98 protein-coding genes and 1 riboswitch are annotated in these 115,343 nt (G+C 58.7%); of the genes, 44 read left to right on the top strand and 54 right to left on the bottom strand.

The features are described 5' to 3' along the window. The first annotated feature begins 24 nt into the window (after positions 1 to 24). Complete coding sequence (locus ACESMK_RS02710) at positions 25 to 756, top strand: sulfite exporter TauE/SafE family protein (protein WP_372995013.1); 732 nt, start codon at positions 25 to 27, stop codon at positions 754 to 756. On the opposite strand, the gene ACESMK_RS02705 is transcribed toward ACESMK_RS02710, so the two are convergent. Beyond that, a complete protein-coding gene (locus ACESMK_RS02705) occupies positions 753 to 1,433 on the bottom strand; it encodes a hypothetical protein (protein ID WP_372995011.1) in 681 nt (226 codons plus the stop codon). The two genes, ACESMK_RS02710 and ACESMK_RS02705, sit on opposite strands and share 4 nt — an antisense overlap. 160 nt (positions 1,434 to 1,593) lie before the next feature. Here ACESMK_RS02705 and ACESMK_RS02700 point away from each other — a divergent pair, with 160 nt between their 5' ends. Continuing rightward, positions 1,594 to 2,931: an HD-GYP domain-containing protein gene (locus tag ACESMK_RS02700; RefSeq protein ID WP_372995009.1), complete on the top strand. Its 1,338-nt coding sequence runs from the start codon at positions 1,594 to 1,596 to the stop codon at positions 2,929 to 2,931. A gap of 76 nt (positions 2,932 to 3,007) precedes the next feature. Further along, a complete protein-coding gene (locus tag ACESMK_RS02695; RefSeq protein ID WP_372995007.1) occupies positions 3,008 to 3,961 on the top strand; it encodes a diguanylate cyclase in 954 nt (317 codons plus the stop codon). Between the two features lie 17 nt (positions 3,962 to 3,978). Here ACESMK_RS02695 and ACESMK_RS02690 read toward each other — a convergent pair whose 3' ends face one another. Beyond that, positions 3,979 to 4,407 carry a hotdog fold thioesterase gene (locus tag ACESMK_RS02690; protein WP_372995005.1) on the bottom strand — a complete coding sequence of 143 codons (429 nt, stop codon included), beginning with the start codon at positions 4,405 to 4,407 and terminating at the stop codon, positions 3,979 to 3,981. 73 nt (positions 4,408 to 4,480) lie between these two features. Beyond that, complete coding sequence (locus tag ACESMK_RS02685) at positions 4,481 to 6,748, bottom strand: EAL domain-containing protein (RefSeq protein ID WP_372995003.1); 2,268 nt, start codon at positions 6,746 to 6,748, stop codon at positions 4,481 to 4,483. Positions 6,749 to 6,972: 224 nt separating this feature from the next. Here ACESMK_RS02685 and ACESMK_RS02680 point away from each other — a divergent pair, with 224 nt between their 5' ends. Beyond that, on the top strand, positions 6,973 to 8,325 hold the full coding sequence (locus ACESMK_RS02680; protein ID WP_372995001.1) for an HD-GYP domain-containing protein: 1,353 nt from the start codon (positions 6,973 to 6,975) through the stop codon (positions 8,323 to 8,325). Between the two features lie 19 nt (positions 8,326 to 8,344). Here the strand turns inward: ACESMK_RS02680 and ACESMK_RS02675 are convergent, their stop codons facing one another. From ACESMK_RS02675 to ACESMK_RS02665, 3 genes are read right to left on the bottom strand one after another with little or no spacing between them, the layout of a single operon-like run. Continuing rightward, the gene (locus ACESMK_RS02675; RefSeq protein ID WP_372994999.1) at positions 8,345 to 9,169 is read right to left on the bottom strand and encodes a substrate-binding periplasmic protein; all 825 of its coding nucleotides are present in this window, start codon (positions 9,167 to 9,169) and stop codon (positions 8,345 to 8,347) included. After that, the gene (locus ACESMK_RS02670) at positions 9,153 to 10,535 is read right to left on the bottom strand and encodes a ribonuclease J (protein WP_372994997.1); all 1,383 of its coding nucleotides are present in this window, start codon (positions 10,533 to 10,535) and stop codon (positions 9,153 to 9,155) included. Before ACESMK_RS02670 ends, ACESMK_RS02675 begins: the two co-directional genes overlap by 17 nt. After that, entirely contained in the window at positions 10,532 to 11,335 is an 804-nt protein-coding gene (locus tag ACESMK_RS02665; RefSeq protein ID WP_372994995.1) for a substrate-binding periplasmic protein, read from the bottom strand. Before ACESMK_RS02665 ends, ACESMK_RS02670 begins: the two co-directional genes overlap by 4 nt. Positions 11,336 to 11,509: 174 nt before the next feature. Here ACESMK_RS02665 and ACESMK_RS02660 point away from each other — a divergent pair, with 174 nt between their 5' ends. Then, a complete protein-coding gene (locus ACESMK_RS02660) occupies positions 11,510 to 12,193 on the top strand; it encodes a type 1 glutamine amidotransferase domain-containing protein (RefSeq protein WP_372994993.1) in 684 nt (227 codons plus the stop codon). 59 nt (positions 12,194 to 12,252) lie between these two features. On the opposite strand, the gene ACESMK_RS02655 is transcribed toward ACESMK_RS02660, so the two are convergent. After that, on the bottom strand, positions 12,253 to 12,705 hold the full coding sequence (locus ACESMK_RS02655) for an acyl-CoA thioesterase (protein WP_372994991.1): 453 nt from the start codon (positions 12,703 to 12,705) through the stop codon (positions 12,253 to 12,255). Between the two features lie 95 nt (positions 12,706 to 12,800). Between ACESMK_RS02655 and ACESMK_RS02650 the strand changes: the two genes are divergently transcribed. After that, the gene (locus tag ACESMK_RS02650) at positions 12,801 to 13,529 is read left to right on the top strand and encodes a MotA/TolQ/ExbB proton channel family protein (RefSeq protein WP_372994989.1); all 729 of its coding nucleotides are present in this window, start codon (positions 12,801 to 12,803) and stop codon (positions 13,527 to 13,529) included. After that, positions 13,526 to 14,551 carry a peptidoglycan -binding protein gene (locus ACESMK_RS02645; RefSeq protein WP_372994987.1) on the top strand — a complete coding sequence of 342 codons (1,026 nt, stop codon included), beginning with the start codon at positions 13,526 to 13,528 and terminating at the stop codon, positions 14,549 to 14,551. Before ACESMK_RS02650 ends, ACESMK_RS02645 begins: the two co-directional genes overlap by 4 nt. Positions 14,552 to 14,596: 45 nt before the next feature. Here the strand turns inward: ACESMK_RS02645 and ACESMK_RS02640 are convergent, their stop codons facing one another. Further along, positions 14,597 to 15,709, bottom strand: coding sequence for an S-(hydroxymethyl)glutathione dehydrogenase/class III alcohol dehydrogenase (locus ACESMK_RS02640; RefSeq protein ID WP_372994985.1), 1,113 nt, complete (start codon positions 15,707 to 15,709; stop codon positions 14,597 to 14,599). A gap of 165 nt (positions 15,710 to 15,874) precedes the next feature. On the opposite strand from ACESMK_RS02640, the gene ACESMK_RS02635 reads away from it, so the two are divergent. The 8 genes from ACESMK_RS02635 (at position 15,875) to ACESMK_RS02600 (ending at position 23,329) form a co-directional block, all read left to right on the top strand. Continuing rightward, entirely contained in the window at positions 15,875 to 17,197 is a 1,323-nt protein-coding gene (locus ACESMK_RS02635) for a DASH family cryptochrome (protein ID WP_372994983.1), read from the top strand. 16 nt (positions 17,198 to 17,213) lie between these two features. Continuing rightward, a complete protein-coding gene (locus ACESMK_RS02630; protein WP_372994981.1) occupies positions 17,214 to 17,714 on the top strand; it encodes a DUF6231 family protein in 501 nt (166 codons plus the stop codon). Then, a complete protein-coding gene (locus ACESMK_RS02625) occupies positions 17,705 to 19,366 on the top strand; it encodes a phytoene desaturase family protein (protein ID WP_372994979.1) in 1,662 nt (553 codons plus the stop codon). The genes ACESMK_RS02630 and ACESMK_RS02625 overlap by 10 nt, the downstream gene beginning before the upstream one ends. An 18-nt stretch (positions 19,367 to 19,384) precedes the next feature. Further along, positions 19,385 to 19,642: a TIGR03643 family protein gene (locus ACESMK_RS02620; protein WP_372994977.1), complete on the top strand. Its 258-nt coding sequence runs from the start codon at positions 19,385 to 19,387 to the stop codon at positions 19,640 to 19,642. Positions 19,643 to 19,716: 74 nt separating this feature from the next. Further along, positions 19,717 to 20,136, top strand: coding sequence for a YkvA family protein (locus ACESMK_RS02615; RefSeq protein WP_372994975.1), 420 nt, complete (start codon positions 19,717 to 19,719; stop codon positions 20,134 to 20,136). Positions 20,137 to 20,206: 70 nt separating this feature from the next. Further along, on the top strand, positions 20,207 to 20,977 hold the full coding sequence (gene pomA, locus ACESMK_RS02610) for a flagellar motor protein PomA (RefSeq protein ID WP_372994973.1): 771 nt from the start codon (positions 20,207 to 20,209) through the stop codon (positions 20,975 to 20,977). Positions 20,978 to 20,979: 2 nt separating this feature from the next. Then, entirely contained in the window at positions 20,980 to 21,897 is a 918-nt protein-coding gene (locus ACESMK_RS02605) for a flagellar motor protein MotB (protein WP_372994971.1), read from the top strand. A gap of 223 nt (positions 21,898 to 22,120) precedes the next feature. After that, on the top strand, positions 22,121 to 23,329 hold the full coding sequence (locus tag ACESMK_RS02600) for an ammonium transporter (RefSeq protein WP_372994969.1): 1,209 nt from the start codon (positions 22,121 to 22,123) through the stop codon (positions 23,327 to 23,329). 18 nt (positions 23,330 to 23,347) lie between these two features. Here the strand turns inward: ACESMK_RS02600 and ACESMK_RS02595 are convergent, their stop codons facing one another. Genes ACESMK_RS02595 through ACESMK_RS02575 form a run of 5 tightly spaced genes read right to left on the bottom strand, consistent with a single transcriptional unit; the run spans position 23,348 to position 31,831 of the window. Beyond that, the gene (locus ACESMK_RS02595) at positions 23,348 to 24,424 is read right to left on the bottom strand and encodes a lipocalin-like domain-containing protein (RefSeq protein ID WP_372994967.1); all 1,077 of its coding nucleotides are present in this window, start codon (positions 24,422 to 24,424) and stop codon (positions 23,348 to 23,350) included. Then, positions 24,421 to 26,691, bottom strand: coding sequence for an FtsX-like permease family protein (locus ACESMK_RS02590; protein WP_372994965.1), 2,271 nt, complete (start codon positions 26,689 to 26,691; stop codon positions 24,421 to 24,423). The genes ACESMK_RS02595 and ACESMK_RS02590 overlap by 4 nt, the downstream gene beginning before the upstream one ends. Before the next feature lie 7 nt (positions 26,692 to 26,698). After that, positions 26,699 to 27,382, bottom strand: coding sequence for an ABC transporter ATP-binding protein (locus ACESMK_RS02585; RefSeq protein WP_372994963.1), 684 nt, complete (start codon positions 27,380 to 27,382; stop codon positions 26,699 to 26,701). Positions 27,383 to 27,434: 52 nt separating this feature from the next. After that, a complete protein-coding gene (locus tag ACESMK_RS02580; RefSeq protein WP_372994961.1) occupies positions 27,435 to 30,596 on the bottom strand; it encodes an efflux RND transporter permease subunit in 3,162 nt (1,053 codons plus the stop codon). Beyond that, positions 30,593 to 31,831, bottom strand: coding sequence for an efflux RND transporter periplasmic adaptor subunit (locus ACESMK_RS02575; protein ID WP_372994959.1), 1,239 nt, complete (start codon positions 31,829 to 31,831; stop codon positions 30,593 to 30,595). The genes ACESMK_RS02580 and ACESMK_RS02575 overlap by 4 nt, the downstream gene beginning before the upstream one ends. Positions 31,832 to 31,984: 153 nt before the next feature. On the opposite strand from ACESMK_RS02575, the gene ACESMK_RS02570 reads away from it, so the two are divergent. Together ACESMK_RS02570 and ACESMK_RS02565 are read left to right on the top strand one after the other, a co-directional pair. Further along, a complete protein-coding gene (locus ACESMK_RS02570) occupies positions 31,985 to 32,434 on the top strand; it encodes a potassium channel family protein (RefSeq protein WP_372994957.1) in 450 nt (149 codons plus the stop codon). A 124-nt stretch (positions 32,435 to 32,558) separates the two neighbouring features. Beyond that, positions 32,559 to 33,614, top strand: coding sequence for a GGDEF domain-containing protein (locus tag ACESMK_RS02565; RefSeq protein ID WP_372994955.1), 1,056 nt, complete (start codon positions 32,559 to 32,561; stop codon positions 33,612 to 33,614). Positions 33,615 to 33,624: 10 nt separating this feature from the next. Here ACESMK_RS02565 and ACESMK_RS02560 read toward each other — a convergent pair whose 3' ends face one another. From ACESMK_RS02560 to ACESMK_RS02530, 7 genes are all read right to left on the bottom strand, one after another. After that, a complete protein-coding gene (locus ACESMK_RS02560) occupies positions 33,625 to 36,855 on the bottom strand; it encodes an efflux RND transporter permease subunit (RefSeq protein ID WP_372994953.1) in 3,231 nt (1,076 codons plus the stop codon). Next, on the bottom strand, positions 36,852 to 37,925 hold the full coding sequence (locus ACESMK_RS02555) for an efflux RND transporter periplasmic adaptor subunit (protein WP_372994951.1): 1,074 nt from the start codon (positions 37,923 to 37,925) through the stop codon (positions 36,852 to 36,854). Before ACESMK_RS02555 ends, ACESMK_RS02560 begins: the two co-directional genes overlap by 4 nt. Positions 37,926 to 38,010: 85 nt before the next feature. Next, the gene (gene arcC / locus ACESMK_RS02550) at positions 38,011 to 38,919 is read right to left on the bottom strand and encodes a carbamate kinase (protein ID WP_372994949.1); all 909 of its coding nucleotides are present in this window, start codon (positions 38,917 to 38,919) and stop codon (positions 38,011 to 38,013) included. 1 nt (position 38,920) lies between these two features. Then, positions 38,921 to 39,922, bottom strand: coding sequence for an ornithine carbamoyltransferase (locus ACESMK_RS02545; protein ID WP_372994947.1), 1,002 nt, complete (start codon positions 39,920 to 39,922; stop codon positions 38,921 to 38,923). A gap of 18 nt (positions 39,923 to 39,940) precedes the next feature. Further along, positions 39,941 to 41,170 carry an arginine deiminase gene (locus ACESMK_RS02540; RefSeq protein ID WP_372994945.1) on the bottom strand — a complete coding sequence of 410 codons (1,230 nt, stop codon included), beginning with the start codon at positions 41,168 to 41,170 and terminating at the stop codon, positions 39,941 to 39,943. 23 nt (positions 41,171 to 41,193) lie between these two features. After that, positions 41,194 to 42,642 (bottom strand): YfcC family protein, encoded by a 1,449-nt coding sequence (locus ACESMK_RS02535; protein ID WP_372994943.1) that lies wholly within the window; start codon positions 42,640 to 42,642, stop codon positions 41,194 to 41,196. 258 nt (positions 42,643 to 42,900) lie between these two features. After that, positions 42,901 to 44,928, bottom strand: coding sequence for a TonB-dependent receptor domain-containing protein (locus ACESMK_RS02530; protein WP_372994941.1), 2,028 nt, complete (start codon positions 44,926 to 44,928; stop codon positions 42,901 to 42,903). Positions 44,929 to 45,173: 245 nt separating this feature from the next. Here ACESMK_RS02530 and gdhA point away from each other — a divergent pair, with 245 nt between their 5' ends. From gdhA to ACESMK_RS02505, 5 genes are all read left to right on the top strand, one after another. Next, positions 45,174 to 46,523 carry an NADP-specific glutamate dehydrogenase gene (gene gdhA / locus ACESMK_RS02525; protein ID WP_372994939.1) on the top strand — a complete coding sequence of 450 codons (1,350 nt, stop codon included), beginning with the start codon at positions 45,174 to 45,176 and terminating at the stop codon, positions 46,521 to 46,523. A 7-nt stretch (positions 46,524 to 46,530) separates the two neighbouring features. Then, positions 46,531 to 49,107 carry a PEP/pyruvate-binding domain-containing protein gene (locus tag ACESMK_RS02520; protein ID WP_372994937.1) on the top strand — a complete coding sequence of 859 codons (2,577 nt, stop codon included), beginning with the start codon at positions 46,531 to 46,533 and terminating at the stop codon, positions 49,105 to 49,107. Between the two features lie 63 nt (positions 49,108 to 49,170). Further along, the gene (locus ACESMK_RS02515) at positions 49,171 to 50,442 is read left to right on the top strand and encodes an ATP-binding protein (RefSeq protein WP_372994935.1); all 1,272 of its coding nucleotides are present in this window, start codon (positions 49,171 to 49,173) and stop codon (positions 50,440 to 50,442) included. Continuing rightward, complete coding sequence (locus ACESMK_RS02510; RefSeq protein ID WP_372994933.1) at positions 50,439 to 50,969, top strand: response regulator transcription factor; 531 nt, start codon at positions 50,439 to 50,441, stop codon at positions 50,967 to 50,969. Before ACESMK_RS02515 ends, ACESMK_RS02510 begins: the two co-directional genes overlap by 4 nt. Before the next feature lie 258 nt (positions 50,970 to 51,227). Next, positions 51,228 to 53,360, top strand: a complete 2,133-nt coding sequence (locus ACESMK_RS02505; protein ID WP_372994931.1) for an EAL domain-containing protein — start codon at positions 51,228 to 51,230, stop codon at positions 53,358 to 53,360. 12 nt (positions 53,361 to 53,372) lie between these two features. On the opposite strand, the gene ACESMK_RS02500 is transcribed toward ACESMK_RS02505, so the two are convergent. From ACESMK_RS02500 to ACESMK_RS02470, 7 genes are all read right to left on the bottom strand, one after another. After that, the gene (locus ACESMK_RS02500) at positions 53,373 to 54,032 is read right to left on the bottom strand and encodes an energy-coupling factor ABC transporter permease (RefSeq protein ID WP_372994929.1); all 660 of its coding nucleotides are present in this window, start codon (positions 54,030 to 54,032) and stop codon (positions 53,373 to 53,375) included. An 81-nt stretch (positions 54,033 to 54,113) separates the two neighbouring features. Next, positions 54,114 to 55,847, bottom strand: coding sequence for a SulP family inorganic anion transporter (locus tag ACESMK_RS02495; protein ID WP_372994927.1), 1,734 nt, complete (start codon positions 55,845 to 55,847; stop codon positions 54,114 to 54,116). Between the two features lie 8 nt (positions 55,848 to 55,855). Next, entirely contained in the window at positions 55,856 to 56,722 is an 867-nt protein-coding gene (locus tag ACESMK_RS02490) for an MBL fold metallo-hydrolase (protein ID WP_372994925.1), read from the bottom strand. An 82-nt stretch (positions 56,723 to 56,804) separates the two neighbouring features. After that, a complete protein-coding gene (locus ACESMK_RS02485; RefSeq protein WP_372994923.1) occupies positions 56,805 to 58,319 on the bottom strand; it encodes a diguanylate cyclase in 1,515 nt (504 codons plus the stop codon). Positions 58,320 to 58,433: 114 nt separating this feature from the next. Further along, complete coding sequence (locus tag ACESMK_RS02480) at positions 58,434 to 59,216, bottom strand: SDR family oxidoreductase (protein WP_372994921.1); 783 nt, start codon at positions 59,214 to 59,216, stop codon at positions 58,434 to 58,436. After that, the gene (locus tag ACESMK_RS02475; protein WP_372994919.1) at positions 59,203 to 61,398 is read right to left on the bottom strand and encodes an AMP-binding protein; all 2,196 of its coding nucleotides are present in this window, start codon (positions 61,396 to 61,398) and stop codon (positions 59,203 to 59,205) included. Before ACESMK_RS02475 ends, ACESMK_RS02480 begins: the two co-directional genes overlap by 14 nt. After that, positions 61,382 to 62,092: a thermostable hemolysin gene (locus ACESMK_RS02470; protein ID WP_372994917.1), complete on the bottom strand. Its 711-nt coding sequence runs from the start codon at positions 62,090 to 62,092 to the stop codon at positions 61,382 to 61,384. Before ACESMK_RS02470 ends, ACESMK_RS02475 begins: the two co-directional genes overlap by 17 nt. Before the next feature lie 138 nt (positions 62,093 to 62,230). On the opposite strand from ACESMK_RS02470, the gene ACESMK_RS02465 reads away from it, so the two are divergent. The 6 genes from ACESMK_RS02465 (at position 62,231) to ACESMK_RS02440 (ending at position 67,897) form a co-directional block, all read left to right on the top strand. Beyond that, positions 62,231 to 62,917 (top strand): response regulator, encoded by a 687-nt coding sequence (locus ACESMK_RS02465; RefSeq protein WP_372994915.1) that lies wholly within the window; start codon positions 62,231 to 62,233, stop codon positions 62,915 to 62,917. Next, entirely contained in the window at positions 62,908 to 64,329 is a 1,422-nt protein-coding gene (locus ACESMK_RS02460; protein ID WP_372994913.1) for an ATP-binding protein, read from the top strand. The genes ACESMK_RS02465 and ACESMK_RS02460 overlap by 10 nt, the downstream gene beginning before the upstream one ends. A gap of 92 nt (positions 64,330 to 64,421) precedes the next feature. Beyond that, a complete protein-coding gene (locus tag ACESMK_RS02455; protein ID WP_372994911.1) occupies positions 64,422 to 65,189 on the top strand; it encodes a glycosyltransferase family 2 protein in 768 nt (255 codons plus the stop codon). A 1-nt stretch (position 65,190) separates the two neighbouring features. Further along, entirely contained in the window at positions 65,191 to 65,859 is a 669-nt protein-coding gene (locus tag ACESMK_RS02450) for a TVP38/TMEM64 family protein (protein WP_372994909.1), read from the top strand. A gap of 9 nt (positions 65,860 to 65,868) precedes the next feature. Then, a complete protein-coding gene (locus tag ACESMK_RS02445) occupies positions 65,869 to 67,617 on the top strand; it encodes an ArnT family glycosyltransferase (protein ID WP_372994907.1) in 1,749 nt (582 codons plus the stop codon). 49 nt (positions 67,618 to 67,666) lie between these two features. Beyond that, entirely contained in the window at positions 67,667 to 67,897 is a 231-nt protein-coding gene (locus ACESMK_RS02440) for a hypothetical protein (protein WP_075195170.1), read from the top strand. A 6-nt stretch (positions 67,898 to 67,903) separates the two neighbouring features. Here the strand turns inward: ACESMK_RS02440 and ACESMK_RS02435 are convergent, their stop codons facing one another. Together ACESMK_RS02435 and ACESMK_RS02430 are read right to left on the bottom strand one after the other, a co-directional pair. Beyond that, positions 67,904 to 69,322, bottom strand: coding sequence for an ATP-binding protein (locus ACESMK_RS02435; RefSeq protein WP_372994905.1), 1,419 nt, complete (start codon positions 69,320 to 69,322; stop codon positions 67,904 to 67,906). Beyond that, positions 69,319 to 70,044: a response regulator gene (locus ACESMK_RS02430; RefSeq protein WP_372994903.1), complete on the bottom strand. Its 726-nt coding sequence runs from the start codon at positions 70,042 to 70,044 to the stop codon at positions 69,319 to 69,321. The genes ACESMK_RS02435 and ACESMK_RS02430 overlap by 4 nt, the downstream gene beginning before the upstream one ends. Before the next feature lie 218 nt (positions 70,045 to 70,262). Between ACESMK_RS02430 and ACESMK_RS02425 the strand changes: the two genes are divergently transcribed. Together ACESMK_RS02425 and ACESMK_RS02420 are read left to right on the top strand one after the other, a co-directional pair. Next, positions 70,263 to 70,619: a hypothetical protein gene (locus ACESMK_RS02425; RefSeq protein ID WP_372994901.1), complete on the top strand. Its 357-nt coding sequence runs from the start codon at positions 70,263 to 70,265 to the stop codon at positions 70,617 to 70,619. 66 nt (positions 70,620 to 70,685) lie between these two features. Next, complete coding sequence (locus ACESMK_RS02420) at positions 70,686 to 71,210, top strand: cytochrome b (RefSeq protein ID WP_372994899.1); 525 nt, start codon at positions 70,686 to 70,688, stop codon at positions 71,208 to 71,210. A gap of 35 nt (positions 71,211 to 71,245) precedes the next feature. Here ACESMK_RS02420 and ACESMK_RS02415 read toward each other — a convergent pair whose 3' ends face one another. The 11 genes from ACESMK_RS02415 to ACESMK_RS02365 all read right to left on the bottom strand — a co-directional run bounded on the left by ACESMK_RS02415 (position 71,246) and on the right by ACESMK_RS02365 (position 79,124). Further along, positions 71,246 to 72,094: a sulfurtransferase gene (locus ACESMK_RS02415; RefSeq protein ID WP_372994897.1), complete on the bottom strand. Its 849-nt coding sequence runs from the start codon at positions 72,092 to 72,094 to the stop codon at positions 71,246 to 71,248. Between the two features lie 76 nt (positions 72,095 to 72,170). Then, entirely contained in the window at positions 72,171 to 72,521 is a 351-nt protein-coding gene (locus ACESMK_RS02410) for a RidA family protein (protein WP_372994895.1), read from the bottom strand. Positions 72,522 to 72,544: 23 nt separating this feature from the next. Beyond that, positions 72,545 to 72,847 (bottom strand): type II toxin-antitoxin system RelE/ParE family toxin, encoded by a 303-nt coding sequence (locus ACESMK_RS02405; RefSeq protein WP_372994893.1) that lies wholly within the window; start codon positions 72,845 to 72,847, stop codon positions 72,545 to 72,547. Further along, complete coding sequence (locus ACESMK_RS02400; RefSeq protein WP_372994891.1) at positions 72,835 to 73,092, bottom strand: type II toxin-antitoxin system Phd/YefM family antitoxin; 258 nt, start codon at positions 73,090 to 73,092, stop codon at positions 72,835 to 72,837. Before ACESMK_RS02400 ends, ACESMK_RS02405 begins: the two co-directional genes overlap by 13 nt. A 151-nt stretch (positions 73,093 to 73,243) precedes the next feature. Then, positions 73,244 to 73,558, bottom strand: a complete 315-nt coding sequence (locus ACESMK_RS02395; RefSeq protein WP_064229239.1) for a HigA family addiction module antitoxin — start codon at positions 73,556 to 73,558, stop codon at positions 73,244 to 73,246. A 10-nt stretch (positions 73,559 to 73,568) separates the two neighbouring features. Further along, positions 73,569 to 73,847, bottom strand: coding sequence for a type II toxin-antitoxin system RelE/ParE family toxin (locus tag ACESMK_RS02390; RefSeq protein ID WP_372994889.1), 279 nt, complete (start codon positions 73,845 to 73,847; stop codon positions 73,569 to 73,571). Positions 73,848 to 74,008: 161 nt separating this feature from the next. After that, the gene (locus ACESMK_RS02385) at positions 74,009 to 74,356 is read right to left on the bottom strand and encodes a hypothetical protein (protein WP_372994887.1); all 348 of its coding nucleotides are present in this window, start codon (positions 74,354 to 74,356) and stop codon (positions 74,009 to 74,011) included. A 289-nt stretch (positions 74,357 to 74,645) separates the two neighbouring features. Next, positions 74,646 to 75,410, bottom strand: coding sequence for an ABC transporter ATP-binding protein (locus ACESMK_RS02380; protein WP_372994885.1), 765 nt, complete (start codon positions 75,408 to 75,410; stop codon positions 74,646 to 74,648). After that, entirely contained in the window at positions 75,410 to 76,384 is a 975-nt protein-coding gene (locus ACESMK_RS02375) for a FecCD family ABC transporter permease (RefSeq protein WP_372994883.1), read from the bottom strand. The genes ACESMK_RS02380 and ACESMK_RS02375 overlap by 1 nt, the downstream gene beginning before the upstream one ends. Beyond that, entirely contained in the window at positions 76,371 to 77,255 is an 885-nt protein-coding gene (locus tag ACESMK_RS02370) for a cobalamin-binding protein (RefSeq protein ID WP_372994881.1), read from the bottom strand. Before ACESMK_RS02370 ends, ACESMK_RS02375 begins: the two co-directional genes overlap by 14 nt. 30 nt (positions 77,256 to 77,285) lie before the next feature. Further along, positions 77,286 to 79,124, bottom strand: coding sequence for a TonB-dependent receptor plug domain-containing protein (locus ACESMK_RS02365; protein ID WP_372994879.1), 1,839 nt, complete (start codon positions 79,122 to 79,124; stop codon positions 77,286 to 77,288). A gap of 132 nt (positions 79,125 to 79,256) precedes the next feature. Then, a riboswitch (cobalamin riboswitch) is annotated at positions 79,257 to 79,480 on the bottom strand. Between the two features lie 121 nt (positions 79,481 to 79,601). Here ACESMK_RS02365 and ACESMK_RS02360 point away from each other — a divergent pair. The 3 genes from ACESMK_RS02360 (at position 79,602) to ACESMK_RS02350 (ending at position 82,934) form a co-directional block, all read left to right on the top strand. Beyond that, positions 79,602 to 81,476: a putative nucleotidyltransferase substrate binding domain-containing protein gene (locus tag ACESMK_RS02360; protein WP_372994877.1), complete on the top strand. Its 1,875-nt coding sequence runs from the start codon at positions 79,602 to 79,604 to the stop codon at positions 81,474 to 81,476. Beyond that, positions 81,469 to 82,197, top strand: coding sequence for a 3'-5' exonuclease (locus tag ACESMK_RS02355; RefSeq protein WP_372994875.1), 729 nt, complete (start codon positions 81,469 to 81,471; stop codon positions 82,195 to 82,197). The genes ACESMK_RS02360 and ACESMK_RS02355 overlap by 8 nt, the downstream gene beginning before the upstream one ends. Positions 82,198 to 82,352: 155 nt before the next feature. Next, complete coding sequence (locus ACESMK_RS02350; protein ID WP_372994873.1) at positions 82,353 to 82,934, top strand: QsdR family transcriptional regulator; 582 nt, start codon at positions 82,353 to 82,355, stop codon at positions 82,932 to 82,934. A gap of 208 nt (positions 82,935 to 83,142) precedes the next feature. Here ACESMK_RS02350 and ACESMK_RS02345 read toward each other — a convergent pair whose 3' ends face one another. The 5 genes from ACESMK_RS02345 to ACESMK_RS02325 form a co-directional block, all read right to left on the bottom strand. After that, entirely contained in the window at positions 83,143 to 84,558 is a 1,416-nt protein-coding gene (locus tag ACESMK_RS02345; RefSeq protein WP_372994871.1) for an aldehyde dehydrogenase family protein, read from the bottom strand. Between the two features lie 10 nt (positions 84,559 to 84,568). Further along, on the bottom strand, positions 84,569 to 85,675 hold the full coding sequence (locus ACESMK_RS02340; protein ID WP_372994870.1) for a zinc-binding dehydrogenase: 1,107 nt from the start codon (positions 85,673 to 85,675) through the stop codon (positions 84,569 to 84,571). A gap of 104 nt (positions 85,676 to 85,779) precedes the next feature. Next, complete coding sequence (locus tag ACESMK_RS02335; RefSeq protein ID WP_372994868.1) at positions 85,780 to 86,964, bottom strand: acetyl-CoA C-acyltransferase; 1,185 nt, start codon at positions 86,962 to 86,964, stop codon at positions 85,780 to 85,782. 120 nt (positions 86,965 to 87,084) lie between these two features. Continuing rightward, on the bottom strand, positions 87,085 to 89,178 hold the full coding sequence (locus ACESMK_RS02330; protein ID WP_372994866.1) for a 3-hydroxyacyl-CoA dehydrogenase NAD-binding domain-containing protein: 2,094 nt from the start codon (positions 89,176 to 89,178) through the stop codon (positions 87,085 to 87,087). 167 nt (positions 89,179 to 89,345) lie between these two features. Then, positions 89,346 to 90,170, bottom strand: a complete 825-nt coding sequence (locus ACESMK_RS02325; protein ID WP_372994864.1) for an IclR family transcriptional regulator — start codon at positions 90,168 to 90,170, stop codon at positions 89,346 to 89,348. Between the two features lie 276 nt (positions 90,171 to 90,446). Here ACESMK_RS02325 and ACESMK_RS02320 point away from each other — a divergent pair, with 276 nt between their 5' ends. Beyond that, on the top strand, positions 90,447 to 91,376 hold the full coding sequence (locus tag ACESMK_RS02320; RefSeq protein ID WP_372994862.1) for a 2-hydroxyacid dehydrogenase: 930 nt from the start codon (positions 90,447 to 90,449) through the stop codon (positions 91,374 to 91,376). Here the strand turns inward: ACESMK_RS02320 and ACESMK_RS02315 are convergent. Beyond that, a complete protein-coding gene (locus ACESMK_RS02315) occupies positions 91,370 to 92,719 on the bottom strand; it encodes a hypothetical protein (protein WP_372994860.1) in 1,350 nt (449 codons plus the stop codon). The genes ACESMK_RS02320 and ACESMK_RS02315 overlap by 7 nt on opposite strands. Positions 92,720 to 92,911: 192 nt before the next feature. Between ACESMK_RS02315 and ACESMK_RS02310 the strand changes: the two genes are divergently transcribed. From ACESMK_RS02310 to ACESMK_RS02290, 5 genes are all read left to right on the top strand, one after another. Continuing rightward, positions 92,912 to 94,081, top strand: coding sequence for an acyl-CoA dehydrogenase (locus ACESMK_RS02310; RefSeq protein WP_372994858.1), 1,170 nt, complete (start codon positions 92,912 to 92,914; stop codon positions 94,079 to 94,081). A gap of 30 nt (positions 94,082 to 94,111) precedes the next feature. Further along, positions 94,112 to 95,308 carry an acyl-CoA dehydrogenase family protein gene (locus ACESMK_RS02305; protein ID WP_372994856.1) on the top strand — a complete coding sequence of 399 codons (1,197 nt, stop codon included), beginning with the start codon at positions 94,112 to 94,114 and terminating at the stop codon, positions 95,306 to 95,308. Between the two features lie 10 nt (positions 95,309 to 95,318). After that, positions 95,319 to 96,455, top strand: coding sequence for an acyl-CoA dehydrogenase family protein (locus ACESMK_RS02300; RefSeq protein ID WP_372994854.1), 1,137 nt, complete (start codon positions 95,319 to 95,321; stop codon positions 96,453 to 96,455). 473 nt (positions 96,456 to 96,928) lie between these two features. Next, entirely contained in the window at positions 96,929 to 99,217 is a 2,289-nt protein-coding gene (locus tag ACESMK_RS02295; protein WP_372994852.1) for an EAL domain-containing protein, read from the top strand. Between the two features lie 196 nt (positions 99,218 to 99,413). After that, positions 99,414 to 99,824: a helix-turn-helix domain-containing protein gene (locus ACESMK_RS02290; protein ID WP_372994850.1), complete on the top strand. Its 411-nt coding sequence runs from the start codon at positions 99,414 to 99,416 to the stop codon at positions 99,822 to 99,824. Between the two features lie 20 nt (positions 99,825 to 99,844). On the opposite strand, the gene ACESMK_RS02285 is transcribed toward ACESMK_RS02290, so the two are convergent. The 4 genes from ACESMK_RS02285 to ACESMK_RS02270 all read right to left on the bottom strand — a co-directional run bounded on the left by ACESMK_RS02285 (position 99,845) and on the right by ACESMK_RS02270 (position 104,358). Then, entirely contained in the window at positions 99,845 to 101,509 is a 1,665-nt protein-coding gene (locus tag ACESMK_RS02285; RefSeq protein ID WP_372994848.1) for a long-chain fatty acid--CoA ligase, read from the bottom strand. Positions 101,510 to 101,539: 30 nt separating this feature from the next. Beyond that, entirely contained in the window at positions 101,540 to 102,604 is a 1,065-nt protein-coding gene (locus tag ACESMK_RS02280; protein WP_372994846.1) for a phosphotransferase, read from the bottom strand. Positions 102,605 to 102,643: 39 nt separating this feature from the next. Further along, entirely contained in the window at positions 102,644 to 103,846 is a 1,203-nt protein-coding gene (locus tag ACESMK_RS02275) for an acyl-CoA dehydrogenase family protein (protein WP_372994844.1), read from the bottom strand. A 71-nt stretch (positions 103,847 to 103,917) separates the two neighbouring features. After that, positions 103,918 to 104,358 carry a PaaI family thioesterase gene (locus ACESMK_RS02270; RefSeq protein ID WP_372995431.1) on the bottom strand — a complete coding sequence of 147 codons (441 nt, stop codon included), beginning with the start codon at positions 104,356 to 104,358 and terminating at the stop codon, positions 103,918 to 103,920. A 436-nt stretch (positions 104,359 to 104,794) separates the two neighbouring features. On the opposite strand from ACESMK_RS02270, the gene dctP reads away from it, so the two are divergent. From dctP to ACESMK_RS02250, 4 genes are all read left to right on the top strand, one after another. Then, positions 104,795 to 105,841, top strand: a complete 1,047-nt coding sequence (dctP, locus tag ACESMK_RS02265) for a TRAP transporter substrate-binding protein DctP (protein ID WP_372994842.1) — start codon at positions 104,795 to 104,797, stop codon at positions 105,839 to 105,841. Positions 105,842 to 105,926: 85 nt separating this feature from the next. Further along, positions 105,927 to 106,475 (top strand): TRAP transporter small permease subunit, encoded by a 549-nt coding sequence (locus ACESMK_RS02260; RefSeq protein ID WP_372994840.1) that lies wholly within the window; start codon positions 105,927 to 105,929, stop codon positions 106,473 to 106,475. Then, positions 106,472 to 107,782 (top strand): TRAP transporter large permease subunit, encoded by a 1,311-nt coding sequence (locus ACESMK_RS02255; protein ID WP_372994838.1) that lies wholly within the window; start codon positions 106,472 to 106,474, stop codon positions 107,780 to 107,782. The genes ACESMK_RS02260 and ACESMK_RS02255 overlap by 4 nt, the downstream gene beginning before the upstream one ends. 101 nt (positions 107,783 to 107,883) lie before the next feature. Further along, positions 107,884 to 108,468: a hypothetical protein gene (locus ACESMK_RS02250; RefSeq protein ID WP_372994836.1), complete on the top strand. Its 585-nt coding sequence runs from the start codon at positions 107,884 to 107,886 to the stop codon at positions 108,466 to 108,468. Positions 108,469 to 108,557: 89 nt separating this feature from the next. Here the strand turns inward: ACESMK_RS02250 and ACESMK_RS02245 are convergent, their stop codons facing one another. From ACESMK_RS02245 to ACESMK_RS02235, 3 genes are all read right to left on the bottom strand, one after another. After that, a complete protein-coding gene (locus tag ACESMK_RS02245) occupies positions 108,558 to 109,955 on the bottom strand; it encodes a sodium-dependent transporter (protein ID WP_372994834.1) in 1,398 nt (465 codons plus the stop codon). A 166-nt stretch (positions 109,956 to 110,121) separates the two neighbouring features. Beyond that, complete coding sequence (locus tag ACESMK_RS02240; protein WP_372994832.1) at positions 110,122 to 111,696, bottom strand: PAS domain-containing methyl-accepting chemotaxis protein; 1,575 nt, start codon at positions 111,694 to 111,696, stop codon at positions 110,122 to 110,124. Positions 111,697 to 111,853: 157 nt separating this feature from the next. Beyond that, positions 111,854 to 112,726: a carboxylate/amino acid/amine transporter gene (locus tag ACESMK_RS02235; protein WP_372994830.1), complete on the bottom strand. Its 873-nt coding sequence runs from the start codon at positions 112,724 to 112,726 to the stop codon at positions 111,854 to 111,856. An 85-nt stretch (positions 112,727 to 112,811) separates the two neighbouring features. Between ACESMK_RS02235 and ACESMK_RS02230 the strand changes: the two genes are divergently transcribed. After that, the gene (locus ACESMK_RS02230) at positions 112,812 to 114,233 is read left to right on the top strand and encodes an MATE family efflux transporter (protein WP_372994828.1); all 1,422 of its coding nucleotides are present in this window, start codon (positions 112,812 to 112,814) and stop codon (positions 114,231 to 114,233) included. Here ACESMK_RS02230 and ACESMK_RS02225 read toward each other — a convergent pair. Further along, positions 114,197 to 115,207 carry a GGDEF domain-containing protein gene (locus ACESMK_RS02225; RefSeq protein WP_372994826.1) on the bottom strand — a complete coding sequence of 337 codons (1,011 nt, stop codon included), beginning with the start codon at positions 115,205 to 115,207 and terminating at the stop codon, positions 114,197 to 114,199. The two genes, ACESMK_RS02230 and ACESMK_RS02225, sit on opposite strands and share 37 nt — an antisense overlap. Positions 115,208 to 115,343 lie beyond the last annotated feature (136 nt).

Genomic DNA, 115,343 nt, shown 5'->3' with positions numbered 1-115,343 from the left:
CCACTGACTTCCTGGTGAATTCCTTTGACGGATGTATCGCTGTTACAGATTTTTCTGGCCAACCTCGCCATTCTTGCCGGAGCCTGCCTGCAAGGTGTGGCCGGCTATGGCATTGGCACGCTGGCCGCGCCGTTGCTGTTTCTGATCAGCCCGGTGTTAGTCCCCGGGCCGTTGATCCTGAATGCCACTCTGCTCACCGTCTTCATGCTGATACGCAATCGTGGCGCGTTGCAGGTCCGGGAAGTGCGCTTTGCCATCGTCGGCGGCGTTGCCGGCGCAATTCTGGCAGCATTGACGTTGCTGGTGATCTCCACAAAAGGCTTCGAGCTGATTTTCGGAGTGCTGATTCTCGCCGGTGTAGCGCTCAGCATTGGTGGACTCAAGCCCGCGCTGAACGCCCGGAACAGCGTGATGGCCGGAGCCGCCTCGACCTACATGGGCACAATCACCGCTGTAGGCGGACCGCCGATCGCGCTGATCTACCAGAACGAAAAAGGACCGCTGGTCAGGGCCAATATGTCCGCGTTCTTTCTGGCGGCCAGTGTCCTCAGCCTGTCAGGTCTGTTTGCCTCGGGCTACCTGGGCACCCGGGAGCTGTTCCTGTTCGCAGTTACCTTCCCGGGGGTGTTCCTGGGCTTCTGGCTCTCCGGCAAACTGGTTAACCGCATGCCCTTTGAGGGACTTCGTCCGGTGATTCTGGGTATTGCCGCCATTGCCGGAACTGCCGCGCTTATCCGCGGCCTGCTTTCGCTTTAGGAATCCGCCCAGAGTCTCACGCGGAACCGGCTTTTCCGCCACAGGAAAGCCAGCCAGAGCGCGTGCCCGTTGATCAGGAACGCGAGGACCCACTCGAACGCGTCGTCCTTACGACTATAGAACTCCGGCGCCACGCCATTGAGTATCACCGAGAGAATCCCGACCGCCAGGATCAGCTGGCAAAGATTAAGCAGTCTCATGCCGGTGTGCTTCCACAATGGATGGCTGCGCAAGCCGGCACTCACCAGCAGTTCACAGATAAAGGTGAGCGAAAAATACAGAACTACGCCAATACGCCGGATCAGATTGAACCCGTCGCCGGCGTGGCCCAGCGCCAGGGTATAGGCGCCGAGGGAGACACTGGCCACCAGGCCCAGCCAGGGTATCCAGGCGACCCCCGACGAATGGACGCCCAGTTGGCGCAGCCAACGGCCGTTTAGCCACCAGAACAGGATGCCCAGCAGGGCCGCGGGCAGCATGGTGCCCTTGAAAATGAAATAGGAAGTGCCGTGGCGACCAGTGCGGCTGATGCTGGTGCAGCTGTCCCAGTAAGGCATGCAGAGCTCAACATGGCCCTCCAGCACCGAAACCGTAAATGTCAGGTGAATGGTTATCAGGGGCACCAGGGCAGCAGCAAGTGCCAGCCACCAGAGGTGAAAAAAGCGATGGTCAGCCATGGGAAATACCTCTGAGCTACTCTCTGCCGGGAAACGGAAAATCGTAAAAACCGCCGGCAACGTCTTGAATGAACATTATTTGACCAGATTTTGCAATCCGGTCCATCCTGTTCCAGAGGTTTTGTCGCAAAATAGGTCTCCAGGGATTCGGGATCAGTGTATGAGTGCACCGCACCAGGAAATTGTTGAAAGCCAGGTCGATGTGTCCGAGCTTGCCATCGGGATGCATGTCATTCGCCTCGACCGCCCCTGGGAGGATACGAACTTCCTGATTCAGGGGTTCGTCATTCGTAATCAGGCGGACATCGATTCACTTCGAGCCCAGTGCGAGTTCGTTTTTATTGAAGGGCGTATCGAGGGGGCACCGTTTCCGCAGGACGCAAACGGCAACGGCCGGAAGTCCTCCGGTCTGATGGGTTTTTTCCGCAAAAAACCAACCACCGAACCTGTCCAGACTACCCACAGACCTGTACCGCCTCGAAAGCGCGTCCGCTATATCAACAAGATCGACGCCGGCCGGGAAATGGAAACCGCGGTCATACGGTTCGAGGAGGCTCAGCAAACCGCCAAGTCGATCATGTCTGGGCTGCGGGTGGGCCGCACACTGGACCTGAACAATGCCCGCACGGTGGTGAACAACTGCGTGGAGAGCGTGCTTCGCAATGAAAACGCGCTCTTGCTGCTAACCAAGATCAAGCACCAGGACGAATACACCGCCGAGCACTGTATCAACGTGTCCATTCTGGCCGCCGCTTTCGGCAAGCATCTGGGACTGTTGGAGGGGGAGATCCGGAATCTGGCCCTCTGCGGTTTGCTCCACGATGTCGGAAAGACCCGTATTCCCGATGAGATCCTCAACAAGCCGGGGGCACTGACACCGAAAGAATTCGAGGTCATGCGCCACCACACCACCCACGGCCGCACCATTCTGATGGGGACCAGCAGTTCCCTGAACACCGCTGTGGATGTCGCGTTCAGCCACCATGAACGGATGGATGGCTCAGGCTACCCCCGGGGCCTCCATGCCCGGCAGATTCCCTACTTTGCCAAGATCATTGGCCTGGTGGACACCTACGACGCGATCACCAGTAACCGGGTCTACGACAAGGGCCGGGCCTCCATGCAGGCCCTGGAGATCATCCACAAACACCGTGGCACCCAGTTCGATGAGGAGCTGGCGGACGCTTTTATCCAGATGATTGGCGTATACCCGCCGGGCTCCATCGTTGAAATGGTGAATGGCGAGGTTGGCATTGTTGTCGAGAGTCGGCCAGAGCATAAACTGAAGCCCTGTGTCCTGCTGGTGAGGGAGGCCGACAAAAGCCTGATGGCGCCGTACCGGACGGTCGATCTGAAAACCGCCCCTGAAGACGCGGTGGGTAATGTCTATCGTATCGCCCGGGAGGTTCCGGACGGAACCTACGGCATCGTGCTGCAGGAGTTTGTGGACGAGGGTCTGATCGTAACAAAATCCAACAGGGGCGCTGATCCGATATGAAACGGAACAGCCTGTTACTTTCCCTCGAGGATTACGCTGCTATACTGCTCGCAAACAAATCCCGGCATGACGCCACATGAGCTCCGGTATTCCCTTAATCAACATCACAGACGCCGCCGCAGGCGCTGACTCTTCGAAGGCCACCCCTGTCGAGGGCCTACGGGCTGTGCTCGATAATCTGGACGCGCTGGTTTACGTCTCTGATTTCGAAACCCATGAGCTCCTTTACATGAACGCCTACGGCCATAAAATCTGGGGTTCGTTTGAGGGCAGAAAGTGTTGGGAAGTGCTGCAGGACAATGACAGCCCGTGCGATTTCTGCACCAACCACCTGTTGATCGACTCCGAAGGTGCTCCCTCCCCGCCGTATGTCTGGGAATTCCAGAACACTCTGGACAAACACTGGTATCAATGCCGGGACCAGGCAATTCCCTGGACGGATGGCAGGCTGGTCCGCCTCGAAATTGCCACCGACATCACCGACCGCAAAGAAATGGAACTGGCCCTTCAGGAAGCCCATGAAAAGGCCCGGGCTGCCGCGCTGGAAGACGACCTGACCGGCCTTCACAACCGGAGGGCCTTTTTTGAGCTGGGCAACCAGCTTCTAAAGCAGTCCCGGCGAAATCGCTCTGCCCTTGCGATCATCATGTTTGACCTCGACCACTTCAAACAGATCAATGACAACCACGGCCACGAGGCGGGGGATGAGGTGTTGCGGCAAATCGGGCAGATTCTGGCAAGCAAAGTCCGGGAGGCGGATATTGCCGCCCGCATTGGCGGCGAAGAGTTCGCGATCCTTCTGTCAGAAGCGGACGTGGCGGACGCGTCAGAATTGGCAGAACGGTTGCTTGGCCTGATGCGGGAAACCCCGGTTCGGTTCCGGGAGGCCGGTATCCTGGCAACAGCCAGTTTCGGCGTTTCGGCTCTTCGAACCGAAGAGCAAAACCTCGAGACCCTGCTCGCCCGGGCGGACGAAGCCATGTATGAGTCAAAGGCTCTGGGCAGGAGTCGGGTGCGCATCAAGGCCTGAGCCGCACCCGTATTCATTCACCCGGGCCGCTTTGTCACCGCCATGGTCAATCGGGAAATGCAGGTGGTTTTGCCCTCTTCGTTCTCAAGGAGAATTTCCCACACCTGGGTCGCACTGCCGATATGTATGGGCCTGGCCGTGCCGTACACCCAGCCTTTGGTAACCGGACGGATGTGGTTGGCGTTGATGTCCAGCCCAACCGCCACCGTTTCCGGGTCTTTCAGACAGCAGTTCGCTGCCATACTTCCCAGGGTTTCCGCCAACAGCACGGAGGAACCACCGTGGAGAATACCAAAAGGCTGAACCGTCCGTTCGTCAACGGGCATACGGCCCTTCACATAGTCATCGCCAATCTCAAGGTACTCAATGCCCATGTAGCTGACCGCGGTGTTTTCACTGGCTTTGGCGAGATGTTCAAGGTTCAGGGTTCGGGTCCAGATTGCCATAGAGGGACTGCTCTCGATGTTATTTGAAATGGGAGAAAAGCAAAGCACCCAGTTTATACAGATAGGATGCGAACTACCAAGCCCTTCTTTGCTCGCCGCCCTCGGACGTTTCGATCAGCCTCTCAAACTCCAACGCAGGCAGTGGGCGGCTGAAATAAAAGCCCTGGAAACGGGTGCACCCCAGGCTCACAAGACGTTCGAGTTGTCCTTTGGTTTCCACACCTTCCGCCACTGCCGACAACTTGAGGGCAGAGGCGAGGGCCAGTATGGTCTCGGCGATGGCAGCGTCATTGGGATCGTCAAGAATATCCCGCACAAATCCCTGGTCAATTTTAAGCTCATCCAGGGAGAGACGCTTGAGGTAGCCAAGGGATGAATAGCCCGTGCCGAAATCGTCCAGGGAGATGCGTACACCCATGCTCCTCAAGGTCCGAAGTGTCTCTTCCACCAGTTCAAGATCGTAGGCCAGCGCGCTTTCGGTAATTTCCACTTTCAGATTTCTCGGTGATGCACCGGTTTTTCTCAGCAATGCCATCACGGTCGAACAGAAAGACGGCAGGTGGAACTGCCTGGCACTCACGTTTACCGAAACCTGAAGCTGCGAAAACGCATCGCCCCGCTTTTTCCAGCTGGCAACCCGGCAGAGAACTTCCTCCAGCACCCAATAACCAATCGATTCAATGAGCCCTGTTTCCTCTGCCAGCGGAATGAATTCGGCCGGAGAGACCATTCCGCGGCCCGGGCAATGCCAGCGAAGCAAGGCCTCGGCACCCACCGGGGCACCTGTCTCATTGACCAGAACCTGGTAATGAACTGATAGCTGACTTTTCCGTATCGCTAACCTGAGATCCGACTCCAGAGTCAGGCGCTCAGAGACTTTCCTCTGCATCATGCAGTCATAAAAACGGATGCAGTTGCGGCCATCTTCCTTGGCGCGAAACATAGCCATGTCGGCCTGGCCGAGGAGCTCTTCCAGGGAGGTTTCGTGATCATAGAACAAGGTGACACCGATGCTGGGGCTGCCCGTGTATTCGGTGCCGTTAAGATCATAGGGTTCGTTCAGGGCGTCCCGGACTTTTTCGCAGACCTTCTCCACTCTGGCAGCGGCATTGGCAGTATCGGCCGGAAACCCCTTCAGAATGAGAACGAACTCGTCACCACCAAGTCTGGCGACGGTATCCCATTCACGAACCGTCTGTTTCAGCCTCTGCCCTACCTGAATCAACAACTCATCGCCCGTCAGATGCCCCGCAGAATCATTGATGTTCTTGAAGTTATCAAGATCGATAAACACCAGAGCACCATGGTTCTGATCTCGAGTGCTTCCGGTTAACGCCTGCGCCAGCCGGTCCCTCAGCAGCCTGCGATTTGGAAGACCGGTGAGCGGATCATAGAAAGCAAGTTTCTCGATCTCAAATTCCGACTGCTTGCGGTCAGTCACGTCGTAGAAGTAGCCGTGCCAGATCGTGCTGGCATCCGCCAAACGGGCAGGCACTGACCGGGCTTCGATCCATGCCGCACTCCCATCTTTTCTGAACGCGCGAAAATCGGTTTCGAACGGAGTCATCCTCAGGCGAGATTCTTCCACCTTTTCAAGAAAGCCTGACTTGTCATCATTATGAATGAGTTCCAGCAAGGGTCTGGCGTCTGGCCTGAGCGCGTCCACCGTCAAGCCAAACATTTTCTCAACTTTTTTGCTGATGAAAGGAAACGTGACCCGCCCATCCGGGTACATCCTGAACTGGAAGACGACACCCGGGAACTGATCGGAATACCGATAGAGGCTGTTCTCATACCGCGCGTTGCGGCCAGCCAATACCTGGCGATGCACCGAGGAACCCAGTACCTCGCCAAGCTCGACCAGGAATTCTCTCATTGTGGCAGCCGGAGCCTCAGAGCGATCGAGAAAATCAAAGCCTAGTATGCCGGCCAACTGTCCTTCCAGTTTTATCCCGACCAGAATCAGGCTTCGAATTCCCTGCCGCCGGAATTCGAGCTTTTCTTCGTTTGCATCTTCGGGGAGGTTTTCAATTTCGGGAATGGCAACAACCGGCACGGCATCAAGCTGCCCTGTCAGCCAGGGAAATCTGGCCAGGGGCGCATTCTGGATGGCATTTCGTTGGGGTGGCGTTCCCGGAGTGCAGATTTCGTGGGTAATTGAGGCAGTCTGGGTGGCTTCTTCAAGCATGATCAGATAGCTGCGATCCGCCAGAAGATGGGTGCCGATTTCGGCAATGAAATTATGGATGCACGCATCCAGTTCGTCGATCCTCGACCGGGCCAGGCTCAGAGACAGCCTGTAAACAAATTCTCGTTGATCCCGGGTAACTGCGTCTGCCATTCCTACGGACTCCTTCCCTAGAAAGCCACTTTATTGTTAATCATAGCTATAGAGAGCTTACGTTCACACTTACGAAGCGAAGCTTCGGTAAGTTCATGCTCATATGTACCCTTTAATTACGTATTACATTTTTTTAGATTTTTGCTACAAAAAAAACCGCTGCAACCTGTGCCACCAATATAACGAAGCCGTATGATTGACTACGGGTAACCAGGTTAATTGGTATGCGATACGAAACAGTCGAGCTTGAAATTGACGTCTCAGAACTGCGGATCGGCATGCATGTGGTCAGGCTCGACCGTCCATGGGAAGAGACCGACTTTCTGATCCAGGGATTTGTCGTCCAAGGGCAAGACGATATCGATGCCCTGCAGTCCCAGTGTCGAAAGGTCGTCATTGAAGGTAAGGTAAAAAACACCGAGCCAGACGTGCTTCCTGAGCCCTATCTTAAAAAGCGCGAAAAGACCCGCTTCTCCGTTTTTCATGGCCACAAGAAGCAATACGACAAAGGGAAAGCCCACCGCCCGGACCGGGTTAGCGAAAGAAAGTCTCCCGCCCACAAACGAATAACCTACATCAACAAAGTGGGCGTAGGACAGGAGATACGCCTGGCCCAGGGACACTACGCAGAAGCCAGGTCGGTGGCTACAGGTATCATGTCCGGGCTGCGTGTTGGCAGAGCCCTGGACCTCAACAAAGCAAGGGAAGTCGTCGACGATTGCGTGGACAGCATTCTCAGGAACGACGATGCCCTCTTGCTGCTTACAAAACTCAAGAACAAGGACGAGTACACGGCCGAACATTGCCTGAACGTTTCAATCCTGTCAGCCGCTTTTGGCAAGAAGCTGGGATTGCTGGAAGAAGAGATTCGCACACTTGGCCTTTGCGGCCTGCTCCACGACATCGGCAAAGCCAAGGTGCCTGTCGACATTCTGCAAAAGCCCGGCGGCCTGACCCCGGAGGAGTACGGGATCATGCAGAACCATGCAAACTGGGGCCGGGACATGCTGATGGCCATGCCCAAGGTGGTTCACGCCGCCGTGGACGTTGCCTACAACCATCACGAACGGCTGGATGGCAAGGGCTATCCCCGCGCCCTGGTCGACTACCAGATTCCCTACTTTGCCAAGATTGTCGCCATTGTTGATACCTACGATGCCATCACCAGCAACCGAGCCTACGATCGCGCGCGGTCATCCATGGAAGCATTGGAAATCATCCATCGATTCCGGGGCAGCCAGTTTGATCCTGACCTGACGCGCGAGTTCGTGCTGATGATCGGGATCTATCCGCCGGGTTCCATCGTTGAGATGAAATCGGGTGAGGTAGCTATTGTTATTGCCTCTAATCCTAGAAATCGTCGAAAACCAAAAGTGATGCTGGTAAGAGATGAGAAAAAGCAGCGACCGGCAAAATACCGACTTCTGGATCTGAGCAGAACCCCGCGCAATAGCGCCGGCGAGCCATTCGAAATTGCGAAGGAGGTGCCGGATGGGACTTACGGCATTGTTTTGCAGCGCTTCATCGACAACGGTCTGCCACTGGGTCACCAGACGGTTGATGAAATATCAACCTGACAACTGCCCGTCCACCTTGTCATCTACTCCACTCGGAATAAGTCGACTTGTATTGCCTGATCAACTCATTGGCCCGGCCAGAATTCACGAGCTCATAAAGCCTTTCGGCAATAAGCTCCCTGAGCTCAAAGGAGTTGCAGGATGAGGCTTTGGAAAAGGTAAAAAACAGGCCCTCACGGCTCACCGGAGTTGGGAGGGGAACGAATTGATCGGCAATGCCCAGATACTCAAGCTTCACCTCCCCTTGCAGGACTTCATAGAGGACATAATCGACCCGGTCAACCAGTGCCATCTGAAAGGATTGCTCAATCGACCTGACGCCCTCGATGCTGAGATTCTGCTCCGCGTACCGGTCGAAATTCTGCCCGAAGCTGTTGTTTATCAGGGTGCTACCCCGTTTGCCCACAAGGTCCGGCCAGTGGCGGTAGGCAAACTCCTGGCCCTTTCGAACCCAGACGGCGGTTGGCAGATGCGTAATCGGGGGCAGCAGATAATCCATGTAGCCAATGCGTTCGGAGGTGATGAACGCACCTGCAACCATGTCAATTTCACCCTGACGGGCCATGTGCTGAACCCGAGCCCAGGAGCCGATATCTCTCACCTCTACGGCAATGCCCAAGGGCTCGGTAATTTCTTTGAGCAAAGAAGGCACTGCGCCAATCAGATAGCCCGGATTGTCTTCATCTCGCCAGAGAAGCGGCGGATATTCCGGGTTGCCACTCACGGTGAGCGTCGAACATCGGCGTTCCTCTGAGGCCCCCGCATGCAACGGCGTCGCCAGAACAAGGGTACAGGCGAACAGCCCGGGAATTACAGACAACAAGACATTATTCAACTCTGACAAGCCCCTCTTTCTGCCAGCCCAGCCGGCCGGTTTCCACTATCTGGCGACGTATACCCGGCACCGGCCGGATCATGAAGAGATCGCCGTTTCGGCCCACCATGGCACGGGGTACACCAGTTGCTTTGGCTATGTCAGCGTGTGTTTCCATGTGTTCAGCCTCGCCATGGACCGGAATGGCAATGGCGGGCCTTACCCACTGATACATTAACTCCAGTTCTTCCTGCGCGGGATGACCTGAAGCATGAATTGGCAAATCGGCGTCCTCAGCGGTGATTACCTTGACCCCCAGCTCTTTCAGCCTGACCACCAGTGCCTCGATGGCTTCCTCGTTGCCGGGAATAGCACGGGCGCTGAAAATCACCGTATCCCCTGCCTCCAGTTCGAAATCAGGATGGCTCCCGGCCGCCAGCCTGCGCAGCGCCGTTCTGGGCTCTCCCTGGCTGCCGGTTGCCACCGCCAGGACTTCATGCCGGGGCAGATAACCAAGGTGGGAAGGGCTGATCAACTGGTCAGCCGAATTCCAAAGCCCGGCAGCCCTGGCCGCACCACTCATATTGATCAGCGAGCGACCCAGAAGTCCCATGTAACGCCCGGTTTCCCTCCCAATCGAAGCCAGCGTATGCAGGCGGGCAATATTGCTACCAAAACAGGTCACGACAACGCGGCCTTCTGCGGAACGGATAGCCTGCAGCAATCCTGCATGCAAGGCCGCTTCGGACACCGAGTGGCCTGAGACCGTGGCATTGGTGGAATCGCAAACCATGGCATGTACACCTTCTTCGGCCAGGCCGGTAAAGGTTTTTGGCGAATAGCCATGGCCCACCAGCGGCTGCTCATCGAGCTTCCAGTCACCACTGTGGAAGATGTTGCCTGCGGCGGTTCGAATCATCAGCGCGTTGGGATCCGGAATGGAGTGGGTCAGCGCCAGCCACTGCACGCTGAATGGTCCGATCTGTTTGCTCTGGCCGGTCTCCACTTCAATGATCGGCACCCGATGCAGCAGGTCGAACTCCGCCAGTTTGCGGCGCAGGATTTCCGCGGTGAACCGGCTGGTGTATATCGGGCACTGCAGCAGCGGCCAGAGATAGGGCACCGCCCCGACGTGATCTTCATGGGCATGGGTGATCACCATACCTGCCAGACGGTCACGGCGGTCGGCAATGAAGGCCGGGTCCGCCATCTGCACCGGCGGCTCGCCCCGGTGATGGACGGTGCCATCAGCCGCAATGCGGCCGGGCTTCGGGAAGGTCACGCCACAATCCACCATCAACCAGGCACCGTCGTGGCCATAGAGATTGAGGTTCATACCAATTTCGCCGGTGCCACCCAGCGGCAGGAACCAGAGATCCGACTGCTCGGGAATCATTCAGCAGCCCGGTCCAGATATTTCAACACCAGGTCCTCGTGTATGCCTTCAATCTCAATCAGTTTCAGCGCCGCCCGGATATCATCGGCGTACTGCAGTACCGGCGAGTTTTTCGCAATGGCGATGTAGGATCGTTCTCCAGGCACAAAAAACGGCCAAACCTCAACATCCAGACCAAGTTTGTCAACCGTATACATACCAACCAGCTCCGGCGCTATAACCACATCGACCCGGCCTTTCTGCATCATCAGCATCAGGTTTTCGTAGCGAGGGGCGGATTCTTTGAGCAGCTTCTCATCACCGTCAAACCTGGAGAAATACGAGGCACCCTCAAGTACACCGATGGCCTTGCCGTACAGATCCCCGTAACGCTCGATGCTGTGTTCTTCATGGAGGTAGAAGAACAACCGGCGCTCCGGGGGAAAGGCCGGCGCCACGAACTCCATCAATTCGGCCCGTTCTTCGGTCTCCAGAGGGCCGAGCATGACATCCACCTCGCCCTGCTGGACCATTCTCAGCACCCGCCGGAAAGGGGCCTCACGATAATTCACTTTCCACCCCAGGCGGTCGGCGATTTCCTCGAAAATCTCCACGTAAAGACCGGTTCGCTCACCACCCTGGATAATCCGGTACGGTGGCGCATGGTTGGCCCCCACGGTGACGGTCAATGCTTCCACGGTTTCTGTGCCCTGCTGGGCCGAAACCGGAAACACCAGCACCATCATAAGGGCAGCTGTGAGAACTCGCATTCCTGTCATCCTTGCCAGTGAGCTTTTCAGGTTCTTATACAGTCTGGTCATCTGTCTCCAGTATAGACGGTTCAAGATCCGGGATCGTCGGATTTACGTACTCACGGTTGAATTCAGTCACCCATGGCACAAGGTCATTGATCAGACCAGTCAAGAAGTGATTAACCAAATCAGTTAACCCGTTAAAAAGTGCCATTCATTCGTCAATCAATAAGGACGGACACCATGAAGATTCTGATGGTTCTTACCTCCCATGACCAGATGGGCGACACCGGCCATAAGACCGGCTTCTGGCTCGAAGAGTTCACCGCGCCTTACTATGTTTTCCGGGATGCCGGTGCAGACATCACCATTGCTTCGCCAAAAGGCGGCCAGCCGCCTGTAGACCCGAACAGCGAGGCAGAGGAAGCACTGACTGAGACGACCCGTCGTTTCCAGCAGGATGCCCACGCCAGGGAATCCCTGGCCAGCACCAAGAGGCTGAGCGATGTGGATATGAACGAGTACGACGCGATTTTCTATCCTGGAGGCCACGGTCCGCTCTGGGACCTGGTCAATGACGACAAGTCCATTGCCCTTATCAAGACCGCCTACGAGCAGGACAAGGTAATCGGTGCCGTCTGCCATGCGCCTGCCGTATTCAAGAATGTGGAAGTGAAGCCCGGCCAGAACATTGTTGGCGGCCGGGAAGTCACGGGCTTCAGCAACAGCGAGGAAGACGCGGTAGGCCTGAACGGCGTGGTGCCTTTCCTGCTGGAAGACATGCTGAAGGAGAACACCGCCACCTACACCCGCGGCGACGACTGGGCACCGCATATCGTGGTGGACGGCAAGCTGATTACCGGGCAGAACCCGGCATCCTCCGAGGGTGCGGCAAAGGCCGTCGTACAGGCACTGCAAGACGCCTGATTCGAGAGAAACGGCTTGATAACCCCGGGGTCAGATGAAATTTTCATCTGACCCCATTCTCACGCGACTTCCCCCGCATGACTGATCAACTCACCAGGAGCGCCCTGCTCCAGCAATTCACGAATGTGATCCGGTATCGCCACCTTCCCCATCACTGAAGGCTGAATCACCACGTAGGTAACATCTGCATCGGCGATAAATGCCCCATCCCCGTACCGGAAGAACTCCAGATGCAATGTGAACGAGGTATTGCCGATCCTTCCCGCGCGGATGCGAGCCTCCAGCACGTCGTCAAATTTTGCCGGAGCTTTCCAGTTTACCGTGAGGCTCACCACCTGAATGTCCAGATCCTGATCCAGCAGGTGCTGGTAGTCGCCAAACAGTGTGCGGATGTATTCATTCACTGAAATATCAACGAAATCCGCATAACGGGCGTTGAATACCACACCCTGGGCATCGCATTCGCCGTAGCGAACCCGGAAGCAAAAGCGGAAAGGCAGTTCACCAACCATGAAGTGCTCCGATTAAAGTTCAGTTACTGTCGCCAACAGCTTCTCACATCTGTGCTAACGTTTTGAGGAATATCTCAAAAAAGCTGGCCATCGCTATGAGCAATCCCAAGCACACCCTTTTCTGGATGACACTGTTCCTTGGCGTGGTCGCCATCGTCGGCGCCCTGATCCACAAGCCCCTGATCTCGGCCTTTATGGCCAACTGGGTTTTCAATCTGCTGATTCTCGGGGTTCTGATTGTCGGCATTGCCCTCACTTACCGACAGGTGTTTGTGCTGTTTCCGGAACTGAAATGGATAGCCCAGTTCCGCACCGGCCACGCCGGACTCTCTGTGGTGCAGGAGCCCCGGTTGCTGAAGCCTCTGGCCAGGCAACTGGGGGAAGACGCCAAGCGGGACCGGTTCACGCTCTCCACCCTGTCCCTGAGAACGGTGCTGGACGGCATCCATTCCCGCATGGACGAACAGCGGGAAATCACCCGTTATTTCATCAGCCTGCTGGTGTTCCTGGGCCTGCTCGGCACCTTCTGGGGCCTGCTGGGCACCATCAACTCGGTCGGCCAGGTGATCACAGGCCTGGACATGAGTCAGGAAGACTTCGGTAAAGTGTTTGCGGAACTTCAGGAAGGCCTGCTAACGCCCCTTGAGGGCATGGGCACGGCGTTCAGCTCCTCCCTGCTGGGCCTTGGCGGCTCGCTGATCCTTGGCTTCCTGGACATCCAGGCCGGCCATGCCCAGAACCGCTTCTACGACGGTCTGGAAGAGTGGCTGACGGGCGTAACCAACCTTGTAGACCGGGTAGACGACGAGAAAGACCTGTCATGATTGGCTCCAGGCGTCGAAGCCGAAGCACCACCAACGTCTGGCCGGGCTATGTCGATGCCCTGTCCGCCTTGCTGATGCTGGTGATCTTCATGCTGCTGGTCTACGTGGTCAGCCAGCTTTATTTATCCCAGACACTGTCTGACCGGGATACCCAGCTCGCACGCCTGAATGCCCAGCTGAACGAACTCTCGGAGTTGCTGGGCCTGGAAGAGAGCAGAAACGAGGCCCTGGAAGATCAGTTGACCGGCCTCCAGGACCGGAACAGCAATCTGGTCGGCCAACTGGAATCGACCCGTGAGCAACTGATGCAACAAACGGCCATGGCCGATGCACAGGCGGAGCGGTTGGCCAGCATGGAAGAGTCCATCGACAAGAAAGACGAGGTGTCCGCCAGCCAGCAGGCCATGATCCTGAGGCTATCCAATCAGATCGCTTCATTGCGGGAGCAGCTCAGGCAGATTGCCTCTGCGCTGGAGCTGCAGGAACAGATGACAGCGGAAAAAGAGCAGGAACTGGAACAGGTCAGCCGACGGCTGAACACCCTGCTGGCCGAACGGGTCAACCAGCTTCAGCAGTATCAGTCTGAATTCTTTGCCCGTCTGCGGGACATTCTTGCCGATAACGAGAATGTGCGGATCGTCGGCGACCGCTTTTTGCTGCCGTCTGAACTGCTGTTTGCTTCCGCCTCGGCGGAACTGGGCGAGGAAGGCCAGCGGGAACTGGACAAGCTTGCCGAGCTGCTGCTGGATGTTTCCGCAAAGATTCCCGAGGATGTGGACTGGATCCTGAGGATTGATGGGCACACCGATGTTTTGCCCATCAATACCGCGAGATTCCCCTCTAACTGGGAGCTGTCCACCGCCCGGGCCGTCGCAGTAGTCCGCTATCTCGCCGCTCAGGGTGTGCCTGAACGGCGTATGGCAGCTGCCGGCTTTGGCGAGTTCTTCCCGGTGGCCGAAGGCGCCTCGCCGGAAGCCCTGCAGAGAAACCGACGGATTGAATTAAAGCTCACAGATCGCTAATCGAAGGGGTGGCAGCCGGTCTGCCACCTCTTATCCGTATTCCGGTCAGAAATGAATAACCGTCCGAATACTCTTGCCCTCATGCATCAGGTCAAACGCCTTGTTGATGTCTTCCAGGGGCATTTCATGGGTAATGAACACATCCAGCGGAATCTCGCCCTTCTCGGCTTTCTCCACGTAGCCCGGCAGCTCGGTGCGGCCTTTCACGCCGCCAAAGGCTGAGCCACGCCAGACCCGACCGGTCACCAGCTGGAACGGACGGGTGCTGATTTCCTCACCAGCGCCGGCAACACCAATGATGGTGGATTCGCCCCAGCCTTTGTGGCACGCCTCGAGCGCGGCACGCATCAGTTTAACGTTGCCCACGCACTCGAAGGTGTAGTCGGCGCCGCCATCGGTCATCTCGACAATGACTTCCTGAATTGGCTTATCGTAGTCGTTGGGATTGACCACGTCGGTGGCGCCCAGCTGTCTGGCGATGTCGAATTTGCCCGGGTTGATGTCGACCCCGATGATCCGGCCCGCCTTGGCCATTTTGGCGCCAATGATCGCCGCCAGGCCGATACCGCCCAGGCCGAAGATGGCCACGGTTGCGCCTTCCTCAACCTTGGCGGTGTTCAGTACCGCGCCAATACCGGTGGTCACACCGCAGCCGAGCAGGCAGACCTTGTCCAGGGGCGCTTCCTTGGGGATCTTGGCCAGGGAGATTTCCGGCAGCACGGTGTATTCGGAAAAGGTGGAGCAACCCATGTAGTGATACAGTGGCTTACCGTTGTAGGAAAAACGGGAAGTACCATCCGGCATCACACCCTTGCCCTGGGTGGCACGCACGGCACCACAGAGGTTGGTCTTGCCAGAAGTGCAGAACTTGCACTCACCGCACTCAGCGGTATAGAGCGGAATCACATGATCCCCGACTTCCAGGTTTTTAACGCCCGGCCCAACCGCTTCAACAATGCCACCACCCTCATGGCCCAGAATCGTCGGGAACAGGCCTTCCGGATCGGCACCGGAGAGCGTGTAGGCGTCAGTATGGCAAACACCGGTTGCAACAATGCGCACCAGAACCTCGCCCTCCTGAGGTGGTGCAACGTCGACTTCAACAATTTCGAGCGGCTTGTTGGCTTCGAAAGCCACCGCGGCGCGGGATTTAATCACTTTCAGGCTCCTTGGATGCTAGGCATTGTGATTCGGTTGCGACAGACCAACCGCTACGTGTTTGAATCATTCTAGCTGACTTGGCCCTGGCCATGTTGCTCAAAATCTTTTCTGGATCTGGAGCGTATCTAGAAAGCAGAATCAAAAGGTTGAGGAGCATTTACGTTGCATACGCTTTACTGGTTTACACGGGATCTTCGCCTGCACGACAACGCCGCCCTGCTGGCCGCGTCCAGGTCCGACATGCTGCTTTGCGTCTATGTCGTAGATCCGCGCTGGTTTGCACCCGGCCCACTGCAGAGCAAGGCAATGGGTGACCACCGCTGGCGCTTTCTCTGGCAGAGCCTGATGGCACTGGAGCGAAGCCTGCGGCCTCTGGGGCAACGTCTGCATATCGCTTATGGTGAGCCGGAAACAGTCGTCCCCGAGCTCGCACACGCCCACCGCATTGAGCGCATTGTCCGCTCGCGGCTACCGGGCACCCAGGAGGCCAGCCAGTGGCGGGCCATCAAGGATCGACTGCCCGGTACCCTGTTCCAGCAGTTTGAAACCCTGAGCCTGTTTACCGAAGGCTCCCTACCCATGGAACTGCCGGATCTGCCGGATACCTTTTCCCAGTTCCGAAAGCTGGTGGAGAAAACCGGTGAGCGCTGTTCCGAACGCCTGAGAATCCGCACACTCACGGCCCTGCCCCCACCACCGGGCTTTCCGGAGGACAACCGGGGCGACTGCCCGCCCATACCGGAACCGGTACACCCTTTGCAGTTCATGGGCGGTGAAGCGGCAGGCCTGGAAAGGCTTAAAGCGTTCACCTACGGTAATCACAGCATTGATCGATACAAGGAAACCCGCAACGCTCTGGATAGCTGGGATGCCTCCTCCAAGTTCTCGCCCTGGCTGGCCAACGGTTGTCTGTCCGTTCGGGAGGCGGCGGAAACCATCACCGACTACGAAGCCAGTGAGACCAAAAACGAGTCCACCTACTGGCTCTGGTTTGAACTGCTCTGGCGCGAATACTTCTACTGGTACGCCCTGAAGCACGGTGCCAACCTGTTCCGGCGGGACGGCGTCCAGCGCAAACACCGACACGGCACCTTTTACGGCCATCGTTTCAAGGCCTGGTGCCAGGGCAACACCGAGTACCCGATCGTGAATGCCGCCATGAACCAGCTACGGGAAACCGGCTATATGAGCAACCGGGCCCGGCAACTGGTGGCAAGCTGCTTTATCAACGAACTCGGGCTGGACTGGCGTTACGGCGCAGCATGGTTCGAAGAGCAGTTGATCGACTATGATGTGGGAAGCAACTACGGCAACTGGCAATACCTGGCTGGCGTAGGGGCAGACCCCAGAGGCCTGCGGCAATTCAACCTGGAGAAACAGACGCAACAGTACGATCCCACCGGCACCTTTATCGACCGCTGGGGCGGACACGCGGAGCAGCCCGTAGGTTTACACACAGTAGATGCGGCAGACTGGCCCCTGTAGCAAAAGGCAACGAGCCATGACGGATACGAAGGATAACGGCAACACAGCACGGGAAACCCTGGCCCGCATCATCGACACCTGCTCGCCGGCGACCCTGCTAAGCTGCGGCGACCTGGCCACCGAGGTGTCACGGATCTGGCAGAAACACCAGAAAGGTGTGGACGTCCACACCCTGGACACGATCGATCCCAATGCCAATCTGCTTCTCGACCGGGTGGCAGACCTGGCATTGGTTACCGGCACTCTTGAACATCTGCCCCACGACGAAGGCGCCCTGCTCCTGGGTCAGCTCAGGAACTATGGCACCCATCAGATTGCGGTTCTGGTGGGAGAGACCCCGGACTGGGCCTTTACCGATTTCATCGGCCTTGGCTTTCGACGCCATGCCGAACTGGAAAATGATAACGGCGTACTCACGCTGTATACCTACAATCTGGATACTTACAACCACAAGCGGGCCTGGAATAATCCAGAGAACTGGGCCAATCCGGAAATGTGGGGCAAAGCATGGTGGTAGCAAATACAGCAGTGAACAATTCGTCTTCCAAGACACTCAAACCAAGCACGATCCGGATCGGTACCCGATACCGGGCCAATCGCCTGAAAGGCCCCTACGACGCCATTGTAATCGGCTCCGGCATTGGCGGCCTGACCACCGCAGCCTGCCTGGCAAAAGCCGGCAAGAAAATCCTGGTGCTTGAACAGCATTACACCGCCGGGGGTTATACCCACAGCTATGCCCGCAACGGCTACGAATGGGACGTAGGTGTTCACTACATCGGCGATATGGGCTCACCCCACACCCTGGGCCGTCGGCTGTTCGATTACATCACCGACGGCAAGCTGGAATGGGCACCCATGGACGAGAACTACGATCGGTTCTTCCTGGGTGACAAAATAGTGAATCTGCGCGCCGGCAAGGAGGGGTTGCGTCTTTCTCTGCTCAACGCCTTCCCGGACGAGCAGGAGGCTATCGACCAGTACGTGAAACTATTGGGCAAGGTGGCTGACGGGATGCAGTGGTACACCCTGTCCAAGCTTACCCCGGGTCTTCTCGGCCCGATTGTTCACAAGGGCCTGGATCTGGCCCTGCCAGACTGCTTCAACAAAACCACCTGGGAGGTATTGAGCGAGCTCACCGACAACCAGGAGCTGATCGGCGCTATCACCGGCCAGTGGGGGGACTGCGGGGTCACCCCGAAGCAATCAAGCTTTATGGTCCATGCGCTGATTGCCAAACACTACCTTTACGGCGGTTTCTACCCTGTCGGCGGTGCCTCGGAGATCGCCAAAACCATTATCCCGGTGATTCAACAACCCGGCGGCGAAGTATTCACCTACGCCGACGTCACCGACATCCTGGTGGAGAAAGGCAAGGCAACCGGGGTGCGCATGGCCGATGGCGAGGAAATCCGGGCACCACTGGTCATCAGCAACGCCGGGGTGATCAATACCTTCGAAAGATTGCTGCCAGCCGATGCTGCTGAAAAGATTGGCTACAAGAGCAAGCGCCAGCACATCATTCCCTCCATGCCCCACATCGGGCTCTATATCGGCCTGAAAGGCACACCGGAGGCGCTCGGGCTGCCCCGCACCAATTTCTGGATCTATCCCAGCGCCGATCACGACGACAACGTTCAACAGTTCCTGGATGACCCGGAAAACACCGAGTTTCCGGTGGTGTATATCTCCTTTCCGGCGGCCAAGGATCCGGATTACCAGAACCGCTGGCCGGGCACCTCCACCATCGAGATTGTTGCGCCGACCACCTGGGAGATGTTCGAACCCTGGCAGGACACCATCTGGGGCAAGCGGGGCGAGGATTACGAAGCCCTGAAACAGAAGATCACCGAGCAGTTGCTGGACGTGATGTACGAGAAACTGCCCCAACTTAGGGGCAAAGTGGATTACGTGGAAACCTCCACGCCGCTCTCCACCGCCTGGTTCTGCCGCTATGGCCGGGGCGAACTCTACGGCCTGGACCACAACCCGGAGCGGTTCGAGCAGGACTGGCTGAAACCGAAAACCGACATTCCCGGGTTGTATCTCACTGGTCAGGATATTCTGACCTGCGGGGTAGTGGGTGCCATGATCGGTGGCCTGGTAACAACTCTGGCCATTCAGGGTTGGCGCGGGGCGGGTCTGGCCAAACGCATTTTTGTTGGGTAAGGCGAGAGGAGAGAAACAATGTCGACCAGCTTCCATGAGGCGGATCTCTCCCGAATTATCGAAATGGCCTGGGAAGATCGTACCCCCTTCGAGGCCATCGAAACTCTTTATGGCCTCAGGGAAAAGGACGTTATTGGCCTTATGCGCAGGGAACTCAAGCCGGCCAGCTTTCGGCTCTGGCGACAACGGGTAACCGGGCGCAACACCAAACATCGCCAGTTGCGCCCTGAAGGAGTGAGCCGGGGCTATTGCCCGACCCAGTACAAGCATCGATAAGCGCTTCACCATTGGCATTGCCGGCACGGCTGCGAGATCATAGATACTCAGGCACCAGGCAAGGAACCCTTTAGATGGCATTGTTCAACCAGAAAGACGCCAGAAAACAGCTGGACAACGAGGCGGGCAAGGTGCATCGGGCAGACCTGGAGACACTGCTGGACCGCCAACGCAGCATTGAAGAGAAAGTGAAAGGCAGCGGCAAGCTAGCGCGTTTTCGAACCGATATCAAACTGATGTTTTCGTTGATCCGGGATTACTGGTATGGCAACTACCGGAGCGTTCCCTGGAAAACCATCGCGGCCGTGGCGGGCGCGCTGTTGTACGTCATGAACCCGCTGGACGTGATTCCTGACCTGATATTTGGAATCGGCTTTGTGGACGATGCCGGGGTGGTCGCCCTGTGCCTGAAACTGGTGGAGTCAGACCTTCATCGCTATGCCGCCTGGAAAGAACACCAGGAAGACATGAAAACGGCCCCTCAGTCGAATTGATTAAATTCTGAACTGAAGGTAATCTCTCAACCCCGTTTTCCGACTACCTCAAACCACATCTGGAGATATCGTGGATTTCGCCACTCTCATAGGTCTTGTTGGCGCAATTTTGCTCATTGCTTCGGCAGTTATTCTCGGCGTCTCTCCCGCTGTCTTTATCAACCCTGCTTCGCTCCTGATCGTTGTGGGCGGAACCATGCTTGTGGTTCTGGCCAAGTTCAGCTTCGCGCAGTTTTTCGGTGCCTTCAAAGCAGCCGCCCGAGCGTTCAAATTCAAGCTGCCGGAAACCCAGGCCAGCATCGAAGAGCTGGTGGAAATCGCCAACATTGCGAGAAAGGAAGGCGTTCTTGGGCTGGAAGATCGGGAAGTCAGCAGCCTTTTTCTGGGCCAGGGCATCCAGATGCTGGTAGACGGACAGGACGGCAACACCATCAAACAGCTCCTCAGCAAGGAGCGCCTGATGACCCTGGATCACAACCGCTCCGGCGCCAAGGTCTTTACCGCCATGGCGGATGTGGCACCCGCCATGGGGATGATCGGTACCCTGATTGGTCTTGTCCAGATGCTTTCCAACATGGAAGACCCCAAATCCATTGGCCCCGCCATGGCTGTCGCACTTCTGACAACCCTCTACGGCGCCATGATTGCCACCATGATCGCAACCCCCATTGCCGATAAGCTGTCCCTGCGGATGACAGAGGAGGCCCGAATGCAGTCGCTTTATATCGATGCCCTCGTTGCCATCCAGGAAGGCACCAACCCCCGGATTATCGAGCAGATGCTTTCAAGTTACCTGCCGCCCAAGGAACGCGAAAAAGTGGCGGAAGCAGAAGGCGCGTAATCATGGACGAGCTTCCAGAGGAGGAAAAGCCGGGAATTCCCGCCTGGGTCGTTACCTTTGCCGACCTGATGTCCCTGCTGATGTGCTTCTTCGTACTGCTGCTCTCGTTCTCGGAGATTGACGCCCAGAAATTCAAGCAGATCGCCGGGGAACTTTCCAAAGCTTTTGGTGTTCAGCGCGACGTGCCCTCCCTGGAAATTCCCAAGGGCACCAGCCCCATCTTCGACAAATTTTCGCCCGCGCCGCCCGAGCCCACCGTGGTTAACGAGGTCAAACAGACCACCACGGAAGAAGACCCGGAACTCCAGACCCTGAAAAGTCCCACCGATATGGCCGTTGAAGCCGCCGTAGAGGAAGAGATGCAGGAAACCATGGACGAAATCCTGCAAGTTCTGGAACCTGCCATTGCCGATGGCCGAATCAACGTGAGCGAGGATCAGCGTCGAATCGTGATCCGGGTGGAAGAAAAAGGCTCTTTCCCCTCCGGTTCGGCCCAACTGACCTGGGAATTTGAAGGCCTGCTGCTGGACATGGCGGAGGTTATTGAAGGCATTCCTGGTGATCTGACCATTGAGGGGCACACCGACAACGTACCCATCCGCACCGATCGTTTCTACAGCAACTGGGACCTGTCTGCCGCCCGCGCCGCCGCTGTGGCCAACGTTCTGGTAGCCCGGGACCAGGTTGAACCCACCCGCCTGTCCGTCACAGGACTGGCAGATACCGAGCCCAGGGTTGCCAACACCTCAGCCGAGAACCGTGCCAGGAATCGGCGCGTGGAAATCATCATCGACCTCTCCGGCCCGATGCAGGAACAGGAGGTTCGCCTCCGGGAGCTGATTCAGTCCGAATCAGACGATGCAGAGTCAATCCTGGGTATCGAATCCGACAGTTCGACATCGAACGAAATCAGCTGGTAGACGCTCTCTAATTTGGTGCATCTGGTGCCAAAACGCACACTCATAGTGCGCTTTTCCTCTTGAATCCCCTTCCATCAGCCCTTCGATATCCCTCAACCGCCTTACCGCTCTTGAATTGCCTCGTTTTGGAACAGCTCTTGCTTTAGCTGCACCTCAACAATGCACACCCTAACGTAAAACGGCCCGACAGAGGCCGGACAAACAACATCAGGAGCGAAAACCCGTGGACATCACGAGTGCAGTACACACCCTGACCGAAAGCGCCAACACGCTGTTCATTCTTATCGGCGCCATAATGGTGCTGGCCATGCATGCCGGCTTTGCCTTCCTGGAAGTGGGCACCGTCCGCCACAAGAACCAGGTCAACGCCCTGGTCAAGATCATGACCGACTTCGGCATCTCCGCCGTGGCCTACTTCTTTATTGGCTATTACATCGCCTACGGTAGCCATTTCATGAGCGGTGCCGCCGAGCTGACCGCGGCCAACGGCTATGATCTGGTGAAGTTTTTCTTCCTGATGACCTTTGCCGCCGCGATTCCCGCCATCGTTTCCGGCGGCATCGCCGAACGCGCAAAATTCTATCCGATGCTTATCGCCTCCGGCCTGATTGTCGCCTTCATCTATCCGTTCTTTGAAGGGCTGATCTGGAATGGCAACTATGGTTTCCAGGGCTGGCTGGAGAACCAGTTTGGTGCATCCTTCCACGACTTCGCCGGCTCTGTTGTGGTGCATGCCGTGGGCGGCTGGATCGCCCTGGCGGCCGTCCTTGTTCTGGGTGCCCGAAACGGGCGCTACCGCAACGGCAAGGTAGTAGCCTTTGCCCCCTCCAACATTCCCTTCCTGGCCCTCGGCGCCTGGATCCTGACCGTTGGCTGGTTTGGCTTCAACGTTATGTCCGCCCAGACTCTGGACGGCATCAGCGGCCTGGTCGCCGTGAACAGCCTGATGGCGATGGTGGGCGGTATCCTGGTATCCATGCTGTTGGGCCGAAAGGACCCGGGTTTTATTCACAACGGGCCTCTGGCCGGGCTGGTAGCCGTGTGTGCCGGCTCTGACCTGATGCATCCGGTTGGCGCCCTGGTCACCGGGGGCGTGGCCGGCGCCATCTTCGTGTACCTGTTCGAATGGGCCCAGGCCAAAATCGAACGCCTGGACGATGTGCTCGGTGTCTGGCCCTTGCACGGCGTTTGTGGGGTCTGGGGCGCGATTGCGTGCGGCATTTTCGGTCAGGAAGCACTCGGTGGTCTGGGCGGCGTCAGCCTGATGTCACAGATTATCGGCTCTGTCGCCGGCGTCATCGTGGCCTTTATCGGCGGTCTGGTGGTTTACAGTGTTATTCATGCGATCTCCGGTCTGCGACTGACCGAAGAAGAAGAGTTCAATGGTGCGGATCTGAGCATTCACCGGATCGGTGCTACTGCCATCGAGTGACACTCGGTTGCCCGAAGTTCATTCGCCATATCCGGTCAGCTCCATGTAACCCACGCCGTCGTGGCTGCCGGATACAGAGACCGGGCTCTCCCAGTACGGGAACAGCCCGGTGTTTCGATAATCCCCCGCCGGCGCTGCCACCTCCAGGTTCAGTCCGAAGTCTGGCACCGCCAGTTGCCACGCACGCGGATACCCGTCGCCCTCGGTTAATGGCGCAATTCTGAGTTGATCGGCGCCAAGCGCCACGGGTTTGCCATTGTCAGCTATCCAGGTACCGGCCCGAAAAGCACCATCCGACTCCCGCAGCCGAAAGGCCATCAGCTTGTCCCCTGAATCCAGATGCAGGGCGAACCAGTCCCAGCCCTGCTGGCCGGCCTTGAGAAACTGGCTGCTCCACTCCCGATCAAACCAGCCCTTCCCTGTAACCTCCAATGTCTGATCGCCCAGGGTGACCGTGCCGTCTATCTGCAGATCGACCAGGCTGAAATACATCGAACCCTCGCCATCGGCGGACTTGGCGCTGAAGCCGTTGTCGCCGTGCGCAACAGGCTCACCCTTGACCCGTAGGGACAGATCGTAGGACCAGCCGTCCGCCGCTACCTGCAACCGCCATGATTCATTCCCCGACGCTGCCTCAAGCCGCCAGTCGTCCAGCCAGACAGTCAAAGGTTCTGCGCTTGCGCCAGCATGGCCGATATCGCCCCGGGCCAGTCTCTCGCCAAAGTAATGCTGGCTATCAAAACTCACTGCAGCGTGAGCCATCCAGGCGGCTTCCAGGGGCCAGGTGTTCGCCTCGGGAGGCTCAGCGTTCGTCGGCCTCGGTGTAATTGCCTGCCGGAACTGGGTCCATTGCAGCCCCAGGGGCTCACCGCCTTCCGTCTGCAGGTTGGCGGTCAGATACCACCATTCAATCCGGTGTTGGGGATGGGGGCCGAAATCTTCGGGAAAACTCAGACGGTCTCCCGGTCCGGGCTGCAAAAATGGCACCCCGGACTCATTTTCTGCGACACCGGCCAGTCCGGCAAATCCAGCCTGTTGCTCCGGCTCCGAACACCCTGCCAGAGCCAGCAGCATCAATAGGAACCAACGTCTCATCGTTCACCTCCTGCCGGTGCATTGGCGTTCACTGGTGCGGACTTGGGCGATTTGAGCTGGCGACTCATCAGTAGAGCAATGCTGAGGCCAATCAGCAGGCTCAAAACCCCAAGCTCCAGCCAGAAACCCGGGTAGACGGCCATGGGCAGGGACCAGCCAAACGCCAGTGGGTTGATGCGATGCACCAAAACCCAGGTCAGCCAGACACCCAACGGCAGCGCCAACAAGGCGATAATGCTGCTGAGAGACACTGCCAGACGGATCAGTTGCGCCGATGCCTGCCGGCGTGACAGTCCCCACACCATCAGCAACCGGAAATACCAGGCCCGGGTCGAGAAAAACACCCAGCCCATCATCAGCAGGGCAACAGCCGCCAGAATCAAGGTCAGGGCTGTCATCGCCCGGGTCAGCAAAAAGGTCTGGTCAAAGATGGCGGAGGCGAGATCCTCTATAGCCCGGTTGTCCCGCACGGTGAGTTCCTCAACCTGCCATAACGCCTTTAACTGGTGGGTAACCGCCTCCATCGACAGATCCCCGGGAGAGACCGACAGGCTCTGGAAGCCGCGAACAAACTCGGGCGGCAGGACGGAAACATTCAACAGTATCTCACCGGCCGGGCGACCGTAGTCGGGGTAAATGGCCAATACCGGGAAATTGAGCTCCTCCCCCCCGAGTGTCACCGTCAGGGTCTGGCCAACGGTCACATCCTGCCGACGGGCAAGCTGTTCATTCACCATCATACCCTTGCCCTGTTGCAATGCCCGCCAGGGCTCGTCCGTCGACTCGAACAGCTGCCACCCGGTGACCAGCGGGCCAACAGGTCCCAGGGCAAATACGTCCACTGCCGGGCCTGTTTCACCAGAGGTCTTCACGAGTGTCGCTTCCCCCCTGGCCACCCGGTGCCACATTCCGGAGGCGGCAAGTTCCGGCTGTTCCGATAACCACTCAAGCGCCGGGCCTGGATCAACGGTTTCGGGTATTTCAATGTAAAAATCCGCCTCCAGCCTCTGGCCAAGCCATCGGTCAAACGTGCTTTCGAAGGTGGTAACCAGGGCCTGCACCGCCAGCACCATAGCCATGGCAAACTGCAGGGCCACCAGCGGCAGGGCCAGACGTCGGGCGAGCACCGAAAGCTCCCGATGGCGCCAACGTGCCAGAGGGTTGCTATCCGCCCGCGCCCGCCCGTCTGCAAGCCTGGAAATCAGGATCGGAGCCAACGTGCCTGCCGCCACGAAAACAATCGCCACGGCAACGAAAAGCCAGGCCAGCCCCGGGGCCCAGATTGACAAAGCGACACCGAACACCAGCACCAGAACCGGGAACCCACCATACCGGCGGCCATTCCCGAAAAGCCGACGGGCCATTGGCCGGAGCAGATCCGCCAGGCAAGCGACCAGCACCACTGCCAACATGATCGCAAGGGGCACCAGCCAACCACCGTCCTGCCCCGCGTAAAGAGGCTGATCGAACAGCCCTTCCAGCGCCCGTCCGAATCCGCCGCCGAGGCCGGTGGCCAGCCAACGACCAAACCAGATCCCGGGCACAATGCATACCAGGGCCAACAACAGGATTTCAGCCACCAACAGGCGATTGATACGTCCCGGGCCAACCCCAAACCGGTGCAGAAGAGCAAAGCTGTCACGGCGCTGGGCCAAACCGAGCAGGTAAACACTGCGCACCAACAGGGCGGTGATCAGCAGCACCAGGACCCCGAGGGCATCCAGATTCAGCAGAAAGCTGTCACCCAGTTCCCCGGTATCCGGCCCGACCCGGAAAGGCGCCAGCCGGTAACCGGCCGGGAGCACGCCAGCGCTGTCGCTGTCGGACACCAACAGTGACAGCTCGCCTGTCTTCCCTCGGGCCAGCTCTGCTGCCTCACTGATATCCACAAAGGGCCGGCCGTCCAGTTCACCCCGCCAGGGTTCATCGTCCTGGTCCGTACTCCCGAAGCACCCTGCTGCGAGCGGATCAACACCCACCACACGCCCGGTTTCCGGCGAGGCCACTTCCAGCCAGGGCATCACACACAGCCCCCCGCGCCGGAGTTCAACAAAGTCCTCCACCGTAACCTGCTTACCGTCGGTGCGCCTCACCTGCTGACGCTCGGCCACTGCCGACTCGCTCTGCTCAAGACTGGCCCGGGCCTGACTGGTAAGGTGATGGACACCGGTCCAGAGCATGGTGGCCAGTACAATCATGGCAGCCAGCGCCAACAGCTGAAGGGGATGGCGGCGATAATGGCTGAACAGGGCGGCCAGAAGGGTCATATTGCGCTCAGGGGACGGGCAGATGCCCGAGATCCAGGTGCCGGTTGCAGCGAGAGGCCAGGTCGGGGTCGTGGGTGGCCAGGATCAGGCCGCAACCATGGCGGGCCTGCAGCTCGAACAGTTGTTCGATAACCGACTCGGCGGTCTGTCGGTCGAGGCTGCCGGTCGGCTCATCGGCGAGAATCAGAGCGGGTTTCATGGCAAACACCATGGCCAGTGCCGCACGCTGTCGCTGGCCGCCAGAGACCTGATCCGGGTATCGGTTCGCAAGCTCGCCGATGCCCAAACGTTCAAGCCAGTCCTGGCAATCCTGCTCATCCTGGCCGGCAAGCCGGGCCCGTAAACGGACATTATCGAGCAGTGACAGGGCCGGCATCAGGTTGGCTTCCTGAAACACCACACCAATCTGCTGTCGACGGAGATTGCCCCAGCGGGCTTCAGCCTTTTTCAGCGCCTCGGGGTTTCGAGTGTCAAAGGTCTCGCCAAGGACCCCCACACTCCCCGCATCGGGCCTTTCCAGACCACAGAGGATGTTCAGCAAGGTGCTCTTGCCCGAACCGGAACGACCGGTCAGGGCCAGTGACTGCCCCGGCTCCAGCTGCAGAGACAGATCCTGCAGCACCGATACCGGTTCATTTCCGCTGCTGAACTGCTTTTTCAGGCCTCGGGCCCAAAGCAAAGAACCCACCATGTCGTTCCTGTCTGATTGATCGGGGCAACCATGTCAAAGCCGGCTCCCTGGGTCAGTCAGGGGCCCCGAGGGGCTCGGCCGACGAACCATGCCGTCGTGCACGCCAATCGCGAAACTGCTCCAGCCAGGACAGCAACGCAGGCACCACGAGCAAGACCAGCAAGGTCGATAACCCGAGGCCAAAGGCAATAGAGGTGGCCATGGGAATCAGGAACTGGGCCTGCAGGGACGTCTCGAACAGCAGGGGCAGAAGGCCGCCAATGGTTGTCAGTGACGTCAGCATGACCGCCCGCACCCGCTGCACAGCGGCTTCGTTGAGCGCATCGGTAATACCCAGCCCTTTCTTCCGTTGCTGGTTATAGAAAGCTACGAGAATAATGGCGTTATTGACCACTATCCCGGACAAACCGAACAAACCAAACAGGGACAGTATGGTCAGTTGCAGCCCCATCAGCCAGTGACCAAGTAACGCGCCCACCAGGGCAAAGGGAATGATGGCCATGACGATCAGGGGCAGGCTCCAGGAAGCAAATACCCAGGCGAGTACCACGTACATCAGCGCCAGGCCGATCACCAGGCCGGTTTGCATATCCCCCAGTGTTTCCCGCTGATCGGCTGACCGACCCTCGAAGCTGTAGCGTACATTGTAGCGGCTGGCGATATCCGGCAATGCCTCTGCCTGGAGGCTGGTGAGAACCTGATCGGTGGTGCTGACCCGGGTGTTCAGACCCGAGGTTACCTCAACCGCCAACCGGCCCTCGGCATGCCGCAAGGCCTGGAATCCCTGGCGGTGGTCCAGATTCATCACCTGGGTCAGCGGTACGAACCGCCCGTCCGGAACGCGGACCGTCACCCGTGAGAGGGTGGATAAACGCTCACGCTGATCCCGGGGCAACTGCACCCGGACTTCGACTTCGTCACGACCATCCTGGTATATCTGGGCAACCCGTCCATCGAAGGCTGCCCTTAACTGACTTCCGAGATCCGAGGTGGTCAGCCCGAGCGCCTCGCCGTATGCGCTGACCTGGTAAATCAGCTGTTCCCGACCCCAGGGCATGTCGTCTTCAACGTCCAGCACTCCGGGCAACGTGGAGAGCGCCTGGCTCAATTCATCGGCTGCACGCTTCAGATTCTCGGCATTCTCGCCGGTCAGGCGCACGTTCACATCCCGGCCCGGCGGCCCGGCCTGACGTTCGGAGATGGTCAGGTTGTCCAGCCCTGCCGGCGTCTCCAGCCGGCTGCGCCACTCGGTAATAAACTCCGGGTTACGAACCGAGCGGCGATCGGAAGGCACCAGTTCAATCATCATCGATCCCAGTTCGTCACCACTGCGCGAACTCCCCTCGGCACCCTGGGTGGCGCCCCGGGTGGTTACGGCGTGTAGGATGAAATCACCGCCCAGTGCCTCTTCGGTGTCATTGAGCGTTCGCTGCATCTGGTTCAGGAAGTCCTCCACCGTTCCACGGTCGGTGCCGGCCACGAAACTGGCGTTGGCGTAGAACACCGAGGGTTCGGGTGTCGGGAAAAAGTTGAACCCGAGCCGACCACCAGCCAGCAGACCCACGGTAATGATGGCCAGGGCCAGCGCGCTGGCAACCGTCGCGCCCCGGTGTTCCAGACTGTAACGGGAAAACCGGCGAAACCGGCCTTCCCGGAATCGGTCGAAGCGTTGCTCGAAACCCTGCCGGAATCGCTCCACCGGGCCCGGCTTTTTCGGCTCTGGCTCAACCGCTTTTTTCTTGCGCCGGGGCACAAAGGCGTGACGCAGATGCGCCGGCAGTACGATGAAACATTCCAGCAGTGAGGCGATCAGGACACAGATCATCACCAGTGGAATATCCCCAAGGATATTGCCGATGACCCCGCCAACCACCAGCAGTGGCATGAAGGCGGCAACCGTGGTCAGGGAGGAGGCCAGAACAGGCCAGACCATGCGTTTGGCGGCACCCTCAGAGGCATAGATGGATTCCTCGCCCATTCGCGCATGGGCATCGGCATCCTCACCCACCACAATGGCATCGTCGACGATTACCCCCAGAGCCATAATCAGGGCAAACAGGGAAATCATGTTGATGGAGCCACCGATCAGCCAGAGCACCGCCATGGCGGCCAGAAACGCTGTCGGAATACCAATGGCCACCCACAGGGCAACACGGCCCGGTAGAAACAGGTAGAGCAGGCACACCACCAGTACCAGCCCGCCCAGACCGTTCTTCACCAACAACGAAATACGATCGTCCAGCAGCTGCCAGGTCTCGTCGTAGACCTCCAGTTCCACCGTCGGCGGGAGCACCGGCCGCGTATCCGCCAGCCAGTTTTCAAGTACCTTGGCCGCTTCCAGCGAATTGCCGTTTTCAGAACGCTGCAGCTGCAACTCAACTGCCGGCTTGCCGTCCTTTTCGAGAGTAACCTGGCTTTCTCGGGCCTCCTGTCGGATGATCGCCACATCACCCAGATTGAGTTGGATCCGCTCACCACTGAGTACCGGAACGTTCTCGAATTCCTGGGGGCTACGGCGCTGCTCCACGGCCCGCAGTTCCCGGGTCGCATCCTGTTGAGCCATCATTCCCGCGGGCAGATCTCTTGAAACAGAGGCGACACGATCGGCAATCTGGTCCAGTGACAGCCCCAGCGTCTCAAGCCGTTCAACCGGTACGTCAATGCTGATCTGCTGCTCTGGCAGGCCGCGAATGGACACCCGGTCGATACCGCGCTGGAGCAGTTCGTCCTCAAACCGGTAAGCCAGCTGCCGCAACTCGCTGCGGTCCATATCCCCGAACATCAGCAGCCGGGCCACCGGCTCGTAGCGCTCGATGCGGGTCACCTGGGGTTCTTCCGCCTCGGCGGGGAAGTTGGTGAATTCGTCCACTTGCTGGCGCACGTCGTCCAGGGCCTGAATCGGGTTGGTGCCTTCTTCGAATTCCAGGGTAATGGACGACACACTCTGAGCCGAGGTGGAGGTCATTTTCTTCAGGCCATCCACGCTGCGCAGGCGTTGTTCCAGCGGATTGGTAATTCCCTGCTCCACGTCTTCGGCGGACGCGCCACTCCAGACCACGCGAACACTGACCACATCCAGTGCAAACGTTGGAAAGAACTGGATGTTCATTCGGGTCAGGGCCAGCACTCCGCCGAGCAGCATCACCAACATCACCAGATTGGCTGCAACCCGATGATGGACAAAAAAACCGATGACGCCCTTTCTACGCCTCATTGCTCCGCTGCTCCGGAATCCGCGACATCCACCTTGAGGCCGGTGACGGCATTAGGCAGGTGCGTGGTAATCAGTTGCGCGCCAGGCACAAGAGCATCGCCGGATACCAGCAGACGACGCTCACCGTTGCTGCCCCGCGCTTCGCCAATTCGCTCAATCCTGGCCCGCTCCATGCGGCCATCGGATGACAACAGATAAACACTGTCTGCGCCGTAGAGTGCGCTGAACGGAATGGCAATGGTGTTGCTGCGCGCCGCCCGTTCAAGCGTGACCGGCATCAGGCCACCGGGGCGGATGCCTCTGGGGTTTCCTTCCAGCTCAAGAATGGCTTCGGTTCCGGAAGGATCACTGGTGCCGGCAAAGCGGGCCAGACGGAACCGGTGTTGACCGCCGGCGCTGGTTGCCGTGAGGGTTTCGCCCCGTTCCAGAGCATCCAGAAGCTCACCCCGGAACATCTCCGGCACCCGTGCCCGGAGTTCAAGGCCGTCCACGGGATAAAGTGAAAGCAGGGGTTCATTGCGGCTCACCTGATCACCTTTGGCCACCTGAATGTCGGTGACAACACCATCGAAGGGCGCGATCATCCGGGCCCGTTGGGCATCCCGCCGGGTGCTGATCAGGTTAGCCTCCGCCTGGGCCAGTTTTGCTTCCAGACTCTGCAACCGCGCCGGATGCTCTTCGATCGCCCGCTGCCGGGTATTCTCCGTCAGCTCCGCCCTTGCGGCGGCATCCGTGGCCGCTTCCAGTGCCTCTCGGGACGCCAGGTTGCGTTCAACCAGCGACCGGGTACGCTCAAGCTGTCGACGGGCGTTTGCCACAATGGCCTGCTCGCTGGCCAGAGCCGTCTGATCGTTCCGGTAACGCACCTGCTCTGATCGGATCTGGGCTTCCAGGTCTTTGACCTGCGCCTTGGCCTGGGCCAGCGCGGGTTGGATATCCGCATCGTCCAGAGCCACCAGAAGGTCACCCTCGCGGACCCGCTGACCTTCGGTCACCGGCCTGGCACCGATTCGGCCGGCAAGGGTTGCCGTCACCGTCAGTTGCTCCGGTGCCAGGACTTCTCCGTAAAGGGGTAGTACCGGCGTATGGGTGCCCGGCTCAACCTGCTGAACCTGGACGCGCCAGCTGCGTTCCTTGGCACTCACTTCGGCAGGCTCAGGACGGGTCATCTTCAGAATCATGAAGCCGGCGATACCGACGGCGAGGATCAATAGGGGAATCAGTCGTTTGGACATTACGTGCTGGCCAGCTAAGGTAAAAAAAGCCCTTCGGGCTGTTAGGTTAAGACTACTATACAATCAACGCTCGTTTTCGGATCGGACAAGCCTGGATCCTGCGTCAATTTTACGCAGTGCATCCTCCATTTATGGCAACGGAGAGTATCTATCTTGGCAGTAGAGCATCATGTCAATCTCCTGAACGCAACGCTGATTAATGGGTTGATCGTTGCCGTCGTGGTCCTGATCCACCACGAAGTGCTGATTAATTTGAGCGGACTCCTATCAAAAATGCGGCAGAGCTATAGGTTCCGGCTGGTTGCCGCCGTATTCGGCATTCTCGCCGCACACACCCTGCAAGTCTGGATCTTTGCCGGTGCTTTTTATCTCATGCACCATACCGAAGGCTGGGGTGAACTTGGCGGCAATTTCAGCGGCAGCATCCTGGACTGCGTCTACTTCTCCTTCACCACATTTACCACCGTCGGTTACGGGGATGTCGAACCCTTCGGAATCCTGCGTTTCCTCACCGGCATAGAAGCACTGTCCGGGCTGGTTCTGATCACCTGGAGTGCCTCCTTCCTGTTCGTGGAAATGCAGCGCTACTGGCCCACCCGCTAGACTTTAGTCGAAGATCAACGGTTACTTTGCGTGAATTCTGATCTAATACCGGCATCTCGCAAAAAGTGCATCGTCTTTGTACATATCGACCCAGCGCTCCGGATACCCAGACCAGACCAGACCCATGGAAAACTACAGGGAATCACAGAAGCAGCTCGCCCGACCGTATCGCAAAGCGGTGCTGAAAACACTGCTGATCCTTACTGCCATCAGTGGTCTCCTGTTCTTCACGCTCAATTTCCAAAGGCAGAACTACCCCCTGGCCTTTGCCGAACTTGGCATGGCGCTCTACTCGGTTTTTATTCTCTGGGCAGTGGGCAAAACCAGACACCTTGAGCGCTGGATTCTCGCCTTTATCCTGCCCTTCTGCCTCACCATGATGTTCGCACTGACATCACCCCGGGCCACCACCACCGTCTTCGCCTGGGTTCTTTTGATCCCCATCCTTTCCCACCTGCTGATGGGCCGACGCCTCGGCCTACTGGTCTCGTCTGTTTTCATGGGTACGGCGGCCGTCATTTTCTTCTTCAAGTACCACGATAACCCGGACATGATGCAGCCTTTGCCCATTGCCAATATGGGGCTGATGTCACTGACCATTCTGGCTTTCTCGCACATCTACGAGATCACCCGGGAGCAATCCGAATCACGGCTGCTGAAAATGGCCCAGACCGATGCTCTCACCGGCCTCGCCAACCGGGCGCGCCTGAGCGATGTGTTCGAACAGGAGCGCAAACGCAGCCTCCGGAGCGGAACCCCGCTTTCGATGCTGGTGCTGGATCTCGACCACTTCAAACAGGTCAATGATCAGCATGGCCACGAGGCCGGCGACCTCGCGCTCAGGCATGTGGCCAGCACACTCCGCGCGTCACTCAGAGCGACCGATCTGGCCACCCGGCTGGGCGGCGAGGAATTCGCCATTCTGCTCACCAACACCACCGCAAACCAGGCACTTCGGGTGGCCGACAAGATCCGCCACGCCATTGAAGCAACCCCCATCCCCTATCAGGACCAGTCCATCCGGCTTACCGTCAGCGGAGGCATTGCCCAGTTTGGTCCTGACGGCGCTGACCTGCGCAGTCTGATCGGCCGGGCGGACCAGTATCTCTATCACGCCAAGGAGTCGGGGCGTAACCAGATCATCAGTTCCAACGAGGCTCTGACCCCATGCCAGGCGTAACAGCCCCGGCTCAAACCCACTTGCAACGCGCCAGGGTGTAATACAGCAGAGGCACCACCAGAACCGTCAGCAGGGTGGACATGGCCAGGCCAAAGACCAGCGATATTGCCAGCCCGTTGAAAATAGGATCGTTCAGAATAAAGTAAGCACCCACCATCGCCGAAATGGCCGTCAGCGCAATGGGTTTGATCCTTACCGCGCCCGCCAGAACCACCGCTTCATCCAGTTCCACACCCTCATCGATCAGTTGCCGGATAAACACCACCAGCAGGATGGAATTGCGCACGATGATGCCGGCCAGGGCAATCATGCCGATCATGCTGGTAGCGGTGAATTCCCGCCCCAGCAGGGCATGGCCGGGCATGATGCCGATCAGGGTCAGCGGAATCGGTGCCATTATCACCAGTGGCAGCATGTAGGAACGGAACTGCGCCACCAGCAGCACGAAAATCATGAAGATGCCTACACTGTAGGCGGCGCCCATGTCCCTGAAGGTTTCGTAGGTAATCTGCCACTCACCGTCCCATTTGAGGGTGCCCTTCTCCGGCAAGGGTGGCTGATCAATAAAGTATTGCTCCGGAGCGCCTTCCTGCTTCTTCAGGCGGTCCACCATGGCAAACATGCCATACAGGGGTGAATCGGTCTCTCCGGCCATGTCCGCCGTCACGTAGGTCACCGGCAGCAGATCCTTGTGATAGATAGCCCCCATCCAGTCCGCTTCCCGCACGTCGGCAATGCTTGCCAACGGCACCAGGTTTCCATCACGGCTGCGCACGTTGAGGGACAGCAGCACCGATGGCTGGGCCTTGTCCCCCTCGCCCAGGATCACCCGGATCGGCACCGGGTACTTGGCGTGATCGTCGTGCAGGAAGCTGACGCCGGCGCCACCCAGGGCTGTCTGCAACGCATCGACCACCTGCGCCTGGGACACGCCCAGCCGCGCCGCCCGGTCGCGGTCCACCACCACTTCCCATTGCCTGGTAGGTGCTTCGAGGGTGGTGTCGATATCCACCAGCCCGTCTATCTGTGTCATCCCCTCTGCCACGCTTCGGGCCAGCTCGGCCCGGCGTGATTCATCCACCGCATAAATCTCGGCCACTACCGGAGACAGCACCGGTGGCCCGGGGGGCACCTCCACGATTTTCACGCTCGCCCCGTATTGTTCGCCAATCTCCGTCAGCGGTGCCCGCAAAGACTGGGCGATGTCGTGAGACTGGCGCTCCCGGTTCTCCTCGTGGCTCAGGTTGATCTGGATATCGCCATGGTATGGGTCGCCCCGCAGGTAATACTGGCGCACCAGACCGTTGAAGTTGATGGGGGATGCGGTGCCCGCGTAGGTCTGCCAGTTGGCCACCTCCTCGACCGTCTCCAGGTAGCTGCCCATCTCTGTCAGCACCCGCTGGGTCTGTTCCATCGGGGTGCGCTCGGGCATATCCACCACCACCTGCAGCTCGGATTTGTTGTCGAACGGCAGCATTTTCAGAATGACAGCCTGAAACACCGGCAAGGAGCTGGCCGCGAGTGTCAGACCAACCACACCCAGTGCCAGCAGACGGCGGCGCCACGGATGATCACCCAGGAATGGGCCCAGCACCGTACGGAATATTCGCAGGGAAAACGGGCTCACGCCGTCTGCCGAATTGGAGGCCTCATCGGCTTCGGCAGCCAGCTCCCCTTTCTTGTGTTTCAGCAACCGGAACGCCAGCCAGGGTGCCACCACAAAAGCCACGATCTGCGACAACACCATACCCGCCGAGGCATTGATGGGAATCGGGCTCATGTAGGGCCCCATCAGACCACTGACAAACGCCATGGGAATCAGCGCTGCCATGATGGTCAGGCTCGCCATGATGGTGGGCGTGCCCACCTCGTCCACGGCGACGGGAATGATGTCCTTCACCGCTTGCCGGGAATTCTGGATCCGGCGGTTGATGTTCTCGGTGATCACAATGCCGTCGTCCACCAGGATGCCGATGGAGAAAATCAGCGCGAACAGCGAGACCCGGTTTAGGGTGAAGCCCCAGGCCCAGGAAAACACCAGGGTCAGCAACAGGGTGATCAGCACCGCCAGGCCTACAATCAAAGCCTGGCGCCAGCCCATGGCCGCCAGCACCAGCAACACCACACAGAGGGTGGCGGAAATCAGGTCGGTGATCAGTTTGCGGGCTTTCTGGGAGGCGGTGACGCCATAGTCACGGGTGACCAGCACCTCCACATCATCCGGTAACGCCCGGTTGCGTAACTGGGCCAGCCGCTCCTCAATGGCGGTGGTGATATCGACGGCGTTTTCACCGGGTTTCTTGGCGATCGCCAGGGTGACGGCCGGGTAAACCTCCCCCGGCTGGCCTGCTTTGTCGTCAGCATGGGCCGGCCCGAAACCGGTCATCACGCTCTGGTCCGGCACCGTGCCACCACGACGGATCTCAGCCACATCGTCCAGGTACACCGCAGCGCCATTGTGCATTCCCACCACCAGCCGGCGTACGTCGGCCACCGTTTCCAGCAGGGTGCCGGCCTGTACCGGTATGGACACGTTGTCCCGGGTTACCCTGGCTTCCTGGCTGCTGGTATTGGCCGCGGACAGGGCATTGCGGATATCGTCGACGGTCAGGTTGAAGCCCGCCAGCAAGGCCGGATCAAAGTGAACATCAACCCGATCCGGGATGCCACCGGTGGTGTAGACATCCCGGGTGCCCGGGACCCGTTTCAGGGCCACTTCCAGCATATGGGCCAGGCGGGTGAGTTCCTCGCCGGTGTGACCATTGGCCGGATCGTAGAGCGTCAGGGTCATGACCGGAACGTCATCAATGCCTTTGGGCTTGATCACCGGCTGGCTTGCGCCAAGGTTGGCCGGCAGCCAGTCCTGATTCGAATACACCTGGTTGTAGAGCCGCACCAGGGCTTCCTGGCGCGGGATACCCACCTCGAACTGGACCGTAATCACCGCCTGGCCCTGGCGCGACACGGAATAGACATGCTCCACGCCCTCGATCTCGCTCATCACCTGTTCGGCGGGCGTGGCGATGGCGCTTTCCACCTCGCGGGTGCTGGCGCCTGGAAACGCCACCATGATATCGGCCATGGTGACGTCGATCTGGGGTTCTTCCTCTTTCGGCGTGACCACCACCGCCAGCACGCCAAGAATGATCGCCAGAATGGCCAGCAGTGGCGTAAGGTGATTATTCTGGAAAACCCGGGCAATAGCCCCGGATGGACCGACAGGGGGTAAATCGCGGCTCACTGAGGCGACTCCTCACCCGATCCTTTAACCAGATTAAGGCGGTCACTGCCCACCAGCCCGGAAGGGTTTGTGACGACGCGTTCGCCTTCGCTCAGGCCCGCCAGGACCTCGAGCCTGTCGGTATCCCTCACCCCGGTGCGTACCTGACGCAATCGCGGCCGGTCCTGATCATCCATTACGAACACCGCCCTCAACTCGCTGCGCTGAACCAGGCTGCTGGCTGGCACCCAGAGCGCCTCACGGCTGGCGACCGGCACGCCGACTTTCACCAACATGCCGGGAAACAGTGAGCCGTTGGGTTCGTTCAGCCGCATCCGCAGGCGAAAGGTGTGGGTTTGCGGGTTGGCATAGGGGTAGAACGTCATCTCACCGGTTTCCAGCACCCGGCCATCGGCCAGGGTAACCCGGGCCTGTCGCTCGGTGCGGGCCAGTTCGGCGTACTTCTGTGGCAGGTCCACCACCACACGAAGCTGCTCCAGGGACAATCCGCTGAGCAGAGGCTGACCGGGGCTAACGGACTCGCCCAGCTCCACGTGACGTTCTGTGAGGATGCCACCGTAAGGCGCCAGTACCCGGGTATAGGACAACTGCTCCTCAGCCTCTGAAACCGCTGCGCCGGCACGCTCCACCCTGGCTCTGGCAGAGGCAAGGCTGTTACGGGCCTGATCAAACTCCTGGCGAGATACCAGCCCCCGCTCGTGTACCGCCTCGATTCGCTCGAATCGTTGTCTGGCATCGGAGAGCCCGGCCTCCGCCTCTTCCAGAGCCGCCTCTGCCTGACGCAACCGGGAGCGCTGTTCGCTGTTCTCGAGCTGGACGATCAGGTCACCGGCCGCGACCGAATCGTCCACGTCAAATGGCAAATCCGTTACCGTGCCGCTGGTCTGGGCGGAAACCGTGCTTTGCTGCACGGCTTCAATCACGCCGTCCAGATGAACGGTCTCATGGAACACGCTGCGCTCTGCAACGGCCGTCGGAACGTTCCGGGAAAACTCTGCCTGCTCCCCGTGTGCGGCCAGGGTCATAAACCCCAGAGTTACGATCAATCCTGTGGCAGCTATTCGCCCCATGAGGCACCTCCGGGAACAAAATTCGGTTATTACCTAATAACCCAAGATTATCAGAATTCACACCCGGATAACACGAGAGGAGATGCTACCCGACAGACACACGCGTGCCCGCCGAGCCGTCAAGGATGGCCACGGCATCCTGCAACCGGCCAATGCCACTGAGCCCTCCGGCTGCGGCAAAATCACAGGCGGCCTGGAGCTTCGGGCCCATGGAGCCGGCAGGCATATCCAGTGCCCGCGCCTCCGCCACTGTCAGTTCGGAAAGCGGCGTCGACTGGTCGGTACCGAACCCCCGGTAGACAGCATCCACATCTGTTAACAGGAGCAACGCGTCCGCCCCCAGTTGCCTGGCCAGCAATGCGCTGGCAGCGTCCTTGTCGATGACCGCTTCAATACCCACCATGCTGCCGTCTTCACGACGCAACACCGGTATTCCACCTCCGCCGGCACACACCACTACCACGCCCTGGTCGAGCAACAATTTCAGTACCCGCATGTCCGGTATTTCCAGCGGTTTCGGGGAGGGTACTACCCGGCGCCATTTGTCGCCGTCCGGCGCAATACTCCAGCCTGCGCCGGCTGCCCGGCGCTCAGCCTCTTCGCGGTCATAGACGGGCCCCACAAACTTGGTCGGTTTTTCGAAAGCAGGGTCCTTGGGGTCGACTACGACTTGCGTCAGCAGCGTCGCGACCGGCCGGTCATGGCCGAGAGCATTTTCCAGTTCCTGCTCGATCATATATCCGATCATGCCCTCGGTTTCTGCGCCCAGGACGTCCAGCGGGTAGGCCTCATCCGGCTTGTAGGAGGCGCCCTGCAAGGCCAGCAACCCCACCTGCGGACCGTTGCCATGGGTAACAACCAGGTCGTGGCCGGCACGGACAATGCCTGCCAGCGAGAGCGCCGCCGTTTTCACGTTTTTGCGCTGAACCTCGGCCGTCATTGGTTCTCCGCGTTTCAGGAGGGCGTTACCGCCCAAAGCAGCCACGACCAGCATGTCAGCCTCCCAGGGTCGCCACGAGGACGGCCTTGATGGTGTGCATGCGATTCTCGGCCTGGTCAAACACAATGGAGGCCGGGCTTTCGAACACCTCGTCAGTCACTTCCATGGCATCAATGCCATGGCTCTCCTGAATCTCTTTGCCCACCACCGTCTCGGTATTGTGGAAGGCTGGTAGGCAGTGCATGAACCGCACCCGGGGGTTGCCGGTTTTCACCATCAGGGCTGCGTTGACCTGGTAAGGCATCAGCAGTTTGATGCGCTCGGCCCATTTTTCCTTTGGCTCGCCCATCGACACCCAGACATCGGTATAGACGAAATCGACACCGGCAACGGCACTATCAACATCATCGGTAATGGTGATGCGGGCACCGGTTTCTGCAGCCAACGCTCTTGCCTCGTCCTGCACCACCTGATTCGGCCAGCAGGCCTTCGGCGCGCACAGGCGCACGTCCATACCCATTTTGGCGCCGCCGATCAGCAGGCTGTCACCCATGTTGTTGGCGGCATCGCCGATGAACACGTAGGCCACCTCCCGCAACGGTTTTTCCACGTGCTCCTGCATGGTCAGGAAGTCCGCCAGGATCTGGGTGGGGTGAAATTCGTTGGTCAGTCCGTTGTACACCGGCACGCCTGCATACTGGGCCAGTTCCTCCACAACGGATTGTCCGAACCCCCGATACTCGATGGCATCGTAGACCCGGCCAAGCACCCGCGCAGTGTCCTTCACCGATTCCTTGTGACCTATGTGGGTGCCGGTCGGCCCCAGATAGGTTACCCGTGCCCCCTGGTCAAAGGCGGCAACTTCGAACCCGACCCGGGTTCGCGTGGAGTTCTTCTCGAAGATCAGCGCGATGTCCTTGCCCTCGAGTTTCGGCACTTCCGTGCCAGCGTACTTGGCGGTTTTCAGGTCCGCAGACAGCTTCAGCAAAAAGGCGATTTCCCTGGGGCTAAAATCCCGCAGGGTGAGAAAATGTCGGTTCTTGAGATTGAATGCCATAACGTTTCTCCTTGGCTGTCAGACGGCATCCCGGATAGTCGGGCAACTCATGCAACGACCGCCGCCCCGACCCCGACCCAGCTCGGCACCGGGTATTGCCAGAACCTCGATGCCGGCGGCCGAAAGCGCCGCGTTGGTATCGTCGTTGCGGTCATAGGCGACGACCACACCAGGGCTCAGGGCCAGCACGTTGTTGCCGTCGTTCCACTGTTCCCGCTCACGCTCTTCGGGAGTGTCGCCACCGGTTGGCACCACCTCCAGGGCCGGGTAGCCGAGAATCTCCGCGACCACCTCGAACAGATGCCGGGAGTCCTGATTGAAGGCCAGCGTTTTGGCCCCTTCGCCGGGTCGCAGGTCGTAGCAGATCACGGCATCCGCCACCTCTTTGAAGGCGGTAACCACATTGCCGCCACAAAAGGTAAAGACCGTATCCAGATGCATGGCGGAACGGGATTTCGGCAGCTGGCAGGCAATCACCCGATCCACCATCCCGCCATCAAACAGAGCTTTTGACAGCTGGCCGATGGCCTGGGGCGAGGATCGTTCGCCCATGCCCACCAGCACCGTGCGGTTACCCAGGGGCATGACATCCCCACCCTCCAGGGTAGCCAGGCCATGATCTTTCAGAGGGTCGCCCCAGTGCACGTTCACCTTGCCGGCAAATTTCGGATGGAACTGGTAGATAGCGGCCATCAGCAGGGTTTCCGGTTTGCGTGCCACCCAGTACATGGGGTTCAGGGTGACCCCACCATACACCCAGGCGCTGTTGTCCCGGGTGAACAGAAAATTGGGCAGTGGCGGCAACACAAACCCGAAACGTCCGAGGTGGTTGCCGAAAAGTCCGACCGGATCGAAAGGCAGATCTCCCACCTCCAGCCCACCGATCAGAAATTCGGCGAGCGCCTTCTCGGGCAGCTCATCCATCCAGGCCCGAAGATCCGACACCATGCCCACGCCAATGTGGTTCCAGTTAATCCGGTGGTCCAGAATCCAGGCCCGCCCCTCAGGAATCGCCAGGGTTTCCGCCAGCAACTCGTTAACATCCAGGACCTCCACGCCCCGGCCCCGCATGATAGCGGCAAACACATCATGATCTTTCTGGGCCTGCTTGACCCAGAACACATCATCAAACAACAGGGCATCGCAGTTCGACGGTGTCAGCCGCCGGTGGGCCAGGCCAGGTCGACAAACAATGACCTGGCGCAGGGTGCCGGTTTCAGAATGCACTCCAAGATTGGGTTCAGACATGGCACAACTCCTTTTGTCCGGGTTCAGAGCATCGCACCGACGCTGATGATCACGGTGATAAAGACCGTCAGGATGAGCAGCAAAGGCCAGATAAACGCCAGCCAGCGGTCGTAGGACACCCGGCCGATGGCCAGGCCGCCAACCACAACGGCAAAGGTGGGATTGATCAGGTTTACCAGACCGTTGGCAGCCTGGTAGGCGGTGACCACAAGGTCACGCCCCACATCCGCGAAATCCGCCAGCGGTGCCAGGATCGGCATGGACAGAACCGCCAGACCGGAGGAGGAAGGCACAAAGAAGCTCATGCCGACCTCAATCCAGAACATGAGGTTGATAAATGCCAGCTCCGGCAGGCCGCCCAGGGACGTCTCCGCGCTGTGCAGAATGGTGTCGGCGATCATGCCCTGCTCCATGATCACGACAATGCCACGGGCAAGGCCAACCACCAGGGCCACCCCGAGAAGATCCCGGGCGCCATCGACAAAGCTCCCGGTCAATTTCTTCTCGCCCAGGCGGGCGATGAGGCCGATTACAATCGCGGCACCGAAGAACAGCGCCCCCATCTGCGCCATCCACCATCCCTGGGACGACACTCCCCAGATCATGACGATAAAGGTCAGCGTAAAAATGATCAGCGAGATGATCTGAATGGTGGTGAGTTGTGCGCTGGGAATATTTTCATCCTGCCCCTGCAGGAACAGCTTGCGGTGCGCGGGCCATTGCTTTGCCACCACCGAACGGGAGGGATCCGCTTTAACCCGGTGGGCATAGCGCATGACATAGCCAATACAGATCAGCAAGCCGCCAATCAGAAGGATAAAACGCAGCACAATACCGTCGGTGAACGGTATACCGGCGGCATTCGCCGCAATCACGGTGGCAAAAGGATTGATGGTGGAGCCAAGCACGCCGATCCCGGCACCGACCAGAATAATGGCGACGCCGGTGACGGCGTCATACCCCGCCGCCAGGATGACAGGGATCAGAATGGCATAGAAAGCGAGGGTCTCCTCGGCCATGCCATAGGTTGTCCCGCCCAGGGCAAACAGCGTCATCAGGATAGGAATCATCCAGATTTCATGGCCTTTAAGATGGCGCATGGCACTGCGAATGCCGGTATCAATGGCACCGGTTGCATTCATCACGCCCAGGAAGCCCCCCAGAAACAATATGAACAGGGCAACATCAATGGCATTGGCGGCGTAGCTGTCGGGATCATAGAACCCGGCCGTCGGTGCCAGCATCACATCGACAAAGCCCTGGGGGTTGGGGTCAACGGTTTGATAGGTGCCTGGAACAGCAACTTCTCGACCCACTTCCTCATTCATTTCACGCTCATATTGCCCTGCCGGGATAACCCAGGTCAGGGCTGCGACCAGGGCAATCAGGCAAAACAGAATGGTGTACGCAGTGGGAAATCGCGAAGCAAGGTCGTTTTCGGGATTTTCTGGCGGTTGTTCGTCTTCAGTCACGATGCGTCTCCTTTCCTGAATCGCATTGTGCAGACAGGTTCTTTCCGGGAACCTCAGTGGCTGAGCACCTCCTCAGTGGTTGCGCACCACCGGCTCAGATCTGCATGGCTACAGCATAGTTCATGAACCGGGATCCGGAGTTGAGACAGAGCAATTTTTGATCAGCCATAAAAAAGCCCCGGGTGGAGGAGTTGGTTCCACCCGGGGCAAGAATGTCACCCGCCGGCTATGAGAAGCGGGTAACCGCCATACAAGGACTTACCACCTGGCTGTCAGTGCGGCACGCAGGGTCCGGCCAGGCTCATTGACCCGGAACACGCCACTATCGGCCAGGTTGTCCTTACTGACGTGATAGGCCCAGGTATTATCGAACAAGTTGTCTACAGCCCAGGTCAGACTCAGATTGGCCATCAGCGGGTGAGTCCCGGACAGATTGAATACGCCGTAACCCGGTGACGTGCTGGGATCCAGGCCGGATTCCAGGTCTACCCGATCCTGACGACGGGCCAGGTGCCATTCGGCTTCCAGAGTATGCCCCTGATAATGCCAGCCCAGCGTCTGGATAAACTGGATAGGGGGAATCCTTGGTAGTGCCTTGTCAGCATCGCGGTTTTCGCCGCGCACGGAAGCCAGCTTGCTGGTGCTGCTCCAGGTACCATTGTTCCATCCCAGAACACCCTCAACGCCGAACAGGCGGGCGCTGATATTTTCGTAGCGTGTGTCCGTGGTGTTATTTGGGTTCCGGATGTCAAAGCGGTAAACATAGTCATCCACCTGGTCCACCCAGACAGCCGGGCGCCAGCTCCACTCACCTTGATTACCGGGCAGGCTGACTTCCAGCTTATGGTGTTTTTCGGTGTCCAGGCCCGGATTCCCGATCCAACTGCCTTTCATGGTTTTGCGGGCAACGTAGCGTTCATTGACGCCAGGTGAACGCACGCTGTGGCTGACGGTGGCCTCGAGAGCCTGAACCGGAGAGAAACGCCACTCCCCGGTCAGGAAGCCACTCACGTTGTCATCATTGGCTTCGGTATCGGCTGCACCGTAGGCTGATGCGTATAATCCGGCCGGGGAGAACGTCATCATCCCCCCTGGCATAGTGGTAAACGTCTGATTTGCACGAGTGGCATCCATTTCCACCCGGTCATAACGGATGCCGGCACCAAGCCGGGCATTGGCGCGGATCTGGTGGAAAGCTTCCACAAACACACCGACCCGGTCTCGCTCGACGCCGGGCCACATCAGTGAGGCCTCATTGCCGAGATTCATACCGTTAAAGAGGGTGGCATCCCACTCATTACTTTCCACATCCACACCCACGGCGATGTCCTTGGTGTAGTTGATGGTCTGATCCAGCACCAGCCGGGCACCCCGAGTACGAGTCTCCGAATTGGTCTGCATTTTCATCATCGAATCACGCAGGCTGAAGTTATCCATCACGTGATCCACATCTGCTTGCCAGGCCATCAGGTTCCAGCCACCGCTGGCGACCGGCGCCCCCAACTCCAGACGGTACAGGTCGGTATCGGTTTTCGGCGCATCCATTCCCCGGCCCGGGAACTTGACATCCCTCTCTTCCTGCCGACTAACCAGGCCCTTGATGTAGAGGCCATTGTCGGCCGTCCAGGCAGCATCTACCCTACCCTCAGAGTTTTTATAAGCACTGCGGACGTCGTTACCGTCGCCGTCTTCATAGTCGTCGGCTTCGTCGTAGCCGCCGGCGAGGCGGATAAACCTATCCTTGCTGCCGGCCGCCACGCTGCCATTCACCAGCTTGCCATCACCGTTATCAGAAGCACCAATGGTCAGGTGGCCAGCCGTCACATTGTCATCCGCAAATTCCGGCGCCGCAGTGGTGGCCACCACCTGACCACCGGCAATGGGGCCCCAGCGCAGTGTGCGGTTGCTGGTGCGCACTTCGAGCACCGGCGCCAGCGCCGTGCTCAATCGGCTGGTAGGCGGGTCCATCCGGCTTGGACAGGCACCTTCCACCCGCATGCCGTCGAGCAGCACCTCAACCCGCTCTTCATTCTGGCCTCGGATCACCGGGTCCAGACCACGGCCGCCCATGCGTGACAGAGAAACCCCGGCATCTGACGACAGCCGTTGTACCGGTTCGGTCTGAACGGCCGCGGCAGACAGCCGAGCCGCTTCAGCAGACTGACCCTCGGTCACCCGGATCAATATCGGGCTATCCGTTTCAGGCTGGGCATTGGCAAGGGGTGCGACAGCATAGCCGGCCATCACAAGGCTAATACAGCAAGCCAGGTGGGTCTTTCTCATCATAGGATGGTGGTCCTTCAGGCTTTATGGTTGGGTGTTTTGCTAATTAGCCGAAATTGTATGCCGCTTCTTTTTGACTGGCCTGAGACACAATGCCGCACCCAGTTGGAGGTACTCCCATGTGCAAGAACCACTGCTCAATGAGCTCACTTGCCCTGATACGCACCTTTGTGGTGCAATCAGATCCCTTTTTTTGAGAGGCCGTTTTCTACGGCGTTCAATACGTGTATCCCGAGGGCTTGACTGACATGACTGCAAAACTCGACGAGAAGCTGGAACCCATCTTCCAGGACGTACTGCACCGCAATCCGGGTGAAAGTGAATTCCACCAGGCCGTCCATGAGGTTCTTGAAACCCTGGGGCCTGTATTGGTCAAGTACCCGGAGTTCGCCGACAAAAAGATCATCCAGCGCATCTGCGAGCCAGAGCGCCAGATTATCTTCCGGGTACCCTGGCAGGACGATAATGGTGAGATCCATATCAACCGGGCGTTCCGTGTCGAGTTCAACAGTGCCCTGGGCCCCTACAAGGGCGGTATGCGCTTCCACCCCTCCGTTTATCTGGGCATTATCAAATTCCTTGGCTTCGAGCAGATCTTCAAGAACGCACTGACTGGCCTGCCCATCGGCGGCGGCAAAGGCGGCAGTGACTTTGACCCGAAGGGTCGATCAGACGACGAAGTCATGCGCTTCTGCCAGAGCCTGATGACAGAACTGTATCGCCACCTGGGCGAGTACACCGACGTACCCGCGGGGGACATTGGTGTGGGTGGCCGCGAGATTGGCTATCTCTTTGGCCAGTACAAGCGCATCACCAACCGCTATGAGTCCGGCGTGTTCACCGGCAAGGGACTGGAGTGGGGCGGCAGCCGCGCCCGTACCGAAGCAACCGGCTACGGTACGGTGTTCTTCACCCATGAAATGCTCAAAGCCCGGGGCGACTCCCTGGATGGCAAGACCGTTGTTGTTTCTGGCTCCGGCAATGTTGCGATCTACGCTATCGAAAAGGCACATGAGCTTGGCGCAAAGGTCATTGCGTGCTCCGATTCGGGCGGCATGATCGTGCATGAGAAAGGCATCGACCTGCAGACGCTCAGACGCATTAAAGAGGTAGAGCGTCGTCGCATCAGTGCCTACACTGAGTTCCACAAAGACGCGAAATATGTGGAGGGCGGCAATATCTGGAGTGTGCCCTGTGACGTGGCCCTGCCCTGCGCAACCCAGAATGAACTCAACGGCAAAGATGCCAAAACACTGGTCGAGAACGGCTGCATTGCCGTTGCCGAAGGTGCCAACATGCCCACCACACCCGAGGGAATCGACATCTTCCAGAGCGCAAAGCTGGCCTATGGCCCGGGTAAGGCGGCCAACGCCGGCGGGGTTGCTACGTCTGCCCTGGAAATGCAGCAGAACGCCAGCCGCGACTCCTGGACCTTTGACTACACCCAGAAGCGCCTTGAGGAAATCATGATCGATATCCACAAGAACTGCTACGCAACCGCCGCCGAGTTCGGCTCCGAGGGCAACTATGTGCTCGGAGCCAACATCACCGGCTTCCTCCGCGTTGCCAGGGCGATGAACGCTATGGGCGTTATCTGATCCAGCCATGAGCAATCAGGAACCTCTCCAGCCTGAAGACCGGATCTCCACCGGGCTCCTCGGGCTGGATGAGGTTCTGGATGGCCTCCGGATTGGCGACAACGTGGTCTGGCGAGTGTCAGACCTCGATGACTATCGCCGGTTCGTACGGCCTTTTCTGGAAACAGCCGCCGATACCGGTCGGCAAATCATCTACCTTCGCTTTGGCGACCACCCGCCTGTCATCGAACAGCATCCCGCCGTTCGCACCATTGAAATCGACGCTCTGGGCGGTTTTGAAAGCTTTACCAGCCGGGTATGGCACCTGATTGAGCAGCATGGCCGGGGCGCGTTTTACGTGTGCGACAGCCTGAGCGAACTACTGAACGCCTGGGCCACTGATGCCATGGTGGGGAATTTCTTCCGGGTGGTGTGCCCGTTCCTGTTTGAACTGGATACCGTTGCCTGGTTCGCCCTGCACCCGGACCGGCACTCCCGGATGACCCTGGACCGCATTCGCGAAACCACTCAGGTGATGATTGACGTGCATCGCCACGGCGACAATGTCCAGATTCACCCCATAAAAGCCTGGCGCCGACAATCGCCCACCATGTTCCTGCCCCACAGAGAGAGCGAGGGCCGGTTCCAGCCGATCACGGACAGCAGCGATGCGACCCGCTTGCAGGCCAGCCTCGAACTGGAACACCTTCATCGACAGCCGCTCCTGGACTACTGGGACCGTCTGTTCCAGGACGCCAGCCGGGCGCTGTCCGAAAAGGACGAAGGCAGCATTGCCGAGTTGCAGGACCAGGTTCTGCAGGTGCTGATCAGCCGGGATCCACAGATTCTGGAACTGGCAAGACATTATCTGTCGCTGGAAGATCTGCTCGGTATTCGCAGTCGCCTGATCGGCAGTGGGTCCATCGGTGGCAAGGCAACCGGGATGCTGATTGCCCGAAACCTCCTGCTGAAAGAAAACCCGGCGTTGTGGCAACACTACCTGGAGCCCCACGATTCCAGCTATCTCGGCACCGACGCCTACTACGCGTTTCTGGTTCACAACGGCCTGTGGCCGGCGATCATGCGCCAGCGGTCAGAAGCCGGCTACCTGGCAGAGGCACCCGCCTTGAAAGAGGGCATTCTCGCAGGTCAGTTCCCTGATGAAATCCGGCCCGAACTGGAGCGGCTATTGGATCATTATGGCCAGTATCCAATTCTGGTGCGCTCATCAAGCCTGCAGGAGGATGGGTTCGGCAACGCGTTTGCCGGCAAGTACGAGAGCGTATTCCTGGTCAATCAGGGGTCGCCGGAACATCGGCTGGCAGCGCTGGAAAACGCCATCCGTCAGGTTTATGCCTCGTCGATGAGCGACGAGGCGTTGCACTATCGTAAACAGCGGGGCCTGCATCAGCGAGAAGAACCCATGGCTCTGTTGATCCAGAGGGTGAACGGCCGTTTCCACGGCCGCTATTATCTTCCGGATGCGGCGGGCGTTGGGGTATCGCGCAACACCTTCGCCTGGGACAGCAGCATGGATCCGAAAGCCGGCATGGTGCGACTGGTAATGGGATTGGGCACTCGCGCAGTGGACCGGATCGAGGGCGATCACGCCTGTGTCATGGCGCTGGACCACCCACTTCGCCAACCCTTTCGCAACCAGGACGAGTCCTACCGATTTTCCCAGCATCTGGTCGATCTTCTGGACCTGGAGGCCGGTACACTGGATACCCGGCCACTCAGCCAGGTGCTGGAAAGCGCCACGGAACTGCCGATGTCACATCTGGCAGAAGTGGACCGGGCGGCTACCACCCGGGCCGAACAGATTGGACTGGAAGGCCCGGTCTGGCGCCTGACATTCCGGCCACTGGTACAGAAGGGCTGTTTCATTGCACGGCTTTCCAGCCTGCTGAAAACCCTGGAAGCCGGTTACCGGCACCCGGTGGATGTGGAATTCACGCTGCATCTCGACGACCAGGGCGATCCATCGTTCAACCTGGTTCAGTGCCGACCTCTGGCGACCGTGGGCGAAACCGGACCGGTGAACCTGCCCGACCACATAGCGGCGGAAAAGCTGCTTTTCCGCACCGACGGTCACTTCATGGGCGGCAACATCAATCTGACCATTCGACGAGTTATCCGTGTGGATGCCGGCATCTACAGTGAACTCTCAACCAGCGAACGCTACGAGGTAGCCCGGCTCGTCGGTGAGCAGGTTCGATCAAGCGACACTCCGACCCTGCTTATCGGGCCCGGTCGATGGGGCACGACAAGCCCCGAACTGGGCGTTCCCGTGCGCTTTTCGGACATTGCCGGGGTAGCCGCCCTGGTGGAAGTGTCGGAAAAAGCCGGCCATATGGTGCCAGACCTGTCCTATGGCTCACACTTCTTCCAGGATCTCGTTGAAACCGGCATTGCCTTTGCCGCCCTATTCCCCGAAACCGACCACTGCCGCTATTTTCCGGAAATTCTTGCCAACACTCACGTATCCGGAGTGTCATCACCCTCGCCGGAAACCGCCGTCTGCGTCCACAACCTCAACAACCGACCGCTTCAGTTACGGGGAGACGTTGTTCGTCAGCAATTGATCTGCTTTTTTAGCGATTGACGCCGGACAACCCGGCGCACAATTTCCCACCGATTTCCAGGCTCTGCTGATAGAATCCGATCCATGGAATGGCTGACCCACTCACAAACCGGTTTTCAACAGGCTGCCCGCTACCTTCTGGGCATGAGGTTGACCATTGCGGCTCTGCAACTGGTTGCGATTGCCGTGGCGGAAACCATGGTGACCCTGGCGCACCGGGCCGAAGCGGTGATCCTGCCTTTAGCCTACGGTGTTCTGGCAACGCTGGCCTGGCTCTGGTTTACCCGACGCCCGCCTGACTCCACACGGGCGGTCAGCCTGGCGCTGATGTTCGATCTGCTGATCATCGGAGCCTGGCTGTATCTGACGGGCGGCTACACCAACCCCCTGGTTTCCCTGTTGCTACTGCCCATTGCCGTTGCCATTGTGCTGGTACCGCTGGGCCAGAGCATTGCGGTAACCGTCGCGGGGGTGGCGGTCTACACCTCGCTGGTTATCTGGCATACCCCGGTTACCCATGAACATCACAGTGCCAACCTGGCCCAGCTGCACCTGGTGGGCATGTGGGTGACCTTCGCCACAACCGCCGCCATTCTGCTTCTCGTTGTCGGCGCCCTGGCCCGACGGCTGCGCCAGCAACAGTCACAGCTTGCCCGGATACGGGAAACCCGGTTGCGGGATGAACAGATCATCGCGCTGGGGCTCTCCGCTGCGGCCGTTGCCCATCGTCTTGGCACGCCGCTGAACACCATGACCCTGTTGGTGGAGGAAATGAAATCCGGTGTATCTGAAGACGACGCGGTATCGGATGACCTTGCATTGATGGAAAACCAGTTGAGCCTGTGCAGCGGGCATCTTCAACAGCTGTCCAGGGCCGCCATGCAGGCCAAAACCGCCCAACTGGAAACCCTGACTGCCCGCGAATGGGTTGCCCGGCTCCGGGAGTCAGCCACCTTGCTCTGGCCGGGGGCGGCCATTGAATGGCGGCAGCCGGTTCCGGACTGCCCTGTCGCGGTGGATGCCACCCTTGATCAGGCGGTGCTGAATGTACTGGCCAATGCGGTCACCGCCAGCCCGTCCTGGGTTGCCGTCGCTGCCCGTGAGAGCAACGATGCCCGCCTGGAACTGGTCGTCGAAGACCGCGGCGATGGTCTGGAATCCACCCCGGAGGGTACCCTCGGTGACCAGATTGTGAGCTCGGAAAACGGCCTTGGGGTAGGCCTGTTCCTGTCGAACGCCACCATCCAGCGCCTCGGCGGCACGCTGAAAGCCCGCGCCAGTGCCGAGGGCACAACCATGATTATTGACCTGCCGATTGCGGCAACCAGCAACCACCGAAAGGGAGACCAGGCGTGATCGAACATCGGGCATGGCTGCTTATTGATGACGACGATGCCTTCCTGCAGGTGCTTCAGCGTTCCCTGAGCCGACAGGGCATTGAATCCCGGCTTGCCACCAGTCATCAGGAAGCAAAAGCGGCACTGGACGAGGGCCACTTTCACCGATGCGTGCTGGATCTGAACCTGGCGGGCGAGAGCGGTCTGAGACTGCTTCCGGAGCTCCTGGACATGCATCCGGATCTCGAGGTTCTCGTGCTCACGGGATACGGCAGCATCGCCACCGCCGTTGAAGCCATGCGCCGGGGCGCGGTGAATTACCTCTGCAAGCCGGTAACGGTGAATCAACTGATAGCCGGGTTCGAGCCGCTCGATGGATTACCGGAGCTCCGCAACGAGCCGCCCTCGGTCGAAGAAATGGAGTGGGAACACATCCAGCGGGTTCTCAACGAGAACGACGGCAATGTATCCGCCACCGCCCGGGCCCTGAATATGCACCGACGTACCCTGCAACGAAAACTCCAGAAACATTCACGCTGGCGATAACCTCTGCCGATAGGTATTTGGCGCAAAACTGACATCCATCAAGTCCCTTCGACCATTTACCCATGGTTTTCCTGGGGTATTCCGGTAGCATGCTCTGCCATCAACTCCGATTGCAGAATCCGGACAGAACCTGACTGACCACCGTCCGTTACGAGAACTACGGACGGCTCCTGTCGAGTCAGCTGCTAGACTGTTGTCCATTCTCACAGGGAAGAGAGTTCGCACATTCATCAGCGGGAATTTCAGACACTGACTCTCATGCCCAGACCCCCGAAAACGCTTCAACCGCCCCCAGACATCGACCCCAATCGGCTTGCCCTGATTGCAGCGGTAACGCCGAACTTCCTCGTGATGCTGGATGATGCGGGGCGCATCGAATGGGTGAATCCCAGCTTCGAGCAACACACGGGTTACCAACTTGACGAGATCCGGGGACGCTTTCCCAGGGAAGTGCTGTACGGGCCGGATACCGACCCGAAAACCATCAAGCGCATCAACCAGAAGCTGCACCGGGCCGAGGTCATTGAAGAGGATATCCTTCACTACACCAAAAGCGGTGAGCCTTACTGGGTGCATACCTATTGCGTTCCGATCGGCGACAATCAAGGCGTTGCACCGGGTTTTATCGCCATTCAGAACAACATATCGGACCGTAAACACAGCGAACGGGGCCTGCGCATAGCAGCCAGCGTGTTCGATCGCAGCCACGAGGCCATCCTGATTACCGACCAGTCCAACCGGATCCTGGATGTTAACCCGTCGTTTTCACGGATTACCGGCTACAGCCGCCAGGAAGTGCTGGGCCTGAACCCGGCCATCCTCAGTTCCGGCCGGCATTCCGGGGAATACTACCGCTCCATGTGGCGGACCATCGAGAAAACCGACCACTGGCGGGGCGAAATCTGGAACCGTCGGAAAAACGGTGAAGAGTATGTGGAACTGCTCTCCATCAGCCGCGTGCACCTGGAGGAACCCGGGCAGTATTACCATGTGGCGGCGTTCTCTGATATCACCGCCCTCAAGAACCACGCCAGAGAACTGGACCGGGCCGCCAACTACGACGATCTGACCGGACTGCCGAATCGTCAGCTTCTTGAAGAACGACTGCGCACGGCCCGAAATCACGCCGACCGGCAACATCGCAGCGTATCGGTGTGCTATCTCGACCTGGACGGCTTCAAGGCGATCAATGACAAATGGGGCCATTCAGCAGGCGACCAGACTCTGCGCACCCTGGCCGAGCGCCTGACCCGCGCCCTGCGCAGCGGCGACACCGTCGCCAGGATTGGTGGCGACGAATTCGTCCTCCTGCTGCAGGGCGACGACAATCACGAAGCGGTTTACCAGCGTGTTCTGGCCACCGTTGGCGATCCGGTGACCGTGGGCGACCAGAGCGTCACCCTGACAGCAAGCCTGGGCATTACCCGCTACCCGGAAGACGGATCCGACGCTGAAGCGCTGATTCGTCACGCCGACCAGGCTATGTACTCGGCCAAGGAAAAAGGCCGCAACCAGTACCACTTTTTCGATCCTGGGCTGGATGAACATCGCCGGAACCGACGCAACCAGTTGATGGAAATCACCCGGGCGTTGGAAAACGAGGAATTCGAGCTGTATTTTCAGCCCCAGATCCGGGCGAATGATTGCGCACTGGTTGGCTTCGAAGCGCTGATCCGCTGGAATCATCCGGAAAAAGGCCTGGTCTCGCCCGGCGAGTTCCTGCCCATTGTTGAGAACAGCCATCTCGAAGTTCCGCTGGGACAGTGGGTGCTGAAAGAGGCCATTTACCAGATGAACGCATGGCGGGAATCGGGAGAAGATCTGGCGGTCAGCATCAACATCAGCGCACCGCACCTGATGGACCGGAGTTTTGCCGACTACCTGGAAAGCTATCTTCACAGCCATCCGGACGTTACACCGGGACAAATCACCCTGGAGGTTCTGGAATCAACGGCGCTGGAAGATACCCAGCGTGCCAGCAATGTCCTGGCACGTTGCCAGAGCCTTGGCCTGCAGGTCGCGCTGGATGATTTTGGCACAGGCTTTTCATCGCTCACGTACCTGCGCACCCTTCCGGTGGACATCATCAAGATCGACCAGAGCTTTGTGCGCAACATGCTTGAGGACGCCAGCGACCACGCCATCGTGGAAAGTGTGATCTTCCTGGCCCAACGGTTTGCCCACCCGGTTCTGGCGGAGGGGGTAGAAACCATGGAACACGCCCGGACACTTCGGAAGATGGGATGCAATTTCGTGCAGGGCTACGGCATTGCCCGCCCGATGCCAGCGACCGAGGTACTTGGTTGGGCCCGGAAATGGCAGGCAAAGGCCCGCGCCGGAGCACCCGGGGCCCTGCTCAATCCGGCTATTGCCAGCGGTGAGGGTATCTGAGCCCGGGCCTCCCTACCGATACCGCCGCTGGTCCAGGGTGGTCAGCCGGTCCGGATGAAACACCATCAGGCCGGTTACGAACGCCCCGTTCACAAATCCCTCCGGAATCATGAACAGTGGCAGGTAACGGATGTATTCATGCACCAGTTGGTCGAACGTGTAGACGCCACTGGTCCACAGCATCAGGCACATGACAATACCCGCTGCCGCCACCGAAATGCCCGCGCCAAAGAACCCGCAGAAAAAGATGTAGGCGAAAAAGTTCCGGAAATCCCGCCGGCGCTCCCATCGCATGATTGCCTGGCTGACCAGAGCCGGGACCATCACCGTGATCAGCCCGTTGGCGGCGAACATCAGCAACGGCTCCCGGCCGGTGATGACCGTGATCACCAGGGCCAGCATGCCCGCCAGCACCGCCAACCCCCACCCCAACATCAGGGTTATCACTGTGACGCCAAATACGTGGATCGCCAGCCCCGGGGAAATGCCCGCCCGCAACTGCCAGACAAAACCCAGCACCACGGCCGCACCGAAAAACGAGTGCTGGAGCGCGTTGTCCTTGCGAAACGCCTGCCAGTCAATCGAACGCACCGCCTGGACCAGAATCACCAGAAAGACCAGGAGAGTGATGAGCCACTGGCTGGTGGATAGCAGATTTTCAGTCATACCCATAGTGAACGTACCGCAGTAACGGGGCCGGGAATGACATCTTAATGGCCCGCCCCACCCCCGGTGCAAGCGAGCCCTGAATAATCAGGCGACCTGTTTTTCGAGTTTGCCAAGGTCAGTCAGGCGCCGCCAGGCTTCGTAGGTGCTCAGGAAAACCTCGCCACCCAGGTGGGAGAGCAGTTCTGTGCCTTTCAATTTGTCCATTACCGGGCCTTTCACTTCCGCCAGATGCAATCTGACCCCTGCATCCTTCATACGCTCGTTGATCGCCTCCAGACTTTCGAGTGCCGATGCATCCACCAGATTCACTGCCGGGCACACCAGCACCAGATCCTTCAGCTCCGGTTCCCGAATGATCAGATCCATCACCGTCTCCTCGAGAAACCGGGCATTGGCGAAGTACAGGCTTTCATCCACACGCAGGAAGGTGACTTTCGGGCACAGCTCCACATCGTGACGAAGGACATTCCGGAAATGCTCGGTGCCGGGCACCCGGCCCACCACGGCGCTATGGGGACGACTGGTGCGATACAGGAACAGACCGATGGAAAGCGCCACCCCGGCGATTATGCCGGCCTCGACACTGTGCACCAGGGTCAGCACGATGGTGGCGAGCATGGCGCCGAAGTCGGTGCGGGAGTAGCGCCAGGTGCGGCCCAGGGCCGGCAGATCAATCAGGGTGGACACGGCCACAATAATGGTCGCCGCCAGGGTCGCCTGGGGTAGATAGGCAATGGCCGGCGTCAGGAAAAGGGTCGCCAAGGCAATACCAACCGCCGCATAGGCTCCGGCAGCCGGGGTTTCAGCACCGGCATCGAAGTTGACCACAGAGCGGGAGAAACCACCGGTGACCGGCATACCGCCGGAGAAACCTGCACCCAGGTTAGCAGTGCCCAGACCAATCAGCTCCTGGTCGGGATCGATTCGTTGGCGCCGCTTGGCTGCCAGGGTCTGCCCCACCGAGACGGACTCCACAAAACCCACAACACTGATGAGCAAAGCGCTGACCGCGAGCTGTTGCCACAACCCCATGTCCAGGCTGGGCATGGTGAACTCCGGGAGCCCCCGGGGCACATCCCCCACCAGGCGCACACCCTGGCCATCAAGCTGGAACTGCCAGGCCACCAGAGTGGTCACCAGAACCGCCAGAATCGGCGCTGTTTTGGTCAGGATATCTGCCATCCTCGGGGCCAGTCCCATTGCCATGAGGAGCGGTTTGAGGCGTTTGCGGGCAAGCACCAGGAACACCAGGGCCCCGGCACCCACGGCCAGTGTTGCCAGGTTGGTTTCGTCAATCGACAACAACAGGGACTGACCAATTTCCAGCAAGTTATGGCCGGAAGCCTGAATCCCGAAAATATGCTTGAGCTGGCTCGCGGCAATGACAATACCGGAAGCCGTGATAAAGCCGGAAATTACCGGGTGGCTCAGGAAATTTGCCAGAAAGCCCAGGCGAAGAACACCCATCAGCGTCAGCATCAGGCCCGACATAACCGCCAGCAGGACAGCACCGGCGATGTATTCCGGAGTGCCTGCCTCTGCCAATGGCGCCAGGGCCGCCGCTGTCATCAGCGAGGCCACGGCCACCGGCCCGACAGAGAGTGTCCGGCTGGTGCCGAACACGGCGTAAATCACCAGGGGCAGGATGCTGGCGTATAAGCCGACGTGGGCAGGTAAACCCGCCAGCAAGGCGTAGGCCAGCGACTGGGGGATGAGCATGACGGTAACGATGATCGCGGCCACCAGATCGCTGGTGGCCTGATCCCGGCCGTATTGTGGCGCCCACTGAAGGATAGGCAGATAGCGTTTAAGATTCATCGGGAATCTCAGAACAGGTTAACCGGTACTTTCAGGTACACCTGACCATTGTCTTCGGCCGGCGGCATGTGCCCTGCCCGCATGTTGACCTGAACCGACGGCAGAATCAGCCGGGGCATATCCAGGGTTGCATCCCGCTCGGTCCGCATTTTCACGAACTCCTCCTCGGAAATGCCCTCGTGGACATGAATGTTCGCTTCCCGCTGCTCCGCTACCGTGGTCATGTGCTGGTATTCATCCCGGCCCGGTGCTTTGTAGTCGTGGCACAGGAAGATCCGGGTTTCCGCAGGCAGGCTCAGCACCTTCTGGATAGACTGGTACAGGGTGCGGGCGTCGCCACCAGGAAAATCACAGCGGGCGGTACCGAAGTCCGGCATAAACAATGTGTCACCAACGAAGGCGGCATCGCCAACCACATAAGTGAGGCAGGCAGGGGTATGCCCCGGTGTATGCAGAACACGCCCTTCGAGACCACCAATGGCGAAGGTGTCGCCTTCCCGGAACAACTGATCGAACTGGCTGCCGTCGCGCTGGAACTCGGTGCCGGCGTTGAACGCCTTTCCAAATATTTCCTGAACGTCGCGAATGTGCGCACCAATTCCGGTCTTGCCGCCGAGCTTCTCATGCAGATAAGGCGCCGCAGACAGGTGATCCGCGTGGACGTGGGTTTCCAGAATCCATTCGACCTTCAGGTCGTTGCTGCGGATGTACTCGATAATCTCATCGGCAGAGCGCACATCGGTGGTACCCGCGGCGTAATCAAAGTCCAGGACCGAATCAAGAATGGCGCAGGCCTGGCTGTCCGGGTCACGCACCACATAGCTGAATGTGTTGGTGGGTTCATCAAAAAAATGCTGAACGATCGGGTTGCTCATGACAGTCACCTCTGAATGATCCAAATATCAATTTTAATCTAAGGATATACTATTTGGTAATATGAGGTGAAATGATCTTTTTTTATATGCGCAATGTTCCTGATGCATCAACAAGACAGTCCCGCCCCGCCTGTTTTGCCAGGTAAAGCCGGTAATCCGCCCCGGCGATGAGGGCATCCGGTGTCGCCGGGCGGTCAACGAACTCCTCAATCCCGGCCACACCTGCACTGACAGTCAGCGGAATATCCTCGTCACCAAAAACAAAGGCTTCGTCATGCACCGATTCCAGAATTCGTTGCACCAGTTGGCGAACATCCCCGTGCTCAACCGCACTGAATACAACAATGAATTCCTCCCCGCCAAAACGGGCAACCACATCCATGGACCGGGTCTGGCGAACGAGAATGTCGGCAAAACGCTGGAGGATGTAATCGCCACCCAGGTGGCCAATGGAGTCGTTAATGCTTTTGAAGTGATCAATGTCGAACATGGCCAGGGCGAAACGCTCACCGCGACGATTGCTCCTGCCCAGCATTTCATCCAGCCTTGGCATCAGGTAGCGGCGATTGTGCAGGCCGGTCAGCGGGTCTCGAATGGACTGGTTCAGCAGTTCCTCTTCCAGCCGATGACGCTCTAAGGCACCCGACAACAGCCCTGAAACAATGATCAGCAGATCGGCCTGATCCAGACGCCAGGTTCTGCGGCGCAGGGAGTCCACACCAAAAAATCCGGTCACCTTTCCCCGCACCCGGATAGGCACGCAGAACATGGAGGACACCCCATGCTCCTGCAGCAACGCCCGCTCTCGGGCAGCATCCTGGGGCAGCCGGTCCACATCCTCGATAAACACCACACGGCTGCCACTGACCATGCCCTCAATCTGTTCCTGCCACCACCGAAAATCCTCAATCAATACCTGATGCTGCGTGTCTATCAACGCCGGCACGCCCTCCCTGCACCACTCATGGGTATTGGTCATAAACCCATAATCATCAGAGAAGCTATAGAGGTAGGCCCGATCTACCCGGAAAAATTCCCCGATGGACTTGAGGAGTTCGTCAATACACTGGTCAATAGTCCCAAAACCGAGATTGATGAATTCAGTGGACAGGCGGGCAATCAGCCGCTGGAATCCGGCCTGGAAGGAAAACTCCGCCTCGCTCTCGCGCAGGCTCTGCTCCAGGTTCTTGTAATGCTGGATATTGTGGAACTGGCCGTACCAGAGCGTGCTGCCATCAAGCTGGCGTTCGGGCTCTGCGTTCACCTCGAACCACTCGTAATCACCGTTCTGCAGCTTGAGCCGGGCCCGATAGCTCCAGGTTCTCAACGTATCCGCGGAGGCACGGATACTTTCCATGACGGCATCAACATCGTCGGGATGGATCATTGCGAAGATCGGATCCGCGTTATCGCTCAGATCCGCGGGATCAATGCCAAAGAGCGCCTGCACCTGTTCACTGATGAAGGGACAGCGGTGGGCATTTCCGTCCGAGCTCACCCAATAAATAAACAGGACTCCAGGAACACCTGAGGCCAGTTTCTGGAAAAACCGGGCAGGCATGGCAATTTGCTGCCCCTGATTGGACCTGGTCGCCATGAACGGCACTACCCCTGACGGACGATTCACCCCTGTTCATCAATGAGTGTAGCCCAGCCTGGCAGGAAGCAGCCAACCTGTCCGAAGCAAATCGTCGGAGTAGCCGGCTTTCCCTCAGAATAACCCGCCCGAATTCAGAAACTGCCGGATAACCGGCAATTGCTTCAGCATCGCCTTATCAACAATTCTGGGCAGGATGCCATTGATCACCACAAACAGCTTTTCCGGCCAACCCAGGAAACGCCGGCGATCGTCATTTTCCATGGCAGAAAGAATTTGCGAAGCCACTGCTTCAGGCGCGTCCATGGTATTGCCGAGGGCCCGGTTAAGCTCGTTTACTGCCTCTGGATTCATGTCCGTGGCGGTGGCCCGCGGTGCTACATAGATCACCTGGACCGGGGTATCGGCCAGTTCCCGTCGCAGCGCTTCGGTAAAGCCACGCAGCCCGAACTTGCTGGCGCAATAGGCGGTGTAACCGGGGAAACCGATGCTGCCAAAGGTGGAGCCCACGAACACAAGTGCGCCCTGGCCGGCTTTTTCAAACCTGGGTGTAAAGTGCCTGGCCACAATCATCGCTGACCGGAGATTGACGGTAATCTGGGCGTCCAGTTCGCTGACTGCCATAGTCTCCAGGCTGGCAAAGCGATTCTGGCCGGCACAGTGGATCACACCATCGATACCCGGGTAGGCGTCACTGAGACGAACCAGCTGTTGGTCAAGATCCGGCGCTGCCAGATCCAGGTGAACGAGCGAGACACCTTCACGGTGCTCAAGCTTTTCCGGATGCCGGGAGGCGACAATCACCCGGGCGCCGGCCCTGACCAACGGCTCCACCAGCGCCTTGCCAATACCGCCGGTGCCACCCAGCAGCAGGAAAATCCGGTCATGCAGCCTCATGGCGCTGCTCCTTGCGGTTCGCCGGCACAGGAATGAGAGGAATGCTGTGCAGCATATCGCCATAGAGCCGATAGACCATGCGCGCGGAATCGATGATCGCCTGCTGGTCATCGGCGTCGGTGATCTCGTTCATCAGGTTGCGGAAAAATTCGAAATGCTCCTGATCCAGAGCACCATGGGAGTATAGATAGCTGAAGGCCTCATCCGGCAGCCCGAGCTGTTTCTGGATCGCCTCTCCGAGCGGCGTCGCCAGCTCAATCGACGTGCCTTCAAGCACTTGAACCATGCCGAAAAACGCCGCCGGGTTTCCACGGTTAATGCGGTCGTAAAGGTAAGCGACCATCAGTTCGATGGAGGTATCGGGGGCGCCATGACGGATGGCCTCCTTATCTTCCCCGCAGGCCGCAAGGTCGTTGAGGATCCACTCATGGTGGCCGTATTCCTCCTCGATGTATTCCACCAGCGCCTTGCGTACGAATTCCAGACGCTCAGGCAGGCGGCCACCGCAGGCCATCATCAGAGGCACGGTGTGCTTTACATGGTGGTAAGCCTGGGTAAGAAACCAGGTATAGCCAGTCAGGTCGAAACGCCCCTCACGGATAGCCTCAATAACGGGCGCACCGGTTACGTGTGCGCGGGCTTGCGCAGTTTCGGACTGCAGTCGATCGAAAAATGCCATGAAAGATCCTCCTGGCGTGTGTGAGAAATCGGATTTGGATACGGAAAGATTCATGAAAACCGGAAACCCGCCAGCAAGCAGCGTCGGCAGGTCGGCCTGAATCTGCTGGCGTACAGGCCGTCCATTTGCCGTTACGTAGCCTTCAGCCTGACTCAGGGGCTGCCGCCGGATATAAACCCCTGACAGCCGGGCATAGTCCGGCAAGGTGTCATTCAGCAAGTCCAGCTGTGAGCGCAGCGCTTCTGGTGAGCGGCCATCAAGGACAACCACCAGGGCCGAGGGGCGGGGATCGCCATCGCCAAACACCACGGCCTGGCGCGCACCGAGCGCCTGAATCAGCTCACTCTCCAGCCACTCCGGGCTGATGTTGCGGCCGAAACTGGTAATCAGCAGGTTCTTGGCACGACCGCTCACTGACAGGAAACCCTCCGGATCCCGGGCACCCAGGTCACCGGTATCCAGCCACTCATCCCCAGCAGGTTCATCACCCAGATAGCCAAGATGGGTGTTGCCTCCGACCAGGATGTGGCCGCGTTCGTCCACCCGGACCCGAACATGGGAAAGTGGCTTGCCGACAGACCCTTCGCGTTCGGCCCCGGGTACGTTCAGTGCAACCACCGAACTGCACTCCGAAAGGCCATAACCCTCGTAAAGTGGCAGGCCGGCAACGCGGCCCCGGGCCAGCAAATCCCATGAAACCCGTCCACCGCCAACCGCCAGGAACCGGAAAGAATCGCTCTGAAGGTGTTGCTGCTCGGCCGCAGCGACCAGGGCCATGGCCAGTTCCGGCACCAGAATCAGGGATTGGGGCTGATGCTTGTTGATACCCTGCACCAGCCGTTCGATGTCCAGGCCACTGCTGCCGGTCATCCCAAGATCATGCAGGGGCGCGACTATCACCGTGCTGCCCATCAGCAATGGCAGATAAACCCCGGCGATATTTTCCAGCAGTGTGGCCAGCGGCAAGATGCAAAGATGCCGCTCAAGCTCAACGCCCTCCAGGCGCTCCTGCAATGCCAGCGTAGTGGCCGTCATCTGAGCCACCGACAAACAAACGCCCTTTGGGTTGCCGGTACTGCCCGAGGTGAAGGTGATTTTGGCAGTCTGCTCCGGCATCCAGGCCCCTGCAGCCGACACCGGCAGATGCTTTAACCAGACGCCATAGCCTATATGCTCACCGCCGTTGGGTGAGGCCGCAGACAGCAGGCAATCCAGGCCTGCCCGCTCAGTCAGGTGTTCCGTCTGGGAACGTGAGAAAAACACGGGCACGGGCACACACACCACATCGGCCATCAAACAGGCCAGATCCGCAAGAATCCAGGCCGCGGAATTGTCTCCGCACAAACCAACCCGGCGCACACCCAGTCGCGTCAGTTGGTCGGCCAGGGCACCTGCCGCGTGCATCATCTGGGCATAACTGAAGGCCGACTCCGGTCCCTGGAGCGCTGTACGGGAAGGATGGATATTCGCCCGGCGCGTCAGGAGTTCAGGCAATGTGGCCATAGGAACCTCCTGCCATCATCCCTGCTCCGAGAGTTCTCGGCTCAACCGGGGTGACCAGTCTGAGCAAGCCCGCTTCCCGAAGGGCAGCCAGGCTATCGGTGACACGAATGGCCATCACCACAGGATGATGATCGTAGTAGCGCCCCCAGCCCGCGCCTCCATCGGGCAACCGGGAAGGGTCAGCCGCGGCCAGAACCTTGGTGGCAATACCAAGGCGATGAAAACTGTTGCGCAACTGATCGGTACCAGTGCAAACCACCCAGTCATAGCCGGCCCCATCCAGCCACACCGACAACGAGGCAAACAGAAAGCGGCTGATACCGGCCTCGACGCCGGCCAGATGGGCAATCTCCGCAATCCGGTGACGCTCGACACCCGCAACCGGCATCACCGATTCCACCGGCACCGACAGGTAATCTTCCAGGAACAATGTCTCCAGCGCGGCATTTCGAACCCCCACAGCGGCCAGCAGACTGCCCTGGGCCGTGGTCAGGGCCAGAAGCGCCGGTATGCGCAGAGAAGGCTCGGCGCCATAGGCCTGCTGAAAGCGCCGACGGATAAACCCCGAGACGGTCTCGGCCATGGCCGTCCCCGGCCGGATCTCGTTAAACCAGCGACCGGCGCAACGGATGACCGGAACCACCTCCCCGGAATCCGGGGGACAACACGTGGACATCGTCATTGGGTCTGTCATAGAGGGCCTCCCTTAAGGAACGCCTCCCAGACTAGTGCGCCGGCCTTAACCGAGGCTTAAGAACAGCACGGAGTTTTCTTAAGCTGACCTTAAGGTTTCTGTGCCAGAATGTTCGCCAGATCAGTGACAGGAACTGCCATGCGGATATTGCTTGTAGAAGACGACCATCACCTGGCCAACACCATGCTGGGGATGCTCCGCAACGAACAGAATACGGTGGACTGGCTGGACGACGGCCAGCAGGCACTGAGTGCCCTGACCAGCGAACACTTCGACCTGGCGATTCTGGATCTCACCCTGCCGCGCGTTGACGGCCTGGACATACTCAAGGGTGCCCGCAGGCAGGGCGTTCAAACGCCGGTAATCATCCTGACGGCCCGGGCCGGCCTGGATGAAAAACTCACCGGCCTGGATGCCGGCGCCGATGACTACCTCACCAAACCCTTCGCCATGGCGGAGCTCAAGGCCAGAATCCGGGCAGTCACCCGGCGAGGCTCGCCGGTGCCGCAGAATGGGCTGACGGTGGGCCACCTGGTCCTCAACCCCGATTCCGGGCAACTTATCATTGGTGAGGAGACCACCACGTTACCCCGCAGCGAGTATCAGATCCTGCACTATCTGATGCGTCACCCCGATCAGGTTGCCACTCGCCGGCGTCTCGAAGAACAGCTCTACGGCTGGGACCACGGTGCCGAAAGCAACGCCCTGGAAGTGCATATCCATCACCTCCGTCGTCGTGTAGGCAAGGCCACCATTCGCACCATTCGAGGCGTCGGCTACCTGCTCGACAGCCAGGCTGCCGCCGGGGTAACGGAATGTCCCTGACCCGCACACTGACCCTGCTGGTTACCTCTACCGTTCTTCTGATCGCCCTGATTGCCGCGGCCTGGAGCTATATCGAGAGCAACCACGAACTTGAGGAGCTGTTTGACGCCGAGCTGGCACAGAGCACCCGCATTGTTCAGGGTCTGGTGCAGCACCTGGCCGACACCCAATCCATGGAGCAGCTTCCAAAAACCCTGAGGGAAACCCTGGAGCTACCCCTGGCCAATACCGGCACGATTGATTTTGAAGCCGATAGCAATGAAATCCTCCCGGGCGGTACGGGGCACAAGTACGAGAAAAAACTGGCGTTTGAAGTCTGGACCCCGGATCGTGAACCGTTGCTCGATACGCTCAAGGCCGATGATACCAAGGGGCTGACACCGGGCTATTCCTGGGCCGAGTCCAGCGGGCATCGATGGCGCGTGTTTACGCTTCAGGACCCGGCCACGGGATTCTGGATCCGAACCGCACAGCGGGAGGACATTCGCGAGGAGCTCAGCCAGGAGCTGGCCCTGGGCAACATCCTGCCGCTGCTGATTGCTCTGCCGCTGTTGCTGATTGCCGCCAGCGCCGCCATCCAGCTCGGATTCAGGCCGCTTTTAAAACTCGAGCGCCCGATCCGCAACATGGCCCCGGAAAACATCCACCCCCTGGACGATCGACAGGCACCTAGAGAGGTGGTCGGTCTGGTGCAGGCGGTCAATGGACTTCTGAGGCGCCTCAATCAGGCCCTTGAGCGGGAACGGCGCTTCTCGGCGGACGCAGCCCATGAACTGAGAACACCGCTGGCTGCGCTGCGACTGAATCTGGAAAAAGTCTGTGAGGACAATCCCGAGCAGTACCAGGACCTGATTCTGTCAGTGGACCGAATGGTCCATCTGGTAGAGCAGATGCTGCTGTTGAACCGGGTCGATTCCGGTGCCGATTTCACCCCGGACTACCACAACCTGTCCGAGATTGTGGAGCAGAGCATCGCCGATGTGGCACCGCTGGCCCTGAAAAAGAACATCGACCCTATGCTCCAGGACGATGCCGGCCAGGCTCTGGTGTGCTGTCACAGCGCGCTGATCAACACCCTGATGCGTTCCCTGCTGGCGAACGCCATCCAGTACAGCCCGGAGCACACGGTTATTGAGACCCGCCTGAAGCCTTCCGGCGAGGGTTACCAGATCACCCTGTGCGATCAGGGCCCCGGCATTCCCGCCGAGGAACGGGAACGGGCATTGAGCCGCTTCGTACGCCTGGATCAGCGCCTAGGCGGCGGTGCCGGCCTTGGACTCGCCATCGCCCGGCGCATCGCGGAACTTCATGGTGGCCAGCTAACCCTCAGCGACCGGCCGGATGGCAACTCAGGCCTGTGCGTCAGTATCTGGCTGCCGGCCCGTGCGACTTCCCGTCGCAAGCAGGCTTAAGGTTGCTTTAAGGTTTGAGGATGATACTCCGGCCCAGTTGAACAGGGCCATAAAACGGCCCGATTGATATTCCGTTTTGAGGATGTCGTTACATGGGTCAGGAAAGAACTCTGTCGCTGGTTATCCCGGCCAAGGATGAAGAAGCCAACATTGCCACCCTGCTGACCGAGGCTTACGGGGTAATGCGGGACTACCACGGTTTTGAGGTGGTGCTGGTGGATGATGGCAGCACCGACAGCACGCTGGATACCGCGGTGAGGACAGCCCGGGCCCTCGGTGGCCGGTTGTTAACGATCCGCCACGAGCGCAGCATCGGCCAGAGCGGCGCCCTGGCTTCGGGTATCCGCCGGGCCCGGAGCAGGCTGATCGTTACCATGGATGGCGATGGCCAGAACGATCCGGCCGACATTCCCGCCATGCTGCAGAAAGCAAACACCATGCGGAACCCGGATTTTTGCATTGCGGGCTATCGCAAAAATCGCAAGGACACCGCCTGGAAACGTTTCCAGTCCCGCCTTGCGAATCGCGTGCGGGATGCATTGCTTCATGATGGCGTGCCCGATACCGGCTGCGGCCTGAAGCTGTTTCCCCGGGAAACCTTTCTGAAGCTGCCCTGGTTCGACCACGGGCACCGGTTCATTCCAGCCCTGGTTCGGGGTGTCGGTGGCGATATCGCCATCGTGGAGGTGAACCACCGGCCACGCATTGCTGGCATATCCAAGTACAACGCCTGGAACCGGACCTGGGCCGGCATTCTGGATCTACTCGGTGTGCTCTGGTTGCTGCACCGTACCCGGGTTCCTGTCATCAGTACTGCGGCGCAGACTGATCCCAAGGCGGCGTCAGCGGAGCGCTCCTGATATGTTCAAGGGGGCCCGCTGGCTGGCCTTCGCCGCGCTGGTTCTGGCCAGCTATTTAACCATCCACAACGGCTGGCTCGACTTCATTGCCAACCAGAACGAAGTGGCGAACTATCTTCATAGCCATGGTTTTGGCGGATTAGTGATGATTACCCTCGCCGGTGCATTGTTTACCGGCCTTGGTGCTCCACGCCAGTTGCTCGCCTTCGTGCTGGGTTTCGCCCTGGGCGGGCTCAACGGGACGCTGCTGTCGACTCTGGCTGCCGCCATTGGCGCCACTGGCTGCTTCCTGACCGCCCGCTGGCTGCTGCGAACCCCGTTGAGCCGGCGGTTCAACCACCGGATGCAGCAGTTTGATCGCCTGTTCCGGGAACAGACGCTGCTAAAAGTCCTCATGGTACGTTTGCTGCCGGTGGGCAGTAACCTGGTAACCAACCTTGTGGCAGGCTGCTCCGGGATCCGCTTCTCACCGTTCCTGTTCGGCAGCACCCTGGGCTACCTGCCCCAGATGCTGGTGTTTTCCCTGGCCGGTGCCGGTATCGGCAATGCCAATGCCTATCAGCTTGCCGTGAGTATCGGCTTTTTTATTCTCGCCTCGCTGATTGGCGCCTTTCTCTATCACAACCAGAGGGCCAGAACGCTGGCCGATTCCGTTTCCGACTCTCTCTGAGACCGACCCATGCCTGCATCACCTTTCGTTCGCCACTTGCCGGACACCGTGTTCAACCTGTCCCGCAACCAACTCCTGCTAGTGTTACTGGCCTTCGCCGCGGTCGTGATTTTTACCGGGATCGGATTACGTTCTCCCTGGCCTGCCGACGAACCGCGATTCGCAGAAGTGGCCCGCGAAATGGTGGCCTCCGGCCAATGGCTGATCCCCATGCGGGGCGGCGAGTTCTACCCGGACAAGCCACCGATGTTCATGTGGAGTATCGCGTTTTTCTACTGGCTGACCGACAACCTCAAGATTGCGTTCCTGCTGCCCAATGCGCTTTGCAGCCTCCTGACACTGGGGCTGGTCTTTGATCTGGGCACCCGCCTGTGGAACCAGCGAACCGGTGCCATTGCAGTCATGTTGCTGATGCTTGCACCACAGTTCGTGATCCAGGCGCAGAAAGCCCAGATCGACGCCATGGTCGCCTGCTGGATTGCCGTTGCCTGCTACGGCCTGATCCGGCACTTTTTCACCGGGCCCGCCTGGGGCTGGTACTTCATCGGCTGGGCGTTTATGGGGCTCGGAATCATCACCAAAGGGGTCGGCTTCCTGCCGGCGCTGATGCTCATTCCCATTGTGGTCATGAAGCTTCGCGATCGCACACTGTTCAATGGAACACTCACCTGGCGCTGCGCACTGGGTCCGCTGGCCATGCTTGCCGTGGTTGCCGCCTGGCTGATTCCCATGGTGCTGTATGTCAACCATCTCGGCACCGAAGAGGCCCTGGCCTATCGGAACAATATCCTGTTCAAGCAGACCGGCGAGCGCTATGCCGACTCATGGGGCCATATCCAGCCCTGGTACTATTACCTCACCAGCGTGATCCCATCGCTCTGGTTTCCTCTTCCGCTGTTGCTGCTGGCCTTGATCCGGCCCCTGGCCGAGACCGCGCGTTACCGCCCGATTATTCCGGCGCTTCTGGGCTGGATAGTCCTGGTTGTTGTGTTTTTCAGCCTCAGCCCCGGCAAGCGCGGTGTTTACCTGTTGCCAGCGTTGCCCATGCTGGCGCTCATCCTGGCCCCGCTGCTCAGCAGCCAGAAACCGGCAGGCTGGTTTCCGCCGCTTCTGACAGGGTTGCAGTTCCTGCTCGGCATCGCGTTGATGGCGGTTGGCATCCTGGCCTGGAACGACCACCCCAAACTGGTTGAAAAATTGGCCGACTACAGCACCGATCCGGCCAAACTGCATGAGGCGGGGAGCTTTGTATTCGTCATCGGTCTGGTCTGGCTGATCAGTCTGTTCGGGTTCTGGCGCTCACGTGCGCTGGGGCGCATGTTCCTCGCCATGATGCTCACCTGGCTGCTTCTGAGCACCTGGGGCTATCAAATTCTTGAACCGCTTCGAACCCCTCGCAACATTCTGGCCGCCACAGAACAGCAGATCCCGCCTGGCGGGCAGCTCGGCATGATGGACTTCCGGGAACAGTTCCTGCTGTTTTCCAGGCGGGACTTCACCCATTTCAGCTTCTTTACCGGTCGGGAACAGGAAAACCGGAATGCCTGGCTATGGATGCAAGAAACCGCTAACAGCTATCTGCTTGTCGCCGATCAGATTGAGTTATCCTGTTTCACAAAAGAGGGTGCTGTTCAACTGGGTACAGCCCACCGCGACAGCTATCTTTTACTGGCCGATGAACAAATGAACCCCAGCTGTGCGTCGCCAGATAAGGTTAAGCGTTTTACCACGCCCAAGCCTGGCAGTTGGCAAGACTGAGCTGGCAATGCATTAAGGCCGATCAATGCCGTTAGCAGAAGAATGAACGATGAAAGAACATGAAATTAGGGCACGTCGGGAAGAAAACCGCGTTGATTCCGTAAAAATCGTGCGATCTCCCTCTAATGCGCACGAATGGGTCATACTCTTCAAAGATATTGAAGGGAAAACCTTTTTCCTGGTCTCTGAAGACGATCATGTCTGCAGCTACGCAAATCTGGATGCGACCGTCGAGGCACTGGACGCCCTGGGATTTGCACGGGCGGAAGTGCTGTTCTGAAAGGCCTTATCCGGTTTTGGGCAGGGTCACCGAGACCTGCAGTCCCTGCCCTCCCGGGCCAGCACCCAGCCGGACTTCGCCACCCATACCCCGAATCAGAGTACGTGCAATGGCCAGGCCCAGTCCTGCGCCACCGGTTTCCCGATTGCGCGACTGTTCCAGCCGATAAAATGGCTCGAAAACCCGCTCCCGTTCCGCTTCGGGAATACCAGGCCCCTGATCAACAATCGCGACAACCGCTTCTGTGTCTGTGGTTGCCAGCGTTACTTCCGCCTGCTCGCCATAATTCACTGCGTTCTCAATAAGATTGCGCAGGGCACGTTTGACGGCTTCGGGTTGCCCCTGGAGCACACATCTCGGACTGTCCTGGCAGTGAACCGCCAGACCCATCTCCTGGAGATCGCCGCATAGGCTGTCCAGCAAGGTCGCCAGATCATACCGTCGGTGCTGTTCCGTGGTGCTACCCCGGATGAAATCGAGAGTAGCTTCGGCAAGGTGCTGCATTTCCCTGAGGGAATCGAGAAGACGGTCCCTGTCCTCGCCCTCCGGCAGCATCTCCACCCGCAGCCGCATGGAGGTGATGGGGGTTCTGAGGTCATGGGCCAGGGCCGCCAGCAGCCTTGCCCGGTCTTCCTGGGCCCGGCCAACCTGATCCTGCATCTGGTTGAAGGCGCGGGTAACCTCACGAACATCCTCCGGTCCCTTTTCCGGAATCCGGACTTTCTCACCCCGCCCGAAAGCGTGGGCTGCCCGGCTCAACTCATTCATTGGCCGCAAGATTCGACGGACCGCCAGCAACAGGGTCAGCGTAAGCAGCACTGCAGTAATCCCAACGCTGGTCAGCGTGGCCTTTAACCACAACCAGGAGGGCGCCGGTGGCCGGGCCCGGGCGTTGAACCATTGGCCGGAGGACAAGGCCAGGGAAACACCCAGGACCGGGGGGCATTCGTGCCGGTCATCCCGATGGTCGTCCTCGTCATGGCGTTCTTCATCCTCGTGGTGCTCATCATCCTCATCGTCGTGCCGCTCACGGTCCCGATGGTCATCGCGATCCGGCAGGCAGTCGTCTTCGTCAGCTTCCATGGCCGTTCGAACCTGCTCCACGGGCAGATCCAGTTCCTCGGCCAGCCGGCGCGTCATGCCGGAAGCCCGATCCTCGGTCAGATAGGGCGCGGGATCGATGGAAAGCCGCAGGGTCGGGCTGGAGAGTGCCCGCAGGATACGCTCCTGCCGCTCCGGGTCCGTGGTATCGGCCAGAGTGTAGCCATCGGCCACCCGCTGTAGGACGTGTTCCAGACTGGCACTGCGCAACGCTCCCTGGCGCTCGCCAGCCAGAATAACGATGGTGATAATCTGGGCCACCAGCAGCACCAGAATCAGCAACAGCGCCAGCTGCCCACCGGCGCGCCGTGGCCACAGTCTCATTGTTCAGCCCCTTCGACCGCAGCAATCCACTGGTAGCCCCCGCCCCAGATGGTCTTGATCAGCCTGGGACTGCGGGCATCCGGATCGATCTTACGGCGCAGGCGGCTGACATGATTATCAATGCTTCGATCGAAGGCATCCGCCTCTCTGCCGAGGGTCAGGTCCATCAGCTGATCCCGGGACAGCACGCGGCCGGCGTGCTCCAGGAAGGCGAGCAAAAGTTTGTATTCCGCGGTACTCAGTGAGACCTCCACGCCTTCGGGATCCACCAGTTGATGGCGGTCGACGTCGAGCGTCCAGCCCTCAAACGTCAGAGACTGCCCGGCCATGGGGCTGCGTTGCGGTGGCAGCGCTGTGGTCCTGCGCAGAACCGCTTTTATCCGTGCCAACAACTCCCGGGGGTTGAAAGGTTTGGTGAGGTAATCGTCGGCGCCCATTTCCAGACCGACAATGCGATCGGTTTCCTCGCTCATGGCGGTCAGCAGAATCACTGGCAACTCGGTGTGCTCACGAAGATACCGGCAGAGGGTGAGGCCATCGTCGCCGGGCATCATGATGTCCAGCACAACCAGGTCGACAGAGTGCTGTCGCAACTGCCGCCTCATGGCATCGCCACCATCAGCCAGGAGCACGCGCAGGCCATGCTCCTGAAGATAGCGGCCGACCAGATCGCGAATGTCTCTGTGGTCATCAACCACCAGGATTGTGGGAGAGTCGCTCACTCGTTACTCCGTAGGATTACCGTCTGCCGTGATTATAGGGGAGTCGACTTCCCGCTTGGGCGCGATCTTGTCAAAAACCGTCGCAATTCCCGGCCTTGCGACAAGTTGCGACAAAGTCGGCGTATCACCGAGACAATTCTGCGACGTTTCCTTGGTGCAATAACTCCCGACCAACGATGACATTCAATCATGAGTGTCACCAACCAAGGAGTTCAACCATGAAGAAAACCACCACCATTGCCGCCCTTTCTGTAGCCGCTTTACTCAGTGCCACGCCCCTACTTGTCTCGGCAGATGATGACTACTGGGATGATGACCGCTACGAAGATCGCTACGAGAAACGCCGTGACGGCAAACCTATGGGTGCCGACCTCAAACAGTACAGCACCGAAGAAATGCGCATCATGGCCTATGGCCAGGCACTCAGACGCTTTGGCCCGGGCGTGAAGGTTTCCGTTGACGAGACCCCGGATGGCACCTATCGGGTGCAACTCCGGGATGCCGAACAGAACCTGATCCGGGAGCAGGAATTCAACCATTACGGCGCTCCGGTCCGCGGCGGCCGCCGGGACTGATAGCCAGCAGCCAGCGCGGGGCCCACACGTGCGCCCCGCCCCCCCCGTTAATCAAGGAGAATCACAATGACATTAATGGACGCTGACAACCGCTATGGTGCCGTTTCGCGGGCTGTGCACTGGATAATGGCGGTTCTGCTGCTGGTAATGCTTGCCAGCGAAGTCTGGTTTGAAGCTCTGGAGCATACCCTCTCGGAAGCCTCTCTTATGGTCTGGCACCAGACCCTGGGCCTGACCATTTTCGGGCTGGTGATCTTTCGCGGTCTCTGGCGCTGGCTTAACCGCGCACGACTGTCACCACCGGCGCACTGGGCCACCATGGCGAGACTGGGGCACATTGCACTTTACGCCCTGATGATTCTGATGCCGCTTTCAGGGCTGGCAACGTCTCTCGGCGAGGGCGATCCCGTCACCTTTTTCGGCTGGACAGTCTTTGGCTACGGCCCGGAAGTGGAGTGGCTGGAAGAGAGCGGCGAAGACGTGCACGAAATACTGGCCAACGTGTTGTGGGTAATGATTGGCTTACACGTGGCGGCCGCCCTGGCGCATCAGTATGTGCTGGGAGACCGGATCATGAAGCGCATGGCCTGACAGCCCGTAGTCGCGTTAAAAGCCCGTCTTCAGTCTCAAGCCACCGGCAGCGATTTGTCGCTGCCCCAGTCCGCCCAGGAACCATCGTAAAGAGACAGCTGGTCATACCCGGCCAGCTCCGCCGCCAGCAGAACAATGCAGGCGGTGATGCCGGAACCGCAGGAAAACACCAGTTGCTGCCCGTTTCCGGGCTGAAGGTTCGGAGCGAGCTGTTTGAACGTTGCCGCCAGATCACTGGCCGGTTTGAACCGATAACCGTCCAACACCTCGGTAAACGGAAGGTTGAGCGAATTCGGTATATGGCCACCACGCACACCCGGACGGGGTTCCGGGGCCTGGGCCAGGAACCTCGCCCGGGATCGCGCATCAATCACCGCTACCTGCTCGTCGTCCAGATGTTGAAAAACATACGCTGAATCCCGAACGCGGCTGCGGTCCAGACGGCCTGCCATATGGCCGGCGGAACCCGCACCCTGAACCGGAGCCGAAACCGTTTCTCGCCCCTCCGCTAGCCACTGCGGCAGGCCACCATCCAGAACGAAAACCCGTTCAAGACCCATCGACCGCAGAATCCACCAGGCCCGGGGAGCGGAATAGATCCCCTGGTTGTCGTAAAGCACCACCAGGCTGTCAGGCGTTATGCCCAGCCTGCGAATTTCCTGCGTGAACTGTTCCTCGGTGGGAAACGCATGGAGCTGGGACGATCCGGTATTGCAGAGTGTTCCCTCCAGATCGATCCGGTAACTCCCCGGTATCCACACCGGATGGTCATAAACGATCGGCTCCTTGCCAATAACCGTGGCCATACTAGCGTCGATCAGAACCAACCCTTCGTTATCGAGGTTTTCCTGCAGCCAGTCGGTGGTTACGAGTGGGGAAGCCATGGCGTGCTCCTGTCCATACCAGAAATAAACGGCGGACTGCGCAGCCCGCCGAATCGCCAGATCTTTCCAATTGCCCTCAGGAGGTAGCGGCGATCACCGAAATTTCCACCAGCAACTCCGGAGACGCCATCTGAGCCTGCACGCAGGCCCTGGCCGGCGCCGTACCTTCGGGCACCCAGTTGTCCCACACCTCGTTCAGAGCCTGGAAATCGGCCATGTCTGCCAGGTAGATCGTTGCCGACAGGATTCTGTTGCGGCTGGAACCGGCGGTCTCGAGCAGCTCGTCCACTTTCTCCAGCATCCCGGTTACCTGGGTATGAATGTCGCCGTTCCGGTCCTTGGCAACCTGACCGCAAAGGTAAGCGGTGCCGTTGTGTTTTACGATCTTGCTCATTCGGCTGTTGGTGGAAATACGTTCAATGGTCATTGTGATGGCCCTTTGGCTGGAAGTTAGCTGTTGCCAAGCATGTACGCACGAAGCTGCCGCTCCTCTCGCATAACATAGAGAACGAGAACCCGCTGCTCATCCTCACGATAAAATATGCGACACGGCTGAACCACTACCTCCCGGTATACCGAATCAGGGAGCTCTGGAGGAATCCTTCCGGATTGGGGAAAATCTTCCAAGCGCTCGGTCTTATCGAAAACTTCTTGGACCAGATGACTTGCGGCAGCAGGATTATCCAGAGCAATGTACTCGGCGATGGCATCCAGTTCTTGAAGGGCGGGCTCCGTCCAGATTACTTCAGCCATTTACTCATTTTCTCCCTGGCCTCACTCTGGCTGTACGTTCTTCCCTCAAGTACAGCACGCTCTCCCCGTGAGAGCCCCTCAAGCAGCTCAAGTCGACGCTGCATAAATTCGTAATCCTGCACATCAACAAGATAAGCCGATGGCTGGCCATGTTCAGTGATCAGTACCGGTTCTTTAGACCGGTGCAGGTCTGCCAGGATTTTGGTGGCTTGGCGCTTAAGGTTTGTAACAAGCTCAACTTTCATGGGCTCACCCTGATCCAAATTGGTAGTGATACTATAGTATCACTTTGTGGGTGAGACAATCACAGCTGACGCCAGGCTTTGCGGCGTGCCGGAGCGCCAGCGCAGGCGCGTCCGACAACAGCCACTTGTATGCCAGACGTGCAGCCGTTGGTTATGCCCTGGGCCCGATTTCAGATACAGAACTCCACGGACGAATATTCTTTAACTGATCCTCAAGGGCATCTTCCGCAATCTCAGTGTCGTAGGCTGCCTGAGCTCGCAACCAGTAGCCATTGGACAAACCAAAAAAGCGACAAAGTCGCAGGTCCGTGTCTGCGGTTATCGAACGCTTTCCAGCAATAATCTGGCCTATCCTCTGAGCAGGCACCCCAATCTCTTTGGCCAAGCGGTACTGAGAAATACCCATCGGCTCAAGAAACTCTTCCTTCAGTAACTCGCCTGGCGTTACAGCTTCAATGTTGCGCATGAGTTACCTCCTAATGGTAATCAACAATTTCGACATCTTCCGCGCCAGCCTTGGTCCATCGGAAGCAAACCCGGAACTGGCTGTTGATTCGGATGCTGTGCTGACCTTGGCGATCACCAAGCAATGGCTCCAACATATTCCCGGGCGGTACTTTAAGATCATCCAACTGGCTTGCAGCCTGGAGTTGCCGAATTTTCCTCAAAGCAACTCGCTCAAAATTGACGAAGCGTCTGACTCGGCGTCCGCTTGCCAGCTTCTCGGTATCCTTACACTTGAACGATATGATCATATGGGAATGATGACGCAGAGCGTTAATAACGTCAAGCGTTATTATGCGGCAAAGTAGGCTGAGAGCGGGGCATAACGCCACTCAGCACGCGCGGTTTCGGAATGGAGGCGCAGCCGCAATGCAGTAACCGTCGCCGTGGCCGGTATGGTTAGGCATTACTTTCAGCCTTGTACGAGCTTTCGAAGCTTTTCCACTTCGTCTACCAAAGGGTCTCGCTCACCTTCCGTGCCAATATACGGGCGTAAGTCAATGTGATTAGTTTCGTGAAACTCCTTGGTCCCAACAGACCGAAGATTTCTTGCAGGCTGATTTGTTTCTCCGAACTGAAAAAAGTCTTTGTCCATAGAAAGCCTCAGATTCTCTGCGGCAGTTTTCCCTGCGTTTTCAATTTTCAAGTAAAGAACAGTGGTGTGTGGTCTGACATAAGGAGTAACAGTGACATATGGCCTGAGCATGGCCTCAGATTGCTCTCTCATTGCAGTAACGGAAGCATCACTCGCCTTAGCCATTCTATGCGTCAAATATGCATAAATGGCAGTGATGAAGACCAGAATAGCCGTCAGGTAGTCGATTACTTACATAGGTTTCTCTCTATTGCCTAACAGCTAATTCAACGACAAATGACATCTATCCCAGCTTCACCTTTCCACCACTCGGCAGCATTAGATTTCGACGCTGTATCAAACAATTACCAGTTTTAAACCGTAGACGGGCCAGGGATAGGCGTCAATTTTCAACTTTTCGCCCGATCCCCTAATCGTGTATTCCCAAGCTCTTTGTGGTCCGTGATTTTGGCCTTCAGCCCGGCACAAACACCGGAAAACCATCCAGTTCAGCAGATAGCAAACGCTGGCCAAACAGGCTCTCAAGCGCCGAGGTAACGAGCATGTCGCGGGCGGGGCCCCAGCAGGCCTGGCCGTCGGGGTAAAGGAGGAGGATCTGATCGCACCATCGGGCGGCCAGATTCAGGTCGTGGAGGCACATGAAGACAGCCCGGTCGCAGGCTGCCTGTTGTCGCAGCAGCTTCATAACGGCAGTCTGGTGCTGTAAATCCAGATGATTGGTTGGTTCGTCCAGTAGCCAGATTTCCGGACTTTGGGTCATCAGGGTGGCAATGGCTACCCGCTGGCGTTCACCGCCGGAGAGTGTGTTCACCAGACGATCTTTCAGGTGGATCACGTCTAGCGCTTCCAGGGCCCGTTCCGCAATCGCCAGATCCTCACCACTCTCCATCTGCCAGGGTGACAGCCAGGGGTGGCGACCGATCAGGGCGGTTTCCAGCGCCGTTGCCGGGAATCCATCCTGCCGGTCCTGAAATACCAGGCCCATCCGTTGCGAGACGATCTTGCGGCGCATGTCGCGCAGCGGCGTGCCGTCGAGCAGCAGCTGTCCGCTTCGGGGCTCTCGCAATCCCGCCAGGGTATGTAGCAAGGTGGTTTTGCCCACACCGTTAGGACCAAGTACCCCCCAGACCTGTCCCGGTTCGATGGCCAGATTCAGGGGAACGCCGGAGGCACGCCCCGGAATGTCGATGATCAGCGCTTCGGTGGTCAGGCGTGTCATCATCTGCTCCTATACAGCAGGTACAGGAAGGTCGGGACGCCGATCAGCGCGGTGATAACCCCAACCGGCAACTGCTCCGGCGCAATCACCACCCGCGCCAGGGTGTCTGCCAGCACCAGCAGCGTGCCGCCCGCCAGTGCGCAGGCCGGCAGAATCAGTCGCTGATCGTTGCCCAGCACCAGCCGTAACATGTGCGGCACCACCAGGCCAACGAAACCCACCGAACCGGCCATGGTAACGGCGGTTGCAGTCAGCAGGCTGGCCATCAGGTAGATCGACCATTCCAGTGGCCGCACCGAAACGCCCAGCGCCGCTGCCTGCAGGGAACCCCGGGCCAACACGTTCAGGGCTCGGCCCAGCGGAAACACCATCAGGCATACCAGCACAAGTATGATCAGTCCCGGCCACGGGGTGGCCGCGTGGGAAAGGTCGCCCATCAGCCAGTACAGCATGCCCGGCAATCGGCTGGCCGGGGTCATCGCGAGGATCAGGGTAATGACGGCGCCCCAGCCGGCGGCGACCACCACACCGGTAAGCAACAGCCGCGAGGGCGTCCAGCTGCCACTGCCGTGGGCCAGACCAAAGACCAGCAAAGTCGCCAGCATGGCACCGGCGAATGCAGAACCTGACACCAGGAATCCGGCAGCACCGGCCAGCATGGCCAGTAACGCCCCAACGGCGGCACCACCGGACAACCCCAACACGTAGGGATCGGCCAGGGGGTTTCGTAACAACACCTGCATCAGCGCCCCAGCCACGGCCAGCAAACCGCCGGTCGCGAACGCGCTCAGGGTGCGGGGCAGCCGGAGCTCCAGAATCAGCGTTTGCTGTAACTCGGTGCCACTGCCGGTTATCACCCGCAAAGTGTCTTCAAAGCCGATGGTCGTGCTGCCGATGCTGACGGAGAGCAGAGCCGCCAGAAATCCTGCCAGCAACAGAACGAGGAGTGGTTTGTGAGGGCTAGAGATTGGCACGGGCCTGCTCCAGGGTCTGGCACAGGTGTCTGGCGCCGTCTGCCATACGTAGCGTAGGGCGCGCCAGCAGGTCAGGCGGCTCGAGGAAGAGGTTATCCGCGGCTACCGCTGCCAGGCCCGAGAACTCGCGCCAGGCTTCCAGCCACTGCCTGTTATCCGACGATCCGGCGGTGATAATGGCTTCGGGGTTGGCTTCCAGAACCGCCTCCCGGCTGATCCGTGGCACCAGTCTTGGTAGATCACCGAACACATTAACGCCGCCGCACAGGGTAATGGCCTTGCTGATCAGCTCGTTCCGGTTCACGGTCATCAGTGGCTGGTCCCATATTTGGTAGAACACCTTGACCGGTCTGGCATCGGCATACTGAGCGTTCAGCGTGGCCATTTCTGCGCGAAACACTTCGGCCCGCTCAGCGCCGAGCTCCGGTGAACCCGTCAGAAACGCCAGATCCGACACCGCCACGGCAATGTCGTCAAACGTTCGCGGAGCAAGCCAGAAAACGGGAATGCCAAGACCGGACAGCCGTTCCAACTGGCTGCGGGAATTGCCATCCACCCAGGCCACCACCAGGTCCGGTGCCAGCGAGACGATTGCCTCAAGGTCGAGGCGGTTGCTGTCGCCCACCTGCGGTAACTCCGCCGCCTCTGCCGGATAGTCGCTCCAGGCACTTACCGCCACCACCCTGTCACCGGCGCCTGCAGAGAACAACAGTTCGGTGGCGCCCGGTGACAAGGAGACAACGCGTCGGGCGGGTTCCGCCAGGCATACGCTCTGATCCAGCGCGTCGCTTACACAGTGCCCCTCCGCCTGTGCCAACAAGGGCGCAAGCAGAGACAGCACATACAATGCAGCGAGCCCGGGGTGTTTCATAGAGGGCGGGAGCCTCTCAGATCGGTGACTTTACTGCTGGAAATCATAGCGCACCGAAGCCATGAAGGTTCGGCCGGCGGCCAGATAATCGAAAGGCTCGAAGGTACCACTGTCAAAACCAATGCTGGTGGCGTATCGGCGGTCCAGCACATTATCCACCTTGAACGATGCCGACCAGCCTGGCTGGAAGTTCCAGGCGGCCCTCAGATCTACTGTGCCATAGCCGGGCAGCAGACTGGTATTCGCCGGGTCATTGTAGCGGTCGCTCTCGGCAATGAGGCTGGCTCCAACAGACCACTGCGCGAACAGGCGATCAATATCCAAACGTACATTCTTTTCCGCGCGGCGTGGTAAGCGTGCGCCGGTATCACGGTTCTCGGTATCCGCGTAGGTTACCGCTGCCGCCAGATTCCAGTCAGCCGTTTCAATGCCGGACGAGACCTCGACACCGCGGATTCTGGCGGTTTCGACGTTTTCCATGGTGCCCTCAAATGTCACTGGGTCAGAGACATAGGTAATCAGGTCTTTCACATCGTTCTGGTAGAGCGCGATGTCCCAGAACCAGTGGTCATATCGGCCGGAGAAACCCGCTTCGACCATCTGCCCCTCTTCCGCATCAAGGTCCGGATTACCGGTGTAGAACGGCACCGTCAGGTAGAGGTCATTAAAGGTTGGTGCCCGGAATGACGTGGCATAGCTGAGGCGAAAACGATGGGCCCCATCTAACTGATGGCCAAAAGCGATACCGCCCGTCTCTTCTTTGCCATAGGCTTCGTTGTCATCCAGGCGAAGGCTGACCATCAGGTCGGTGGCTCCGAAGTTCAGGCGGCCCTGACCAAAAACCGCGCTGTTGGTTCGGCTGTCTTCTGTGAAATTGCTGGTGCCGTCCACTTCATCCATCATGACTTCCGAGCCCAGAACCAGCTCATGAACACCGGCAGTCAGGGTATTTTCCCAGCGCGCTGAGCGAGACAGCGTGTCGAACGTGCTTGGATTGGCCCCGAACGTGTCCTGTTCATCGCGGGCTTCCGAGAACTGGATCCGTGTACGCCAGTAGTCACTGGCAACGGCTTCCAGATGAAGGCCCATGGCACGAATGGTGAAATCGGTATCACCGCCTTCATACTCGGTGTTGCCCTCGGACTGGAACACCGTGAGCCCGGCTCCGCCACCCTGATCAAAACGGTGACTCAGTTTCGCCAGTCCACCGGCATTGCGAAAACCCTTGTCTTCACCGCCAGCTCTCAGATTGGTGCCATCGGTGTCCGAATAGACGCCACTGGCGAGGAATGAGGAACGACCCTCCCGACCGGCCAAGCCTGCCGTAACCTCGCGGGTTTCATGGGAACCGCCTTTGATCTCGCCCCAGCCCTGGCGTCCGGCTTCCGGTTCCAGGGTAAACGCCTGGATCACACCACCCACGGCATCTGCGCCATAGAGGGAGCTTTTAGCGCCACGCACCAGTTCCACCCGTTCCATCAACTCCGGAGGCAAAAACTGCCAGGGCGGGATGCCGGCGGAGGCAGAACGCAGGCGGATACCATCGAGAAGAAGCACGGTACCTGAGCTTCCAGCGCCACGCAGGAATACGCTGGTGGTCTTGCCATAGCTGCCATCCGACACCACATTGATCCCCGGCTGCGCCCGCAGCAGGTCGCGGAATTCCGCGGGCTGTTGCCGATCAATATCCTCTTTCTCGATGACCGTAACCGAAGACAGACTCTCACCAACGGTTTTCGGCCCCAGTGTCGCGGTAACCACGATCGGATCCAGAGCATCGGATTCTGGGGCAGACTGGGCCGAAACGGCCAAAGGCAGGGCGGCCATGGAAAGGCCGGCCAGTAAAACAGGGCATTGAATTCTGAACATGAAGCTTGCTCCGCACTCCGCGCGCACCCGCACGGGAATCTGGTTTTCGTTGCGGAACAGGAAAAGGGCAGGCGGTAGACTGGTGTCAGGGAAGCGGAACCGGCATATCACCCACCCAGGTTGCCCACCGCAACATCGGGTGTTTTTCCAGGCCGGTCTCCGGGCTGGCAGGCGGAACCTGGGGTTCCCGGGCAATCACCTTCCCATGTCATGGCGACACAGTGGCGCACAGATTGCCGTTATCCTGCTTACCGTTGCGGGGGCAGCATCGGACTTGCGCTGGCAAAGCCAGGCTCACCGATTTCCCGTTTCACCCGTCGCGCTTTGCGACGGACACCTGAAAAAAGTGTGGCAAGGCTAGCAACACCCGTGAAAGCGGTCAATGAGATCCGTCAAAGGTCGGCATGGCCGCAGGCTTCTCCCACTGCTATATTCCTGTACTGACAATTACTTTCCTTCGCCAAAACAGGGAGTTTTATGCAGGCCGAGCTCATCGACATTCGCAATCACATGGCACAGCACCCGCCATTTGACGAGATGGCCGAAGAGCTGCTCGACAGGGTTGTGAGTGGCATCGAGGTGGTGTATTTCAAGGCAGGCTCGCCAATCCTCGAATTCGGCGAGGACAACCCCTGGCTCTTTTACGTCCGCAGCGGTGCGGTGGAGATCTACCGCCGGACCGGCGAGCTGTATAACCGGATCAGCGAAGGGGAGATCTTCGGGCAGTTTGGCCTGCTGATGAACAAGAAGGTCCGCTTTCCGGCAAAGGCTCTGGAAGACACCCTGGTCTACAAGATTCCGGCGGAAACCTTCCAGTACCTGTGGGAAAACGACGACAACTTCGCCGATTTCGTGGAAATTGAAGACCGCAGCCGACTCCGCTCTGCCCTCTCCCGACGGGAAAAATCCAACGAACTGATGACCTCCAAGGTCACCCGGCTGATTTCCCGGGAACCGGTTTCGGCGCCCTGTACCGTCCGGCTTCAGGAAGCGGCAAGGATCATGACCGAACACGGTGTCTCTGCCCTGTTATTGATGGATGAGGACGGCGAAAAGCCGAAGCTCAAGGGCATCATCACCGACCGGGATCTGCGTACCCGTGCGCTCAGCGAAGCACTGGCCTCGGAAACCCCCATCAGTGACATCATGTCGGAAGACCTGATCACCATTCGATCGAATATGTTCATATTCGAGGCGATGCTCACCATGCTGCACAACAACGTGCACCATCTTCCGGTGATGGATCGGGACGAGGTTCGGGGTGTGATTGCGCTGTCTGATATCGTGAAATACGAGAGCCAGAGCAGCCTCTACCTGGTCAGCAATATCTACCACCAGCAGGACGTGAAAGGCCTGAAGAAAATCAGCCGTGATGTTCGGGACAGCTTTGTCCGCATGGTCAACGAGGACGCCAACTCGCACATGATCGGCAGTGCCATGGCTGGAATCGGGCGCAGCTTTACCCAGCGCCTGTTGGAGCTGGGCGAGGAAAAGTTCGGGCCACCCCCCGTGCCGTACTGTTTCATGGCCCTTGGCTCCATGGCCCGGGACGAACAGCTGGTGGTCACCGACCAGGACAACGCGATGATCCTGGACGACAGCTTCGTGCCGCAGGAGCACGATGAGTACTTCCTGGCGCTTGCGAAGTTCGTCAGCGATGGGCTGGCCGAGTGTGGCTACACCTACTGCACCGGCGACATCATGGCCACCAACCAGAAATGGCGACAGCCATTGAGCGTCTGGAAGGCTTATTTCACCGACTGGATCGATAACCCGAAGGCCGAGGCTCTGCTTAACAGCAACATTTTCTTCGATCTGGACGGTATTTACGGGCAAACCGAATTTGCCGAACAACTGAAGACCCTGGTGGCCGACAAGGCCAGCAACAGCCAGCGGTTCCTGGCCATGCTGGCCCGCAATGCCCTGAACCGGACCCCTCCGATTGGTTTCTTCCGTACCTTTGTGCTGGAAGAGGATGGCAAACACCAGAAAACCTTCAACCTGAAACGCCGTGGCACCGCGCCACTTTCAGACCTGATCCGGGTTCACGCCCTGGCCTGCGGCTCACGGGCACAGAATTCCTTCGAGCGCCTGAAAGCCATCGGCAACACCAAGCTGCTGCTCGAGGATGACCTTGGCAACCTGAGGGATGCCCTCGAGTTCATTTCCATTGTTCGCATCCGGCATCAGGCACTGGCGATCGAAGCCGGGCGGGAGCCGGATAACAATGTCCGGCCCGAGGACCTCTCGCCGTTTGAACGCAGCCACCTCAAGGATGCATTCCAGGTTGTCAGCAACGCCCAGAAATTCCTGAAATTCCGTTACAACGCCCAGGTGGCCCGTAATGTCTGATGCCTCTGCTGGCGAGTCGTCCGTTCACAGCTTGCCCTGGCCTGAACAGTACCAGGCCCTGGCCGACCAGAGTAAATCGCCGATCCTGAAAGCCTTCTACGAGAGCGGATGCCCCTCGCCGGACACGCCGATCTCAGAGGTCCGGATGCTGGCTATTGATTTCGAGACCACGGGGCTTGATGCCAGCCAGCACTCCATTGTCAGCATCGGTCTGGTGCCCTTCACCCTGGATGGCATCCAGCTGGCCGACGCCCGGCACTGGGTGGTACGCCCGAAGCTGCCACTGCACCAGACTTCCGTGACCATCCACGGCATCACCCACAGCGACATCGACAAGGCACCGGATCTTGAGGAGATCCTTGAGGATTTGTTCAGCTATCTGAACGGTCGAATACCGGTGGTTCATTACCGGAACATCGAGCGGTCGTTCCTGGATGTCGCCTTGCGTTGGCGGCTGGGAGAAGGCATCCGGTTTCCGGTCCTTGATACCATGGCCATCGAAGCCCACCTCTATCCGGATCGCAACCCTTCCCGCTGGCAACGCCTGATGGGCAAGAAACCGGTATCGATCCGGTTGGCCGACAGCCGGCTGCGTTATGGTCTGCCCCATTATGCCGCCCATAATGCCCTGATTGATGCCATTGCCACGGCGGAGCTGTTGCAGGCGCAGGTGTTGCACCATTTCAGTCCGGCAACGGCCATCGGGGATTTGTGGATCTGACCTGGCAGTGAACTACCGGAAAGTCTGCCCCCGATAACGTCCCTTCACGCATACGCGGATAATGTCATGAACGTCCGCCCCTGCACCCCGGCGCTTGCGTGGCGACGTTGCGGTTTAGCCGTTAGAATGAATCCAAATTCCGGCACGAGGTTTCAGTGGCAGACAAGACCGTAACCAGGGCAACACCCGCCGACGCCTTCAAGCGGGCACGCCGCATGTGGCTCAAGGGTGAGCGCATTCACCTGGCGCCGCTGGCTGATGAACTCGGAATTGGCCGGGCTACCCTGTTTCGCTGGGTGGGCAACAAGGATCTGCTGATCGGCGAGATTCTCTGGTCCCTGTATGAACCCCTCTGGCGCCAGGCCATGGCGGAAACCCCTGGCGTGGGTGTGGACTACATCGTCGGTGTGTACCGGCGCACCAATTCAACCATTCTGCGCTTCGAGCCGCTCCGGCGATTCATCAACCAGGACCCGGAATACGCCCTGAAGATCCTCACCTCGTCCCAGTCCATCCTGCACACTCGCACGGTGGAAACCAATACTCGGATGCTGAAAGACCAGGTAGCAGCCGGGCACATCAAGCCGCCGATGAACATCTTCAGCCTGTCCTACTTCATGATCCGACTTGCGGAATCCTGCCTTTACAGCGACATCATCGCCGGGCGTGAACCCAGGGAGGCAGAATTGGAGGATGCCTGCACGGCCGTGCGGATTTTGCTTGGGGGAAAGGCCTAAGGCTTACTTACTTTGGTGGCTGGCCCCGAGGCGGGGTGTCTTTGGAGGATCTGTCGGATTACGGCTTCGCCTAATCCGACCTACATTTTAAACCTTACAGTAGGTCGGGTTAGGCAAAGCCGTAACCCGACACCAATCCGACCCACATTCTGGACCTTACAGTAGGTCGGGTTAGGCAAAGCCGTAACCCGACACCGAACTCCAGCAATTACAACTGAAGCGACCGAATCTCCAGAAACTCCTCCAGGCCCCATTTACCGAACTCGCGGCCGATACCGGAGTGACCGAAGCCGCCGAACGGTGCCATGGGATTGAACGCGCCACCGTTAACGAATACCTGACCGGTGCGCAGCTTGCTGGCAATTTTCTTCGCCTTGGCATCATCACCGGACCAGACCGCACCGGAAAGCCCGTACTGGGTACCGTTGGCGATTTTCACGGCCTCGGCTTCGTCGTTGTAGGGAATCACACACAGCACCGGACCAAAGATCTCTTCCTGGGCAATACGGCTGTCCGGCTTGACGTTGCCAAACACGGTAGCCTTCACGAAGTAGCCCTTCTCGCATCCTTCGGGCGCTTCCGGCCCTCCGGCGATGAGCTTGGCACCTTCCTGGATACCCAGTTTGATGTAGTCGATGACCTTGTCACGCTGTTGGGCAGACGATAGCGGTCCCAGGCGGGTGGTTTCTTCCAGCGGGTTGCCCGGGGTCATTTTTGCCACGGCTGCGGCGGCCAGTTCGCAGGCTTCATCGTGCTTGTCGGCCGGAACCAGCATGCGGGTGAGTGCGGTGCAGGTTTGACCGGAGTTCAGCAGGCAGTTGTTCACAGTGCCTTTAACGGCGGCCGCCAGGTCGGCGTCCGGGAGGATCACGGAGGCGGATTTGCCACCCATCTCCAGGGCGATCCGTTTGAAATCGTCTGCCGCGGCGTGGGCAATCAGGTTGCCGGTGCGGGTAGAACCGGTGAAGGACACCATGCGCACATCGGGGTGCTTGATCAGGGTATCACCCACGGTGTGGCCATAACCGCATACCATGTTGAACACGCCCTTGGGCAGGTCGGTGCCATCGAGGATCTCGGCAAGGATAAACGCCGTCTGGGGCGCAATCTCGGAAGGCTTGAGCACCACGGTGCAACCGGCCGCAATCGCCGGAACGATTTTCAGGATGACCTGATGCAGCGGGTAGTTCCAGGGGGTAATGCAGCCAACCACCCCCACCGGGGCGTATTGCACCTCGGAGTTGCCGGACTGTTCGGTGAACGGGAAGTCGGGCAGCAGCTTCAGGTAACTCTTGGTCACTGCAGCCGGCATACCAGCCTGGATCGGCGTCGCCAGTTTGATGGGCATGCCCACTTCCCGGCAGACGGTTTCGGCAATTTCCGACGCGCGTTCTTTCAGTCCTGCGTGCAGTTGTTCCAGAACCTTGGTTCGTTCTTCCAGGGTGCTTTCAGACCAGCTTTCAAATGCAGCGTCGGCGGCGGCAATGGCCTGTTCCATCTCATCCGCGCCGGCGGCGGGCACGCGGGCAATCACATCACCGGTGCCAGCTTCGTGAACGTCGATCATGTCACCGGCCCAGCTAACCCATTGGCCGTTGATGTAGTTCCTGTTCAGTTCGTTCATGCTTCCCCCTTCATTCAAATACGATAACGCCACGGGCGTTCTTGCCTGCCACCATATCATCGAACGCCTGTGCGGCTTCTTCTATGGGGTAGGTCCGGGTAACCAGTTCGTCCAGCTTGAGTTTACCAGCCTTGTAAAGACCCAGGATTCTGGGGAAATCGTGCTGCGGCCGGGCCGAGCCCAGCCAACTGCCCTTCAGGGTGCGTTCATCTGCTGGCAAAGTCAGGGTGGTCAGCGTGGTCTTGTCCTTCGGATCCGCCACACCCACGACCACGGCAGTTCCCCCACGCCCCAGACTTTTATAGGCCTGCTCGACCACCGGCCCGGCACCGACGCATTCGAAGGCGTAGTCAACGCCGCCGGTCAGTTTCTTTACGGCTTTGGCTGCGTCTTCCACCTCGTTGATATTCACGGTGTGGGTGGCACCAAACTCTTTCGCCATCTCCAGCTTTTTGGGGTTGCTGTCCACCGCCACGATCATCTCGGCGCCAGCGGTGACACAGCCCTGGATGGCATTGAGACCAACGCCGCCGATACCAAACACGGCGGCGCGGGAGCCAGGTTCAAGCTTCGCGGTGTTAAACACGGCGCCCACGCCAGTCATCACGGCACAGCCCACCAGGGCGGCGTTTTGCATGGGCACCGTTTCATCCACCTTGACGCAATTATCCACGTGCATGGTGGCAAACTCGGCCATCACGCCGCACGCGCCAAAGACGTTCAGGGGCTCGCCGTCTGCACCCTTGGTTCTGACGGTGCCATCGGGCAGGTTGAACATAGCTTTTCTGGCGTTCTCACACAGCACCGGGCGGCCGCGGACACACTGGCTGCACTTGCCGCACATGGAGATAAACGTGCTCACGACATGGTCGCCTTCCTTGAAGGCAGTGACGCCCTCACCGACTTCGACAACCACTCCGGCGGCTTCATGCCCCAGTACCAGGGGAGGCGGATAGGGAATCTTGCCCGTGGTGGCGGACAGATCGCTGTGGCAGACGCCGCAGGCCGCGATCTTGACGGTAATTTCATCCCGCTTGGGGCCTTCCACCGTGATGGTTTCCACCTGAACGGGCTGCCCCCATTCCCGGCAGACGACTGCTTTGGCTTGTCTGTCCATGCTGATCCCCTCTTGGTGAACAAGGGGTCAGATGAAAGCCTTCATCTAACCCCGGTAATCCGATGAAGAAGGGGTCAGAAGAACGCTTTCTTCTGACCCCAATTTCATACTACCTCGAACAAGCCGGCAGCACCCTGGCCGCCACCGATGCACATGGTAATCACCACGTATTTCGCACCACGGCGTTTGCCTTCAATCAGGGCATGGCCTGTCTGGCGGGAGCCGGTGACACCAAAGGGGTGGCCGATGGAAATAGAGCCACCGTTTACGTTCAGCTTCTCCATGGGAATGCCAAGGCGGTCACGGCAGTAAACCACCTGGGAGGCAAAGGCTTCATTCAGCTCCCACAGATCAATATCGTCCATGGTCAGGCCCGCACGCTCCAGCAGCCGGGGAACAGCGAAGACCGGGCCGATGCCCATCTCATCCGGCTCACAACCGGCGACGGCAAAGCCCCGGAAAATCCCCATGGGTTCGATGTTGTGCTTCTCAGCGTAGGTGCTGTTCATCACCGTGCACACAGAGGCACCGTCCGACAACTGGCTGGCATTACCCGCCGTGATGAACTGCTCCGGGCCGCGTACCGGCTCCAGACCGGCCAGGCCCTCGAGGGTGGTGTTCGGGCGGTTACATTCATCGCTGGTCAGGGTCACCTGTTTTTCACTGACCTCACCGGTTTCCTTGTCCTTGATCAGCATGGTGGCGTCGAACGGCACAATCTCATCGTCAAACTTGCCCGCCTGCTGGGCAGCGGCCGTGCGCTGCTGGGAAATCAGGGAATACTCATCCTGGGCTTCACGGCTGACGTTGTAGCGCCTGGCCACGATATCCGCCGTCTCGATCATCGAAAGGTACAGCTCAGGCTTGTGCTTCATCAGCCACTCGTTGGTGGCGTGGAAACTGTTGATCTTCTCGTTCTGCACCAGGGAAATGGACTCAACGCCCCCGGCCACCATGGCTGGGACCTTCTCGGACACAACCCGCTGGGCAGCCAGGGCAATGGACTGCAGACCCGAGCTGCAGAACCGGTTAATGGAAAATCCGGCGGTGGTTACCGGAAGCCCTGCGCGGATAGCCGCCAGACGGGCAATGTTCCGGCCCTGGGCGCCTTCCTGGAAAGCTGCACCCATAATCACATCTTCAACAATGGCCGGATCAATACCAGCACGATCAACGGCGTGTTTGATCACATGCCCCGCCAGATCGACACTGTGGGTATTGTTCAAAGAGCCCCGGTAGGATTTACCCAGGCCAGTACGGGCGGTGGAAACGATGACTGCATCAGACATAACAATGCCCTCATTCTTCGAAACATGTAGGTCGGATTAGGCGAAGCCGTAATCCGACAACCTGAGGTTAACAATCAACTGAATGTCGGATTACGGCTTTGCCTAATCCGACCTACGGGCTTAGAGATCGCCGAATTTATTGCGTTCGCTCACCAGCTTCTCAAGCAAAGCCGCCGGCTCCCACTGCTCACCACCAACGGTGCTTTGGTACTTCTTCACCGCTGAAAGAATCGTGTCCAGCCCTTCCTGATCGGCCCAGAACATGGGGCCACCCCGGTAGGCCGGGAAGCCGTAGCCGTAAATCCAGACAATGTCGATATCCAGCGGCCGATCGGCAATGCCTTCCTCGAGGATCTTGGCACCCTCGTTGATCATCACGTACATGCAGCGCTCGAGGATTTCCTGGTCGGTAATCTCCCTGGGCGTGATCCCCTGCTCCTTGCGGAACTGCTCGATCAGCTGCTCCACTTCCGGATCCGGAATCGGCTTGCGGCTGCCTTCCTCATACTTGTATACACCCGCCTGGGTCTTCTGGCCAAGGCGACCCTGCTCCGCGAGCTTGTCCATCCAGCTGGCGGGAATGTCCTCGCCGGCCTTGCGCCGTTCTTCCCGGATGCGATAGCCAACATCGATCCCTGCCAGGTCGGACATCGCGAACTGGCCCATGGGGAAACCAAGATCGGTCAGCACCTTGTCGACCTGCTGCGGGGTAGCCCCCTCATCCACCAGGGACATGGCTTCGGTGCCGCGCTTGTGAAGCATCCGGTTCCCGACAAAGCCGTAGCAGTTACCCACCATGACACCGACTTTCTTGATCTTCTTGGCGACTGCCATCACCGTGGCTTTGACCTCGTCGGAGGTCTTGCTACCACGCACGTTCTCCAGCAGCCTCATCACGTTGGCCGGGCTGAAGAAGTGCATACCGACCACGTCTTCCGGGCGCTTGGTGGCAGACGCAATCTCGTCGATATCGAGGGTTGAGGTATTGGACGCCAGAATCGCACCCGGCTTGCAGACCTCATCAAGCCTGGCAAAGATGTCTTTCTTGATAGCCATGTCCTCGAACACCGCCTCGATCACCAGGTCAACGTCCCGGAAATCGTCGTAGGTGAGGCTCGTGGTGATCAGCGCCATCCGCTGCTCCACCTGCTCCTGGGTCAGTTTGCCCTTCTTGGCGGAGTTCTCGTAGTTGCGGCGGATAATGGCCAGGCCTTTGTCCAGAGCGTCCTGCTTTACTTCGACGATGGTGACCGGAATGCCCACATTGACGAAGTTCATGGCAATACCGCCACCCATGGTGCCGGCGCCAATGATGCCGACACTCTTCACGTCACGAACCGGCGTATCCTTCGGCAGCCCCTTGACCTTGGAGACCTCGCGCTCGCCAAAGAACGAATGGATCAGGCCGGCGCGCTGGGGTGATTCCATGCATTCCATGAACAGTTCCCGCTCGCGCTTCATGCCCTCGTCAAACGGCAGGTTGAAGGCCGCTTCCACAGCGTCGACACACTTGAACGGAGAGAACAGACCCCGGGCGCGCTTCTTCAGCTCGTCACGGAACTGGTCAAAGACATCGCTGCCCTTGTCCGCCTCGATTTTGTCGGTGATATCGCGAACACGACGTACCGGCTTGCCTTCGTCGACCACTTTCTGCGCAAAGGCCATGCCCACTGCGCGGATATCGTCGCCTTCTTCCACGGCATCGAGAATGCCCAGGGCCAGGGCATCGTTGGCGCCGACAAACTCACCGGTGGTGATCATTTCCAGCGCTTTCTGGGCACCGGTCAGGCGCGGCAGCCGCTGTGTGCCGCCAGCGCCAGGCAAAAGGCCCAACTTCACTTCCGGCAGGCCCACCTTGGCGCTGCTGACCGCAACCCGGTAGTGACAGCTCAGTGCGGTTTCCAGACCACCACCCAGGGCGGTGCCATGGATCGCGGCAACCAGCGGCTTGTCGCTGTTTTCAAAGGTGTTGACCAGTGTCGGCAGGGTGGGCTCCTGCATGGGTTTGCCGAACTCACGGATGTCGGCACCGGCAATAAAGGTGCGCCCTTCGCAAACCAGCAGCAGCGCCCTGGCCTCTGCATCCTTCTGGCCCTGCTCCAGGGCTGCGAGCAGACCGGAACGAACAGCCTGGCCGAGGGCGTTTACCGGCGGGTAGTTCACGGTAATAACGCCGATGTTGCCTTCCCGGTTGTAGCTAACGACCTCAGACATGATTTCTCCTCGCATTCGTTCTGAAATGTGGTTTTAACTAGCGAAACATGCGTACGATTTAATACAAGTTCGTTGGTGGTTTCAACCACCCATTAAACTACAGGTATAAAAAAACCGCAGGGGTTCCTCTGCGGTCTCTTGGTTTGGAGTTTGTCGGGAGGTGGCGTTTAAACCCCCAGGGATTCTATATCACCGGCTAGCATGGCCAGCTGGTGGGCAATGGAACCGCGAAGCTTTTCAGCCGGCACCAGGTAGGACGGTGCGGCGCAGGTCAGGGCCATGATGGTGCCGTCTTGCAGGTGAATGGGCACGCCGGCGGAGTTGATGTTGCGGTCCCACTCGCCGATGGACAGGCAAAAGCCGTGTTCCTTGTAATCCTTCATGGCCTGGTCGAGGCCGGCCTTTTTCTCTGGCCAGTCGTCACCGTATTTGGCGGACATGGCGTCGTCGATTACCAGGCGGGCCTTGTCGCTGATGGCGCAGTAATAGGCGCGGCCTGCAGAGGTGGTGGCCATGGGCAGTTTCAGGCCGATATCCATGCGCAACAGGGAGGCTTCCGGTGGCAGGCGGTTTTCCACGTAGATCATGTGCAGCCGGTCCCGGCAGGTCAGGCCAACCGACATGTTGGTCTGGCGGGCGAACTCGTCCATGTAGGGCTTGGCCAGCTGGCGCACCTTGAGGTTGGACACGTAGGCATAACCGAGTGCCAGCACCCCCGAACTCAACTGGTATTTCTCCAGCTGGGTGTTGTAGCTGAGGTAACCGAGCTTGGTGAGGGTGTAGGTCATCCGCGACACGGTCGGCTTTGGCAACCCGGTGATGCGGGCGATGTCCTGGTTCCCCAGGATGACAGGACCCTGGCTGAAGGCGCGGAGCACGTCCAGGCCGCGGGACAGGGCCTCGACAAACTTGCGGTCTTTTTCCGGCTTTACGGGCTCACCGTCAGTGGATGCCACTTTCAGTTCGGGTGAGATCTGTTTTATTCCTGCCATAATGGGACGTCCTCCAACCGCGTCGCCCGCTCTGGTAACCGGTGTATTAATTTGATGAATAGCTAACAATGAACCATTTTAATCGCTGCAGAAATCAAGTACCAGAAAGTCTTTTCAAAGTTCGCGCCAAATATGAAACACTCATCACATATGTTTCAAAACATGAATCGCATGGCGGTACATGATACCGACTTAAAACTATTTATCCGATACCTTATTCTGCATTGCAAAACAAATTAACAGCCAACGCCCCCTGTGGCGACCCCCGGAGGCAAAATGAAGATTCTTTTTGTGGCAGGCGACCCGAAACCGGAACGCTGGACAGTGCCCATCCAGGAGCAGTTACCGGATGCAGAGATTTTCGTCTGGGATCCGGAGGGGCCCGCTGTTGACGCCGACTACGCCATCGTATGGCAGCCACCTGAGGCGCTGTTCGAGCGGGAAAAACATCTGAAAGCCGTGTTCAACCTGGGTGCCGGCATTGACGGCCTGCTCAAGATTGCCAATCTGCCGAAAAACCTCACGATTGTGCGCCTGGAGGACGCGGGCATGTCGGTACAGATGGCGGAGTACGTGCTGCACCAGCTACTGGAGGCCAGCCGCGGAATGGAAACCTATCGGGAGCAGCAGCGCCAGGGCGTCTGGAAGATTCATCGCCCGATCAAGCGCAGCGAATGGCCGGTGGGTGTCATGGGGCTGGGTCATATCGGTAAACGGGTCGCCCGCACACTGGCCGATCTGGATTATCAGGTGAGTGGCTGGGCGCGAGGCCAACACAGCCTTGAGGGCGTCAGTACCTACGCCGGACCGGATCAGCTCGGCGAATTTCTGCAATCCACCCGGGTTCTGGTCAACACACTGCCCCTGACCGACGAAACCCGGGACATCATCGACTATGATCTGCTGAGCCAGCTCCAGCCGGGTGCCGTGCTGATCAACGTTGGCCGGGGTGAACACCTGGTGGAGGATGACCTGCTGCGGGCGCTGGACGAGGGCAAACTGCTGCGTGCCTCGCTCGACGTGTTCCGCAAGGAACCCCTGCCGGAAGGGCACCCGTTCTGGCAACGGAAGGAGATCACCATCACTCCGCACATCTCGGCCCGGACCCTTCGGGACGCCACCATTGAGCAGATCACCGGCAAAATCCGGGATCATGCCGCCGGGCGAACTATTTCAGGAATCGTGGATACAGACCGGGGTTATTGACCCGGTGCCAGCCAGGCCACCAGCGCTGTCAGCACCAGAAGCACTGGCAGCGCGATCAGCGCAAACAGACCATTCCATCGAAACGCCACAACCCACCGGGAGATCTGCCCGAACCGGGACAGCAGCATGACCGAGGGGCCAAAAGGCGACAGCATCATGGCCAGGGAAAAGCCAATCACCAGAGCCACAGCAACCGGCAGCAGCTCCATTCCCTCAGCCACCAGCTGGGGCAGCAAACCGGCCTGGACACTCAGAACCGTGATGGGAATGATCCCGATCATGGAGAACATGGGCAGCATCAGCATGCCAACAACGGCTACCAGAAAAACGCCGCCACCAGTCGCAACCAGGCCCGCCAGGGCATTTGCCGGAATGACCGCCGACAGAGCCACTCCCAGGATCGCGGAGGCGGCGAAAATGGCCATTTCATTCTGCATGGCCCATATCTGGCCGGCACCTTCCTCAAGAACCGGCATCAGTCGCCGTTCCTGCCACAGCATGTAAAACAGTGTCACGGTAGGCACCGACAGCATGGCTGCCACCGACACCTTGAAGCCGGTCGCCGCCACCAGGCCCGCCATCACCGTGAATACCAGCAGGATAAGGAACACAAGACGCCCGGTACCCGGGAGCCAGCCTTCAACGGCGATGCGTTCACTGCTGACCTTGCGGAACCGACGCTGTTCCAGCACCCAGCCAATGAGCACCATCAGAATCGCTGCAACCACTCCGAATGGCAGCAGCTGAGACCAGCTCAGCTGGGGGAGCTCCCGGGTAAGGATCGCTACAGCCACACTGGTAGGCGCCACCAGAGGCACCAGGGCAAACCCTCTCAGTGCACTGATCAGAACACTGCGCAACCACTGGAGACGGGACTCGCCGGTAATTCCTCGCTCACGCAGGGTTTCGGAGAGGCTTCCACACAGAAGGTTCATCATGCCAAAGCTGAGAACCGTAGCAACGCCACAACTGACCAGGGCGTACTTGGGATAGAGCAGAAAGGGCTTGCCGCCAAGCAGCACATCGTGAATCCGCCGCAAGACTTCGAACCGACGCACCAGGCACTGCATCATGCCCAGGCTGCCCAAAAACGCGGAATAGAAGGCTGCGTCGGACGCAGCCTTCAGCAGCTGCCCGGTGTCCAGAGAACCACGCCAGGCGAGGCCAGCCAGCACCACAAGGGCGACAATCAGGAGCATGCGGGCATACCCCTGCAAGCGCCCGGCACCCACCAGAAAGGCGGTAACGAACATCACACCCGCCAGGGCACTCAGTTCCCGGCTATCGAGACAGATGGCCACCAGCTCGGTGACCACCGCCAGGGACACAAGCCACTGCAGCATACCATTCACCCCGCACGGACCCAGTCAGGCTTGAACACTGCTTGCATTTCCATATCACCCGGATTAGTCTTTCAACAACGAATTACAAAACTGTGTTTCGCTTAATGAAACACCATTAACACAAAGATAGCACAGATTGGTCCGCAGCCCCTATAACCGGACTGTCGATATTCGCTTTCAGGAGAGTACAAAATGGCTTCCGCACCCTGGAATGATCTGCTGGGTTTTGATTCGCAACTGGACGAAACCGAACGTCAGGTTCGAGACAGCATCCGCAGCTTCTGTGATGAGCAACTGATGCCTGGCATCACCGAGGCCAACCGGCATGAAACGTTCGATCGCACCATCTTCAACCAGATGGGTGAACTCGGCATGCTGGGCGCGACCCTGCCTGAAGAATACGGCGGCCCGGGTCTGAACCATGTCTGCTACGGACTGATTGCCCGGGAAGTAGAGCGAGTGGACTCGGCCTACCGCTCGGCCCTCAGCGTCCAGTCGTCCCTGGTGATGTACCCGATCCACTCCTACGGCAAGGAAGCGATGAAAAAACGCATCCTGCCCAAGCTGGCCTCCGGCGAATACGTTGGCTGTTTCGGCCTGACTGAACCCAACCACGGTTCCGACCCGGGCGGCATGGAAACCCGGGCCAGCAAAGTGGATGGCGGCTACCTGCTGAGTGGTTCCAAAACCTGGATCACCAACTCACCGATTGCCGACGTCTTTGTGGTCTGGGCCAAACTGGACGGTAAGGTGAACGGCTTTGTCATCGAGCGCGAGGGCGCCAAGGGCCTGGACACGCCAAAGATCCAGGGCAAATTCTCCCTGCGCGCATCGGAAACCGGCTCCATCTTTATGGACGAGGTGTTCGTTCCGGAAGAAAACCATCTCGAGGTGGAGGGACTGAAAGGGCCCTTCAGCTGCCTCAACAAAGCCCGCTTCGGCATCAGCTGGGGCTCTCTGGGCGCCGCTGAATTCTGCTGGCACGCGGCCCGCAACTACACCCTTGAGCGCAAGCAGTTCGGCAAGCCCCTGGCGGCCAACCAGCTGATCCAGAAAAAGCTGGTGGATATGCAGACCGAGATCACCATCGGCCTTCAGTCGGTTCTTCAATTGGGCCGCATGATGGATGATGGCACGGCAACGCCGGATGCCATCTCCCTGCTGAAACGCAACAACTGCGGCAAGGCCCTGGACATCGCCCGGGTGGCGCGGGACATGCACGGCGGCAACGGCATTTCTGACGAGTACCACGTGATTCGCCACGTGATGAACCTTGAAGCCGTGAACACCTATGAGGGTACCCACGACGTCCACGCCCTGATCCTGGGTCGCGGACAAACCGGCATTCAGGCTTTTAGCTGACTGACAGATCAACGCGAACGAGGTTTTCCCATGAACTTGAACTACACCGCCGAGGAACTCGCTTTCCGTGACGAAGTCCGCGCGTTCCTGGATGAGAAGTTGCCGGCGGATATCGCCGCCAAGGTGAAAGGGTTCCGTCGGCTGTCCAAGGAGGACCATCAGCGCTGGCAGAAAATCCTCAATGCACAGGGCTGGTATGCCACTCACTGGCCGGAAGCCTATGGCGGCGTGAACTGGAGCCCGGTACAGAAGCACATCTGGGATGAAGAGTCCTCCCGCTACGGAGCGCCCCGCTCTGTACCCTTTGGGGTCAACATGGTGGCGCCGGTCATTATCAAGTTTGGCACCGAAGAGCAGAAACAGAGATACCTGCCAAGAATCCTTAGTGGCGAAGACTGGTGGTGCCAGGGTTATTCCGAGCCCGGCGCCGGTTCCGACCTGGCGTCGCTCAAGACCCGGGCCGTTCGCGACGGTGACCATTATATTGTGAATGGCCAGAAAACCTGGACCACCCTGGGCCAGCACGCCAACATGATTTTCTGCCTGGTGCGCACCAATACCGAGGTGAAAGCCCAGGAGGGCATTTCCTTCCTGCTGATCGACATGGAAACGCCGGGCATTACGGTGCGCCCGATCATCACCCTGGATGGCGAACACGAGGTCAACGAAGTGTTCTTCGAGGATGTAAAAGTCCCCGCAGAGAACCTGGTGGGTGAAGAAGACAAGGGCTGGACCTACGCCAAGTACCTGCTGACTTATGAACGCACCGGGCTCGCCGGCATTGGTATTTCCAAAGCCGCCCTGCAGCACCTGAAAGAACTGGCCACCCGCCGGATCAAGAACGGTCGCCCGCTGATCGAGGATGCGTCGTTCAGCCAGCGCATTGCCCAGGTGGAAATTGACCTGATGGCTGCCGCCATCAGCAACCTGCGCATCATCGCCTCCGTGGAAGGCGGAGGCATGCCGGGGGCGGAAAGCTCCATGCTGAAAGTGCGCGGCACCGAGATTCGCCAGACCATCAACGACCTGGCTCGCCGTGCCATTGGCCCCTATGCCATTCCGTTTGTGGAAGAGGAACTGGATCTGGATTACGACGGCGACTTCCTCTCTGACGAGAACGCCGCACCGGTGACGCCCCAGTACTTCAATAACCGCAAGCTGTCGATTTTCGGCGGATCCAACGAGATCCAGAAAAACATCGTGTCGAAAATGATTCTCGGGCTTTAAGGAGGCGACCATGGATTTCCGACTCAACGAAGAGCAGCAGATGCTGCAGGACACCGTGGCTCGCCTGGTTCGCGGTGAATACAGTTTTGAGAAACGGCTGGAATACAGCGAATCGGAGCTGGGTTTCAGCGCCGATTTCTGGAAACAGCTGGGTGAGCTGGGCCTCACCGCCGTGCCCTTCCCGGAAGAACTGGGCGGTTTTGGCGGCAGCGGCGTTGAAGTACAGAGCGTGATGACCGAACTGGGCCGAGGCCTTTGCATTGAGCCCTACCTTCAGTCTGTTGTTCTGGGTGGCGGGCTGATCAGCCAGGCCGGCAACAGCGAGCAGCAGGAACAGTGGCTTGGCGGTATCGCCAGCGGCGAGGTGCGGGCAGCCGTGGGTCTGCAGGAACCCCAGAGTTTCTACAACCTGAACGACGTAGAAACCCGGGCGGAGAAATCCGGTGAGGGCTATACCCTGAACGGACGAAAGGCCGTGGTGATCAGTGGCCATTGCGCCGATGTCCTGGTGGTGTCTGCCCGTACCTCTGGCGACAGCCGAGATGCCGAAGGCATCAGCCTGTTCCTGGTACCCGCAGACGCGGAAGGCCTGGAACGCCGCACCTACCCGACGATTGATGGCTCCAAGGGCTGTGACCTCTTCCTGAACAACCTCCAACTAAGCTCCGACGCCCTGCTCGGCGAGGAAGGCAAGGCTGCAGAGATCATTGAGTACCAGACCGGACGCGCCATCTCCGCACTGTGCGGTGAGGCGGTAGGCGCCATGGAAGTGGCCTGTGACCTGACTCTGGAATACCTGAAACAACGCAAGCAGTTCGGCGTGCCCATCGGCAAATTCCAGGTGCTCCAGCACCGGATGGTGGACATGATGTCAGAGCTGGAACAGGCTCGCTCCATGGCGATCCTGGCGGCCAGCGTTGCCGACGAGCCCCAGAGCGACGAGCGGCGCCGGATCCTGGCTGCCGCCAAGAACGTCATCGGCCGCAGTGGCCAGTTCATTTCCGAGCAAGGTATCCAGTCCCATGGCGGCATCGGCATGACCTGGGAGTACAACTTTGCCCACTATGCCAAGCGCCTGATCATGATCAATCATCAGCTCGGTGATGATGAGTTTCATCTTGAGCGTTACGCCGCGTTACTGCAGTGAAACCCGGACGGCTGCGATAACGTGCAGACCGGAATTCGCACCAGAATGGCCTGCCTGATCAATCATCGGGCAGGCCATTTAACCGCCCACCGACCTTCCCATCAGTATTCGAATCCAACCCCCACCAAATACCCCTTTCATATAGATAAATGTTCACAGATCGCACATTTATTTATGCATTTTACTCTCAATGAAAACCCGACACTAAAAACAACGCAAAGCCTCGACTTAAAATTTTAAAAGCTTTAGTGTCAGGTATTGTCGATTCAGATAAAACACTGAAATAAAATTAAATTTAAATCGATTAAACAACAACTTAATTTTATTTCGACAATGGCTTAGTGCTTTTAAAAGGCAATTGAAATGAGGCACCTTTCATTGATTGCTCTTCCCGCCTTGCCCCCCTATTCCATATGCCAGAACCACCTTTGGCGGAATGAAAATATCGTGAATAATTTACCGGATATCCATGCATGAATCGGACATCGGAGTGTCATACCGATAGCGCTTCCCAGGCACCATCTCCGCTTATCGCTGTGATGGTGGATCAGATAACCGGGTTGTCGTTCCAGGAACATCTGACGAGCTACAGCTGCATCGAGACCGATATCCAGGCTTTGGGGAACACACCATTCAATCTTGCCATCTTTGATGTCGCCACGCTGGCGAGATACGAAAACGAGGTGCGCGACATCAGGCTCATGACAGGGCCACTTGCCGTCCCCATTCTGCTTCTCGTGTCCAGTGAGGAGCTACCAACGGCGGGCCGCTTCATCGGGAACCTTGCGGACGATGTCATCCGAACGCCCATATCAACGATTGAGCTGAAGGCAAGGATCGACAGCCTGGTGCGGCTGACCCAGCTTGCCGCCAACCCCGGACAGACTCCCAAAATGCCCCCGGCGCAATCCACAAATGCGTTGCAGGCATTGATCGCCTGCAACGAGCGCATTGTGAGCGCCTGCACTGAACAGGACGTTTTGTCCGGTATCTGCAAAAGTCTGACCCGAGAGGGAGGCTACCCGCTGGCCTGGGTTGGCAAAAAGCCCGACAAGGACATCCGATCCATCAGGCCCATCGCTATTTCCGGCATCGCCAACAACCCGGGCTCCATAACGGGGGAGGACACATTCACGCAGCTGATGGAGCACACCTTCGAAAGCGGCAGACGCTTTCTGGATAATCAACAACCGGCCGCCAACCAGATCGAATCCGGAGTTGCCTCCACAGACCGCTATGCCGTGATTGCTTTTCCACTCACCAAAGCTGAAGAAGGTGCCGATACCTGTCTGGCCGTTTACTCTCACTCACCTGGCGGTTTTGATAACCGTGAGATCGACCTGTTACAGCAGATGGTGGATTACGCCGTCTACGCCATCGAGGCTCTCCGCGAGAAATCACGCAGAATCCGGAGTGAACAGGAAGCCGAAAGAGTGGCCTACCGGGACCTGCTGACTGGCCTAGCAAACCGACGGGCCGCGATCGAAACCCTGAATCAGCACCTGCGATCCACAGGCCCCCATGCTCCTGCCACTGGCCTCCTGTGCCTTGATCTGGACGGCTTCAAGCTGATCAATGACACCCTGGGACATGACATAGGGGACCAGGTTCTCCGGGAAGTCGGCAGCCGACTCCAGGCAGCTGTGCGGGAAAGGGATCTGGTCGCACGCCAGGGGGGTGATGAATTCATCATTGTTGCGCTTCACGACGACGGCTTCAGCAAACCAGCTCACCTTAGATCGACCATGGCCAGGCTGGCTCATCGGGTGCTGGAATCCATCGAAACGCCAATACCGATACGGGGCCGTGATTATCGCATTGAGGCAAGCATCGGCATCAGTCTGTGTCCCCTGCACGGCAAAGACGCCTTGTCATTGCTGATAAAAGCAGACAGCGCAATGTATGAGGCCAAGAAACTCGGCGGCAACAGCTTTCAGTTCTTCTCCTGTGAGCAGTCTGAGCGTCAGCAGCACCGCCTCGAGCTCGGGAATCGATTGTACCGGGCCAGTGAAGCGAAAGCCTTTCAACTCGCGTTCCAGCCCATCGTTGATCTGACAAACGGTCATATTACCGGTGCGGAAGCACTGCTTCGGTGGCCGCAATCCGACGGGGCCAACCTATCGCCAACAGAGTTCATACCCATTGCTGAAGAGACCGGACTCATCGTGAGCATCGGCGAGTGGGTCATTGACGAGTCACTGAACGCCGCAAGGCGTCTGCGGGACCAGGGGTTCCAGGATTTCAGGATAGCGATCAACCTGGCCATCAGCCAGCTCTGGCAAAGTCAGCTTGTTGAAAAAATCCTGGCCCGCCTGCACTCACTGGACCTCCCCCCGGCTACATTAACGGTGGAACTCACCGAAAGCTCGCTGATGAGCGATGTCGACCGGATGGAAGGCGTCGTAAACGAATTCCGTGCTGCAGGAATAGGGGTGGCTATCGATGATTTTGGCACCGGTTTTTCGTCCCTCGCCAGACTCCGATCATTGCCCATTAACACCCTTAAAATTGATCGAAGTTTTCTGATGGGGACACCGGGCAATGAAAACGCGGTGAATATGGTTCGCGCCATCGCCCATATGGCCGAGAGCTTTGGCATTCCCTGCGTGGCAGAGGGCATTGAAACTGAAGAGCAATGGCGCCTTCTGCGGGGCTTGGGCTGCCAGTTCGGACAGGGTTTCTACTTCGCCAGACCCATGCCTGAAGCCGATCTTCTTGCCTTGTTGGCGAGACAGGAGTCGGCGAACCGCAGATCGTCATGACCCCTTCAAGGCCGAGGAAAACAGGTTACAACCCGAGGCGATAGGAATAGGATAATAAATGACCACTCATTGAGACCGAACAGGCCCGAATTAATGCCCTGAAAGCTTATTTAGAAGCTATTTTATGTGCATTTAGAAACTTTGTCTGTTCGGAATTTTGTCTGTAATATCATCGTCTTGGAAACCGAGGCACGCGATGAGTTTAGGTCAGGCAATCAGGCGTTTAAGAAAAGAACGGGGAATGACACTTGCGGATCTGGCGGAGCGCTGTGACTCTCATGTCGGCAACCTTTCCCGTATTGAACGAGACCAGGCAAGACCCAGCCTCGAGCTGCTCTATCGCCTGGCACAGGCGTTAAGCCTTTCGCTGACCGATATTTTCTCAGTCGCTGAGAAGAAACAGCTGGATTCTGAGCAGGTCGCGCTGAACGCAACCTTCATTTCTCTGCTGGAGCAGGACCGTCAGTTGCTCCTGGAATTTGCTCAACTGCTTCAGCGCCGGGCTTCTCATCCAATGGGTTCAGTGTATGTTAACCGGGACCCACTGCCCGCAGATAGCGCCCGCTCCGACGCAACTGAAAGTGATGAAGAACAACCCCTGAGCTGACGGCGTCACCGCCAGAACTGTCAGCTCTTCCCCTTCCACTCTTCCTCCTGCAGGGCCCGCCACATCAGTTTGCCTGTGGGCGACTTCGGCAACTGGTCTACGAATTCAATTATTGTCGGCACTTTGTAGGTGGCCATCTGTTCCCTGCACCAGGCGGTGATGTCTTCGGCTGTCGTCTGGCCCTCGGCCTCCGGTGTGAGAACAATGCAGGCCTTGACTGTCTCACCGCGTTTGGGATCCGGCGAGGAAATAATACAAACCTCATGTATCGCCGGGTGTCGGTACATCAAGCCCTCGACTTCCGATGGCCAGACCTTGTAGCCCGAGGCGTTGATCATCCGTTTGACCCGGTCGACCATGAAGAAATAACCGTCTTCGTCGTAATAGCCCAGATCCCCGGTACGGAAGAATCGTTTGCCGTCGATCTCCACGAACGCTGCCTCGGTTTCTGCCGGGCGATTCCAGTATCCCCTGGTGACCTGGGGCCCACAGGAAACAATCTCCCCGGTCTCGCCGGGCCCCTTTTCTTCAAGCGTATCTACATCAATGATCCGGCTGTCCACATCAAACACCGGAATGCCCAGACACTGGGATTTGGGATGGGCATTGGGATTGATGTGGGTGGCCGCCATGGTTTCCGAGAGGCCATAGCCCTCAATGTAGTCCAGCCCGGTCATGCGCTTGAGCTTTTCAGCCACGGCCGAGGGCATGGTGGCACCGCCCCCGCCAATCATGTTGAGGCTGCTCAGGTCGTACTTGCCGATATCCGGGTTGGAGAGAAAATCCACCGCCATGGTGACAATGTTGGTCCAGCCAGTGACTTTGTAGCGCTCAATCAGTCTTGAGGCGGTGGTCCGGTCCCAGCGGGTCATGATCACCGAGGCCGAGCCAGCAAAGATGGGGCCGTTCATGGAGCCGGTCATACCGGTAACGTGGAAAAACGGAAGCGTGGAAAGCTGAACACTGTCGGGCGTGGTGAGGTTCCAGAATACCCGGTGCACAGCCGTGGCCATCACCGAGCGATGGGTATGCATACAGCCTTTGGGCGCACCGGTGGTACCGGAGCTGTAGGGAATCACCGCGAGATCGTCCGGGGTGGCCGTGTGAGGCCCCGGGGCGTGCCCGGCCGCCATGGCGTGCTCCCAGGTGACCACTCCCGGCATATCCCGGGACCAGGCTGGCGCCGCCACCTCGGCGGGCAGGTCCAGATCCGTCTCGGGAGAGATGTAGGTGCGGTAAGAAGCCACCACCACCTGTTCAAGATGGCTGTCACCAATCATCGGTGCAATAAAGCCCGCCAGTTCCTGGCCGGCCAGGCAAACCGTAGCACCGGTATCGGCAATGAAATGCTCCAGCTCCGCCGCCCGGTTCATCGGATTGACCGGGATCACCACCGCATCGGCCCTGAGAATGGCGTAATAGGAGATGACGTACTGGGGAGAGTTCTGCATGTACAGCAGCACCCGATCGCCCTTCTTCACGCCTTGCGCCTGCAGGTAGCCCGCCATGATTTCCACCTCTTCGTTGAGGCGCCGGTAGGTAATGGGCGCGTCGTAGAAGATAATGGCGGTGTGGTCCGGGTAGCGCCGCGCCGAGATTTCCAGGTTGGTGTAAACGCTGGTTTTCGGCAGAGTCATGGTTTTCGGCAGCTCTTTGGGCCAGACCTTGTAGTGACGATCAAACATGGTGTTATTCTCCACGGTGAATCTGATATCTCAGGGCTTCGCACCTTCGCAGGCAATCTTCCAGCCAGTGTCCGCCAGCAGGCTTGCTCGCTTGCCCACCTCCAGGGCGTTGGCATTGGCGGCATTGCCATCCAGAGCCCGCTTGTAGACTCCCTGCAGGATGGCCGCGAGACGGAATAATGAGAACGCCAGGAACACGTGCCAGTCCTCGATGCCTTTTCGGCCCGTCTTCTCGCAGTAGCGGCGGATAATAGCCTGCTCGTCCGGAAGACCCAGCGCCTCCAGGTTTTCACCTTGTAATCCGCGCATGCCCTCCATATCGGCAGGCAAGTAGAAGGGCAGGCAGAAATAGGCCAGATCCGCCAGCGGGTGGCCCAGGGTGGAGAGCTCCCAGTCCAGAATCGCGATCACCTCCGGGCGATCCGGTGCCAGCATCAGGTTGCCGAAACGATAATCGCCGTGGGCGATAGCCGTTTCATCCCTCGCTGGCAGATGCTCGGGCAACCAGGCCATGAGTTTATCCATGGCCGGCAAGTCATCGGTTTTCGAGGCCAGGTACTGTTTGCTCCAACGAGCCACCTGGCGGGCCACGTAGCCCTCCGGCCGACCAAAATCACCCAGACCAACGGCGTTTGCGTCCACCGAATGCAGCGCTGCAAGGGTATCGACGGCTGAGTGGTAAGCGGCCATCCGGTCGCGACGTTTCATATCCCTCAACGCCGAATGGGTGATGATCCGCCCGTCCAGAAAGTTCATCACGTAGAAGGGCGTGCCAATCACATCGGCGTCTTCACACAGCACCCTGACGTTGGGCACCGGCACGTCTGTATGTTCACCCAGCGCGCGCATGACCTTGTATTCCCGCTCGACCATGTGAGCCGAGGGGAGCGTTTTGCCGGGCGGCTTCTTGCGAAGAACATACCGACCACTGTCGGTGTCCAGCAGGAACGTGGGGTTGGACTGGCCACCCTGGAATTGCCTGACCTCCATTCGGCGACCAAATCCCGGCAGCGAGTGCTGAAGCCACTCCAGCAATCGGGACTCGTCAAATGTGTGGGCCGGGAGGACATCGACCAGTTCCGGACTTGTTGTCATAACGCTTAGGCCTTCATTTCTGTGGCGGCGGTTTTCGATTCAGCGATACTGCCGAAGCTCCATCTTGGCGACGGCATCCATATGCACCTCATCCGGCCCGTCCGCCAGCCGCAATGTCCTTACTTTGGCCCAGGCTTCGGCCAGGAAGGTGTCCTGGGAAACGCCGGCGCCGCCGTGTACCTGAATGGCGCGGTCGATCACATTCAGCGCCATACTCGGGGCAATCACCTTGATCATGGCGATTTCCTGGCGGGCTACCTTGTTGCCGACGGTGTCCATCATGTGCGCGGCTTTCAGAGTCATCAGGCGGGCCTGCTCGATCTCCATACGGCTGCGGGCGATGTCCTTGCGGATCGAATCAAACTCCGACAGCTTCCGGCCAAAGGCCTCCCGGGCGTTGGCGCGCTTGCACATAAGCTCCAATGCCCGTTCGGCCACGCCGATGGTGCGCATGCAATGATGGATTCGGCCCGGCCCAAGACGGCCCTGGGCAATCTCGAAACCACGGCCTTCCCCCAGCAGCATATTGCTGGCTGGCACCCGTACATTGTCGTAATGGATTTCGGCATGGCCGTGAGGGGCGTGGTCGTAGCCAAACACGTGCAGGGGGCGGATCATCTTCACGCCGGGAGCGTCCAGGGGCACCAGGATCATGGACTGCTGCTTGTGTTTCTCGGCAGTTGGGTCGGTCTTGCCCATCACGATGGCGATCTTCGAGTTCCGGGTCATGGCGCCGGAGGACCACCACTTGCGGCCGTTGACGATGTATTCGTCGCCCTCACGGCGGATCTCGCAGGCAATGTTGGTGGCGTCGGAAGAGGCTACGTCCGGCTCGGTCATGGAGAAGCAGGATCGGATCTCGCCATTCAGAAGGGGCTTCAGCCATTGGTCCTGCTGCTCTTTACTCCCATACCGTGCAATGGTCTCCATGTTGCCGGTATCCGGCGCGGAGCAGTTGAACACCTCGGGGGCCATGGCGGAGCGGCCCATGATTTCGCAGAGGTGGGCGTACTCGAAGTTGCTGAGGCCCGCGCCGAATTCGCTGTCAGGCAGGAACAGGTTCCACAGACCGGCGGCTCTTGCCTTCTGCTTCAGCTCTTCAATAATGGGCACCGGCGCCCAGCGGTCCTCGGCATCTTCGATCTGTCGATGGTGGGTTTCTTCATTCGGATAGATGTGGGCAGCCATAAACTCGTTTAACTCAGACTGCAGCTGTTTCGCTCTGTCAGACAGCTCGAACATTGCCGTTTCCTCTTTTTGTTTTGTGTCGTGACTGCCATAAAACCGGCAATCACCTGTTCAGACTGCGCCTTTCAGATCGGCACGCCCTCCGGCTTTTCGCTGCCGGAGCGAATGCGGAACGTGGCTTCGGCAATGGCCAGAAGGTTGCCCTGATCGTCATGTACCTCGCCCGTGCTGTTGAAGATCCGGCTGCCACCGGCGCGTTTGCGTCCGGTTACCCGGATCACACCTTCCGAACACTGGCCGGTAAACGTGGTGGTGAGGGACAGGGTGATGGCCTTGCGCATTCTGCCTGGATACGGGCAGTAAGTGCCCGCTTGCGCCATGGCAATGTCCAGCAGGGAGGTCAGCACCCCGCCATGGATCACGCCGCCCAGGTTCAGATGCCCGGGCCGAAGCTCAAGCTCGATGACCGCTTCGTTTTCTTCCCAGGACGCCTGGCGGTAGCCAAGCAGACTGTGGAAGCCCGGCAGATTCTGCCCTTGGGTAATGTGGCGGTTTTCCTCATTCATCAGACGCTCGTTCCAGGTGGGCCAGGGGCCTCGCGTTGTATTTGTCATCCTGTGGTTTTCGTAATTTGTCACGCCTTACGGTTTTGAGTCAATATATTTGAAAGATGGTTTCATCTAGTAAAACTGGATTGACCAAGGACGCATAAAAATGAAAAAGACAACGAGTAGCGGGCCGAACTTTCTGGTTATCATTGCGGCTGAATACCCCTAGTGAGTAGGCGTCAGGCGCTGATACTGCATGTCCGGGGGGGTCGGTAGGAACCAGTCTTATGAACTACCTTTACGATGAGACCGACTACAAGTTCGAACGACAAACATCCTATTGCAAAGCACCAATGTTGTGATAGATTCAGAGAATAAAATTCACCCTGCAGTTATTAGTTCTGCACAGTGAAACACAAAGCAAAGCCACTACAACAATGAACGAGGCACGCTCATGAAACTCTTTGCTACTGCTCGCAAGACTCTGACGGTATATGCGTCAGCCCTTACCCTTGGTATTACCGCCGCGCTATCAGCAGCGCCCGTTGCAGCCCAGGACTCTTTTACCTGGAAACTCCAGTCCCACTTCCCGGGCTCTAGCAGCTCATACACAGACAGCGTGGGCCGAATCAAACGGGTCCTGGAAGAACGTACCGACGGCCGCCTCAAGCTGCAGCTCTACGAAGCCGGTGCCTTGTTCAAAGCCAAGGAAACCTTCAACGCGGTCAGCCGCGGCATCCTGGAAATGGGAACGATCTCTCCGTCCTATGCCCAGGACAAGATTTCCCTGGCTGGCATCGCTTCCGGCCTGCCTTTCGCTTTCCGTAATGTCTGGGAAGCTGCCTACTTCCACCAGAACATGGGCTTCGAGCAGATGCTGCGTGATGAAGCCGCCGAGCACGGCGTTTACTGGGCCACTGACAAGGTTTATCCGACGGAAATGGTCGTCAAGAAGCCCATCGAAAGCTGGGAGGACTTCACCAGCCTGAAGATCCGGTCTTCCGGCGCCCTGCAAACCTTCCTGACCGAAGCCGGCGCTGCCGCTTCCTACATCCCGGGCAGCGAACTCTATTCCGCCCTGGATTCCGGCATTGTTGACGGTGCCCATTGGGGCGCGGCCCAGGGCGCCTTCAGCATGGGCCTGTATGAAGTAGCCAAATACCATGTCCAGCCCGCCCTGAACATTGCCGGCACCGATGTGATCATCGTCAGCCAGAAGGCGATGGACAAATTACCGGAGGACATGCAGGAAATCGTCAAGAATGCGCTGGACGAGCAGTTCTGGGTCCGCACCAACGAGTACCAGTACAAGGAGCGCATTACCCTGGCCAAGGCTATCGAGGAGCAAGGCGTGGAACTTAATGTCCTGCCGGATGAAGTACAGGACAAGCTGGTCGCCACGGCCCAGGCCATGTGGGATGAAGAAGGCAAGCGCAGCGAAAATGCCAGGAAAGCGCTCGACATGCTGAAGAGCTATCTGGCCGACCTGGGTTACCTCTGATCCGCCATTGCTCTGAACAGGGCCGGGGTCCTTGACTCCGGCCTTTCTGTCCCGGAACCAAACCAACATCCCGTGGGAGAGTGCCATGAGTGTGATGATCGGCGCATTCATGAGAGGGGTTACCCGTCTCAATGATTTCATCGGCCGGTGGGTAGCCCTTCTGATTTTCGCGATGTTCGCGTTCCTGCTGCTTGAGGTCGGGTTCCGGTATTTGTTCAACTCCCCCACTGTCTGGACCAATGAACTGACCCAGATGCTGTTTGGTGTCTACGCGGTCATGTCCGGCGGTTACATCATGGCTCATCGTGGCCACGTCAATGTGGACCTGCTGCACTCGCATCTGAAACCCCGGAAGCGGGCAGCCCTGGACATTGTCACATCACTGGTGTTCTTCATTTTTACGCTTGCCCTGCTGTGGTTCGGGATCGATATGGCGCAGGAGTCCATTTCCAGCTGGGAAACCTCCTACTCAGCCTGGAACCCGCCTATCTGGCCGGTAAAGCTGGCCATTCCTGTTGGTACCGCGCTGCTTGTTCTGCAGGGGCTGGTAAAACTGCTCGAAGACATCGCCGTGGCTTTCAACCTGGACTACTACACGCCTCAAGAGTCCGGATCTGAAGGAGATCAGCTGTGAGCATTGAAGCCCTGACCCTTCTGTTCTTCGGTGCCCTGCTGTTTTTCCTGCTGCTTGGCCTGCCCCTGGCATTTGTTCTGGGCGGCGTTTCGGTGGTCTTCCTGTACTTCACCTGGGGATTCGATTCCTTCTATATGGTGGCCTCACAGATCTGGGGCACCATGGAAAGCTTCACCCTGGTCGCCATTCCACTGTTTGTCTTCATGGCCATGATTCTGGAGCGCACTGGCGTGGCCCGGGATCTGTACCGGATGATGCATCTTTGGTGTGGCGGCCTGAGGGGCGGCCTCGCCCTGGGCACCCTGGGCATCTGCGCCGTATTCGCCGCCATGGTCGGTATCAGCGGTGCGGCCGTGGTCGCCATGGGCACCATTGCCCTGCCATCCATGCTTGAGCGGGGCTACGACAAGAACATGGCCCTGGGGGTCATCAACACTGGTGGAGGCTGGGGCATCCTGATTCCGCCCAGCATCCTGATGATTCTCTACGCGCTGATCACCGGCGTTTCCGTGGGCAAGATGTTCGCTGCCGGCATCATGCCCGGCATCCTGCTGATGGTCCTGACCGCCATCTACATCATTGTTCGCTGCCATCTGCAACCGGAACTGGCACCCGCCCTGCCGAAGGAGGAACGGGGCACCTGGCCTGAGAAATTCCGGGCGCTGCGTGCGGTGCTGCTGCCAATCGGTGTTGTGGTCATGGTGCTGGGCTCCATCATTGGCGGCATCACCACTCCGACTGAAGCCGCAGCCATGGGCGTCTTCGGCGCCCTGATCTCGGCCGCGGTCTACAAGCAGTTCAAGTGGCACATTCTGAAAGAAGCCGCCATCCGCACCTTCAAGCTCACCGGCATGATCATGTGGATCCTGTTCGCTGCCCACGCCTTCAGTGCGGCCTACCAAAGCATGGGCGCCCAGGAACTGATCGAGGGATTGATGAACATGGTTCCCGGTGGCCCCTGGGGCATCATTATCGCCATGATGGTGATCGTGTTCCTGCTCGCCATGGTGCTGGACCCGGTGGGCATCATGCTGATCACCCTGCCGGTATTCATGCCGATCGTGGAATCCCTGGGCTTCGATCCGATCTGGTTCGGCATCCTGTTCGTGATCAACATGGAAATCGGCTACATGACGCCACCCTTCGGCTTCAACCTGTTCTACCTGAAGGGCATCGTGCCGCCGTCGATCACCATGAAAGATATCTACAAGTCGATCATTCCCTTTGTAATTGTGGAGATCATCGGCATCATTCTGATCATGATCTTCCCGGAGATTGCCACTTGGCTGCCGGATCTGTTTTTCTGAACCTGACTCCGCCAAGAATTTGCCAGTGAATCTTTCTAAGCGCTACTCTCATAGGGCTCCCGGCATAAGGAACCCGGGACCCAACACAAGGAGAGACGTTTATGCACGGCCCATTATCTGCATCAATCCAGACTGCAGTGCTCACTACACTGTTCACTCTGCTCGCACTGTTTTCTGCGGGCACACAGGCCCAGGGCCTGTCCAACCAGACGATCTCATCGTTCATCGATAGCTTGAAGGCCGCAGAGCAACTAAGTTCCGAATTTGAGGATCTTGGCAATGAAATGGACTCGCCCAATGGCGGCTCAATGCCAGACTTTTCAAGCATGCTCTCTGATTCACTGAGCGAGCTGGAGGGTCACCAGGCCTATGGCAAGCTTGAAGACCTGGTACAGGACCACGGTTTCAAGAGCCTTGAAGAATGGGCTGCCACCGGCGACCGGATCTTTCAGGCCTGGATGGCCATCGAGATGGAACAGCAAAATCCGGCAGCCCGCCAGGAGATGGACGCCGCCATGGCCGAGATTGAAAACAATCCCAATATGACCGCCGAGCAGAAGGCCCAGATGCGGGCGATGATGGAGGGAGCCATGGGCGCGATGGAGACAGCCAGCAATGCACCGCCCGCAGATGTGGACGCGGTGCGCCCCCATGTCGATGCTCTGAGGGAAGCTGGCAACTACTGAAACCATAAATGCCTGGAAAACAAAAGCCCGACGGAGTCACCCGCCGGGCTTTTTCTGCACTACCCGAGGTCAGGCCGGTCTGAGGGCCATCACGCTATCAGGTTGTATACAAACACAATCGCAACCGCGATGGGCGTAACAAACCGGATCAGGTTGTACCACAGGGTGAAGGCTCCACCCTGAAGGGCCAGATCGGTTTTCAGCGATTCTTTCGCCACAAACCAGCCGACGAACACCGCCGTCAGCAAGCCGGAAAGCGGCAGCAGTACGTTTGCGGTAAAGAAGTCCAGCAGGTCGAAGATGGTCTTGCCTTCAAAGCGCTCGAACATGGCCAGCGGAGCCACATCGGCCCAGACGTTGAGCGACAGGATTGAAGCAATACCCAGGCCCCAGCAGAGCACACCCACGAGGATGGCACTGCCGGTGCGGGCGAAGCTGGTTTTTTCTTCCACCCATTCAACCACCGGTTCCAGCAGGGAAATACCGGAAGTCCAGGCAGCAAACAGCAGCAGGATGAAGAACAGAGTGCCGAACAGGCCGCCCATGGGCATGTTGCCGAAAGCGAGCGGCAGGGTCTGGAAGATCAGCCCGGGGCCGGCGCCGGCTTCCAGGCCATTGGCAAACACCACCGGGAAGATGGCCAGTCCAGCCAGCAGCGCAACTACAGTATCCATGATTGCCACGCTGACCGCCGTGCGACCGATGGAGACATCGCTACCAAGGTAAGACCCATAGGCCATCATGATGGCCATACCCAGACTCAGGGTGAAGAAGGCGTGGCCAAGGGCGATCAGAACTCCGTTAATAGTCAGGGCGCCAAAATCCGGCGTGAACAGGAAGCTGACCGCCTCACCGAAGTGGCCAGTGGTGGTGGCATAGCCTACCGCCACCAGCAGCAGAATGAACAGCGCCGGCATCAGGATGGTGACAGCCCGCTCCAGACCACCTTTCAGTCCCTGGGAAACCACCAGGATAACCAGCGCCATAAAGAGGGTATGCCACAGCAGCAGTTGGCCGGGGCTGGCCAGCAGGCCGCCGAATAGCTCGCCAATGGAATCCGCGGTGCCGCCGGTAAAATCACCCATGGCGGCATGTCCTACATAGGACGCGGCCCAGCCACCAATCACCGAATAGAAGGAGAGGATCACGAAGGCCGCGATCATCCCGATGATGGCAGAAATGCGCCAGCCCGGGGCACTGAGGTTGCGCTCTGCCACCAGGCGCATACTGGTGATCGGGTTATGACGACCGTTCCGGCCGATAAACACTTCCGCCATCATGATGGGAATACCGATCACTGCGATACAGAGCAGGTAAACCAGTACGAAGGCACCGCCGCCGTTCTCGCCGGTAACGTAGGGAAACTTCCAGATATTACCGAGACCAACGGCAGAACCGGTTGCCGCCAGAATAAACGCCAACCGGGAAGACCAGAGACCGCGGGCGGCCCCTGCACCGTTACCCGAAACCGAGTTGGACTGAGTCATGTTGTGTTCCTGTGCTTTTGGCTGAGGAATGTCTGTAAAAAGGGAAAGCCACGGCGTTGCCGGGACAATTGGGGCAGGATTCTGCCAGCACTGGCGCGGCGATGCCAGTGCCGGGGCCCTCCGGAACCGGGTGGATCCGGAAGGCGGGGAAGGAAGGGAAAGCTAACTAGCCGTTTTTGCTGATAAACCGGGTGACCAGGTCTTTCAGGCCACGGGACATGGTGCTGAGTCGGTCACTGCTCTGTTTTGCAGAATCAGCCTGGGCATCACTGTGGTCGGCCAGTTCGGCGATGTTGGTAATCTGGCGATTGATCTCGTCCGACACCTGGCTCTGCTCTTCAAAGGCCGCAGACATGCTGATAAAGCTGTCGGAAATGGTCTGGATGGACGTTACGATATCCTTGAGGGAGTTCTCGGCTTCCCGCACCTTCTCAAGCCCCTGACCGGCTACGGCCTCGCCGTCCCGGGTTGCCTGAACCGCCGAGTCCACCTGCTGGCGGAAGTCATCGATGACGTTCTGGATGCGCACGGTGGATTCCCGCGTGCGGCGGGCGAGGGAGCGCACTTCGTCCGCCACCACGGCAAAGCCACGACCCTGTTCTCCCGCGCGGGCCGCTTCAATGGCCGCGTTCAGTGCCAGCAGATTGGTCTGTTCGGCTATCTCTGAAATCAGGTTGGCCGCTTCACCAATGCTGTTGGTGGACTCACCCAACTTGCTGATGGTGGCGCCAATGCCGTTTACGCGGGTAACCAGCTCCTCAATGGCCACCAGTGCCTCGGCACTGCGGTCACTGCCAACATCCGCCAGACGGTTGGCTTCCTCGGCTTCCCGGGCATTGCTGGTGACCGACTCGGCCACTTCCTGGATCGACGCGGTCATTTCATTGATGGCAGAGGCGGTCTGATCGGTCTCTGCCCGCTGACGAGCAATAGCAGACGCCCCTTCGCTGATGTACTGATGGGAAGCCCTGGCCTGCTCATAGAGCAGTTCCGCCTGGTCATCAATCCGCGCCAGAGCGGTGCGAACCCGAGCCTCTTCACTGACCAGCAACAACGACAGCTGCGAGAACAGTCCGCGCTCGTCACTGTAGGTGCGGGCAACAATCGGATCGCGGAAGGCATCCGGCCGCAGGTCCAGCAACGCGCGCAAACGGGCCGCCAGGGAACGGAACACCAGGCCAAAACCCAGAGCGTGCCCGACGATGATCAGGGCTGCCGCCAACCAGGGTTGATTGATCTGCAGCGCGCCAAGACTCAGCACCAGGGACACCAGGAACGGCCAACCGGAACGCAGCATCGACAGGGCGCGGTTGCTGAAGGATGAAGTCATTCTGCCCGCAGAGATCTTGCCGTAAAGCCTCTCGGCCCGTGCGATCTGGTCACGGGTTGGTTCGACCCGTACCGATTCGAAGCCCACCATCTGACCATTCTCGCGAATGGGCGTCACATAGGCGCTGACCCAGTAGTGATCGCCGCTCTTTGCACGGTTCTTGACCACACCCATCCACGCCTTGCCGGCTTTCAGATAGTCCCACATATCCTTGAACACGGCCTGGGGCATGTCCGGATGGCGGATAAGGTTGTGGGCCTGGCCAATCAGCTCTTCCCGGGAGAACCCGCTGATCTCCACAAATTCTTCGTTGCAGTAGGTAATCACCCCTTTCAGGTTCGTGGTGGTAATCAAGCGCCCGCCTTTCCGCATTTTGACTTCACGCTGGGTGACCGGGAGATTTTTGCGCATACACAAACCTTATTATTCAGAGCTGACTACGGAAATAGAAACAGGCGCACAAGAGTAGCCTCTGACGACAATCATTGATATTCGTCAAAAGTTACCCTGCGTGTAGGAGTGTAACGGCACAGATTCGAATAACCTTAGTTCGAGTAGCTATTTATACTTATGCTGAAACCGCCAGCCGGGCCCGGGGATGGAAACGCGCGTTGACCCAGAGGGAGAAGGCAATCACGCCGCCCCCGATTGTCAGCCTCAGCAGGTCGGCATCGCGGTTCCAGATCAGCAGGTTCACGATCAGGCCCGCCGGCACCAGCGCATTGTTCATGATGGCCAGGGTGCCGGCATCAACCACACAGGCACCACGATTCCACAGGAACAGACCCAGGCCGGAGGCAGCAAGCCCCAGCCACGCCAGGATGCCCCACTGCACAGGGGTGGTGGGTAGTTTGTCGGCATTGCCGAAAATCAGGAAGGATGGCAGGGCGATGATCAGGGCGCCAAAAAAGAAATAGCCAAATGTCCGGTAGGCCGGCAATTCGGTCGGGTAGTGTTGCATCACATGCTTGTAACCCACCTGACCGGCCGCAAAGGTAAAATTCGCCACCTGGAGCAACAGAAAGCCGGTAATGAAGTCCTCACTGAGCCCGTCGTAGCGTATGATACCCGCCCCGATGGTAGCGATGGCTGCGGCCAGAAGCGCAATTGGCGAGAACCGCCGGAACAGGGCGTCATCCAGCAGGGTCACGTACAGTGGGGTGAAAATGGTGAACAGCAGCACTTCCGGGACGGTCAGATAGCTGAAGGACCGGTAGAGGCACAGATAGGTAATACCGAACTGCAACATGCCGGTGACCAGAATGCCCAGTTTCTGTCCGGACGCCACACCACGCCAGCGGGTGAACGGCAGGAATACCAGAGCACCGAGCAGAACACGACTGAGTACCGCAAAATCGCTGTCCACCTGGCCGGCCAGAAATTCGCCGATCAGGCTGAATGAAAACGCCCACAGAACGGTAACAAAAACCAGAAGTCCCATCGCCACTGCCATCTGTTGTGATCAAGGCGCGTACTTTAACGGTTTTGGGAGAAACTTGCAGTGCAGAACCACCGGATAAAACCCCATGGATGAAATCCACCAGCCTTTACCGGAGACCCGACAGCCGCTGGTTGCCAGAACCCTGACGGAATGGCGAACCCTCGCCATCCTGGGTGGGCCGATTCTGATCGCCCAGGTGGCCCAGATGGCCAATGGTGTAATCGATACCATCATGGCCGGTCACGCCAGTGCCGAAGATCTGGCGGCGGTGGGAATCGGCAGCAGCCTCTGGATGCCCCTGTTCCTGTTTTTCATGGGTATGCTGGGGGCCTTGCAACCCATCATTTCCGGTTACAACGGTGCCCGGGAGGTTGAGAAAATCATGCCCGCCACCTGGCAGGGCCTGTATCTTGCTGCCGCCGGGTCCGTCATCATGATTCTACTGCTTACCCATGTGCATCCGGTACTGGCGCTTCTGAACCTGGAGGCCAACACAGCACGCATTACCCAGGGCTACCTGGATGCCTTTGCCTGGGGCATACCGGCGCTGCTTCTTATCACAGCGCTTCGGGGCTTGACCGATGGTCTCGGACACACCCGTGTGATCATGGCATTTTCTGTTCTCAGCACACTGATCAACCTGCCCATGAACTACATCTTCATTTACGGCAAGCTGGGGTTGCCCGCCATGGGCGGGGTCGGTTGCGGCTGGGCGACATCCATATCCAATGGTGTCGCGGCAGCAGCCTTGCTGGTGTATCTGAACCGCAGCCGGGTTTACCGTCAGTTTCATCTGATTTCTGATTGGGTAAAGCCGGACCTTGCGGGCATTCGTTACATACTCGGCATCGGCGTGCCGATTGGCTTCACCATTTTCGTGGAGGCCAGCTTGTTCTCGGTGATCGCCCTGTTCCTGGCGCCGCTTGGCCCGGTTGTGGTGGCGGGCCATCAGATCGCCCTGAACGTGGTGTCGTTACTGTTCATGCTGCCGTTGAGCATCGGTATGGCATTAACACTGCGGGTCAGTTTCCTGATGGGGGCGAGGGCGCCGGCCACTGCACGCCTGATCTCTCGCAGCTCGCTGATTCTCGCAGCCGCTACAGCGCTGGTCTTCGCAGTGTTGCTGTTCGTATTCTCACGGGAGATCGCATCACTTTATACCAGCGACCGCGACGTTCAGGCGGTTACCGTCAGGCTCCTGATGTTCGCGGCACTGTTCCAGATTGCCGATGTTATCCAGGTCACCTGCATCAGCGCATTGCGGGGCTACAAGGATACCCGCATTCCGATGTTCATCATGCTGTTTTCATTCTGGGGCGTCGGTATGCCACTGGGGTATCTGCTGACCTTCACGGACTGGCTGGTGCCGGCCATGGGAGCCGCCGGCTTCTGGGTGGGCCTGACCGGCGGTCTGGCATCAGCCAGCATTCTGCTGGGCTGGAGACTCTTCCTCTACGCACCAGAGGGCGATCAGGCAGTACCTGCGACCGGTTCCGGGGCCCGGTGAGGGTCCGCAAACACGATCCGGTCCCGCCCCGTTTCCTTGGCTTCATAAAGCGCAGTGTCCGCCCGAGCGAGCCAGCTATCGACACTTTCGCCGTGCCGGAGCAATGCAACACCGAACGAGGCAGTCACGGAACCGCCCGGGTGCCTCATGTATTTGCGCAGAACCTGCTGCAAATTGTTCATCACCGCTTTCAGGCCAACGCCATCGACGCCCGGCAATAACAATACAAACTCTTCACCGCCATAGCGGAACAGCTGGTCTGACTTGCGCGTATTCTGTTTCAGCAGGGCAACAAGATTGGTCAGAACCTCATCGCCCACACCATGGCCATGCTCATCGTTGATCTTCTTGAAATGATCGATATCCAGCAGAACCAGGGCATAGGGCAACCCGGTACGCTCGGCATCCGATGCGGCCAGGTCCAGCTCCTGATCCATGGAACGCCGGTTCTTGATGCCGGTCAGCGGATCAATGGTTGCCAGGTGCTCCAGACGTTCCCGTTGATCGTGATTCCTGTGGGCAAATACGTAGGCGCAGGCGCTGACCACAAATGCGGTTGAGGCGAACGACCACATCTGGACGTCAGAGCGGAAGGCACCGCCGTGGACCATCAAGGCAACGACGGAAGCAACGTTCAGAAATACGGCGATACGGGGATTGGCCAGGAAGAACGTGGTCACCAGGCAGGGGTATAACCAGAACAGCCCCGGTTCCCCGACAACGGCACCAACAGCCACCGCTCCGCTGCAGGCAATAACCGCCAGCACAAGGCCGCTTCTTCGGGTGTCACCTGTTACCCAGGCGTAAACCAGGGTTGCCAGGATGCCAAGAAGAATGGCCGTATCGACAACACCCGCAAGGGTATTGCCCTGCAAAAAGCGCATGGCGGCAAAGGGCGTAATGCCCAGTATGGCACTGGCGCCCAGCAGGGTAATGATCGACAACCTGAAATCGGTCTGAAGGCGATGGAACATTTGGTGTTCTCGTCCAAGAAAGTACTATTCCGAATTCCAGAATAGCGCAAGCAACTTGAATGATCGTTATGGGGCAACGATTCTTTACATATTCCCTATCAGAACAGACAAAGTGTGAACGCACGCTCATTTTTTA

It is taken from the genome of Marinobacter sp., assembly GCF_041687235.1.
GTDB lineage: Bacteria > Pseudomonadota > Gammaproteobacteria > Pseudomonadales > Oleiphilaceae > Marinobacter.
The sequence above is the reverse complement of the archived record's forward strand: the minus strand, read 5'-3'. Positions and strand labels throughout refer to the sequence as shown.

Coding starts and splice junctions, on each gene's coding strand:
- ACESMK_RS02705 (WP_372995011.1), bottom strand. CDS start 1,433: ATGGCTGACCATCGCTTTTTTCACCTCTGGTGGCTGGCACTTGCTGCT.
- ACESMK_RS02700 (WP_372995009.1), top strand. CDS start 1,594: ATGAGTGCACCGCACCAGGAAATTGTTGAAAGCCAGGTCGATGTGTCC.
- ACESMK_RS02695 (WP_372995007.1), top strand. CDS start 3,008: ATGAGCTCCGGTATTCCCTTAATCAACATCACAGACGCCGCCGCAGGC.
- ACESMK_RS02690 (WP_372995005.1), bottom strand. CDS start 4,407: ATGGCAATCTGGACCCGAACCCTGAACCTTGAACATCTCGCCAAAGCC.
- ACESMK_RS02685 (WP_372995003.1), bottom strand. CDS start 6,748: ATGGCAGACGCAGTTACCCGGGATCAACGAGAATTTGTTTACAGGCTG.
- ACESMK_RS02680 (WP_372995001.1), top strand. CDS start 6,973: ATGCGATACGAAACAGTCGAGCTTGAAATTGACGTCTCAGAACTGCGG.
- ACESMK_RS02670 (WP_372994997.1), bottom strand. CDS start 10,535: ATGATTCCCGAGCAGTCGGATCTCTGGTTCCTGCCGCTGGGTGGCACC.
- ACESMK_RS02665 (WP_372994995.1), bottom strand. CDS start 11,335: ATGACCAGACTGTATAAGAACCTGAAAAGCTCACTGGCAAGGATGACA.
- ACESMK_RS02660 (WP_372994993.1), top strand. CDS start 11,510: ATGAAGATTCTGATGGTTCTTACCTCCCATGACCAGATGGGCGACACC.
- ACESMK_RS02655 (WP_372994991.1), bottom strand. CDS start 12,705: ATGGTTGGTGAACTGCCTTTCCGCTTTTGCTTCCGGGTTCGCTACGGC.
- ACESMK_RS02650 (WP_372994989.1), top strand. CDS start 12,801: ATGAGCAATCCCAAGCACACCCTTTTCTGGATGACACTGTTCCTTGGC.
- ACESMK_RS02645 (WP_372994987.1), top strand. CDS start 13,526: ATGATTGGCTCCAGGCGTCGAAGCCGAAGCACCACCAACGTCTGGCCG.
- ACESMK_RS02630 (WP_372994981.1), top strand. CDS start 17,214: ATGACGGATACGAAGGATAACGGCAACACAGCACGGGAAACCCTGGCC.
- ACESMK_RS02625 (WP_372994979.1), top strand. CDS start 17,705: ATGGTGGTAGCAAATACAGCAGTGAACAATTCGTCTTCCAAGACACTC.
- ACESMK_RS02620 (WP_372994977.1), top strand. CDS start 19,385: ATGTCGACCAGCTTCCATGAGGCGGATCTCTCCCGAATTATCGAAATG.
- ACESMK_RS02615 (WP_372994975.1), top strand. CDS start 19,717: ATGGCATTGTTCAACCAGAAAGACGCCAGAAAACAGCTGGACAACGAG.
- ACESMK_RS02605 (WP_372994971.1), top strand. CDS start 20,980: ATGGACGAGCTTCCAGAGGAGGAAAAGCCGGGAATTCCCGCCTGGGTC.
- ACESMK_RS02595 (WP_372994967.1), bottom strand. CDS start 24,424: ATGAGACGTTGGTTCCTATTGATGCTGCTGGCTCTGGCAGGGTGTTCG.
- ACESMK_RS02590 (WP_372994965.1), bottom strand. CDS start 26,691: ATGACCCTTCTGGCCGCCCTGTTCAGCCATTATCGCCGCCATCCCCTT.
- ACESMK_RS02585 (WP_372994963.1), bottom strand. CDS start 27,382: ATGGTGGGTTCTTTGCTTTGGGCCCGAGGCCTGAAAAAGCAGTTCAGC.
- ACESMK_RS02580 (WP_372994961.1), bottom strand. CDS start 30,596: ATGAGGCGTAGAAAGGGCGTCATCGGTTTTTTTGTCCATCATCGGGTT.
- ACESMK_RS02575 (WP_372994959.1), bottom strand. CDS start 31,831: ATGTCCAAACGACTGATTCCCCTATTGATCCTCGCCGTCGGTATCGCC.
- ACESMK_RS02565 (WP_372994955.1), top strand. CDS start 32,559: ATGGAAAACTACAGGGAATCACAGAAGCAGCTCGCCCGACCGTATCGC.
- ACESMK_RS02555 (WP_372994951.1), bottom strand. CDS start 37,925: ATGGGGCGAATAGCTGCCACAGGATTGATCGTAACTCTGGGGTTTATG.
- arcC (WP_372994949.1), bottom strand. CDS start 38,919: ATGCTGGTCGTGGCTGCTTTGGGCGGTAACGCCCTCCTGAAACGCGGA.
- ACESMK_RS02545 (WP_372994947.1), bottom strand. CDS start 39,922: ATGGCATTCAATCTCAAGAACCGACATTTTCTCACCCTGCGGGATTTT.
- ACESMK_RS02540 (WP_372994945.1), bottom strand. CDS start 41,170: ATGTCTGAACCCAATCTTGGAGTGCATTCTGAAACCGGCACCCTGCGC.
- ACESMK_RS02530 (WP_372994941.1), bottom strand. CDS start 44,928: ATGATGAGAAAGACCCACCTGGCTTGCTGTATTAGCCTTGTGATGGCC.
- gdhA (WP_372994939.1), top strand. CDS start 45,174: ATGACTGCAAAACTCGACGAGAAGCTGGAACCCATCTTCCAGGACGTA.
- ACESMK_RS02520 (WP_372994937.1), top strand. CDS start 46,531: ATGAGCAATCAGGAACCTCTCCAGCCTGAAGACCGGATCTCCACCGGG.
- ACESMK_RS02515 (WP_372994935.1), top strand. CDS start 49,171: ATGGAATGGCTGACCCACTCACAAACCGGTTTTCAACAGGCTGCCCGC.
- ACESMK_RS02505 (WP_372994931.1), top strand. CDS start 51,228: ATGCCCAGACCCCCGAAAACGCTTCAACCGCCCCCAGACATCGACCCC.
- ACESMK_RS02500 (WP_372994929.1), bottom strand. CDS start 54,032: ATGGGTATGACTGAAAATCTGCTATCCACCAGCCAGTGGCTCATCACT.
- ACESMK_RS02495 (WP_372994927.1), bottom strand. CDS start 55,847: ATGAATCTTAAACGCTATCTGCCTATCCTTCAGTGGGCGCCACAATAC.
- ACESMK_RS02490 (WP_372994925.1), bottom strand. CDS start 56,722: ATGAGCAACCCGATCGTTCAGCATTTTTTTGATGAACCCACCAACACA.
- ACESMK_RS02485 (WP_372994923.1), bottom strand. CDS start 58,319: ATGGCGACCAGGTCCAATCAGGGGCAGCAAATTGCCATGCCTGCCCGG.
- ACESMK_RS02480 (WP_372994921.1), bottom strand. CDS start 59,216: ATGAGGCTGCATGACCGGATTTTCCTGCTGCTGGGTGGCACCGGCGGT.
- ACESMK_RS02475 (WP_372994919.1), bottom strand. CDS start 61,398: ATGGCCACATTGCCTGAACTCCTGACGCGCCGGGCGAATATCCATCCT.
- ACESMK_RS02470 (WP_372994917.1), bottom strand. CDS start 62,092: ATGACAGACCCAATGACGATGTCCACGTGTTGTCCCCCGGATTCCGGG.
- ACESMK_RS02465 (WP_372994915.1), top strand. CDS start 62,231: ATGCGGATATTGCTTGTAGAAGACGACCATCACCTGGCCAACACCATG.
- ACESMK_RS02460 (WP_372994913.1), top strand. CDS start 62,908: ATGTCCCTGACCCGCACACTGACCCTGCTGGTTACCTCTACCGTTCTT.
- ACESMK_RS02455 (WP_372994911.1), top strand. CDS start 64,422: ATGGGTCAGGAAAGAACTCTGTCGCTGGTTATCCCGGCCAAGGATGAA.
- ACESMK_RS02450 (WP_372994909.1), top strand. CDS start 65,191: ATGTTCAAGGGGGCCCGCTGGCTGGCCTTCGCCGCGCTGGTTCTGGCC.
- ACESMK_RS02445 (WP_372994907.1), top strand. CDS start 65,869: ATGCCTGCATCACCTTTCGTTCGCCACTTGCCGGACACCGTGTTCAAC.
- ACESMK_RS02440 (WP_075195170.1), top strand. CDS start 67,667: ATGAAAGAACATGAAATTAGGGCACGTCGGGAAGAAAACCGCGTTGAT.
- ACESMK_RS02435 (WP_372994905.1), bottom strand. CDS start 69,322: ATGAGACTGTGGCCACGGCGCGCCGGTGGGCAGCTGGCGCTGTTGCTG.
- ACESMK_RS02425 (WP_372994901.1), top strand. CDS start 70,263: ATGAAGAAAACCACCACCATTGCCGCCCTTTCTGTAGCCGCTTTACTC.
- ACESMK_RS02420 (WP_372994899.1), top strand. CDS start 70,686: ATGACATTAATGGACGCTGACAACCGCTATGGTGCCGTTTCGCGGGCT.
- ACESMK_RS02415 (WP_372994897.1), bottom strand. CDS start 72,094: ATGGCTTCCCCACTCGTAACCACCGACTGGCTGCAGGAAAACCTCGAT.
- ACESMK_RS02410 (WP_372994895.1), bottom strand. CDS start 72,521: ATGACCATTGAACGTATTTCCACCAACAGCCGAATGAGCAAGATCGTA.
- ACESMK_RS02405 (WP_372994893.1), bottom strand. CDS start 72,847: ATGGCTGAAGTAATCTGGACGGAGCCCGCCCTTCAAGAACTGGATGCC.
- ACESMK_RS02400 (WP_372994891.1), bottom strand. CDS start 73,092: ATGAAAGTTGAGCTTGTTACAAACCTTAAGCGCCAAGCCACCAAAATC.
- ACESMK_RS02395 (WP_064229239.1), bottom strand. CDS start 73,558: ATGCGCAACATTGAAGCTGTAACGCCAGGCGAGTTACTGAAGGAAGAG.
- ACESMK_RS02390 (WP_372994889.1), bottom strand. CDS start 73,847: ATGATCATATCGTTCAAGTGTAAGGATACCGAGAAGCTGGCAAGCGGA.
- ACESMK_RS02385 (WP_372994887.1), bottom strand. CDS start 74,356: ATGGCTAAGGCGAGTGATGCTTCCGTTACTGCAATGAGAGAGCAATCT.
- ACESMK_RS02380 (WP_372994885.1), bottom strand. CDS start 75,410: ATGACACGCCTGACCACCGAAGCGCTGATCATCGACATTCCGGGGCGT.
- ACESMK_RS02370 (WP_372994881.1), bottom strand. CDS start 77,255: ATGAAACACCCCGGGCTCGCTGCATTGTATGTGCTGTCTCTGCTTGCG.
- ACESMK_RS02365 (WP_372994879.1), bottom strand. CDS start 79,124: ATGTTCAGAATTCAATGCCCTGTTTTACTGGCCGGCCTTTCCATGGCC.
- ACESMK_RS02360 (WP_372994877.1), top strand. CDS start 79,602: ATGCAGGCCGAGCTCATCGACATTCGCAATCACATGGCACAGCACCCG.
- ACESMK_RS02355 (WP_372994875.1), top strand. CDS start 81,469: ATGTCTGATGCCTCTGCTGGCGAGTCGTCCGTTCACAGCTTGCCCTGG.
- ACESMK_RS02345 (WP_372994871.1), bottom strand. CDS start 84,558: ATGAACGAACTGAACAGGAACTACATCAACGGCCAATGGGTTAGCTGG.
- ACESMK_RS02340 (WP_372994870.1), bottom strand. CDS start 85,675: ATGGACAGACAAGCCAAAGCAGTCGTCTGCCGGGAATGGGGGCAGCCC.
- ACESMK_RS02335 (WP_372994868.1), bottom strand. CDS start 86,964: ATGTCTGATGCAGTCATCGTTTCCACCGCCCGTACTGGCCTGGGTAAA.
- ACESMK_RS02330 (WP_372994866.1), bottom strand. CDS start 89,178: ATGTCTGAGGTCGTTAGCTACAACCGGGAAGGCAACATCGGCGTTATT.
- ACESMK_RS02325 (WP_372994864.1), bottom strand. CDS start 90,170: ATGGCAGGAATAAAACAGATCTCACCCGAACTGAAAGTGGCATCCACT.
- ACESMK_RS02320 (WP_372994862.1), top strand. CDS start 90,447: ATGAAGATTCTTTTTGTGGCAGGCGACCCGAAACCGGAACGCTGGACA.
- ACESMK_RS02315 (WP_372994860.1), bottom strand. CDS start 92,719: ATGCTGCAGTGGCTTGTGTCCCTGGCGGTGGTCACCGAGCTGGTGGCC.
- ACESMK_RS02310 (WP_372994858.1), top strand. CDS start 92,912: ATGGCTTCCGCACCCTGGAATGATCTGCTGGGTTTTGATTCGCAACTG.
- ACESMK_RS02305 (WP_372994856.1), top strand. CDS start 94,112: ATGAACTTGAACTACACCGCCGAGGAACTCGCTTTCCGTGACGAAGTC.
- ACESMK_RS02300 (WP_372994854.1), top strand. CDS start 95,319: ATGGATTTCCGACTCAACGAAGAGCAGCAGATGCTGCAGGACACCGTG.
- ACESMK_RS02295 (WP_372994852.1), top strand. CDS start 96,929: ATGAATCGGACATCGGAGTGTCATACCGATAGCGCTTCCCAGGCACCA.
- ACESMK_RS02290 (WP_372994850.1), top strand. CDS start 99,414: ATGAGTTTAGGTCAGGCAATCAGGCGTTTAAGAAAAGAACGGGGAATG.
- ACESMK_RS02285 (WP_372994848.1), bottom strand. CDS start 101,509: ATGTTTGATCGTCACTACAAGGTCTGGCCCAAAGAGCTGCCGAAAACC.
- ACESMK_RS02280 (WP_372994846.1), bottom strand. CDS start 102,604: ATGACAACAAGTCCGGAACTGGTCGATGTCCTCCCGGCCCACACATTT.
- ACESMK_RS02275 (WP_372994844.1), bottom strand. CDS start 103,846: ATGTTCGAGCTGTCTGACAGAGCGAAACAGCTGCAGTCTGAGTTAAAC.
- ACESMK_RS02270 (WP_372995431.1), bottom strand. CDS start 104,358: ATGAATGAGGAAAACCGCCACATTACCCAAGGGCAGAATCTGCCGGGC.
- dctP (WP_372994842.1), top strand. CDS start 104,795: ATGAAACTCTTTGCTACTGCTCGCAAGACTCTGACGGTATATGCGTCA.
- ACESMK_RS02260 (WP_372994840.1), top strand. CDS start 105,927: ATGAGTGTGATGATCGGCGCATTCATGAGAGGGGTTACCCGTCTCAAT.
- ACESMK_RS02250 (WP_372994836.1), top strand. CDS start 107,884: ATGCACGGCCCATTATCTGCATCAATCCAGACTGCAGTGCTCACTACA.
- ACESMK_RS02245 (WP_372994834.1), bottom strand. CDS start 109,955: ATGACTCAGTCCAACTCGGTTTCGGGTAACGGTGCAGGGGCCGCCCGC.
- ACESMK_RS02240 (WP_372994832.1), bottom strand. CDS start 111,696: ATGCGCAAAAATCTCCCGGTCACCCAGCGTGAAGTCAAAATGCGGAAA.
- ACESMK_RS02235 (WP_372994830.1), bottom strand. CDS start 112,726: ATGGGACTTCTGGTTTTTGTTACCGTTCTGTGGGCGTTTTCATTCAGC.
- ACESMK_RS02230 (WP_372994828.1), top strand. CDS start 112,812: ATGGATGAAATCCACCAGCCTTTACCGGAGACCCGACAGCCGCTGGTT.
- ACESMK_RS02225 (WP_372994826.1), bottom strand. CDS start 115,207: ATGTTCCATCGCCTTCAGACCGATTTCAGGTTGTCGATCATTACCCTG.